Annotated in this window: 101 protein-coding genes, 1 tRNA gene and 2 pseudogenes (1 of these 104 cut by a window edge); 26 read left to right on the forward strand and 78 right to left on the reverse strand. The window is 72.8% G+C overall.

Translation table 11 applies throughout. The features are described from left to right. The 4 genes and pseudogenes from ABZ354_RS00005 to ABZ354_RS00020 all read left to right on the forward strand — a co-directional run. Window positions 1-189: pseudogene (locus ABZ354_RS00005) on the forward strand (6-phosphogluconate dehydrogenase); the annotation flags it as partial. Window positions 190-195: 6 nt separating this feature from the next. Beyond that, window positions 196-828: a histidine phosphatase family protein gene (locus tag ABZ354_RS00010; RefSeq protein ID WP_358651212.1), complete on the forward strand. Its 633-nt coding sequence runs from the start codon at window positions 196-198 to the stop codon at window positions 826-828. 51 nt (window positions 829-879) lie between these two features. Continuing rightward, entirely contained in the window at window positions 880-2343 is a 1464-nt protein-coding gene (locus tag ABZ354_RS00015; RefSeq protein ID WP_358651214.1) for a membrane-associated oxidoreductase, read from the forward strand. A gap of 348 nt (window positions 2344-2691) precedes the next feature. After that, entirely contained in the window at window positions 2692-3921 is a 1230-nt protein-coding gene (locus ABZ354_RS00020) for a serine hydrolase domain-containing protein (protein WP_358651216.1), read from the forward strand. Window positions 3922-4070: 149 nt separating this feature from the next. Here the strand turns inward: ABZ354_RS00020 and ribA are convergent, their stop codons facing one another. After that, window positions 4071-4871: a GTP cyclohydrolase II gene (ribA, locus tag ABZ354_RS00025; protein ID WP_358651218.1), complete on the reverse strand. Its 801-nt coding sequence runs from the start codon at window positions 4869-4871 to the stop codon at window positions 4071-4073. A 39-nt stretch (window positions 4872-4910) separates the two neighbouring features. Here ribA and ABZ354_RS00030 point away from each other — a divergent pair, with 39 nt between their 5' ends. Beyond that, entirely contained in the window at window positions 4911-5714 is an 804-nt protein-coding gene (locus tag ABZ354_RS00030) for a creatininase family protein (RefSeq protein WP_358651220.1), read from the forward strand. 116 nt (window positions 5715-5830) lie between these two features. Here the strand turns inward: ABZ354_RS00030 and ABZ354_RS00035 are convergent. From ABZ354_RS00035 to ABZ354_RS00055, 5 genes and pseudogenes are all read right to left on the reverse strand, one after another. Then, window positions 5831-6787, reverse strand: a pseudogene (locus tag ABZ354_RS00035) (lysylphosphatidylglycerol synthase transmembrane domain-containing protein); the annotation flags it as partial. Next, window positions 6757-7830, reverse strand: coding sequence for an SAM-dependent methyltransferase (locus ABZ354_RS00040; protein WP_358651222.1), 1074 nt, complete (start codon window positions 7828-7830; stop codon window positions 6757-6759). The pseudogene ABZ354_RS00035 and the gene ABZ354_RS00040, both read right to left, overlap by 31 nt. Window positions 7831-8084: 254 nt before the next feature. Beyond that, on the reverse strand, window positions 8085-9296 hold the full coding sequence (locus ABZ354_RS00045; RefSeq protein WP_358652181.1) for a glycosyltransferase family 4 protein: 1212 nt from the start codon (window positions 9294-9296) through the stop codon (window positions 8085-8087). A 422-nt stretch (window positions 9297-9718) separates the two neighbouring features. Then, entirely contained in the window at window positions 9719-10117 is a 399-nt protein-coding gene (locus ABZ354_RS00050) for a 6-carboxytetrahydropterin synthase (protein WP_358651223.1), read from the reverse strand. 122 nt (window positions 10118-10239) lie between these two features. Next, on the reverse strand, window positions 10240-11214 hold the full coding sequence (locus ABZ354_RS00055) for a zinc-binding alcohol dehydrogenase (protein WP_358652183.1): 975 nt from the start codon (window positions 11212-11214) through the stop codon (window positions 10240-10242). A gap of 92 nt (window positions 11215-11306) precedes the next feature. On the opposite strand from ABZ354_RS00055, the gene ABZ354_RS00060 reads away from it, so the two are divergent. After that, entirely contained in the window at window positions 11307-12095 is a 789-nt protein-coding gene (locus tag ABZ354_RS00060) for a CDP-alcohol phosphatidyltransferase family protein (RefSeq protein WP_358651225.1), read from the forward strand. A 162-nt stretch (window positions 12096-12257) separates the two neighbouring features. Here ABZ354_RS00060 and ABZ354_RS00065 read toward each other — a convergent pair whose 3' ends face one another. Together ABZ354_RS00065 and ABZ354_RS00070 are read right to left on the reverse strand one after the other, a co-directional pair. Further along, the gene (locus tag ABZ354_RS00065; RefSeq protein ID WP_358651227.1) at window positions 12258-14183 is read right to left on the reverse strand and encodes a DUF262 domain-containing protein; all 1926 of its coding nucleotides are present in this window, start codon (window positions 14181-14183) and stop codon (window positions 12258-12260) included. Between the two features lie 90 nt (window positions 14184-14273). Further along, a complete protein-coding gene (locus ABZ354_RS00070) occupies window positions 14274-14714 on the reverse strand; it encodes a hypothetical protein (RefSeq protein WP_358651229.1) in 441 nt (146 codons plus the stop codon). A gap of 179 nt (window positions 14715-14893) precedes the next feature. Here ABZ354_RS00070 and ABZ354_RS00075 point away from each other — a divergent pair, with 179 nt between their 5' ends. Further along, complete coding sequence (locus ABZ354_RS00075) at window positions 14894-15430, forward strand: YcxB family protein (protein ID WP_358651231.1); 537 nt, start codon at window positions 14894-14896, stop codon at window positions 15428-15430. 169 nt (window positions 15431-15599) lie between these two features. On the opposite strand, the gene ABZ354_RS00080 is transcribed toward ABZ354_RS00075, so the two are convergent. The 5 genes from ABZ354_RS00080 to ABZ354_RS00100 form a co-directional block, all read right to left on the reverse strand. Further along, entirely contained in the window at window positions 15600-15998 is a 399-nt protein-coding gene (locus ABZ354_RS00080) for a hypothetical protein (RefSeq protein ID WP_358651233.1), read from the reverse strand. A gap of 210 nt (window positions 15999-16208) precedes the next feature. After that, the gene (locus tag ABZ354_RS00085; protein ID WP_358652185.1) at window positions 16209-17567 is read right to left on the reverse strand and encodes a GH1 family beta-glucosidase; all 1359 of its coding nucleotides are present in this window, start codon (window positions 17565-17567) and stop codon (window positions 16209-16211) included. 41 nt (window positions 17568-17608) lie between these two features. Next, window positions 17609-18487, reverse strand: coding sequence for a carbohydrate ABC transporter permease (locus ABZ354_RS00090; RefSeq protein WP_358652187.1), 879 nt, complete (start codon window positions 18485-18487; stop codon window positions 17609-17611). 28 nt (window positions 18488-18515) lie between these two features. Beyond that, on the reverse strand, window positions 18516-19505 hold the full coding sequence (locus ABZ354_RS00095; RefSeq protein WP_358651235.1) for a sugar ABC transporter permease: 990 nt from the start codon (window positions 19503-19505) through the stop codon (window positions 18516-18518). A gap of 14 nt (window positions 19506-19519) precedes the next feature. Further along, the gene (locus ABZ354_RS00100) at window positions 19520-20836 is read right to left on the reverse strand and encodes a sugar ABC transporter substrate-binding protein (RefSeq protein WP_358651237.1); all 1317 of its coding nucleotides are present in this window, start codon (window positions 20834-20836) and stop codon (window positions 19520-19522) included. Between the two features lie 361 nt (window positions 20837-21197). Here ABZ354_RS00100 and ABZ354_RS00105 point away from each other — a divergent pair, with 361 nt between their 5' ends. Next, the gene (locus ABZ354_RS00105) at window positions 21198-23000 is read left to right on the forward strand and encodes a coagulation factor 5/8 type domain-containing protein (RefSeq protein WP_358651239.1); all 1803 of its coding nucleotides are present in this window, start codon (window positions 21198-21200) and stop codon (window positions 22998-23000) included. 91 nt (window positions 23001-23091) lie between these two features. Here ABZ354_RS00105 and fusA read toward each other — a convergent pair whose 3' ends face one another. Continuing rightward, on the reverse strand, window positions 23092-25185 hold the full coding sequence (gene fusA / locus ABZ354_RS00110; RefSeq protein ID WP_358651241.1) for an elongation factor G: 2094 nt from the start codon (window positions 25183-25185) through the stop codon (window positions 23092-23094). 766 nt (window positions 25186-25951) lie between these two features. Here fusA and ABZ354_RS00115 point away from each other — a divergent pair. Then, on the forward strand, window positions 25952-27250 hold the full coding sequence (locus ABZ354_RS00115; protein WP_358651243.1) for an NAD(P)-binding domain-containing protein: 1299 nt from the start codon (window positions 25952-25954) through the stop codon (window positions 27248-27250). A gap of 119 nt (window positions 27251-27369) precedes the next feature. Here the strand turns inward: ABZ354_RS00115 and ABZ354_RS00120 are convergent, their stop codons facing one another. The 26 genes from ABZ354_RS00120 to ABZ354_RS00245 form a co-directional block, all read right to left on the reverse strand. Then, the gene (locus ABZ354_RS00120; protein ID WP_358651245.1) at window positions 27370-28545 is read right to left on the reverse strand and encodes a tryptophan dimethylallyltransferase family protein; all 1176 of its coding nucleotides are present in this window, start codon (window positions 28543-28545) and stop codon (window positions 27370-27372) included. A gap of 130 nt (window positions 28546-28675) precedes the next feature. After that, a complete protein-coding gene (locus tag ABZ354_RS00125) occupies window positions 28676-30025 on the reverse strand; it encodes a cytochrome P450 (protein WP_358651247.1) in 1350 nt (449 codons plus the stop codon). A gap of 16 nt (window positions 30026-30041) precedes the next feature. Further along, window positions 30042-30635, reverse strand: a complete 594-nt coding sequence (locus tag ABZ354_RS00130) for an ATP/GTP-binding protein (RefSeq protein ID WP_358651249.1) — start codon at window positions 30633-30635, stop codon at window positions 30042-30044. Further along, window positions 30610-30987 carry a DUF742 domain-containing protein gene (locus ABZ354_RS00135; RefSeq protein ID WP_358651251.1) on the reverse strand — a complete coding sequence of 126 codons (378 nt, stop codon included), beginning with the start codon at window positions 30985-30987 and terminating at the stop codon, window positions 30610-30612. The genes ABZ354_RS00130 and ABZ354_RS00135 overlap by 26 nt, the downstream gene beginning before the upstream one ends. Continuing rightward, window positions 30984-31385, reverse strand: coding sequence for a roadblock/LC7 domain-containing protein (locus tag ABZ354_RS00140; protein WP_358651253.1), 402 nt, complete (start codon window positions 31383-31385; stop codon window positions 30984-30986). The genes ABZ354_RS00135 and ABZ354_RS00140 overlap by 4 nt, the downstream gene beginning before the upstream one ends. Continuing rightward, a complete protein-coding gene (locus ABZ354_RS00145) occupies window positions 31382-32554 on the reverse strand; it encodes an ATP-binding protein (RefSeq protein ID WP_358651255.1) in 1173 nt (390 codons plus the stop codon). Before ABZ354_RS00145 ends, ABZ354_RS00140 begins: the two co-directional genes overlap by 4 nt. Window positions 32555-33214: 660 nt before the next feature. Continuing rightward, window positions 33215-33299 (reverse strand) — tRNA-Leu (locus ABZ354_RS00150). Window positions 33300-33559: 260 nt separating this feature from the next. Next, entirely contained in the window at window positions 33560-34609 is a 1050-nt protein-coding gene (locus ABZ354_RS00155; RefSeq protein ID WP_358651257.1) for a sugar phosphate isomerase/epimerase, read from the reverse strand. 31 nt (window positions 34610-34640) lie between these two features. After that, window positions 34641-36077, reverse strand: coding sequence for a nucleotide pyrophosphatase/phosphodiesterase family protein (locus ABZ354_RS00160; RefSeq protein WP_358651259.1), 1437 nt, complete (start codon window positions 36075-36077; stop codon window positions 34641-34643). After that, a complete protein-coding gene (eboE, locus tag ABZ354_RS00165; RefSeq protein ID WP_358651261.1) occupies window positions 36074-37243 on the reverse strand; it encodes a metabolite traffic protein EboE in 1170 nt (389 codons plus the stop codon). The genes ABZ354_RS00160 and eboE overlap by 4 nt, the downstream gene beginning before the upstream one ends. Window positions 37244-37246: 3 nt before the next feature. Continuing rightward, a complete protein-coding gene (locus ABZ354_RS00170; protein ID WP_358651263.1) occupies window positions 37247-38095 on the reverse strand; it encodes a TatD family hydrolase in 849 nt (282 codons plus the stop codon). After that, entirely contained in the window at window positions 38095-38817 is a 723-nt protein-coding gene (locus tag ABZ354_RS00175; RefSeq protein WP_358651265.1) for an EboA domain-containing protein, read from the reverse strand. The genes ABZ354_RS00170 and ABZ354_RS00175 overlap by 1 nt, the downstream gene beginning before the upstream one ends. Continuing rightward, the gene (locus tag ABZ354_RS00180; RefSeq protein ID WP_358652189.1) at window positions 38814-39863 is read right to left on the reverse strand and encodes a sugar phosphate isomerase/epimerase family protein; all 1050 of its coding nucleotides are present in this window, start codon (window positions 39861-39863) and stop codon (window positions 38814-38816) included. The genes ABZ354_RS00175 and ABZ354_RS00180 overlap by 4 nt, the downstream gene beginning before the upstream one ends. Window positions 39864-39979: 116 nt before the next feature. Then, complete coding sequence (locus ABZ354_RS00185; RefSeq protein WP_358651267.1) at window positions 39980-41110, reverse strand: SCO3242 family prenyltransferase; 1131 nt, start codon at window positions 41108-41110, stop codon at window positions 39980-39982. Then, window positions 41107-42525 (reverse strand): inositol-3-phosphate synthase, encoded by a 1419-nt coding sequence (locus ABZ354_RS00190; protein ID WP_358651269.1) that lies wholly within the window; start codon window positions 42523-42525, stop codon window positions 41107-41109. The genes ABZ354_RS00185 and ABZ354_RS00190 overlap by 4 nt, the downstream gene beginning before the upstream one ends. Before the next feature lie 120 nt (window positions 42526-42645). After that, window positions 42646-44118: a ThuA domain-containing protein gene (locus ABZ354_RS00195; protein WP_358651271.1), complete on the reverse strand. Its 1473-nt coding sequence runs from the start codon at window positions 44116-44118 to the stop codon at window positions 42646-42648. 12 nt (window positions 44119-44130) lie between these two features. After that, window positions 44131-46698, reverse strand: coding sequence for a PQQ-dependent sugar dehydrogenase (locus tag ABZ354_RS00200; protein WP_358651273.1), 2568 nt, complete (start codon window positions 46696-46698; stop codon window positions 44131-44133). Window positions 46699-46761: 63 nt separating this feature from the next. Further along, window positions 46762-47760 (reverse strand): sugar phosphate isomerase/epimerase family protein, encoded by a 999-nt coding sequence (locus tag ABZ354_RS00205; protein WP_358651275.1) that lies wholly within the window; start codon window positions 47758-47760, stop codon window positions 46762-46764. Window positions 47761-47771: 11 nt separating this feature from the next. Beyond that, window positions 47772-48980 (reverse strand): Gfo/Idh/MocA family oxidoreductase, encoded by a 1209-nt coding sequence (locus ABZ354_RS00210; RefSeq protein WP_358651277.1) that lies wholly within the window; start codon window positions 48978-48980, stop codon window positions 47772-47774. A 311-nt stretch (window positions 48981-49291) separates the two neighbouring features. Beyond that, window positions 49292-50332, reverse strand: a complete 1041-nt coding sequence (locus tag ABZ354_RS00215) for a substrate-binding domain-containing protein (RefSeq protein ID WP_358651279.1) — start codon at window positions 50330-50332, stop codon at window positions 49292-49294. Between the two features lie 17 nt (window positions 50333-50349). Then, window positions 50350-51369: an ABC transporter permease gene (locus tag ABZ354_RS00220; protein WP_358651281.1), complete on the reverse strand. Its 1020-nt coding sequence runs from the start codon at window positions 51367-51369 to the stop codon at window positions 50350-50352. Then, on the reverse strand, window positions 51366-52886 hold the full coding sequence (locus ABZ354_RS00225) for a sugar ABC transporter ATP-binding protein (protein ID WP_358651283.1): 1521 nt from the start codon (window positions 52884-52886) through the stop codon (window positions 51366-51368). Before ABZ354_RS00225 ends, ABZ354_RS00220 begins: the two co-directional genes overlap by 4 nt. A 184-nt stretch (window positions 52887-53070) precedes the next feature. Further along, on the reverse strand, window positions 53071-54252 hold the full coding sequence (locus ABZ354_RS00230) for an ROK family transcriptional regulator (protein WP_358651285.1): 1182 nt from the start codon (window positions 54250-54252) through the stop codon (window positions 53071-53073). Window positions 54253-54630: 378 nt separating this feature from the next. Beyond that, window positions 54631-55569, reverse strand: coding sequence for a beta-ketoacyl-ACP synthase III (locus ABZ354_RS00235; protein WP_358651287.1), 939 nt, complete (start codon window positions 55567-55569; stop codon window positions 54631-54633). Window positions 55570-55804: 235 nt separating this feature from the next. Then, the gene (locus ABZ354_RS00240) at window positions 55805-55939 is read right to left on the reverse strand and encodes a hypothetical protein (protein ID WP_358651289.1); all 135 of its coding nucleotides are present in this window, start codon (window positions 55937-55939) and stop codon (window positions 55805-55807) included. After that, entirely contained in the window at window positions 55908-57239 is a 1332-nt protein-coding gene (locus ABZ354_RS00245) for an OFA family MFS transporter (RefSeq protein ID WP_358651291.1), read from the reverse strand. The genes ABZ354_RS00240 and ABZ354_RS00245 overlap by 32 nt, the downstream gene beginning before the upstream one ends. A gap of 293 nt (window positions 57240-57532) precedes the next feature. Between ABZ354_RS00245 and fdhD the strand changes: the two genes are divergently transcribed. After that, window positions 57533-58381 (forward strand): formate dehydrogenase accessory sulfurtransferase FdhD, encoded by an 849-nt coding sequence (fdhD, locus tag ABZ354_RS00250; protein WP_358651293.1) that lies wholly within the window; start codon window positions 57533-57535, stop codon window positions 58379-58381. 54 nt (window positions 58382-58435) lie between these two features. On the opposite strand, the gene ABZ354_RS00255 is transcribed toward fdhD, so the two are convergent. Further along, entirely contained in the window at window positions 58436-59470 is a 1035-nt protein-coding gene (locus ABZ354_RS00255; RefSeq protein ID WP_358651295.1) for a bile acid:sodium symporter family protein, read from the reverse strand. 170 nt (window positions 59471-59640) lie between these two features. Between ABZ354_RS00255 and ABZ354_RS00260 the strand changes: the two genes are divergently transcribed. The 3 genes from ABZ354_RS00260 (at window position 59641) to ABZ354_RS00270 (ending at window position 63884) form a co-directional block, all read left to right on the forward strand. Next, a complete protein-coding gene (locus ABZ354_RS00260; RefSeq protein WP_358651297.1) occupies window positions 59641-60522 on the forward strand; it encodes a LysR substrate-binding domain-containing protein in 882 nt (293 codons plus the stop codon). Between the two features lie 556 nt (window positions 60523-61078). Next, window positions 61079-62905 (forward strand): long-chain fatty acid--CoA ligase, encoded by a 1827-nt coding sequence (locus ABZ354_RS00265; RefSeq protein ID WP_358651299.1) that lies wholly within the window; start codon window positions 61079-61081, stop codon window positions 62903-62905. Window positions 62906-63047: 142 nt separating this feature from the next. After that, a complete protein-coding gene (locus tag ABZ354_RS00270) occupies window positions 63048-63884 on the forward strand; it encodes an aldo/keto reductase (RefSeq protein ID WP_358651301.1) in 837 nt (278 codons plus the stop codon). A gap of 73 nt (window positions 63885-63957) precedes the next feature. On the opposite strand, the gene ABZ354_RS00275 is transcribed toward ABZ354_RS00270, so the two are convergent. From ABZ354_RS00275 to ABZ354_RS00285, 3 genes are all read right to left on the reverse strand, one after another. Beyond that, on the reverse strand, window positions 63958-64875 hold the full coding sequence (locus ABZ354_RS00275; RefSeq protein ID WP_358651303.1) for a class I SAM-dependent methyltransferase: 918 nt from the start codon (window positions 64873-64875) through the stop codon (window positions 63958-63960). A 222-nt stretch (window positions 64876-65097) separates the two neighbouring features. Then, window positions 65098-65847: a class I SAM-dependent methyltransferase gene (locus ABZ354_RS00280; RefSeq protein ID WP_358651305.1), complete on the reverse strand. Its 750-nt coding sequence runs from the start codon at window positions 65845-65847 to the stop codon at window positions 65098-65100. Between the two features lie 5 nt (window positions 65848-65852). Further along, entirely contained in the window at window positions 65853-66161 is a 309-nt protein-coding gene (locus tag ABZ354_RS00285) for a 4a-hydroxytetrahydrobiopterin dehydratase (RefSeq protein WP_358651307.1), read from the reverse strand. A gap of 187 nt (window positions 66162-66348) precedes the next feature. Between ABZ354_RS00285 and ABZ354_RS00290 the strand changes: the two genes are divergently transcribed. Then, a complete protein-coding gene (locus ABZ354_RS00290; RefSeq protein ID WP_358651309.1) occupies window positions 66349-67218 on the forward strand; it encodes a helix-turn-helix transcriptional regulator in 870 nt (289 codons plus the stop codon). Between the two features lie 132 nt (window positions 67219-67350). Here ABZ354_RS00290 and ABZ354_RS00295 read toward each other — a convergent pair whose 3' ends face one another. The 3 genes from ABZ354_RS00295 to ABZ354_RS00305 all read right to left on the reverse strand — a co-directional run bounded on the left by ABZ354_RS00295 (window position 67351) and on the right by ABZ354_RS00305 (window position 70644). Beyond that, a complete protein-coding gene (locus tag ABZ354_RS00295) occupies window positions 67351-67779 on the reverse strand; it encodes an OsmC family protein (protein ID WP_358651311.1) in 429 nt (142 codons plus the stop codon). 197 nt (window positions 67780-67976) lie between these two features. Then, window positions 67977-70082, reverse strand: a complete 2106-nt coding sequence (locus ABZ354_RS00300) for a phage holin family protein (RefSeq protein ID WP_358651313.1) — start codon at window positions 70080-70082, stop codon at window positions 67977-67979. A 124-nt stretch (window positions 70083-70206) separates the two neighbouring features. Next, window positions 70207-70644: a hypothetical protein gene (locus ABZ354_RS00305; RefSeq protein WP_358651315.1), complete on the reverse strand. Its 438-nt coding sequence runs from the start codon at window positions 70642-70644 to the stop codon at window positions 70207-70209. A gap of 83 nt (window positions 70645-70727) precedes the next feature. Between ABZ354_RS00305 and ABZ354_RS00310 the strand changes: the two genes are divergently transcribed. Then, a complete protein-coding gene (locus tag ABZ354_RS00310) occupies window positions 70728-71501 on the forward strand; it encodes an MBL fold metallo-hydrolase (RefSeq protein WP_358651317.1) in 774 nt (257 codons plus the stop codon). Next, the gene (locus tag ABZ354_RS00315; protein ID WP_358651319.1) at window positions 71498-72145 is read left to right on the forward strand and encodes a VTT domain-containing protein; all 648 of its coding nucleotides are present in this window, start codon (window positions 71498-71500) and stop codon (window positions 72143-72145) included. The genes ABZ354_RS00310 and ABZ354_RS00315 overlap by 4 nt, the downstream gene beginning before the upstream one ends. A 357-nt stretch (window positions 72146-72502) precedes the next feature. Here the strand turns inward: ABZ354_RS00315 and ABZ354_RS00320 are convergent, their stop codons facing one another. From ABZ354_RS00320 to ABZ354_RS00335, 4 genes are all read right to left on the reverse strand, one after another. Next, window positions 72503-73681, reverse strand: coding sequence for an MBL fold metallo-hydrolase (locus ABZ354_RS00320; protein ID WP_358651321.1), 1179 nt, complete (start codon window positions 73679-73681; stop codon window positions 72503-72505). Next, window positions 73678-74925 carry an aminotransferase class I/II-fold pyridoxal phosphate-dependent enzyme gene (locus ABZ354_RS00325; protein ID WP_358651323.1) on the reverse strand — a complete coding sequence of 416 codons (1248 nt, stop codon included), beginning with the start codon at window positions 74923-74925 and terminating at the stop codon, window positions 73678-73680. The genes ABZ354_RS00320 and ABZ354_RS00325 overlap by 4 nt, the downstream gene beginning before the upstream one ends. Before the next feature lie 653 nt (window positions 74926-75578). After that, window positions 75579-76511 carry a hypothetical protein gene (locus ABZ354_RS00330; RefSeq protein ID WP_358651325.1) on the reverse strand — a complete coding sequence of 311 codons (933 nt, stop codon included), beginning with the start codon at window positions 76509-76511 and terminating at the stop codon, window positions 75579-75581. Between the two features lie 275 nt (window positions 76512-76786). Further along, window positions 76787-77581 (reverse strand): RNA polymerase sigma factor SigF, encoded by a 795-nt coding sequence (locus ABZ354_RS00335; RefSeq protein ID WP_358651327.1) that lies wholly within the window; start codon window positions 77579-77581, stop codon window positions 76787-76789. A gap of 420 nt (window positions 77582-78001) precedes the next feature. On the opposite strand from ABZ354_RS00335, the gene ABZ354_RS00340 reads away from it, so the two are divergent. From ABZ354_RS00340 to ABZ354_RS00355, 4 genes are all read left to right on the forward strand, one after another. Then, the gene (locus ABZ354_RS00340) at window positions 78002-79795 is read left to right on the forward strand and encodes a thiamine pyrophosphate-requiring protein (protein WP_358651329.1); all 1794 of its coding nucleotides are present in this window, start codon (window positions 78002-78004) and stop codon (window positions 79793-79795) included. Between the two features lie 464 nt (window positions 79796-80259). Continuing rightward, window positions 80260-80652, forward strand: coding sequence for a DUF2795 domain-containing protein (locus tag ABZ354_RS00345; RefSeq protein ID WP_358651331.1), 393 nt, complete (start codon window positions 80260-80262; stop codon window positions 80650-80652). Between the two features lie 147 nt (window positions 80653-80799). Continuing rightward, entirely contained in the window at window positions 80800-81267 is a 468-nt protein-coding gene (locus ABZ354_RS00350; protein ID WP_358651333.1) for a CBS domain-containing protein, read from the forward strand. Between the two features lie 286 nt (window positions 81268-81553). After that, the gene (locus ABZ354_RS00355) at window positions 81554-82096 is read left to right on the forward strand and encodes a type 1 glutamine amidotransferase domain-containing protein (RefSeq protein WP_358651335.1); all 543 of its coding nucleotides are present in this window, start codon (window positions 81554-81556) and stop codon (window positions 82094-82096) included. A 217-nt stretch (window positions 82097-82313) separates the two neighbouring features. Here the strand turns inward: ABZ354_RS00355 and ABZ354_RS00360 are convergent, their stop codons facing one another. Continuing rightward, a complete protein-coding gene (locus tag ABZ354_RS00360) occupies window positions 82314-82598 on the reverse strand; it encodes a DUF6158 family protein (RefSeq protein ID WP_358651337.1) in 285 nt (94 codons plus the stop codon). Window positions 82599-82683: 85 nt separating this feature from the next. On the opposite strand from ABZ354_RS00360, the gene ABZ354_RS00365 reads away from it, so the two are divergent. After that, window positions 82684-83796 carry a Vms1/Ankzf1 family peptidyl-tRNA hydrolase gene (locus ABZ354_RS00365; RefSeq protein WP_358651339.1) on the forward strand — a complete coding sequence of 371 codons (1113 nt, stop codon included), beginning with the start codon at window positions 82684-82686 and terminating at the stop codon, window positions 83794-83796. Window positions 83797-83868: 72 nt separating this feature from the next. Here the strand turns inward: ABZ354_RS00365 and ABZ354_RS00370 are convergent, their stop codons facing one another. Continuing rightward, complete coding sequence (locus ABZ354_RS00370) at window positions 83869-85488, reverse strand: ATP-binding cassette domain-containing protein (protein WP_358651341.1); 1620 nt, start codon at window positions 85486-85488, stop codon at window positions 83869-83871. A 263-nt stretch (window positions 85489-85751) separates the two neighbouring features. Between ABZ354_RS00370 and ABZ354_RS00375 the strand changes: the two genes are divergently transcribed. The 3 genes from ABZ354_RS00375 to ABZ354_RS00385 all read left to right on the forward strand — a co-directional run bounded on the left by ABZ354_RS00375 (window position 85752) and on the right by ABZ354_RS00385 (window position 88440). Continuing rightward, window positions 85752-87254: a phosphatase PAP2 family protein gene (locus tag ABZ354_RS00375; RefSeq protein WP_358652191.1), complete on the forward strand. Its 1503-nt coding sequence runs from the start codon at window positions 85752-85754 to the stop codon at window positions 87252-87254. A 141-nt stretch (window positions 87255-87395) separates the two neighbouring features. Then, window positions 87396-88226, forward strand: coding sequence for a class I SAM-dependent methyltransferase (locus ABZ354_RS00380; protein ID WP_358651343.1), 831 nt, complete (start codon window positions 87396-87398; stop codon window positions 88224-88226). A 43-nt stretch (window positions 88227-88269) separates the two neighbouring features. After that, a complete protein-coding gene (locus ABZ354_RS00385; RefSeq protein ID WP_358651345.1) occupies window positions 88270-88440 on the forward strand; it encodes a hydrophobic protein in 171 nt (56 codons plus the stop codon). A gap of 98 nt (window positions 88441-88538) precedes the next feature. On the opposite strand, the gene ABZ354_RS00390 is transcribed toward ABZ354_RS00385, so the two are convergent. From ABZ354_RS00390 to ABZ354_RS00435, 10 genes are all read right to left on the reverse strand, one after another. Beyond that, window positions 88539-89441 (reverse strand): fumarylacetoacetate (FAA) hydrolase, encoded by a 903-nt coding sequence (locus ABZ354_RS00390; protein ID WP_358651347.1) that lies wholly within the window; start codon window positions 89439-89441, stop codon window positions 88539-88541. A 75-nt stretch (window positions 89442-89516) separates the two neighbouring features. Next, window positions 89517-90809 (reverse strand): pyridoxal phosphate-dependent aminotransferase, encoded by a 1293-nt coding sequence (locus ABZ354_RS00395; protein ID WP_358651349.1) that lies wholly within the window; start codon window positions 90807-90809, stop codon window positions 89517-89519. Between the two features lie 39 nt (window positions 90810-90848). Further along, complete coding sequence (locus tag ABZ354_RS00400; RefSeq protein WP_358651351.1) at window positions 90849-92561, reverse strand: AMP-binding protein; 1713 nt, start codon at window positions 92559-92561, stop codon at window positions 90849-90851. Beyond that, window positions 92558-93676: a Glu/Leu/Phe/Val dehydrogenase dimerization domain-containing protein gene (locus ABZ354_RS00405; protein ID WP_358651353.1), complete on the reverse strand. Its 1119-nt coding sequence runs from the start codon at window positions 93674-93676 to the stop codon at window positions 92558-92560. Before ABZ354_RS00405 ends, ABZ354_RS00400 begins: the two co-directional genes overlap by 4 nt. Before the next feature lie 66 nt (window positions 93677-93742). Further along, entirely contained in the window at window positions 93743-94306 is a 564-nt protein-coding gene (locus ABZ354_RS00410) for a gamma-glutamyl-gamma-aminobutyrate hydrolase family protein (RefSeq protein ID WP_358651355.1), read from the reverse strand. A gap of 11 nt (window positions 94307-94317) precedes the next feature. After that, window positions 94318-95121, reverse strand: coding sequence for an acetylglutamate kinase (locus ABZ354_RS00415; RefSeq protein ID WP_358651357.1), 804 nt, complete (start codon window positions 95119-95121; stop codon window positions 94318-94320). Beyond that, complete coding sequence (argC, locus tag ABZ354_RS00420; protein ID WP_358651359.1) at window positions 95118-96173, reverse strand: N-acetyl-gamma-glutamyl-phosphate reductase; 1056 nt, start codon at window positions 96171-96173, stop codon at window positions 95118-95120. The genes ABZ354_RS00415 and argC overlap by 4 nt, the downstream gene beginning before the upstream one ends. Continuing rightward, window positions 96170-97021: a RimK family alpha-L-glutamate ligase gene (locus ABZ354_RS00425; RefSeq protein WP_358651361.1), complete on the reverse strand. Its 852-nt coding sequence runs from the start codon at window positions 97019-97021 to the stop codon at window positions 96170-96172. The genes argC and ABZ354_RS00425 overlap by 4 nt, the downstream gene beginning before the upstream one ends. A gap of 1 nt (window position 97022) precedes the next feature. Next, window positions 97023-97208, reverse strand: coding sequence for a lysine biosynthesis protein LysW (locus tag ABZ354_RS00430; protein WP_358651363.1), 186 nt, complete (start codon window positions 97206-97208; stop codon window positions 97023-97025). Between the two features lie 54 nt (window positions 97209-97262). Further along, window positions 97263-98414 carry an isopropylmalate synthase gene (locus ABZ354_RS00435; RefSeq protein ID WP_358651365.1) on the reverse strand — a complete coding sequence of 384 codons (1152 nt, stop codon included), beginning with the start codon at window positions 98412-98414 and terminating at the stop codon, window positions 97263-97265. Between the two features lie 236 nt (window positions 98415-98650). Between ABZ354_RS00435 and ABZ354_RS00440 the strand changes: the two genes are divergently transcribed. Continuing rightward, the gene (locus ABZ354_RS00440; protein ID WP_358651367.1) at window positions 98651-99403 is read left to right on the forward strand and encodes an arylmalonate decarboxylase; all 753 of its coding nucleotides are present in this window, start codon (window positions 98651-98653) and stop codon (window positions 99401-99403) included. Window positions 99404-99528: 125 nt separating this feature from the next. On the opposite strand, the gene ABZ354_RS00445 is transcribed toward ABZ354_RS00440, so the two are convergent. From ABZ354_RS00445 to ABZ354_RS00460, 4 genes are all read right to left on the reverse strand, one after another. Next, window positions 99529-100194: a response regulator transcription factor gene (locus ABZ354_RS00445; protein WP_358651369.1), complete on the reverse strand. Its 666-nt coding sequence runs from the start codon at window positions 100192-100194 to the stop codon at window positions 99529-99531. Window positions 100195-100229: 35 nt separating this feature from the next. After that, window positions 100230-101417, reverse strand: coding sequence for a transposase (locus ABZ354_RS00450; RefSeq protein WP_358651371.1), 1188 nt, complete (start codon window positions 101415-101417; stop codon window positions 100230-100232). Between the two features lie 550 nt (window positions 101418-101967). Then, on the reverse strand, window positions 101968-103212 hold the full coding sequence (locus ABZ354_RS00455) for an MFS transporter (RefSeq protein WP_358651373.1): 1245 nt from the start codon (window positions 103210-103212) through the stop codon (window positions 101968-101970). Between the two features lie 116 nt (window positions 103213-103328). Beyond that, window positions 103329-103880, reverse strand: a complete 552-nt coding sequence (locus ABZ354_RS00460) for an SDR family oxidoreductase (RefSeq protein ID WP_358651375.1) — start codon at window positions 103878-103880, stop codon at window positions 103329-103331. Window positions 103881-104074: 194 nt separating this feature from the next. On the opposite strand from ABZ354_RS00460, the gene ABZ354_RS00465 reads away from it, so the two are divergent. Further along, the gene (locus tag ABZ354_RS00465; RefSeq protein ID WP_358651377.1) at window positions 104075-107359 is read left to right on the forward strand and encodes a BTAD domain-containing putative transcriptional regulator; all 3285 of its coding nucleotides are present in this window, start codon (window positions 104075-104077) and stop codon (window positions 107357-107359) included. Between the two features lie 39 nt (window positions 107360-107398). On the opposite strand, the gene ABZ354_RS00470 is transcribed toward ABZ354_RS00465, so the two are convergent. The 11 genes from ABZ354_RS00470 to ABZ354_RS00520 all read right to left on the reverse strand — a co-directional run. Further along, entirely contained in the window at window positions 107399-108064 is a 666-nt protein-coding gene (locus tag ABZ354_RS00470) for a ScbR family autoregulator-binding transcription factor (RefSeq protein WP_358651379.1), read from the reverse strand. A 439-nt stretch (window positions 108065-108503) separates the two neighbouring features. Beyond that, on the reverse strand, window positions 108504-109082 hold the full coding sequence (locus ABZ354_RS00475) for a TetR/AcrR family transcriptional regulator (RefSeq protein ID WP_358651381.1): 579 nt from the start codon (window positions 109080-109082) through the stop codon (window positions 108504-108506). 88 nt (window positions 109083-109170) lie between these two features. Then, the gene (locus ABZ354_RS00480) at window positions 109171-109455 is read right to left on the reverse strand and encodes a gas vesicle protein K (protein ID WP_358651383.1); all 285 of its coding nucleotides are present in this window, start codon (window positions 109453-109455) and stop codon (window positions 109171-109173) included. Continuing rightward, the gene (locus ABZ354_RS00485) at window positions 109452-109640 is read right to left on the reverse strand and encodes a gas vesicle protein (protein ID WP_358651385.1); all 189 of its coding nucleotides are present in this window, start codon (window positions 109638-109640) and stop codon (window positions 109452-109454) included. The genes ABZ354_RS00480 and ABZ354_RS00485 overlap by 4 nt, the downstream gene beginning before the upstream one ends. Continuing rightward, window positions 109637-110434 (reverse strand): GvpL/GvpF family gas vesicle protein, encoded by a 798-nt coding sequence (locus tag ABZ354_RS00490; protein ID WP_358651386.1) that lies wholly within the window; start codon window positions 110432-110434, stop codon window positions 109637-109639. The genes ABZ354_RS00485 and ABZ354_RS00490 overlap by 4 nt, the downstream gene beginning before the upstream one ends. Next, the gene (locus ABZ354_RS00495; protein WP_358651388.1) at window positions 110431-110781 is read right to left on the reverse strand and encodes a gas vesicle protein; all 351 of its coding nucleotides are present in this window, start codon (window positions 110779-110781) and stop codon (window positions 110431-110433) included. Before ABZ354_RS00495 ends, ABZ354_RS00490 begins: the two co-directional genes overlap by 4 nt. Then, complete coding sequence (locus ABZ354_RS00500; protein ID WP_358651390.1) at window positions 110778-111224, reverse strand: DNA primase; 447 nt, start codon at window positions 111222-111224, stop codon at window positions 110778-110780. Before ABZ354_RS00500 ends, ABZ354_RS00495 begins: the two co-directional genes overlap by 4 nt. Continuing rightward, on the reverse strand, window positions 111221-111481 hold the full coding sequence (locus ABZ354_RS00505; protein ID WP_358651392.1) for a gas vesicle protein GvpG: 261 nt from the start codon (window positions 111479-111481) through the stop codon (window positions 111221-111223). Before ABZ354_RS00505 ends, ABZ354_RS00500 begins: the two co-directional genes overlap by 4 nt. Before the next feature lie 4 nt (window positions 111482-111485). Beyond that, complete coding sequence (locus ABZ354_RS00510; protein WP_358651395.1) at window positions 111486-112262, reverse strand: GvpL/GvpF family gas vesicle protein; 777 nt, start codon at window positions 112260-112262, stop codon at window positions 111486-111488. Then, the gene (locus tag ABZ354_RS00515; protein ID WP_358651397.1) at window positions 112259-112687 is read right to left on the reverse strand and encodes a gas vesicle structural protein GvpA; all 429 of its coding nucleotides are present in this window, start codon (window positions 112685-112687) and stop codon (window positions 112259-112261) included. The genes ABZ354_RS00510 and ABZ354_RS00515 overlap by 4 nt, the downstream gene beginning before the upstream one ends. 203 nt (window positions 112688-112890) lie before the next feature. Then, window positions 112891-113029, reverse strand: partial view of a gas vesicle protein gene (locus tag ABZ354_RS00520; protein ID WP_358651399.1) — the 3' portion only. It continues 215 nt past the right edge of the window; 139 of the gene's 354 nt are visible here — the last part of the coding sequence; its start codon lies off the right edge, out of view; its stop codon occupies window positions 112891-112893.

Genomic DNA, 113029 nt, shown 5'->3' on the forward strand with positions numbered 1-113029 from the left:
CAGGACTCCGGCGAGGGCCGCTGGACGGTGGAGGCCGCGATCGACAACGCGGTGCCGCTGCCCGCGATCACCGCGTCGCTGTTCGCGCGGTTCGCATCCCGTCAGGACGACTCGCCGCAGATGAAGATGATCGCGGCGCTGCGCAACCAGTTCGGCGGCCACGCCGTCGAGTCGGCGACGGGGAAGTAGGGCGCCGTGGGGGACGTCCGAGGAGGGGCGGGGGATCGTTCGGAGGCGCGGACCGGTGACCTTCTGCTGGTCCGGCACGGTGAGACGGCGTGGAGCAGGTCGGGCCGGCACACCGGCTGGACCGACCTGCCCCTCACCCCGGGCGGCGAGGCCCAGGCCCGGTCCCTCGCCCCCCTCCTGGCCGGGCGGCGCTTCTCCCTCGTCCTCAGCAGTCCGCTCGCCCGCGCCCGGCGCACCGCCGACCTCGCGGGTGTCACGGGGGCCGTGCTCGACCGGGACCTGCACGAGTGGGACTACGGCGCCTACGAGGGCGTCACCACCGCCGACATCCGCCGCGACCGGCCCGGCTGGGACCTGTGGACCGACGGCGTGCCGCCCGGACCCGTGGACCGGCCGGGCGAGTCGCCCGAGCAGGTCGGCGCCCGCGCGGACCGTGCCCTGGCCCGGGCGGTGCCCGCGCTCGCCGGCGGCGACGTCCTCCTCGTGGCCCACTCGCACTTCCTGCGCGTGCTCACCGCCCGGCGGCTCGGCCTGCGGCCCGCGGAGGGGCGGCTGTTCCGCATCGAGACGGGCACACTGAACCGGCTGTCGACGGAACACGGCAGGCCCGTCGTCGCGGAATGGAACGTCAGGCCGTAGGTCCACAGGCTCGGTTGACACCTCGGCGCGGCCGGGTCAGAGTCGCCGCTGATGGAGATCGACGATCTGACCCCGGCCGAGGCACAGGTGTGGCGGGCCGTCCCCCGCGGCGAGGCCGTGGACTTCCGTACCCCCGGGCGCGAGGACCCTGCCGACGGCGCGTCCTGGGGGCCGGAACGGACCGTACGCGCCTCGGTGCTGAGGTATCTGCTCGTCAACTGCCCACGGGAGGACGGGGAGATACCCTCGCTCAGCCTGGCCGGGGCTCGCGTCACCGGCCTGCTCGACCTGCAGTACGCCACCGTCGACCAGCCGGTGCGCCTCAGCCACTGTCACTTCGACGAGGCGCCCCGCTGCTACGGAGCCCGGCTGCGCGAGCTCAACCTGAGCGAGTCCGTCCTGCCCGGGCTCGTCTCGCACGCCGTGACGGTGGACGGCGTGCTGCGTCTGACCCGCTGCCGCTTCCTCGGCCGGGTGCGCCTCGGCGGGGCGCAGATCTCCGGCAGCCTGTACATGGAGAGCGCCGCCTTCGCCGACCCGGATCTCACCCAGCCCGTGCTCCAGCTCAACCAGGCCGTCGTCGGCGCCGACCTGTGGGCGCCGGGGCTGCGCGCCGAGGGACCGGTCCGGCTCAACGGCGCCAAGATCACCGGCTCGGTGAACCTCACCGAGGCGCGGCTGCACAACCCCGGGCAGTGCGCCGTCGACGCGGAGACCCTCACCGTCGAGGGCGACGTGCTGATCAGGCAGGCGGACGTGGACGGCTGGATCGGCCTGCGCGGCGCCCGCGTCACCGGCCGCCTCGACCTGTCGTACACCCGGCTGTCCAACCCGGGCGGAACGGCGCTGCGGGCGAGCAGCGCCGCCCTCGGCGAACTGTGGCTGCGCCGGGGTCCCGCCGTCGAGGGCACCCTCAACCTGCGGCGCGCACAGCTCGAAGTCCTCTTCCTCGACCCCGGCACGGCACCCGGCCAGGTACTGCTCAACGGCCTCGTCTACACGACGCTCACACCGCACGAACCGGCCGCACACCGCCTGCCCATGCTGGAACGCGACCGGGAGGGCTACGTCCCGCACGCCTACGAGCAACTGGCCGAGGCCTACCGCCGCATCGGCGACGACGACGCGGCCCGCCTGGTGCAGCTCGCCAAGCAGCGCCGGCACCGGCGCACCCTGCCGTGGTACGGCCGGATGTGGGGAGTCGTGCAGGACGCCACCGTCGGCTACGGCTTCCGGCCGCTGCGCGCCGCGGGCTGGCTGCTGTCCCTGCTGACCGTGGGCTCCGTCGCCTACGCCCTCCACCACCCGCGCGCCCTGAAGGCGTCCGAGGCACCCCACTTCCACCCGGTGTTCTACACCCTGGACCTGCTGCTCCCGGTGATCTCCTTCGGCCAGGAGGCCGCGTTCGCCCCCGACGGCTGGTACCAGATCCTCTCGTACGTCCTCGTCATCACGGGCTGGATCCTCGCGAGCGCGGTCCTGGCGGGCGTGACGCGCACGGTCAGCCGTTCCTGAGCCCCCACGGTGGACGCGGGGCAGCCGGCCTGGCGTGTGCCGTTCCCGCCGCCGCGCGCCGTGGGAGGGTGCCGGGCCGTCCGTACGAGTGAGGGGAATCGGCTCGCACACGTCGCCGCGTGGCGCATGTGCCGCGGCGGTCGGAGCGCCATGGTGTTCCCCCGGGCGCCCGCCCGCCCGGTTTGTCCGAGGGCTCCGGCCCTTCCCCGCGCCTCGCCGCCCCGGAGTCCGGGCCGTCCGCGGGTTCCTCCTGCCGCTTCTCGTGATCTTCGCGCGGCGGCAGAGGTCTGAGAGGGTCCGTGTGCGGGTATGCCGGACCGCACCTCGAGAAGGTGACGGAGGAGAACGATGGCACAGCTGCGACAAGAGGTGGACCCGGGCGAGGTGGGTCTCGACGCCGGGGCGCTGGAACGCCTCGACCGGCATTTCGCCCGCGCGGTGGACGAGGGCAGCCTGCCCGGCTTCCTGGTGGCCGTGGCCCGCGGCGGGCGCGTCGCCCACCTGACGACGCACGGCAGCCGCGACATCTCGGCCGGGCTGCCCGTCGAGGCGGACACGCTGTGGCGGATCTACTCCATGACCAAGCCGGTCACCGCGGTCGCCGCGCTGCTGCTGATGGAGGAGGGCCGGCTGTCGCTCGACGACCCGCTCGACCGCCACCTGCCGGTCTTCGCCGACGCCCGGGTGTATGAGGGCGGATCCGGTGCGGAGGTCCGGACCCGCCCCGCCGCCGGACCGGTCCTCCTGCGCCACCTCATGACCCACACCGCCGGCCTGACCTTCGGCTTCTACCACACCCACCCCGTCGACGCGCTCTACCGCAAGGCGGGCCTGGAGTCGTCGGTGCCGCCGGGCAAGGACCTCGCGCAGTCGATGGAGGTGTACGCGAGCCTGCCTCTGCAGTTCGACCCGGGCACCCAGTGGAACTACTCGGTGGCCAGCAACATCCTCGGCCGGGTGATCGAGGTGGTCTCCGGGCAGCCCCTCGACGTGTTCCTGGCGGAGCGCGTCTTCGGGCCGCTGGGCATGCCGGACGCCGGGTTCTGCGTCACCGACGAGCAGGCCGAGCGGCTGTCGGAGCTGTACGGGGACGCCGACGGCGGTGGCATCAAGCCGATCCCGGGGCTGCCGCTGCACGGCAGGCCGCGGTTCCTGTCCGGCAGCGGCGGCCTGGTGGCCTCCGCGTACGACATCCACCGCTTCATGGAGGTGCTGCGCCGTCGCGGCGAACTCGACGGCGTGCGCCTGCTCTCCCCCGAGACGGTCGGCCTGATGACGTCCAACCACCTGCCCGGCGGCGCCGACCTGCGCACGGTCGGCAGCCGTCCCGCGCACGACGAGCCCGGCAACGAGGGCGTCGGCTTCGGGCTCGGCGTCTCGGTGGTGATCGACCCGTCGCGCACCCAGGTACCGTCCGGGCTCGGCACATACGGCTGGAGCGGCGTCGCGACGACGACGTTCTGGGTCGACCCGGGCCGCGACCTGACGGTGCAGTTCATGACCCAGGTCCGCCCGAAGTCCTCGCACACGGTGTTCCCGGACCTGAAGCGCCTGGTGCACGAGGCGGTCACGGACTGACCCGGGGGCGGTGCGTACGCGGACGCATGCCATGCCCTGCCCCGCCGCCCGCCGCCCGCCGCCCGTCGTGCGGCACGTCGGGGCACGGGCCGGCGTCCGCGCCCCGCGCACCAGGGTCCCGCCGCGGCCCGGCGGGACCCTTCTCGCGCTCACGGCCAGTGGGCCGCCACCGCGTCCAGGTGGGGCAGGTGGTGGTCGAGGCGTTCCCGCTTGGTGCGCAGGTAGGTGATGTTGTTCTCGCACGGCTCGATCAGCAGCGGCACCTGCTCGGCGACGTGGATGCCGTGGCTCAGCAGCGCCTCGCGTTTGCGCGGGTTGTTGGACATCAGACGGACGGAGGTCACGCCCAGGTCGTCGAGGATGCGGGCGGCGACGCCGTAGTCGCGGGCGTCCACCGGCAGGCCGAGGGCGAGGTTCGCCTCCACCGTGTCCAGGCCCTCCGCCTGCAGCGCCATCGCGCGCAGCTTTGCCAGCAGGCCGATGCCGCGGCCCTCGTGCCCTCTCAGGTAGACGACGACGCCACTGCCCTCGGCGGCGACGGCACGCAGCGCCGAAGCGAGCTGGTCGCCGCACTCGCAGTGCCGCGAGCCGAACGCGTCACCCGTCAGGCACTCCGAATGCAGCCGGGTCAGGACGTCACCGCCCGTGCCGACGTCGCCGTGCACCAGCGCGACCTGCTCGTCACCGCTGTCGTGGTCGAGGTAACCGACCGCACGGAAATGCCCGTACAGCGTGGGCAACGAAACATGCACGACGCGTTCCACGCCCGAGCGCTGCGCCGGCTTCTCACCGGTATTCGCCTCGCAGTTGTTCCTTTGACCGTCCTTCTCCTGACCGTTCTTCTTCTGACCGTTCTTCTCCTGACCGTCGCTCCTCCGACCGCTGTTCCTTTGACCGTTGTTCCTTTGACCGTTGTTCCTCTTGCCGATGACGCCGAGGTTTTCTGTCATGATCCGGGTTCCTCAACAGTGACGAAAGGCCGTGAAGAGATGAGTGATTCGGGAACGCGCACGGCGGCGTACGGTGCGGTGCCGGTGGACACCACCGAGGACGTACGGGCGCGGGGCGCGGGCGTCCGCACACAGGTCGCGGTCCTGCCGGTCGGGAGCTTCGAGCAGCACGGCCCGTACCTGCCGCTGGCGACGGACACGCTCGTCGCCTGCGCGATAGCGGGGGAGGTCGCCGCCGCGTACCCGGTGCATCTCCTTCCCCCGGTGACGGTCTCCTGCTCGCACGAACACGCGGCCTGGCCGGGGACGGTCAGCATCTCCTCGGTGACCCTTCACGCGGTGATACGGGACATGGGGGGCTCGCTGCGCCGGTCCGGCGTCGACGTGCTGGTGCTGGTCAACGGGCACGGCGGGAACTACGTACTGGGCAACCTCGTTCAGGAATCCGGCGCACGCGGCGAGCGGATGGCGCTGTTCCCGGCCGCGGAGGACTGGGAGGCGGCGCGGCAGCGGGCCGGGGTGGCCACGTCACTGCTCACCGACATGCACGCGGGGGAAATCGAGACCTCCATCCTTCTGCACACCCATCCGGAATACGTCCGACCCGGTTACGAGACCTCCGATTTCATCGCCGACGACCGGCGCCATCTGCTCACTCTCGGTATGTCCGGCTATACGGATTCGGGGGTCATAGGCCGCCCTTCACTGGGCTCCGCGGAAAAGGGGAAGGACATCCTGGCGAGCCTCGCGGATTCCTTCGGCGCGTATTTCTCCCTGCTGACGTCCGAAAGCGCCGCGGAGTCCACCGGCTTCGGCGGCGACCCGGCTCCGGCCGGCCCCTGACGGTCGGCTCGGCGCAGGCTCCCGTACCAACGGGCGGCGAGCACGAGCAGGCCGGGCAGGGCCGCCGCGAAGCTCAGCACCCCGTACACGACGGCGACCGTGAGGCCACTGCCCGCGCCGAGCCCGGCCGCGCCGAACGCCCACGCGGTGACGCCCTCCCGGGGCCCCCAGCCGCCGACGTTCAGCGGCAGCCCCATCGCCAGCAGCGCCAGCACGGCGAGCGGCAGCAGCACGGCGACGGGCGCGGCGGACCCGGCGGCGCGGGCCGCGACCACGAACGTCGCCAGGTGCCCGGCCAGGACGACGACGGACGACACGACGACGCCCGGCCAGTTGCGGCGCGACAGCAGGGCGTCATGGGCTTCCCCGAGCGCGGTGTGCGCGGTACTGGGGGCACGGCTGCGGCGGGCGGCCGGCGGCCGGTTCATACGGACGGCCAGGACGACGGCGAGCGCGCCCAGCGCCCCGAGCGCCACGAGCGGGGCGGCGCGCCGGGCGACGGCCGACACAGGCGAGGGCACGCTCAGCAGCACCGCGGCACCGACGACGCCCAGCGCGAGCTGTCCGGCGGCGCGTTCGAGGACGACGGCGCGCACGCCACGGCCCAGGTCACCGGCGCTGCGACCGTGCCGTACGGCCCGGTGGACGTCGCCGAGGACGCCGCCGGGCAGGGCGGCGTTCAGGAAGAGGGAACGGTAGTAGTCGGCGACGGCCGGGCCGAGCGGCAGCCGGATGCGCAGGCCGCGCGCCACAAGAACCCACCGCCAGGCGCTGCACACCGTGGTGACGGCCCCGATCCCGACCGCCACGAGCAGGGTCGGCCCGTCGATCCGCCGCAGGCCGTCCAGGAACACGCCGGTCCCCAGCCGCTGGAGCAGTACGCCGAGGATCACGACACCCACGAGGGTGCCGAGGTGGGTGCGAAGGGAGGCGGGAAGCACGGTGCGCGGGAGGATGCGGACCGAGGTGCGGACGGACCTCGGGCGGGGGCCCGGGACCCGCACCGGCGGAGCCGCCTGCCCCGGATGCCGCTCTCGGCCGGTCACGGCGCTCCGCCCGTCGGTCGCCGGCACAGGGCCAGCAGGTCGGTGTGGTGGAGGACGACGTTCAGCTTCCCCGCGTCGCAGGCGGCGAGCCGGCGCTCGAGGTAGGAGTCGGCGGGGCCGCGGAGGCCGGGGCGCTGTTCGACGGCGGCGGCGACCCAGCCGCGCAGCCAATGCCCCGTCAGGGCCCGCTCGTCGCGGCCGAGACGCCACGGGCTCGGCCGCAGCCGCACCGTGGCGCCGTGCGCGGTGAACGCGTCGCTCGCCGCCGCGACCGCGTCGGGCCCGAGCAGGCCCGAGCGCCGCTGGTGGGCGTTGAACGCCTCCGTGAGCTCCGCGTCCAGCGGATCGGACGGGGTCAGTTCGACCCGTCCGGCGACGGACAGTGTAAGCAGCGCCGGGCATCCCGCCCCCGCGCAGGCCGCGGCCAGAACGCCGATCTCCGCGGCACTGAGCACGTCGAGCAGCGCGGACGCCGTCACGAGGGAGGCGCCGGCCAGGGCGTCGGCGGTGAGGTGGGCGATCTCACCGCGGCGGGTCTCCACGGTGACGTGGCCGCCGTCGGCGGCGGCGCGCGGCGAGGCGGCAGCGGCGATGTGCAGGAGGCGGGGGTCGCGGTCGTGCAGGACCCAGTGCTGGGGGCCGCCCAGCCGGGGTGCGAGCCAACGGCCCATGGAGCCGGTGCCGCAGCCGAGGTCGTGAACCACCAGACCGCCGCGTCGCCGACCGGGCGGCCCGGACCGGTCGGACCGGTCGGACCGGTCGAAGGAATCGAAGGGGTCGGAGGAGTCGGAGGAGTCGGAAGGGTCGGAAGGGTCGGAGGGGTCGGAGGGGTCGGAAGAGGCCGAGAGTTCGGTCGAGCCGGACGGGGCGGAAGAACCGGACGGGGCGGAAGAACCGGACGGGGCGGTAGAGCTGGACGGGGCGGATGGATCGGGCTGGTCGGCGAGCCAGGTCCGCAGCGGGTCGAGCAGTTCCCGCGACCGGGCCGCCGCGTCCGGCGCCTCCCTCAGGTCCAGCCACTCGGGCGCGTAGGAGGGCGACTCGCCGGGACCCTCCTCCCGCAGCCGCACGGCGGGCGGCTCATCGGGGCACTCACTGGGTCGCTCCCCCGTGCACTCACCGGGAGGCTCCCCCGGGCGCCCACCGGGCAGGCCGGCGGCCCGGATGACGGCCTTGGCGACGGCCCGGGTGACGGGCCCGGCGCCGGGGACGACGGCGGTGGGTCCGCGACCGACGTCAAGGTCCGCGCTACCCGTCTGCAGGGGCCCCTGCCGTGCCGGACTCCGGTCGCCGGCGCTGTCCCGTCGCGCGGGCACCGCCTTCGTCATGCGGCCCTCCCGGGTTCGTACGAGAGCCGGCGCAGCACTCCGGCCAGGCTCTGGGACGTCGTGGCCCAGCCCCGCAGGGCGGCGCGCCTGCCCCGGGCGGCGGCCCTGAGCCGGCGCCGTACGTCCGCCTCCCCGAACCAGCCGCGCAGCCCGGCGGCGAGGGCGGCGGGAGCGGCCGGGTCCTGCGACGGGACCAGGATGCCGGGCACCGCGCCGCCGGGCGCGCGGCCGAGCGCCTCGGGCAGCCCGCCGACGTCGGTGGCCAGTACGGGGATGCCGCGGGCGAGTGCCTCGGTGACCGCCATGCCGTATGTCTCGGCATACGAGGCGAGGACCATGAGGTCGGCGGCGGCGTAGCTCGCGCCCAGGGCGGCACCGGTGCGGGGCCCGGTCAGTTCGAACCGGCCGGTGAGGCCGTGCCGTTCGAGGAGGGTGCGCAGGTGGGCGACGTACCCGGGATCCTGGCCGAGCCCGCCGACGCAGGCGCATGTCCACGGCAGGTCGGCCACCGCGGCCAGTGCCTCGACCAGCCGGTGCTGGCCCTTGCGTGGCGTTACCGCGGCCACGCACAGCAGCCGGGAGACTCCGTCGGTGCCGGGCGCGAGGGGCCCGATGTCGGCGCCGGGCGCGGCGACGTGGACGCCGCCGGGGTCGAGTCCGTGGTGGGCGACGAGGCGGCGCGCAGCCCAGTGGCTGGTGGCGACGACAGCGGGCACGGCTCGCAGTACGGCGCGTTCCTTGGCGTCGAGTGCGGCGGCGACGGCCGGGAGGAGCCCGGTCTCGTCGGCGAGCGGAAGATGCACGAGCACCGCGATGCGCAGCCGCTGCGTCTCGGGGACGACGATCTCCGGGACGCCGCAGGCCACGAGGCCGTCGAGCAGGACGACGCTGCCGTCCGGCAACTCCCGGAGCAGACGGGCGAGTTCGGTACGGGCTGCCGGTCCGGGGCGGGGCCAGTCGCCCGGTGCGGTGTGCGGCCGGGCCCGCCAGCCGAAGCCGGGCAGGTCCAGGCAGACGCGCCGGTCGTAGGCGTTGCCGCCGCTGGGCGCGGCCGGGTCGTCGACGCCGCCCGGCAATACGAAGTGGACGGTGCACAGGGGCATGGGGATGATCCGGCCGTTCCCCGGTCCGACGTACCGCGCGGATGCGGGAGCGGGGGCAGGAGCGGAGGCGGCCGGCGCGGGAGCCGAGGCGGCCGGCGCGGGAATGGGAGCGGACGGGGGCGCGGGCGTGGCCGGGGACGCGGGAGCGGAGGCGGACGGGGGCGCGGGAGCGGAGGCGGCCAGGGGCGCGGGAGCGGAGGCGGCCAGGGGCGCGGGAGTGGCCGGAGGCGCGGGAGCGGCGGCGGGCAGGGCCGGGGGCGCTGCCGCGCGGGCGGAAGCGGCTGCGCGGGCCGGCCGGTCCCGGTCGATGGGCACATCGACGGTCGCACCGGCGGTCACGTCGGCGGCCAAGTCAGCGGTCGCACCGGCAGCGATGTCGACGGCCACGCCGGCGGTCACGTCGGCGGCCGAGTCAGCGGTCGCGTCGTAGGGCACGCCGGCAGCGATGTCGTCGGGCACGCCGGCGGTCACGCCGGCGGTCACGCCGGCGGTCAGGTCGGCGGTCACGCCGGCGGTCAGGTCGGCGGTCACAGGGCGCGCTCGTAGCTCGCCCAGGCGACGTGCGACTCGTGCAGGGTGACGGTGAGCCCGGCGAGGCCCGCGGCGCCCTCGCCGAGGGCGCCCCGGTGGATGCGGGCGGCGAGCCGGTCGGCGATCACCTTCGCCAGGTACTCGGTGGAGGTGTTGACGCCGGCGAAGCCGGGCTCCTCGTCGAGGTTGCGGTAGTTCAGCTCGCCGACGACGGCGCCGAGTTCCCGGGTGGCGAGGCCGATGTCGACGACGATGTTGTCCTCGTCCAGTTGCTCGCGCCGGAAGGTGGCGTCCACGAGGAAGGTGGCCCCGTGCAGCCGCTGCGCGGGCCCGAAGACCTCGCCGTGAAAACTGTGGGCGATCATGAGGTGATCGCGGACCGTGATGCTGAACAACGGACGACCCTCCAGGTGCGGCGCGCCGGTCCCCGCTGATCACCGCGGGGGATGCCGAGTAGTACGGCTGACTGCCTTCCCCTGTTCAGACCCCGGTACGTCCCTCTGCCCGCCCGGACTCCTCAAACGGGGTAGCGGACCCGGTGGCACAGCGCGGGCAACTCCCCGGAGGCGAGCCGGGGAAGCACCTCGGGCAGCTCGTCGAACGCCGACTCTCCCGTCACCAGCGCGTCGAGGGCGGGATCGGCGAGCAGGTCGAGGGCGAGGGCGAGCCGCTCCCCGTAACCGCGATGCGCACGGGCCGGGGAGACGGTGCCGACCTGGCTGCTGCGGATGACGAGTCGCCGGGAGTGGAAGGCCTCGCCGAGCGGCAGGGCCACCGCTCGGTCGCCGTACCAGCTGAGCTCGAGGACCGTGCCCTCGGGCCGCAGCAGTTCGAGTGCGCGGGCCAGGCCCTGCTCGGTGGCGCTGGCGTGCACGACGAGATCGCAGTCACCGAGGGCGTCCCCGGGAGCGGCGAAGCCGACACGGAGGGCGGCGGCCACGGCGGCGCGGCCGGGATCGGCGTCGACCACCTGCACGCGTACGCCGGGGAACCGGGCGAGCAGTGCGGCGACCGAGCAGCCGACCATGCCGCCGCCGACGACGGCGATCCGGTCGCCGACCAGCGGCGCGGCGTCCCACAGGGCGTTGACGGCGGTCTCCACGGTCCCGGCGAGCACGGCACGCGCGGCGGGCACGGAGTCCGGCACGGGAGTGACGGCGGTGACCGGGACGACGTACCGCGTCTGGTGCGGATACAGGCAGAACACGGTACGGCCCACCAGTTCGGCCGGCCCGCGCTCCACCTCCCCGACACTGAGGTAGCCGTACTTCACGGGCCCGGGGAAGTCGCCCTCCTGGAAGGGCGCCCGCATGACCTCGTGCTGGCTCTCCGGAACGCCGCCGCGGAAGACGAGGGTCTCGGTCCCACGGCTCACGCCGGAGTACAGAGAACGCACGAGCACCTGGTCGGCGGCGGGCTCCGGAAGGTCGACGTCCCGGATGACGCCTCGGCCGGGCGAGTCGAGCCAGAAGGCGCGTGCGGTGCGGCTCATGGCGCTCATGGAGTCCTTCCTGAACGATCGGGGAGCTGCTCACGTACCGGGAGTGAGCGATCGACTCTGTCACACGGCCGGAGGAATGTTCGGTGGCCCTGAACAACACGCATGACGCGAGGCTCGTCCAGCAGGAGACGGCGCTGGGCGCGGGCGCACAGATCCTGCTGCTGGGCCTGCTCGGCGCGGCGGCCGGAATGGGCCCGGCGGGCTGGCTGACCGGACTGACGTTCGCGTTCGCCACCCGTTCGGTGCTGTCGCGAGCCCTGCGCCGCTCCCCTCTGACCTCCCTCGGCCTCGCCAACCGGGTCACCCTGGGCCGGGCGACGCTGGTCGGCGGTGTGGCGGCCCTGGTCGCGGACTCCTTCCGGGACTCGCCTCCGGTGACCCTGCTGGTCGGCCTGACGGCGGTGGCGCTCCTCCTGGACGGCGTCGACGGCAGGGTCGCCCGCCGCACGAACACGGCGACCTCCCTGGGTGCCCGCTTCGACATGGAGGTCGACGCGTTCCTGATCCTGGTGCTGAGCGTGTACGTGTCGACTCAACTGGGCCCGTGGGTCCTGCTGATCGGCGCCATGCGCTACGCGTTCGTGGCGGCGGCCCGGGTCTGGCCGTGGCTGACGGCTCCGCTGCCCGCGAGCACGGCACGGAAGACGGTGGCGGCCTCCCAGGGGGTGCTGCTGCTGGTGGCAGCGGCACGGGTGCTGCCGCACACGGTCAACGGCACCGTGGTGGGCGTGGCACTGGTGCTGCTGGTGTGGTCGTTCGGGCGGGATGTGCTGTGGCTGTGGCGGACGGCGCGGACCGTGCGCACACCGAACGCCACCGCCTGCGCGTGCCCCGCTCCCTCTCCGCAACGGCCCGCAGCCGGTCGGAACTGAGCGGAAAAACACATTCTTGTACGCGGCCCCGCGTCTGACGCGGCATACGCGAGTCACTTCCCCGTCACCGCCGCAGCGACTCGATGACACGGGGGGAACGGGAGCTCCCGCGCGGCCGGAACACCCGACAGGTCGCCCGGACCGCCACGATCGCGCGGTGGGCTACCGGATGCTCTGCAACAGCTTCCCCGTGGCCGTGACGGTCCAGAACGACCATCCGTTCCGGTTCGGATTCACGTGCGGGTTGAGTGCTTGCACCAGTGCGACTGCCGCGCCGCTGGGACTGTCGTACGCGCCGCGGCCCGGGCCGGAGGGGATCGTCACGGTGCGGGACGAGGGGTCGTAGTAGGCGTCGGCGCGCCGGCCTTCGTAGACCGCGTGGATCTCGACGCCGTGCTCCGTGCGGAGTTCCCGCACTTCCGCTCCGACGAGCGTGGGCGCCGCCGGGTCCTCCACGATCAGCTCCTCGTCGGCGGCCGGCTCGTCGGTCTCCCGGTGTGCGGCCTGCTCGGCGTAGGCGGGAAGCCCCAGCAGTTCGTTGAGGACGTTGGCCAGCCGGCGCCTGCGGGCGGCCAGGAAGTCGGGGAACCGGTCCATGGACCGCAGCTCCGGGTCGTCGGGGATCCACTGTTCGGACAGACGCTCCGGCGCGATCTCCGTCATGTACTCGGCGGGGAGCCTGGAGGAGATCATCTTGTTGGTCTGGCCGGTGATGAAGGCCAGGTTGGCGAGGCTGTTCCACTCCTCCTTCGCGTACGCCGCCTGGACCCGGGCGCGTGGGAAGACGTGATGGAACTCGATCTTCGCGCTGCTGTTCATCGGCTGGTCGCTGATGGCGATGTTGGTCGCCCAGTCCCGGGCCGTGCCGCGCAACGCGGCGATGTAGAGCAGTTTGAAGAAGGGGTGCGTGGAGTACTTCTGCTCCAGGTCCCTCGGGTGAAGGGCGCTGTCCAGGGACCGTGTGCCGGAAGCCCTGCGGATGAGTTGCGCGAACAGGTCCTCTCCGCCGCGGGACTTGATGAGCCTCGCCTCCGCGTCGAGCTTGCCCTCCACCTGCAGCGAGTAGTGACTGAACGCCATCGCCGTGTACACCCAGCGGCGCAGCAGCTGGGCCTCCCCCGGACGCAGTTTGCCGTCCCGGTGGTACAGGAGCAGGGCAGGCACGATCGTCACGTTCGGCGAGGACAGAATCTCCGACCGGGGGATCGAGCACTCGCCCTTCAGGAAGTCGATGGCGAAGCGCAGAGCCCTCTCCGTGGCCTGCCAGGCCTCCTTCAGCGCGGCCTCGTCCACATCCGCCCCGATGAGCTTGATGTGGTGGGCGCCGGTTCCCGCGAGGAGACTCATGAGGCGCAGGACGGCCTCCCTGTTCAGGGCGAAGTTGCTGTCCTGCAGCTCGCGGTGGAAGGCGTCCATGGTGTCCAGGCCCTCGGACCAGCGGGCCGCGATGGCGCTGTACACGAGGTCGCCCTTGGATAGACGCCGGCCGCCCTTGTTCAGGCGGGCGAAGAGTTCGGCGACTTCTTCGTAGTCGTCGGACTCGTAGGTGATGACGGCGATCTCCTGGCGGCGGATGTCATGCACCTTCTGCAGGCGCTGCATCCATAAACCGAAGTCCGGGTCGGAGTACTCCACTCCCGCGGCCTTCAGGACCTCGTGATACTGCACGTTCTCCTGCAGCAGCGTGGACACGTGGAACAGCATCGGGTCCTTGCTCTGCACCGCGCTGGGGTTGACGAACTCCTCGGTACGCACGTCGAAGCGCAGATCGATGAGCCGCCCGTCGGCCTTCGTCTCCGGCCGGTACACCCAGGCGAGGGAGGTCAACCGCTGCTGGCCGTCCAGCAGATAGAGAGGCTGGTTCACCGACTTGTCGACCTGGACGACGGCTGCCGTTTTGAAGGGGACGGTGAGGCTGGTCTTCCACAGCAGCAGCGCGCCGACCGGGTAACCCCGGTAGAGGGAATCGAAGAGATCACGTACGTCGGGCCTCATCCAGACGAAGTCGCGCTGAATGGACGGAATGACGACCCTGCCGTTCAGCAGGTCCTCCACCTGAGAAATGATCTTTTCGTTCGCCAGCCCCATGCCGCCCCCAGCTCCTGTGTGATCCGCCTCAGCCACGATATCCGCGTCCGGGCGCCTCGTGCCGCGAGCGGTCGCCCCACCGCTCGCGGCTCAGCCGTACGGAAACCCCTCCGCCCCCACCTTCACGGCCCCCGTTGCCCGCAGGGAAACGCAGCTCACCGTCCCCGACTCCGCGACCAGCACCGAGGGCACGTGCTCCTCGTAGAAGCGGAGGTGTCCGATCGGGCCCACGGTCGTGGTGCGGGGGCCGAGCCACTGGAGGATCGCGCGCAGGTCGGTGAAGCTGTCCGGGTGTATCTCCTGACGAACCGTCAGGGCATAGCCGCGGTCGGACGGCCGCAGCTCGGCCAGCTGCAGACCTCCGACGCGCCGGGCCGGACCCCGCTCGCCCCACAGGGGGTACTCGTACACGTAGGTCCCGTCCTGCTCGCCGTCCTCGTGCCCCAGGTGCCAGCGGAGGAGGGCGACTTCCCGCGGCGGGAGGGTGTCCGGCAGGTCGAGTGCGAGCTGGAGTTCGAAGACGTCGGCCATGGCCGCAAGACTAAGGCCGACCGCCGCCCGGTCGAGGGAGCCTCCGGAGATCAGGGCAGACATGCTCGCCTGCCGCAGCAGGCTCACCCAGGGACACGAGGTGGGGTGCCGGACCTCGGACGGCCCACGTTCCCGGCCAGGTACTGGCGGGCCGGCGCGGGCCTGTAGGCTCCGCGCCCGTGGACGGCATACGGCAGACAACCATCACCTTCAGCGGCATCCTGACGCGGGAGGAGTTCGACGAGGCCTTCGCGGCAACCGGATGGCTCCGGCACCTGCGGTGGCTCATTGTCGTGGCTGCGGCCGTGACGGCGGCGCTGAGCCTGAAGCCCTCCGCCCACGGCGACCCGATCAACGCGGGTCTGCTGACGCTCGCCCTTGTCTACGGTGCGCTCGGTCTTTTCCTGCCTCCGATGCTGGCCGGCCGTATGTTCCGTGCCGACCAGGCCACCGGGGAGAAGCAGGCCGTCATCGACGACGCCGGCTGCGTCGTCTCCCGCGGATCCGAGGTACTCATGCGGGTGCCGTGGCGCACCATGTACCGCTACTACGAGACGGAGCGGGTCTACGTGGTGACCGGCCGCCTCGGGTGGAAGGTCGGCTTGCTGATCGTGCCCAAGCGGCTACTCACCAGGACCAGTGAGACCGAACTGGTGGGCATTCTGCTGGAGGCCGCGGTCCGCCGCTCCAAGAGCCAGCGGGCACCCGGCCGTTAGTCGCTCCTCGACGTGATCGGCTGCCTCCCCCGGGGCCGCCTGGACGGCGGCCGGGGCGTGTCACGCGTCTTGGAGACCCGTCAGGGACGCGAAGATCACGCACCGGGAGCGGGATCGCGCACCCGGAGCGGCGACGCGACGGTGAGACGGGCCGACGGGTCGCCGGTGCTCAGAGCCCCGCCCGCTCCACCAGCACCCGCAGTTCCTCCGGTTTCACCTTCCGCACCGACCGCATCTGCCCGGCGCCCAGTTCCTCGCGGCTCACCGGGTCACGGGACAGGGCCTTCGTCGCCTCCGGCAGAAGGGTCGCGGCCACGAGGTAGGTGACGTCCGGGTCGTCGGGTTCCTCCCACGGCTCCTGGTCCACCTCGGCGACGGCGGCGACCGCCGGGTGCGGGTGGGTGAAGAGGAACCAGAGGCGGTCCCCGGGGTTCATGCGGTTGCGGCGGCCGAGCCAGAGTTCCAGTTCGGGTTCCTCCTCCGCCAGACGGCGGATCGTCTCCCTGTCGGCCGGTTCCCCCTCCAGAGTGTCTCTGCGCTGGTCGAGGACGTAGATCCAGTCCGCCACGGCTTCCCCCTCGGTCAGGACACTCGGCCCACGGCAACGCACACCGCAGCGCTTCATGGTGCCAGGTTCCCGGCGCGCGTGCGTACGTATTTTCGAGCCAGGAAAGGCCGGACGCCACTGGCCGTTCGGGCCCGCGGGTCTGCGGGCCGCCGCCCGTCTCGGCAGGCGGCGGCCCGCACGGTTCCCGCGGGGGGCAGGGAGGTCCCGGGCTCAGGCCGCCTCACGCGCCCGGGCCCGGTGCGCGCGGACGATGTCCGCGTACCGGTGGCCCGTGCCCTTGATCGTGCGGGTCTGGGTCCGGTAGTCGACGTGCACCAGGCCGAACCGCTTGTCGTAGCCGTACGCCCACTCGAAGTTGTCCAGCAGCGACCAGGCGAAGTAGCCGCCCAGCGGAGCTCCCTTGCGGGCTGCCGAGGCGCACGCCGCGAGGTGCCGGACCAGGTAGTCCTGGCGCTCGGGGTCGTCGACCGTGCCGTCGGGGCGGACGGCGTCGGGGAAGGCCGAGCCGTTCTCCGTGACGTACAGCTTGCGGGCGCCGTACTCGCCGGTGAGGCGCAGCAGCAGCGTCTCGATGCCGCTCGCGTCGATCTCCCAGTCCATGCCGGTGCGCGGGACGCCCTCGCGCCGGACCATGCGGACGTGGGGCGCCGGGCCCGTGGGGTCGTCGGCGACGGTCTGCGGGAAGTAGTAGTTCAGGCCCAGCCAGTCCAGGGGCGCGGCGATGGTCTCCAGGTCGCCGGGACGCTCGGGGAGTTCGACGCCGTAGTGCTCGCGCATGTCGGCCGGGAAGCCGCGGCCGTGCACCGGGTCGAGCCACCAGCGGTTGGTGTGGCCGTCCATGCGTACGGCAGCCGCCCGGTCCTCGGGGCTGTCGCTCGCGGCGATGACGGTGGAGAGGTTGTTGACGATGCCGACCTGGGCCTCCGGGGCCGCCGCGCGGATCGCCCGCGCGGCGAGGCCGTGCGCGAGGAGCAGGTGGTACGAGGCGCGGACGGCGGCCGTGAGGTCGGTCCAGCCGGGGGCCATCGTGCCTTCCAGGTGACCGATCCACGCCGAGCACAGCGGCTCGTTGAGGGTGGCCCAGTGGCCGACGCGGTCCCCGAGGCGTTCGGCGACGACGGAGGCGTACGCGGCGAAGTGCTCGGCCGTCTCGCGCTCGGGCCAGCCGCCGCGGTCCTGGAGAGCCTGCGGCAGGTCCCAGTGGTAGAGGGTGACGGACGGGGTGATGCCCGCCTCCAGCAGCCCGTCGACCAGCTCGTCGTAGAAGTCGAGGCCCTTGGCGTTGACCGGGCCGCCGCCGCCCGGGACGACGCGCGGCCAGGCGACCGACAGGCGGTAGGCGTTGGTGCCCAGCTCGCGCATCAGCTCGATGTCCTCGCGCCAGCGGTGGTAGTGGTCGCAGGCCACGTCGCCGTTGTCGTCGCCGTCGATCTTCCCCGGGGTGTGGGAGAAGGTGTCCCAGATCGACGGGCCACGGCCGTCCTCCGCCACGGCGCCCTCGATCTGGTAGGCCGAGGTGGCCGTGCCCCACAGAAAGTCGTGCGGGAGTGCGGCGAAGTCGATGGTCACGGAATTCCCTTCGTCGGGCAGGTGGGTCGGCGATTGGGTGGTCACTTGACGGCTCCGGCCGTCAGCCCGGCGACGAGGTAGCGCTGGAGCAGCAGGAAGCCCGCGACCACGGGGACGCTCACCACGAGGGAGGCGGCCATGATCTGGTTCCAGTACACGTCGTTGAGCGTGGAATAGCCCTGGAGTCCGACGGCGAGGGTGCGCGTGGTGTCGTTGGTCATCACCGACGCGAACAGCACTTCGCCCCAGGCGGTCATGAAGGCGTACACGGACACCGCGACGATGCCCGGGATCGCGGCCGGCACGACGACGCGGAACAGCGCGCCGAGCGGTCCGCAGCCGTCCACCATCGCGGCCTCGTCCAGGTCCCGCGGCACCGAGTCGAAGTACCCGATCAGCATCCAGATCGAGAACGGCAGCGAGAAGGTGAGGTACGTCAGGATCAGGCCGGCGCGGGAGCCGAACAGGGCGAGGCCCGTGGCGTTGCCGATGTTGACGTAGATGAGGAACAGCGGGAGGAGGAAGAGGATGCCCGGGAACATCTGCGTCGACAGGACGGTCACGGTGAACACGCGCTTGCCGCGGAAGGTGTAGCGGCTGACCGCGTACGCCGAGAAGACGGCGATCACCACCGAGCAGACCGTCGCCGCGCCCGCCACGATCAGCGAGTTCATGAAGTACGTGGCGAGCGGCACCGTCGACCAGATGTCGATGTAGGGCCGGACGGTGAGGCTGCTCGGCAGCCAGCGGAACGTGCCGGTGACGTCCGCGAGCGGCTTCAGGGAGCTGGAGATCATCACGTACACCGGCACCAGGACGAAGCCGGTGAGCAGGGTCAGGAAGATCCGCCGGGACCACAGGAACGAGCGGGGCGGGGCCGTCGGGGACACGGACGGCGCGGTACGGGACGTCGGCGGCACGGCGCCGTCCGGGGGTGACACGGTCCGGCTAGACATGGCCGGCCTTCCTTCCGCGCGAGGTGAGGAAGAGGTACACACCGGTCACGACCAGCAGGAACAGGAGCAGCAGGACGGACATCGCGGCGCCCGCGCCGAAGTTCCAGTTCGTGAAGGACGCCTGGTAGATGTGCACCGAGATGAGGTCGGCGGCCGGCGGCGCGGTCTTGCCGAACAGCACGTACGGGGTGTTGAAGTCGTTGAACGTCCACAGGAACAGCACCAGGACCAGTACCTGGTTGACCGGGCGCAGCGACGGCAGGGTGATGCGGCGGATCTGCTGCCACAGTCCGGCGCCGTCGAGCGCGGCGGCCTCGTACAGCTCCCGGGGGATGTTCTGCAGGCCGGCCATCACGATGAGGAAGGCGAACGGCCAGCCCTTCCACACCGACACGATCAGCAGGGCGTAGAAGCTGTTGTCGCCGATCAGCCAGAAGGACGGCTCGTCGGTGAGGCCGAGCTGGTCGTGCAGGACGTGGTTCACCAGGCCGTTGTCGTGCTGGAACATGAACACCCAGGTGATGACGGCCGCGTAGACCGGCAGGGCGTACGGCACCAGGAACAGGGCGCGCAGCAGGCCGCGGCCGCGGAAGGTGTCCTGCATATAGATCGCGGCGGCCGTGCCGATCAGCCAGCACAGGCCGACCGACAGGAGAGTGAAGCCGATCGTGACGAAGAAGGACTTCAGGAGGGCCTCGCCGGCCGGGGCGTCGAAGTCGACGGACAGCTCGTAGTTGTCCAGGCCGGACCAGGGCGCGGTGCTCCAGTCGCGGAGGGTGAACTGGGTGAGCTCCTTGAAGCTCATCACGATGCCCATGGCCATCGGCACCAGGTGGACCAGCAGTTCGAGGAGCAGGGCGGGCAGGAGGAGCAGGTAGGGCAGGGAGACGCGGCGGGTCCGCCCGGGACGGCGGCGGGGACCGCGCGCCGTCCCGGGGGAGCTCTTGCGCACCGCCCGCTCCGTGGCGACTGGGGTCGTCATGGCGGTGTCGGTGCTCACTTCTTCGGCATCTGCTGCTGGGCCTTCTCGAGCTTCGCCTTCACCGACGCGGTGGTCACCGTGCGGCCGGCGGCGGCGTCGGCGAACAGCTCCTTGACGGCGGTGCCGACGGCCGTCTCGAACTGGGACTCGTCGGCGACCTGTGGCAGGGCGACGGCGCTGGTGGCGAGGGTCTCCTTGAGCACGGCGGTGTCCGGGGCGTTGAAGGACGGGTCGGACTGGGCGTTCTTGACCGGCGGGACGGTGCTGTACGCGGTGTTGAGGATCTTCTGCTCCGCGTCGCTGGTCATGAACTTCACGAACTGGGTGGCGCCGCCGAGGTTGTCGGTGTTCTTGAAGACGGCCATGTTGATGCCGGCGACCATGGAGTTGACGTGGGTGCCGGTGCCGGGGGTGCCGGACTGCACGGGGACCGGGGCGATGCCGTAGTCGTCCGCGCTCATGCCCTGCGACGTGAGGTTGGCGGACGCGGACTGCCACAGCAGCATCGCGGTCTTGCCCTTGGCGAAGTCGCTCACGGACTGGTTCTGCGCGTACTCGGCGTTGCCCGGCGCGATGACCTTGTCCTTGGCCATCAGGTCGACGTACTGCTTGACGGCCTTGACGACGCCGTCGTCGGTGAAGTCGGCCGTGCCGTCGGCGGTGAAGAAGTCGGCGCCGTGCTGCTTGGCGAAGACGAAGGCGTGGTGGATGTTCTCCGAGGGGTTGGAGCCCTCCATGCCCAGGCCCCACTTGCCGTCCTTGGACACCTTCTTGCCGGCCGCGACCAGCTCGTCCCAGGTGGCCGGCGGCTTGGTGATGCCGGCGTCGGCGAGCATCGACTTGTTGTAGTAGAGCGCGTACGCCATCGAGTACAGCGGCACCGCCGCCGGGTCCTTGCCCGGGGCGCCGGTGGAGCCGAGCGCGGAGTCGACGAAGCGGTCCTTGCCGCCGATCTTGCCGAAGTTCTTCGCGTCCCAGGGCAGCAGGGCGCCGGTGGACTGCAGCGAGGCGCTCCAGGTGTTGCCGATGTTGAGGACGTCGGGGCCCTGGCCGGAGGTGGTGGCGGTGAGGATCCGGTTCAGCAGGTCGGACCAGGGCACGACTTCCAGCTTGACCTTGATGCCGGTCTGCTTCTCGAACTTGTCGAGCTCGGGGCGGAGGACCTTCTTGTCGACCTCGATGCTGGCGCCCTGATTGGAGGCCCAGTACGTGAGTTCCTTCGGCGAGTCCTCTGATCCGCCGCCGGTCGGCGAACCGCCGCCGCAGGCCGAGGCGGCGAGGGCGAGAGACAGGGTGACGGCGCCTGTGGCCGCGGCTCGGATACTGCGCATGGCTCCGGTGTCCCTTTCCGGGAGGGCGTGGCACGGGGCTGCGGGTGGACACCGCGAACGATGATGTGCTCGTTCGAGTCCCGAAGTCCTCATGGCTTAATTTAGGACGTGAGTTAATCTCCGTCGGCGCCGTCCGTCAAGAGTTCCGGCACGGATCGGTCCAGGCTTTCCGGAGGACACCCGCGCGCGGGCCGGCGCGCGCGCCGGCCGCGGCCCGAAGTGGCGCCCGTCGGCCGCCCGCGGCACACGAGAATCGGTCGCACCTCTTGACTCATGCTTCCGCCAGATGAAGCATGCACGCCGAGAGAGCGCTCCCAAACCCCCCACCACGTTCACTTCCTGAACCAGGAGAGCCGCCAACATGCCCGCTTCCTCCCCGTCTTCCCGGCTGCCCTCGATCGGCCGCCGGACCGTCCTGGGCGCCGCAGCCGCGACCGCTCCCGCCGTGCTCGGCCTGGCCGGCTCCGCCTCGGCCGCCCCCACCGCCCCCACGGCCCGGCAGAAGAAGCCGCGCAAGCTCCGGGCCGGCGGCGACCTCGGCCCGAACGTCATCGTGTTCGACCCGTCGACGCCCGGCATCCAGACCAAGCTCGACGAGATCTTCAAGCAGCAGGAGACGGCGCAGTTCGGTCAGGGCCGCTACGCGCTGCTGTTCAAGCCGGGCACGTACAACGGCCTCAACGCCCAGCTCGGCTTCTACACCTCGATCATGGGCCTCGGCCTGTCCCCCGACGACACCACCATCAACGGGGACGTGACGGTCGACGCCGGCTGGTTCCAGGGCAACGCCACGCAGAACTTCTGGCGTTCGGCGGAGAACCTCGCGCTCGTGCCCGTCAACGGCACCAACCGGTGGGCGGTCGCGCAGGCGGCCCCGTTCCGCCGCATGCACGTGCGCGGCGGGCTCAACCTGGCCCCCGACGGCTACGGCTGGGCGAGCGGCGGCTACATCGCGGACAGCCGGATCGACGGTCAGGTCGGCCCGTACTCGCAGCAGCAGTGGTACACCCGGGACAGCACGGTCGGCGGCTGGACCAACGCCGTGTGGAACATGGTGTTCTCCGGCGTCGAGGGCGCTCCCGCGACAGGCTTCCCCAACCCGCCGTACACCACCCTCGACACCACGCCCGTCTCCCGCGAGAAGCCGTTCCTGTACCTCGACGGCGCGGACTACAAGGTCTTCCTGCCGGAGAAGCGGACCAACGCCCGCGGCGTGACCTGGGGCAGCGGCACCCCGCGCGGCACCTCCGTCCCGCTCACCCAGTTCTACGTCGCCAGGCCCGGCGACAGCGCCGACACCCTGAACCAGGCGCTCGGCCAGGGACTCCACCTGCTGCTGACCCCGGGCATCTACCACGTCGACAAGCCCCTCCAGGTCGACAGGGCCAACACCGTGGTGCTCGGCCTGGGATACGCGACGATCGTCCCGGACAACGGGGCCACCGCCCTGAAGGTCGCCGACGTCGACGGCGTCCGGCTCGCCGGGTTCCTCATCGACGCCGGCACCGTCAACTCCGCGACCCTGCTGGAGGTCGGACCCGAGGGCGCGTCAGCGGACCACTCCGCGAACCCGACCACCGTCCAGGACGTGTTCGTCCGTGTCGGCGGCGCGGGCGCGGGCAAGGCCACCACCTGCATCGTCGTCAACAGCCGTAACACGATCATCGACCACACCTGGATCTGGCGCGCCGACCACGGCGAGGGCGTCGGCTGGGACGTCAACCGCTGCGACTACGGCCTCGTCGTCAACGGCGCCGACGTCCTCGCGACCGGCCTGTTCGTCGAACACTTCAACAAGTACGACGTGCAGTGGTTCGGCGAGCGCGGCCGCACGATCTTCTTCCAGAACGAGAAGGCGTACGACGCCCCCGACCAGGCGGCCATCCAGAACGGCTCCACCAAGGGTTACGCCGCCTACCGCGTCGGCGACGGCGTGACCACGCACGAGGCCTGGGGCATGGGCAGTTACTGCTACTACAACGTCAACCCGGGCATCGTGCAGCACCACGGCTTCGCCGCCCCGAACACGCCCGGTGTGCGCTTCCACGGCCTGAGCGTCGTCTCGCTCAGCGGCAACGGGCAGTACGAGTGCGTCATCAACGACACGGGGTCGCCGACGTCGGGCACGAACACGGTGCCGTCGACGGTGGTCTCCTACCCGTGACCTCCACGGGCTGACGACCGGCACGCGCCGGGGGCGAACGGCCGGCGCCATGAGGTGACCGGCCGTCGCCGTGTCGGAACGGCCGGCGCCGTCACGTCAGGGACGGCGACGGCCGCTCACGCCAACCGGCCGTCGCCACCCGGGCGGTGGCGGCCGGTGCCGGGGCGTAGCCGGTGGGCCGGGCCGTGAACGTGCCACGGCCCTGCGTACGGCTGCGCAACCGGGTGGCGTAGCCGAAGAGTTCGGCCAGCGGGACGGTCGCCGTGACCACCGCCGAGCCCGCCCGGGTGGCGGAGCCCGTCACCCGGCCGCGGCGTGCCGCGAGGTCGCCGAGCACGGCGCCGACCGCGTCCTCGGGCACGGTCACCGTGACCTCGGCGACCGGTTCCAGCAGCACCATGGCGCAGGCCCGCAGGGCGTCCCGGAGCCCGAGGCGGCCCGCCGTGCGGAACGCCGTGTCCGACGAGTCCTTCACGTGGGTCGACCCGTCGGTGAGCGTCACGCGCAGCCCGGTCACCGGGTGAGCGCCGAGCGGCCCCTCGGCGAGGGCGTCACGGCAGCCCGCCTCGACGGCCCGGGCGTACTCCTGCGGCACCCGGCCGCCGACGACCGTCGAACGGAACGCGAAGCCGTCGGTCCCGAGTTCGTACGACAGCGGCTCGACGTCCAGGACGACGTGCGCGAACTGGCCCGCCCCGCCGTCCTGTTTGACGTGCCGGAACACCACACCCGACACCCCGCGGCCGACCGTCTCGCGGTGCGCGACTCGCGGTCTGCCGACGCTGGTGTCGATGCCGTGCTCGCGCCGGACGCGCTCCACCGCGACCTCCAGGTGCAGTTCGCCCATGCCCGACAGCACTGTCTGCCCGGTCTCCGCGTCGGTCCGCACGCCCAGCGAGGGATCTTCCTCGACGAGCCGCGCGAGCGCGCCGGCCAGCCGGCCGGTGTCGGCGGACCTGCGGGCCTCGACGGCCACCGAGACGACCGGTTCGGCGCTGCCGGGCGGTTCGAGGACGAGCGGCGCCTGCCGCGCGCACAGGGTGCTCCCGGCCCGGGCGGACTTCAGTCCGACGACGGCCACGATGTCCCCGGCCACCGCCTGTTCCAGCGGCGCGTGCCGGTCGGCCGTGACGCGCAGGACGCGGCCGACCCGCTCGGTGCGGCCCGCGGTCGCGTCCCACACGGTGTCCCCCTTTCCCATGGTTCCCGAGTAGATCCGTACGAAGGTCAGCCGGCCCGTCGGGGTGGCGCTCACCTTGAAGGCCAGCGCGGCGAGCGGTTCTCCGGGGTCGGCCGCCCGGCTGTGCTCGGCGCCGTCCCGCGTGCCCCGTACGGGCGGCACGTCGAGCGGCGAGGGCAGGTAGTCCACGACGGCGTCGAGCAGCGGCTCGATGCCGCGGTTGCGGTAGGCGGAGCCGCACAGCACCACGACGCCCTCGCCGCTGCGGGTCAGGTCGCGCAGTGCCGCGGTGAGGGTGTCCGCGCGGAGCGTCTCCCGGTCGCAGAACTCCTCCAGCGCGGCCGGGTGACGCTCCGCCACCGCCTCTTCCAGCATGCGGCGCCGCCGATCCGCCTCCGCCCGCAGCCCGTCCGGCACCGGCCCTTCCTCGGCCAGGTCCCCGGTCCAGGTCAGCGCCCGCATCCGTACGAGGTCGACGACGCCGGTGAAGGCGTCCTCCGCGCCGATCGGCAGGTGCACGACCAGCGGCGCCGGGTGCAGGCGCTCCCGGACGGACGCCACGGCCGCGTCGAGGTCGGCCCCGGCCCGGTCGAGCTTGTTGACGAACGCGATGCGGGGTACGCCGTGCCGGTCGGCCTGGCGCCACACGGACTCGCTCTGCGGCTCGACCCCGGCGACCGCGTCGAACACGGCGACCGCCCCGTCGAGGACGCGCAGGGAGCGCTCCACCTCGTCGGCGAAGTCGACGTGGCCGGGTGTGTCGATGAGGTTGATGCGGTGTCCGTGCCAGGCGCAGCTCACGGCCGCGGCGAAGATGGTGATGCCGCGGTCGCGTTCCTGCGGGTCGAAGTCGGTGACGGTGGTGCCGTCGTGGACCTCGCCGCGTTTGTGCGTGGTGCCTGTCGCGTACAGGATGCGTTCGGTGACGGTGGTCTTGCCGGCGTCGACGTGGGCGAGGATGCCGAGGTTGCGGACGACGGCGAGCGGGTTGCGGTGGATGCGCACGACCCTGGGCCTTTCGAGGGGTTCCTGGAGGGGGCGGCGCGATGTGCCGTGAGTACGCGTACCCGACGCAGCTGGGCGGGCACGCACACCTGGACGGCGTGGCGTGGGCGGACGCGTCGCCCGGCGAGACCCCGGACGTGACCGTCGGACATGGCCGTCGGGCGTGGTCGTGGGGCGGGTTCGTCAGGCGGGGGTCACGGCCTCCGGTGCCGGGCGCGCAGCGGGCACCGGGCGGCCGGAGACACCAGGATCACCTCGTACCGGGAGCGGGGAGCGGCGCCTGCGGTGCGGTCACGCACGGCTCTGCTCCCCTCGTCCAGGACACTCGGTACGACGACGCGCCACCGGTCGGGCCGGGCGGCGCGCGTTCTGTGCCGTGAGTGTAGGTGGGCCCGGCGCGGGGACGCACAGGGTTTTCCGCGCCTTGCGCGCCCCCTTGCCGGCCCGGGTGGCGGCCGGGTCGGTTCAGGAGCCGGCCCCGTCGTCCGGTCCGCGGGCGGTGGGCGGGAGGGCGTCGCCGGCGACGAGCGCGGCGGGGGCGGTGCGGCGCGTGGCGCGAGTGGATCAGCGGCCTCGCGGGCGAGCAGTGGTGGAGGCCGTCCCGTGACTCACCGGCATGTCCCGCGCGGGAAGAGGCGCCCATCCCCATATGGGACCGTGTGAGAACCGACACTTCGCCGCAACTGCCTGTACTGGTGTGAGGCGCGAAACGGGTGGGCAGTGAATGCACGTTCGAGAGGGTGGTGTCGGGCTAGTGGGAGTACCTGTGCGCGTGTGCGTGATCGGTGCAGGCCTGTCGGGACTGGCGGCGGCGCACGCGCTCAACGCCAGGGGAATCGACTTCGTCTGTCTGGAGAAGGCCCCGGACGTGGGCGGCATCTGGCGCCAGCCGGGAGCCGGTGAACGTGGACCGGCCTACCTCGCGCTGCATCTCAACAGCGCCAAGCAACTCACGGGTTACGCGGATTTCCCGATGCCGTCCGAACTGCCGCTGTATCCCAGTCACCGCGATGTCGCCGCGTACCTGCGGGCCTTCGCCGAGTGGGCCGGTCTGCTGTCCCGAGTCGAGTTGCGCACCGAGGTGCAGTCGGTGCGCGAGGCGGCCGACGGGACATGGACGGTGATCAGCCGGGACGCGCTGGGCTCGGTGTCGGCGCGGCGCTTCGACCGGGTGATCGTCGCCTCCGGGCACAACACCGAGCCGTCGATGCCGTACCCCCTGCCGCCGGGTGCCGACACGTTCAGGGGACCGATCCTCCACTCGATGGACTTCCGCACCGGCGAGTCCTTCGCGGGCAGGCGCGTGGTCGTCGTGGGTCTCGGGGCGTCCGCCGTCGACATCGCCGCGGACGTCTCCCGGCACGCGGCCCGCACCCTGCTCTCCGTCCGCCGCGGGCTGCACGTCATACCGAAGCAGCTCTACGGCATATCGGTCGACCTGATAGCGGAGGCGCCCTGGTTCACGTCCATGTCGTTCACCGAGCAACGGCAGTTCGTGGAGCAGGCACTGCAGGTGGCACGGGGCAGACTGTCCGACTACGGGCTGCCCGAGCCCGACCATCCGATCTTCTCCTCGGCCGTGACCATCTCGGACGAGATCCTCAGCCTCATCCGGCACGGCGCGGTGATTCCGAAGCCCGCCATCGGCTCCTTCGAGGGCAACCACGTGGTGTTCGCCGACGGGACGTGGGAGGAGGCCGACGCGATCGTCTACTGCACCGGCTACCGGATGGCGTTCCCGTTCCTGCCGCCGGACTGCCCGGTCGGCCCGCGGGGGACGGTCGGGCTGTACCGGCGCATCGTGGCCCCGGACCGCCCCGGCCTGTACTTCGTCGGGCTGATCCGGCCCGTGGGTTCGATCACGCGGCTCGTCGAGGCGCAGGCGCAGTGGGTGGCGAGGCTCGTCGACGGCGAGATCCCGCTGCCTCCCCCGGACGGCATGCGCGCGGAGATCGACGCGTACCTGACGGGTGTCGAGCAGCGCTACGGCCGCACCGAGGGAGCCTCGATCCAGGTGGACGTCGGCACGTATCTGAGGGATCTCAGGGAGTTGCAGAACGCGTAGACGCGCGGGAACCGGACCGGGCTTGCACGGTCGTGGCGGGCTGGCCCGGTTCCACCGGCCGCGCGAAGCGCCCTGAGCACTCGTTCAAGGGGATGCGCTCGCCGGCCGATCCGGTGGTCTCAGTGCACGGCCTCGGGCTGCTGGGCCCGGAGGTTGGGCGGCCTGACCCGGTAGGCCTCGGCGGAGACGTAGACGGTCACACGCGGACGCCTGCCCTGCTGGTGGGCGAGGGAGATGTACGCGACGAGCCCGACGCCGTCCGTGAGCGGCCGCCCGGTGACCGCCGGGACGGCCCGGACCAGCGGGCGGGGGTCCATGCCGTGGCGTTCCAGCACGGTGACCGCCCGTTCCAGGGCCTCCCCGTCGTGCCGGGCGTGGTCGCGGACCGGGACGTAGAGGGTGAAGCCGCTCGGCAGTCCGCTCGCCGTCTCGGTGAAGGCGTGGCAGGACTGGAAGGGCCGCCGCAGGAGGGCCTCGTCACCCTCCGCACCGTCGCCCCGCGAACCGGTGACGGTGCGGAAGAAGTCGCGGAATCCGGCGTGCCCGGCGTCGTCGGCCGTACGGGACAGCGCGGCGGCGTCGGTTGCGGACACGTCCTGGTGGGCGAGGTAGACCTTCACCCGGGGCTCGTCCCAGTCGCCGAGGTCGAGCGCGAAGAACAGGAAGCCGTCGGACGGGGGCAGCGCGTCGAACGCGTGCCGGTGACCGAGCCGGCGCAGCGCCTCCCGTACGGTCTCAGCGGAACGTTTCGCTCCCCTGGCTCCCGGATTGAGGTAAACCTTCACCTTTGGCACACCACCGGGCCGCAGCTCCAGCGCGCACCACAGCGCGAGCGGGCCTTGCGGGTCGGGCGGCAGGAACAGGTCCGCGAGTTCGTCGAGCCGGCCGGTGGAGAAGTTCCAGCGCCGGGCCAGGTCCCGTACGACGTTCAGGCCGGCGCGGCCGCTGCGGGCCAGGCTGCCCGCGCCGCAGCCCGGGTCCAGCAGGACCCGCAGCACGGGTGCCTCGCCCGGCGTGAAGGACAGCGAGTACTCCACCGGCGAGTGGTCGTCGGACAGGAAGGTGGGGGTGGCGGGCGGCAGGTCGAGGGGCCGCGCGGCCGCATGGCCCAAGGCCTCGACCACCGCCTCGACGTAGCCGCGCGTGTCCACCGGGTCCAGGCCGGCGGCGGCGCACAGCCGGCTCAGCTGGCCCACCGCGAGGCCGCCGAGCGTGCCGTGGCACGCCACCTGGGGGGCAAGGAGATACCCGCCCGCCGAGGCGGATATCCGGTCCCATTCGAATGGTTCGTGCATGAAATCGGCGTCAGTGGATATGTGGTCCACGACACCTCCTTAGCCTCGTCAGCATCACTCGTAACGCGTTGCTCACTACCCGTGAGGCAAATTCTTCATGCTCCGGTGTGGAGTGAGGCGTGTCGTGAGATCACTTCGTGAGCCAGTTGAGGAACTGGCTCCAGCGACCGCCGCGTTCGCTCCTGCGCTCCTCCGCGCCACGGCCGGAGGACGCCGCCGTCTCCGGCCTCACCCCGGGTACGGACCGCGGGGCGGGCTGCACCGGGGTGAAACGGGTGGGCAGCGCGGCGAGGCCACGGTTGAACGGGCCGGGACGCCAGCTCAGACTGTCCTCGGGCACGGCGAGCTCCACGTCGGGCAGCCGGGTCAGCAGGTTCTCCAGGGCCGTCACCGTGATCTGCCGCGCGGGCTCCTTCGACGGGCAGGCGTGCGGACCCGCGCTCCACGCCAGGTGGGCGCGGTTGCTGCCCGCCTGCCGGGCCGCCGACAGCGCCGGACCGGTGTTGGCCGCGGCGAAGCTGACGAGCACCAGGTCGCCCGAGCGCAGCTGCTGCCCCGCGAACTCCATGTCCATCGCCGGGTAGTGCGGCGCGAGGTTCGCGATCGGCGGGTTCTCCCACAGCGTGTCGTCGACGGCCTCGTCGATCAGCCCGCCCTTGTACGCGTACGCGTCATGGGTGAGGAGTCGGTGCAGAGCGTTGCCGATGAGGTTGCGCAGCGGCTCGGTGCCGGCGGCGAGCAGCAGCGCGAGCTGGTGCACCATCTCGTCGTCGGACAACCGCGCCTGGTGCTGCATCAGCCAGGACGTGACGTCGTCGCCGGGACGGTCCCGCTTGAGCGCGACGAGCTCGCCGACGGCCTCGAACAGCACCTCGGCCGACTTCTCCGCGTTGACGCCGTCGAACATGCCGGAGACGCCGAACAGCACCCGGTCGCCGATGCCGGCGGGGCAGCCGAACAGCTCGTTGAACACGAACAGCGGCAACTGCTTGGCGTAGTCGCCGAGCAGGTCGGCCGAGCCGCGCCCGGAGAACTGCGCCATCAGGTAGTCGGAGACCTGCTCGGTGCTGCGGCTCAGGCGGCGTGTGTCGACGCGGGCCATGCTGTCGGTGACGGCCTGCCGCAGCCGCAGGTGCTCGGCGCCGTCGGAGAACATGCAGTTCTTGCGGTACGCCAGCAGGGGTACGACGGGGCTGTCCGGGGCGACCTCGCCCTCGTTGAAGGCCCGCCAGCGGCGCGAGTCCTTGCGGAACAAACCGGAGTCCTGCAGGAGTTGCAGGGCCGCCGTGTAGTCGGTGACGAGGGTGGCCTCCACCCCCGGGGCGAGCTCCACGGGCGCCGCGGGACCGTACTGCCGCAGGTAGGCGTAGTACGCCTGGGGGTCGGCCGCGAAGTCCGGTCCGTGCAGCGGCACGCGGGCGCCGGAGCCGTGGGCCGGGCACCCGGGGGGAGGAACCGGGGCGGTGTCGTGAGCGTCCATGTCTGCTCTCAGCTTCCTATTGGGCACGGTCCAGCAAGTAGCGGACAAGAGTGGTCAGCGCGGCGGCCGACGACTTCTCGTCGCGGGCGTCGCAGGTGACGACGGGGGTGTCGTCGAGCAGGTCCAGTGCCTCGCGCAGCGCCCGCGCGTCACGCGGCGGCGACCCGTCGAAGTGGTTGACGGCGATGGCGTAGTCGAGTCCGTAGTGCTCGATGAGGTCGATGACGGGGAAGGAGTCCGCCAGTCGCTCGGGGTCGACCAGCACCAGGGCGCCGAGCGCGCCGCGCGCCATGTCCTCCCACACCTGGACGAAGCGCTGCTGGCCCGGCGTTCCGAACAGGTACAGCACCACACGGTCGCTGATGGTGAGCCGGCCGAAGTCCATGGCGACCGTGGTGGTGGTCTTGCCGTTGACGCCCTTGAGGTCGTCGACGGTCTCGGCCGCCCGGGTCATGGTTTCCTCGGTGGTCAGCGGCTCGATCTCGGAGATCGCCCCGATGAACGTCGTCTTGCCGACCGCGAAGTGCCCGACCACGAGGATCTTCACGGCGGTCTGCGACGCCCCGTCGCGGACGTAGTCCTGCTCATCCAAACTTGGCGCGGAGACCATGCAGCACCTCTTCCAGGATCTGCTTGTCGGCGACTGCGGCGCGCTGCACCGGCGGACGGGTGACGACGAACCCGCCCTCGATGAGCGAGGCGAGGAGGATCCTCACCACCCCCAGGGGCAGCCTGGTGTGCCCGGCGATCTCGGCGACCGAGAGGTACCCGGCGGAGCAGATGTCCAGCAGGCTCTGCTCCTCCGGGGACAGCCGAGTGGGCCGGCGCGCGTGCTCGGGGGCGGCGGTGACGAGGGTGATCAGCGAGAGCTGCTGCTCGTCGGGCAGACCACGGCCCTTGGTGATGACGTACGGCCGTACGAGCTCCGGCGCCTCCGGCTCCCAGCCGTCGAGGCCGGTCATGAGCGGGCGCCGAGGTTCTCGCGCGGCGGCGTCGTCAGCTCTTTGCCGAGCTGGGCGACGAGCTGCTGCATGCGGAAGGTGATGTCCGCCATGTCGACGTCCGGCGTGGCGGAGACACCGAGGTAGGCGCCCTCACCGGCGGAGATCAGGAAGACCCAGCCGCCGTCGAACTCGACCAGCGTCTGCCGCCACTGCTGGGTGGCGTCCTCGCAGAAGAAGCCGAGGGACCGGCTGAGGGACTGGACCCCGCTCATGGCGGCGGCGACACGGTCGGCGTCGTCCTTGCCGATGTCCCGGGTTCTTGCCATCAGCAGACCGTCGGCGGATATGAGGACCGCGTGCAGTGCCCCGGGAATCTCCAGGGCGCTGTCGAGCATCCAGGACAGATCGTGCGTCACGAGACCTCATCACCTTCGCTGCTTGCACCACGGGTTCTGCCCTCTTCGTCCGCGGAGTCGGGCTGCGCGACGCGGCCGGACTGCGTGCCGCGCTGGAAGGCGCCCATGATCGCTGCCTTCTCCGCGCCGGAGCGGGCCGGTGCGCCGGTGGCCGGGGCGCTGCCCGGCACGATGGCCATCGGCCGCTTGCGGCGCCGCTTGGGCAGGCCGTCGACGGTCGAGGACCCGACCACCGAGGGCTCGGGACCGGCGGCCGGGCCGACGCCGGCGGTCGCGGGCACGACCGGGGCGGGGGCCTTCCTCTCCGGCATGGCGGTGAGCAGATCGTGCGGGATCAGCAGCACCGCGCGCACTCCGCCGTAGGGCGAGCCGGAGTCCACGGACACCTCGAAGCCGAAGCGTTCGCAGAGCACGCCGATGACGGCGAAGCCGAACTGCGGCGGGTTCCCGAGCCCGGCCACGCCGGTCGCGATCTCGCTGGAGAGCAGTTTCCCGGCGCGGGCGCGTTCCTCGTCGCTCATGCCGACACCGGCGTCGTCCACGACGATGCAGATGCCCTTGGGCACGGTACGGATGTTGATCTCGACGACGGTGTCCGGGCTGGAGTAGCTGGTGGCGTTGTCGAGGAGCTCGGCGAGGGCCAGCGCGAGCGGTTCGACGGCGCGGCTGGTGATGCCGAAGTCGACCTGGGAGAGAATGTCCACCCGGCGGTAGTGCCGGATCCGGCCCTGCGCGCTGCGCACCACGTCGTACACGGAGGCCACGTCGCGCTGCCGGCCGAGCCAGCCGTCGCACAGAACGGCGATGGACTGGGCACGCCGGCCGAACTGTGAGTTGGTGTGGTCGATTTCGAGCAGGTCCTGCAGCATGGTGGAGTCACCGTACTTGGACTGCAGCCGGGAAACGACCAGTTGCTGTTCGGCTGCAAGTCCCTGCAATGTCCGCATCGCGGACTTCAGCACGGTTTTCGTGCCTTCCTCGGCTTCCTCCTGAGCTGCCCGGACGGACTGCGCATAGTTGTTCTCGAGTTCGGCGTTGTGGGACGCGAGCGCCGCAATCTCCTGTCGCAATGCACGCGCCGCCCTGCGCTGCCGGACGATGAGGGCGACAGCGGCAACGAGCACGACGAGAAGAGCCCAGAGCACCGGGTTCTGCATGTATTCCGTCATAAGACTCTCTTCAGGCGACCGACGGTCGGCTTGCTGAATTCCCGTCACTGCGGATGGGCCGGCGTACCGCCTCTGTCCGGGTGATCCTCCGGACGTCCCTGAAGGTCGGAGGTGTCGTACACCTGTCCGCCTGCTCCGCAAATCGCGGTGATCGTATCACCGGACTATCCATTGAACACACGTCAGGAAAACTGCGCAGACGATCCCTTGGGGGATAACCGGGACGCCCCGGGACGCGCTGTTCTTCCCTGCATCTGCAAGGGAAAACCGCCGCGCACCGGCGCACACCGCCACCCCCTCCGTCGCGCACGGGTTTCCGTCGGCAATGTGCGTTGCTTCACCGAGAAACCAGGTGCGGCCGGGGCGACAGAAAAGACGGTCGAAAGTGATCCAGGCCACCCTGTGGGGAATCCCCGATTCCGTCCCTGTGGGGACTTCGTTGGCGGGGCCACGTTTTGCAATGATGCGTTGCTCGCCGCCATGGGGAGGGCGGCCTTGAGGAGGCTTCGAGAACGTCTCCACGTCGCGCCGAGCGCGCCACCCCGGGCGGCGGCGGTCCCCGGGCCGTGACAGCCCCCGGGCGGCGGCGGACCGCGATCGGCGCCGGACGCACGCGAAAGGTCCCGACCTCACGGTCGGGACCTTGTATGTCACTGAGAGTGTCCGAGGGGGGACTTGAACCCCCACGCCCGATAAAGGGCACTAGCACCTCAAGCTAGCGCGTCTGCCATTCCGCCACCCGGACGAGGTGTTTGCCGCCCGGCGGAGTCTTCTCCGCGCGGCGACGAGGACAACAATACCAAGCTTTCGCAGTGCCCTTCACCTGCGTTTCCGTCCACTGGGGCGCCTTCCCTGGGCACCTTCCCGGACCGGTTTACCGTACGCCGTCGATCCATCGCTGTCCGTAGGTGAACCGGTGGTGGGAGCGCTACGAGGAGGCCCTCCCCGGGGTGCGGGAAGGGCCTCCTCGATTGCTCCTCGATGCGCGGCGGAGTGTGCCGGGTGTCAGCAGTTCTCGCGCAGGGAGTGCAGGTGCTCGCTGGAGCGGCGGGCGAAGGTGAGGGACTCGGCCGGGTTGTCGTGTTCGGCCTGCCAGTGGTGTGCGAGGCGCTCGCCCCGCAGCCGGTTCACGCCGGAGAGGAACCCGCGGTAGTCGATGTCGCCGTCCCCCACGTCCGTCATGCGGTAGCCGGACGGGTCCGACGGGTCTCGCTCGCCGTCCTTGACGTGGAACAGCGGGTAGCGGTGCGGCTGCTCGAGGACGTAGTCGATCGGCTCGAACGGCGCGGCCGTGCCGTCGGGCCGCCTGGAGAAGCGGAACTGGCCGACGTAGGCCCAGTAGATGTCCATCTCCAGGTGGACGAGATCGGGGTCGGTCTCCGCGAGCAGGACGTCGTACAGCCGCACCGTGGGGTCGTCGGTGGCGAAGGAGAACTCCTCGGAGTGGTTGTGCTGGTAGAACTTCATGCCGCGTGCCTTCGCCGCCGCGCCATAGGTGTTGAAGTCCTCGGCGGCCCGCTTCCAGGCGTCCACGGTCGAGCCGTAGCGGAACGGTCCGGAGGCGGTGCCGATGTGCTGGAGGCCGAGGGCCTCGGCGTCGTCGAGGACCTGGGTGAGGTTCTGCGCGAAGGTGTACGCGTTCGGGTCGTTGTCGGCGTAGTAGCCGACGTGGCTGCCGATGGGGTGCAGGCCGTGGTCCTTCGCCAGGCGCTTGAGCTGCGCCAGGGTGATGGGACCGGCCGAGCCCTGGGTGTAGCCGGCGAACTCGACCTCGTCGTAGCCGTACTTGGCGAGTTCGGCGAAGACGGGGGCGAAGCCCAGCGTGGAGACCTTGTCGCGCAGGCTGTAGAGCTGGATGCCGAGCCGTCCGGGCGGCAGGACGGGACGGCCGCGGCCCGCGGCCGACGCGGCGGCGGTGTTCGGGGCGGCGGTGGCGGGGGACGCGGCGCCGAGCAGGGCCGCGGCGGTGGCGCCCGCCGCTACGCCGAGCATGCCTCGTCGGCTGAGGCGGTGGGTGAGTTCGGGGTCGGGAACGTTGTGCGACGAGCGGCTCATGCCTGGGACTCCTCGAAGTCGATGGGCGTTGTCAGTGGTGCGTGCTTCCCTTGTGATGAGTGACGGACAGGTCGGTCGCCGGCCCGTCGGCGAGACCGGCGAGGTGGAGCAGCAGTGATTTCACGTCGGTGGCCGCGACACGGTCGCCGACGGCGCGGGGGGTGGAGCAGATGAGGAGCGGACCGTCGTCGTCGCTCTGTGGAAGGCGGCCGTGGCTGCCGCGAATGGGTGAGGGGTCCAGAGGCACGACCGCCATGCGGTAGCGCATGCCGAGCTTCTTGCGGAGCAGAGCGGTGCCCGCCTTGACCTTCACATAGGGGTCGAGCGGGTCCATGAACAGCTCGACCGGGTCGTAGCCGGGCTTCCGGTGGATCTCCACGAGCTGCGCGAAGTCGGGCGCGCGTGCGTCGTCCAGCCAGTAGTAGTACGTGAACCAGGCGTCCGGTTCCGCGACGGCGACCAGTTCGCCGGAGCGCGGATGGTCGAGGTGGTGGGCCTTCTTGCCCTCGTCGTCCAGCAGTTGCCCGATGCCGGGCAGGCCTTCGAGGGCGGCGCGGGTGGCCTCCAGGTCCTCGGGGCGGCGGACGTAGACGTGGGCGATCTGGTGGTCGGCGACGGCGAAGGCACGGGACGCCATCGGGTCCAGGTACTCCATGCCGTCCTGGGTGTGCACCTCCAGGAGTCCGGCGCGGCGCAGGGCGCGGTTGATGTCGACCGGGCGGCTGACGGGGGTGATGCCGTACTCGGACAGGGCGACGACGGTACGGCCCTCGGCCCGGGCGTCGTCCAGGAGCGGGGCGAGGGCCGCGTCGAGGTCTTCGGCCGCCTGCCGGGAGCGCGGGTCGTCGGGGCCGAAGCGCTGCAGGTCGTAGTCGAGGTGGGGGAGGTAGCAGAGCGTCAGGTCGGGTTGGCGGGTGCTCATGATGTGACGGGTGGCGTCGATGATCCACCGGCTGGAGACGAGGTCGGCGCCGGGGCCCCAGAAGTGGAACAGGGGGAAGGTGCCGAGCTTCGCGGTGAGTTCGTCGTGCAGGGCCGGGGGGCGGGTGTAGCAGTCGGGTTCCTTGCGGCCGTCGGCGTAGTAGACGGGGCGGGGGGTGACCGTGATGTCGGTGTCGGCGCCCATGGCGTACCACCAGCAGATGTTGGCGACGGTGTAGCCGGGGTGGGCGCGGCGGGCGGCGTCCCAGAGTTTGTCGCCGGCGACGAGGCCGTTGTGCTGACGCCACAGCAGGACGTCGCCGAGTTCGCGGAAGTACCAGCCGTTGCCGACGATGCCGTGCTCGGCGGGGTGGGCCCCGGTGAGGAAGGTGGACTGGGCGGCGCAGGTCACGGCGGGCAGGACGGTGCCGAGCGGGGCGCGGGAGCCGGACTGGCCGAGCCGCTTGAGGTGGGGCATGTGGTCGAGGAGGCGGGGGGTGAGACCGACCACGTCGAGGACGAGGAGCGGGGTGGGGCGGGTGCTCATGGCAGTTCCTTCAGGCCGAGGTCGGTCAGCAGGTCGCGGGCCAGGGTGAGTTCGGCGGCGATGCCGTCGGCGAGCTGGGCTCGGCCACGGGGCCGCAGCTCGGGCGGGAGGGCCTGCCAGGTGTAGGTCTCGACCTCGAGGTGGCGGGTGAGCGGGTGCGGGCCGCCGACCAGCCGGGTCAGCGCCGCTTTCAGTACGGGAAGGGTGGAGGTGAGGGGCGTGGCGGGGGGCGCGTGCAGGGGGACGTGGAAGTGGGCGCGCCAGGGCGCGGTGTCGGGCAGGGCCCGGCCGGTGAGTGCCTCGGGAAGGTCGTCGGTGCCCCGGAGGCCGTCGACCGTGGTGACGCGGGTCTGGTGCAGGAAGCGGGGTTCGGCGAAGGCGGCGAGCGCTTCGCGGACTTCGGGCCGGCCGGGCCGTTCGGCGTGCAGGGCGGCGGACAGCTGGGACTTGACGACGGTGACGTGGGCGTCGGTGAGCGCGTCGACTGCGGTGTGCGGGTCTTCGAAGGAGGTGGCGAGGTGGCAGGTGTCGACGCAGATGCCGATGCGGTCGTGGCCGATCGCTGCAAGGGGGGCGATGGCGTCGCCGGTGGTCTCGACGACGCAGCCCGGCTCGGGTTCCAGGGCGACGCGGATGGACCGGCCGGTGAGTTCGTGGAGGACGTCGAGACGTTGGGCGAGGATGCGCAGCGCGGCAAGGGCGGTCTCGGTGCGGTCGTCGCCGGCCGCGGTGCGCCAGGCCAGTGGCAGTGTGGAGATGCTGCCCTCGGTGACGTCGTCGGGGAGCAGCCCGGCGAGGACTCTGGCGAGGGCGGTGGTGTGCTCGAGGCGTTCCGGGTCGGCCCAGTCGGGCCTGTACACGCGGTACTTGACCTCGTCGGCGCCGAACCCCTCGTAGGGGAAGCCGTTGAGGGTGACGACTTCCAGACCGCGCCGGTCGAGTTCGCAGCGCAGGCCTCGCAGCGCGGACGGGTCGGAGACGAGGGTGTGTGCGGCGTCGCGGGCGAGCCACAGCCCGATGCCGAGGCGGTCGCGACCGAGGCGGCGGCGGACGGGTTCGCAGTGGTCGCGGAGCTGGGCGAGGACACCGTCGAGGGTTTCGGCGGGGTGCACGTTGGTGCAGTAGGCGAGGTGGACGGTGGAGCCGTCGGGGTGGCGGAACCGCACGGCTCACTCCCCGCCGCGCAGGATGGAGTTGCCCTCGTGGGTGGCGTCGGCCGGGGCCACGTCGAGGTTCAGGCGCCCGCTGAGGCCGTAGAAGGCGACGGGGTTGCGCCACAGCACCCGGTCGACGTCGTCCTCGGTGAAGCCCTCGGCGAGCATCAGGTCGCCGACCTTGCGGGTCTTGAGGGGATCGCTCCTGCCCCAGTCGGCGGCGGAGTTCACCAGGACCTTGTCCAGGCCGTGGCCGCGCAGGATCGCCACCATGCGAGCCTCGTCCATCTTGGTGTCCGGGTAGACGGAGAAGCCCAGCCAGGCGCCGCTGTCCTTGGCCTCCTTGACGGTGGTCTCGTTGAGGTGGTCGACCAGGACGCGGTCCGTGGCGAGCGCCGACTCGCGCACCACGTCGAGGGTGCGGCGCAGCCCGGCGAGCTTGTCGCGGTGCGGGGTGTGCACGAGCGCGGGCAGGTCGTGGTCGGCGGCGAGCTCGAGCTGCGTGGCCAGCGCGGTGTCCTCGGCGGGCGTCATCGAGTCGTAGCCGATCTCGCCGACGGCCACCACGCCGTCCTTGACGAGATACCGGGGCAGTTCGTCCAGGACGGGCCGGCAGCGCGGGTCGTTCGCTTCCTTCGGGTTGAGGGCGATCGTGCAGTGGTGGGCGATGCCGTACTGGGCGGCGCGGAAGGGCTCCCAGCCGAGGAGGGAGTCGAAGTAGTCGCGGAAGGAGTCGGGCGAGGTGCGGGGCTGGCCGAGCCAGAAGGACGGTTCCACCACGGCACGGACGCCCGCGGCGTACATGGCCTCGTAGTCGTCGGTGGTGCGGGACGTCATGTGGATGTGGGGGTCGAAGATGCGCATCAGGACTCCTTGCCGTGGGGGTCGTCCGCGCGGTGCGGCGGCGGGGCCGCGGACCCGGTGAGGGCCAGGACGCGGTACAGATCGTCGGGGACGGTGCGGTCGGCGGCCTCGCGTTCGGCGGCGTAGTCGCCGAGCATCCGGGCGAGTTCGGCGTCCTGGTGTGCGCGGCGCGGCAGGTCCGCGACGACGGCCACGGGCACCCCGGTGAACAGGCACTTCAGTACGGCGTGCCGCCACTGGTGGGCGTCGAGGTGCCGGGCGGCGTACGGGCCGACGGCGGCGGCGAGGAGCCGGGTGTCGTTCGTACGCAGCGCGTCCTCGACCAGCGGCAGCGCGTCGGGACCGGGCACGAGGTGGGGCAGGGCGTGCAGCACGGCGCGGCGTTCGTCGGCGGTGCCCTGCGCGTACACCCGGCTCAGTGCCTCCAGGCCGGCGCGGGCCGCGACGAGGATGAGGACGCGTGCGGCGTCGGCGTGGGCGGGGCCGCAGCGCCGGCCGGCCTCGGCGAGGCGGAGTTCCCACACCGAGATCGGCCCGTGGATGCCGGGGTGCGTGGCGGCCTCGTGGAGGGCCTGGCCGAGCCAGGCGCGGCCGGGCGCGGCGAGGTGCGCGACGACGAAGCGGTGCAGTTCGGCGACGGGGGCGCACAGGGCGGGTGGAGTTCGCTCCGCGTCTGACGCCGGGGTGCCCGTCGCGGCGGGTGGGGTGTGGGGACGGGTCATGGGGTGCCGCTCCCTTCGGGGGTGGCGGAACGGTCGCGGGCAGGTGGGACGGAGGCGGTGTGGGCAGTCGGGGCGGCGGAGGCCGCGGTGGGGGCGCCGGAAGTCGGGGCGGCGGAGGCCGCGGCGGGACCACCGGAAGTCGGGGCGGCGGAGGCCGCGGCGGGACCACCGGAAGTCGGGGCGGCGGAGGCCGCGGTGGGGGCGCCGGGAGGGGCATTCCCGGGTGGGGTGGTGGCTGCGTGGTGTGCGGCGCCGCGGAGGAAGGGGAGGGAGCGGGCGGCGTGGTGCGGGCCGGCGTGGGAGTGCCGCGGGAGTTCGACGACGGTGAGGCCCTGGTAGCCGGCGGCGGTGAGGGCGGCGAGCACGGGTGGGAAGTCGATCTCGCCGTCCCCGAACGGGAGATGGTCGTGGACACCGCGGCGCATGTCCTCGATCTGTACGTGCCGCAGCCAGGGCGCGGCGGCGCGGACGCAGTCGGCGGGAGGAAGGGGTTCGAGGCACTGGCAGTGGCCGATGTCCAGCGTGAGGCCGAGGTGGGCGGGGTCGCCGAGGGCGCGGCGCAGGCGGTGGAAGTCGGCGAGGGTGGCGAGGAGGTGACCGGGTTCCGGTTCGAGGGCGAGCGGGACGCCGGCGGTTTCGGCGGCGTCCAGCACGGGGGTGAGGGTGTCCGCGAGGCGTCCCCACGCGGTGTCCTCGTCGGTGCCGTCGGGCAGGGTGCCGCTGAAGCAGTGCACGGCGTGGGCGCCGAGGTCGGCGGCGACCCGTACGGCACGGATCAGCAGGTCGACGCGGCGGGCCCGGTCGCCGGGGTCGGGGTCCAGCAGGGACGGGCCGTGCTTGCGGCGCGGGTCCAGCACATAGCGGGCGCCCGTCTCCACGGTGACGCCGAGACCGAGTTCGTCCAGCCGGTGGGCGACCCGGCGGGTGCGGGCGCCGAGGTCGGGGGCCAGCGGATCGAGGTGCATGTGGTCGAGGGTCAGACCGACGCCGTCGTACCCGAGGTCGGCGAGGAGGGAGAGGGCGTCGTCGAGCCGGAGGTCGGCCAGGCCGTTGGTGCCGTAGCCGAAGCGGAGGGAGGCGGGTGCGGGGGCGGTTGACGTGGAGGTCGGCGTGGGGGCCGCGGCGGGGGCCGGGAGGTGCGGGGGCCGGTGGGACTGGGGGCTCATGTGACGCTCACCTTCCTCGCGAACCTCCGTCCGGCCGGGGCCAGCGCCGCGACCAGCAGGGCGACGGCGCCCGCGCGGGAGCGGGCGGCGAGTGCGGCCTGGAGGGGGATCGTGGCGCGGATGCCGGCTCCGACGGCGCGCTGGGTGAGAGGGGGTGAGGGGTTGAGGGCGGCGTGGACGTAGGGGCGCGCGGCGGTGAGGGCGTAGGCGGCGCCGAGCGCGGTGGTGAGCGCGGCGCCCTGTGTGGTGGCGGGGCGGGGGACGGCAGGGCCGAAGCGCCCTCCCGGCCCGCTGCCCGGCCCTCCGGTCGGTCCTCTGCCGTTGCCGGTTCGGGGACCCGGCAGGCCGGGGGCGGCTGCTGCCCGTCGGCCTGCCGGGGGCTCAGGGGTGCGGCGGGTCACCAGGTGGGCCAGGAGGCCGGTGGTGGCGAGGGCCGCGAGGGGTGGCAGGGGTGAACCGTCGCGGGTCTCCTGGCGGGAGACCGCCGTGACCGCGAGGGTGTGCGAGCCCAGCAGGGCGGCGGAGGGCAGTGCCGCGCGAGTGTGGCCGGTGGTGGCGGCAGCGCCGAGGAGCAGGTCGAGGCCACGGGCCGCCGCCATGGCGAGGGGCCCGGCCGGGGTGTGCTTCAGGGCGAGGTCGTACGACCAGACGGTGGCCGCGAGGGGCGCGGCGACCGCGAGGGCGGGGCGGCCCGCGCGTGCGGCCAGGGCCAGCCCGGCGCCGGTGAGGGCGCAGGCCGCGGCGAGGGCTGCGGCCGGACGGACCCGTCCGGAGGGCAGCGGACGGTGCGGGCGTTCGGCGGCGTCCTCGGCGCGGTCGGCCCAGTCGTTGAGCGCCATGCCGGCCTCGTACAGGCAGAGGGAGGAACCGATGGCCAGCAGCAGTCCCGGGCCGGGTCGCGCACCTGCCGCAGCCGCACCGGCGAGGGCGTCCCCGGGGACGGTGAACAGGGCGGGGAGGCGGAGGAGTTCGGCCCAGGCACGTCGGTGCTCGGCGGCTGTGGGCGGGGTGCGGGCGGTGCAGGGGGCAGTGGTGGCAGGGGGGTTGGTGGCGGCAGGGGGGTTGGTGGCGGCGGGGCTCCACGCCGTCCCAGGTCCGTGCTGACCCGCTCCCCCGTCCCCGCTCATCGGTCCTCCCCGCCGGCGCCGCGCACGCGACCTGCGCCGCCGGTGCCGCCCGGGCCGCCTGCACGGCTCGCGCCGCCCCCGCCTCCGGGGCCGGCCGGGCCTCCCACCCGGCCCGCACCGTCCGTCTCGCCGGGGACGCCCCCGGCGCCCGGGCCACCGGTGTCGCCCGCGGCGCCGGCGTCGCCCACGCCGTCCGTGCCGCCCACGGCGGCCGCGTCGCGCACGCGACCCGTGTCGCCCGTGCCCTCCGCCGCAGCGGGGCGAGGGGTCTCCTCCGGTCCCCGCAACCGCTCTGCCAGACCCGCCAGCGCCGCGTACTGCTCCGACAGGCCGGCCGGGGACGTGCCCACCGGGTCCTTGAAGTAGAAGCCGAGCTCGCCGACGGGGCCGGAGAGGCCGGCCTCGTGGGCGCGGGCGAGGAGGCGGGCGAGGTCGAGGACGAGAGGGGCGGCCAGGGCGGAGTCACAACCCTGCCAGATGGTCTGGAGGATCATGCGCGCGCCGAGGAAACCGTCGAAGGCGATGTGGTCCCAGGCGGTCTTCCAGTCGCCGAGGGCGGGCACGTCGTCGATGTGCACCTCGCCCTCGGGGGTGGTGCCGAGGGTGTCGGCGAGGACGCGTTCCTTGCCGGCGTTCTTCGCCGCGGCGGCTGCCGGGTCGGCGAGGGCCGCGCCGTCTCCGCCGCCGAGCAGGTTCGTCCCTGACCAGGCGCGGACGGCGAGGGCCCGCTGGGTGAACATCGGCCCGAGCACCGCGCGCAGCAGCGTCTGCCCGGTCTTGCCGTCACGGCCCGCGTACGGCAGCCCGGACGACCGGGCGGCCTCGGCCAGTGCCGGGTGGTGCAGGCCCGTGGAGGGGGTGAAGTTGACGTAGGGGCAGCCGGCGCGCAGGGCGGCGGCCGCGTAGAGGGAGCTGGCGGGGAGCGCGGAGCCGGTGGGGGCGGGTTCGGTCGAGGCGACGTTCACGACGACCGCGCGGGTGAGGCGGTTGCGTCGTACGAAGTCCTGGAGGTCCGCGGCGAAGGCGGAGATCAGCGTGTCGGTGTCGCGGTTGTCGCCGGGCAGGGGGCCGCCGGGGCGGATCTCGCCGTCGGCGGCGGTCAGCTCGGACCGTACGGCCGCGGGCAGGCCGGGCGGGAGTACGCCTCCGGCGGCGAGGGCCTCGGCGCGTTTGGGCAGGGGGCAGTCGACGGTGTCGTGGCCGCCGAAGACGAGGGACGACAGGGCGGGCAGGCCGCTGTCGGCGAACACGGGTGTCTCGGTGACCATCCCGGTCGGCGGGTGCAGTCCTGCGGTGAGTGCGGCGCAGCCCGCCACGACGGTCGTGGCGACGGAACCGCGGGCCCCGATCAGCCAGACGCCGACACGGGACACGGAAGGGGATTCGGAACGGAATGCGGAACGGGACGCGGACATGGGCAGCCTCCTTGTCGTACGCGAGCCCTGCGGGACACCCGGGGTGCGCGAGGACGTGCGCACCCCGGGCACGTGGTGGAGACGGCGGGCGGGGGTACGGCGTCCCCCGCCCGCCGCCGCTCAATCGCCCGCGGCGGGTGCCCGCGCGGGCACCTCGGCGGGCGTTCCGGCAGGCATCCGTGCCGGCGCCGCCTCGGCGGGGGCCTGCGCGGACCCCGCCTCGCCGGCCACCGGCTCGTGCCCCCCGGCAGCCGGCCGCGCGGGCAGTTCCCTGATCCGGATGTCCCGGAAGGACACCTGGTCGTCGGCTCCGTGGTTCTGGATGCCGAGATGGCCGTCGGTCAGGGAGCGGGCCGGGTCGGTGTTGGTGTAGTCGTTGATCTTCACGCCGTTGAGCCAGACGCGGAGGCGCTCGCCCTCCACGCGGATCTCGTACGTGTTCCACTCCCCCGGCGGGTTCAGCGCGCGGTCGCGCTTCTTCAGGTCGGCGGACCGGAAACCGTAGACGGACCCGGTGGTCTTCTCGGGCACGTCGGTGGCGTCGATCTGGATCTCGTACCCGTGGTCGACGGCCGACCACGGGTCGTCGGAGGGCGGGAAGCCCACGAAGACACCGGAGTTGTCGTCGCCGGCCATCTTCCAGTCGAGCTTCAGGGAGTACGCCCCGAAGCTCCGGCCTGCGTACCAGAGCATGCCCATGCCGCCGGCGGTGGTGAGGGTGCCGTCGTCGGCCAGGGCGAAGGAGCCGGGGCCGGCCTGCTGCCAGTCCGCGAGAGAGGCGGGGGTGCCGTCGAAGAGCGGGCGGTAGCCGGTCTCCGGGCGGCAGTCGGCCTGCGCGTCGCCGATGGCGTACCGGATGCCGCCCAGCAAGTGCTGCCGGAAGTCCGGTGCGGCGTAGGACTCCTTGGTGTGGCCCCCGCCGGTGTAGAAGGCGCGGCCGCCGCGGTACTCCTGGCACCAGGCGATGGGGTGGTCGCCGTTCATGGTGCCGCCGGTGTACGAGGACTCGTCGAGCGAGGCCAGGACGTGGGCGCGTTCGCGCGGGTTGGAGCGGTAGTTGTACCACTCGTCGGTGCGGTTCCAGGTCTTGGCCAGCCCGGACGTCGCCGGGTGGGCGTGGTCCTCGACGCGCACGGTGGCGGGCTGGATCGCCGGGTGGGACTGGAAGTAGGCGCCGGCGAGGCCGCCGTAGAACTCCCAGTCGTACTCGGTGTCGGCGGCGGCGTGGACGCCGACGTAGCCGCCGCCCTTGCGTATGTAGCCCTCGAAGGCGGTCTGCTGGGCGGCGTCGAGGACGTCGCCCGTGGTGGACAGGAAGACGACGGCGTCGTAGTGGCGCAGGTTGTCCGCCGTGAAGGCGGCGGCGTCCTCGGTCGCGTCGACCGTGAAGCCGCCCGTCTCGCCGAGTCGTTTCACCGCGGCGACGCCCTCGGGGATGGAGTCGTGGCGGAAGCCGGCGGTCTTGGAGAAGACCAGGACCCGCTTGCCGGCCCTGCCGGTCCTGTCGGGCTGGGCGGCCGTGGGGCCCGCGACGCAGCCCAGGAGCAGGGCGGCGCCCAGGACGGCGGTGGTGGTGCGTACGCGTGTGCGCATGGGGTCCTCCTCTCAGCCGGTGGTGAAGGTGAAGTCGTCGAGGTCGTACAGGGCTCCGGTGCCGCTGCCCCGGAAGACCAGGTAGAGGCTGGTGGTGCCGCGCGGGGCCCTCGTGAGGTCGGCGTCGACGTCCTGGAAGGTCTCCCAGCCTCCGGTCGGGGGCACGGTCGCGGTGCCGAGCAGGGTGCCGGTGGCGGAGCTGGCACGGACCTCGAGGGTGCCGCCGCTGCCGCCGGACGAGACGCGGGCGGTGATCTTCGTGGCGTCGCTCAGGACGTACGGCGTGAAGGAGATCCAGTCGCCGTCGTGGATGTCGCCGACGGTCTTGCCGCCGTGCGCGCCGTCCTTGCCGATGACGGAGATGCCGGAGGCGTCGTCGTGGTGCTCGGCCTGCCGGTGCCTGGGCTGGGTGACGTTCTGGTCGTGGGTGGTCAGCGGGGCCTGGCCGCCGCCCCCGCCGTCGGTGTACTCGGCGTCGAAGACCCCGAAGATGTTGGCGTCGTCGTCATGGCCGCCGTCGGCACTGGTCTGGATGGTGCCCGAGCAGCCGTTGGCCGAGGTCAGCGGGTGGCCGTGGGTGTCGTGGCCGAGGACGAAGCTGACCTTGACCTTGGCGCAGTCGACGGCCGTACCGTCCTCGGGGTCGGTGACCTCGACCTTGAACGGCACCGCGTCGCCGAAGCTGAACAGCTGCCCGTCGGCGGGGAGTTTCAGCGTCACCGAGGGCGCGGTGTTGCCGACGACGACCCGCACGCTCGCGCTTCCGGTGCGCCCGGTGGCGTCCTTGACGGTGAGCGTCGCGGTGTAGGTGCCGTTCTTCTTGTACTTGTGCGTGGGGCTGGCCGCGGTGGAGGTGGAGCCGTCGCCGAAGTCCCAGCTGTGGGTGAGGGCGTCGCCGTCCTGGTCGCTGCTGCCCGCGGAGGAGAACCGCACTTTCATCGGGCTCTGCCCGGAGGTGCGGTCGGCGGCGGCCTGGGCGACGGGCGAGTGGCCGTCGGTGGCGTTCTCGATGCGGTACAGCGCCGAGTGCTCGTCGCCGCCGAACCAGGCGGTGCCGTAGTCGAGGACGTACAGCGCGCCGTCCGGGCCGAAGGCCATGTCCATGATCTGCGTGCCGGTCCAGGGCACGTCGTCGACCGACTGGACGGTGCCGTCGGCGTCGCTGGTGATCCGCTTGATCCAGCGGCGGCCGAACTCCCCGGCGAAGAAGTCGCCGTCGTAGGCCTCGGGGAACTTCACGGGCGAGTCGAGGTCCGCGTCGTAGTGGTAGACCGGGCCGCCCATCGGGGACTCCGAGCCGTCGCCGAACTCCGGCACCGAGGGGCCGTCGTACGGAATCCAGGCGGCCTGCGCGGGCGGCAAATCGGTCAGGCCGGTGTTGTTCGGCGAGGTGTTCTTCGGCGCGGCGCAGTCGAAGGACTCCCCGGAGGTGCCGGTGGCGAAGTCGTAGTCGCGGTAGGCATCGTTGTCACCCGTGCAGTACGGCCACCCGAAGTTGCCCGGACCGGTGACGCGGGCGAACTCGACCTGGCCGGCCGGGCCGCGTGCCGGGTCTGCGGCACCCGCGTCCGGGCCGTAGTCGCCGACGTACAGGGTCCCGGTCTTCTTGTCGACGCTGAACCGGAAGGGGTTGCGGAAGCCCATCGCGTAGATCTCGGGCCGGGTCTTGTCGGTGCCGGGCTCGAAGAGGTTGCCGTCGGGGATCGTGTACGAGCCGTCGGCGTTGACCTTGATCCGCAGGATCTTGCCGCGCAGGTCGTTGGTGTTGCCCGAGGAGCGCTGGGCGTCGAAGGCCGGGTTGCGGTCCGCCCGCTCGTCGATCGGGGTGAAGCCGTCCGACTGGAAGGGGTTGGAGTCGTCGCCCGTCGACAGGTACAGGTTGCCCGCCGCGTCGAAGTCGATGTCGCCGCCGACGTGGCAGCAGATGCCGCGTGAGGTCTGCACGTCGAGGATCTTCTTCTCGCTGGCCTTGTCCAGGGTGCCGTCGGTGTTCAGCACGAACCGGGAGAGCCGGTTGACGCCGTCGAACGGCGCGAAGTCGGCCGCGGTGCCGGTCTCGGGGGCGTCGCCCGCCGGGGTGTTCAGCGGGGGTGCGTAGTAGAGGTAGATGAAACGGTTCTCCAGGAAGGCCGGGTCGACGCCGACGCCCTGCAGGCCCTCCTCGTCGTGGGTGTACACGTCGAGCTTCCCGGAGACCTCGGTGTTGCCCGCCGCGTCGGTGATGCGCAGTACGCCGTCGCGGGAGGTGTGCAGGACGGAGCGGTCCGGGAGGACGGCCAGCGACATCGGCTCGCCGACCTCCGGCGCGCCCTTGGCGAGGGTGACCTGCTGGAAGTCCTCGGCGGCGGCCCGCACCCCGGCCGGGCCGGTGTCGTCCGCGTCGGCCGGGAGTGCGGTCAGGGTGAGGGAGGCCCCCGCGAGCAGGGCGCCGCTGAGCAGCGCCACCGCCCTGCGGACCTGCGGGTGTCGTCCATGGGTGCTGCTTCTGGCGGTGGGGGGGACGGGCTGGTTGCCGTGCACGAATGCCTCCAGAAAAGGCGGGTTGTACGGGCGGTGCGGTACGCCGGGATGCGCCGTCATCCCGGAGCCGAGCGGGTGGAGCGAACGGGGTCCAGCAGTGGGGGGTCGGGGGGAAGCGGTGGGTCAGTTGCCGAAGGCCGCGTCGAACGAGGCCGTCGGCGGTTCGAAGTCGTAGGCCTTGAGGTGGGTGAGGGCCTCGGGGGCGCCCTGGAGGCGGTCCATGCCCGCGTCCTCCCACTCGACGGAGACGGGGCCCCGGTAGCCGATGGAGCGCAGCATCCGGAAGACGTCCTCCCAGGGCACGTCGCCGTGCCCCGCGGACACGAAGTCCCAGCCGCGGCGCGGGTCGCCCCACGGCAGGTGGGAGCCGAGCCGGCCGTTGCGGCCGTCGAGGCGTTTGCGGGCCTCCTTGCAGTCGACGTGGTAGATGCGGTCGCGGAAGTCCCAGAGGAAACCGACCGGGTCGAGGTCCTGCCACACGAAGTGGGAGGGGTCGAAGTTGAGGCCGAAGGCCGGCCGGTGGCCGACCGCCTCCAGGGTGCGTACGGTCGTCCAGTAGTCGTAGGCGATCTCGCTGGGGTGGACCTCGTGCGCGAACCGCACGCCCTCCGCGTCGAAGACGTCCAGGATCGGGTTCCAGCGCTCGGCGAAGTCCTCGTAGCCGCGGTCGATCATCGACTCGGGCGCGGGCGGGAACATGGCGACCAGGTGCCAGATGGCGGAACCGGTGAAGCCGATGACGGTGTCGACGCCGAGGCGGGCCGCGGCGCGCGCGGTGTCCTTGATCTCGGCGGCGGCCCGCTGCCGTACGCCTTCGGCGTCGCCGTCGCCCCAGATGCGGGCGGGCAGGATCGCCCGGTGGCGTTCGTCGATGATGGCGTCGCAGACGGCCTGGCCTACGAGGTGGTTGGAGATCGCCCAGCACTTCAGTCCGTACGTGTCGAGCAGGGCCTTACGGGAATCGACGTAGCCGGGGTCGGCGAGGGCCTTGTCGACCTCGAAGTGGTCTCCCCAGCAGGCGAGTTCGAGTCCGTCGTAGCCGAAGTCGCGGGCCAGGCGGCAGACCTCCTCCAGGGGCAGGTCCGCCCACTGACCGGTGAACAGGGTGAAGTCGCGCGGCATCCTGGGCCTCCTCAGACCGCGATGGGCGTGTAGACGGCGTCGTTCCCGGCGCTCTCCTCGACGGCGGCCAGCACGCGCTGCACCTGCAGGCCGTCGGCGAAGGAGGGCCGCGGGACGCCGCCGTCGGCGACGGCGTGCACCAGGTCGCGGGCCTGGTGGACGAAGGTGTGCTCGTAGCCGAGGCCGTGGCCGGGCGGCCACCAGGCCGCCAGGTAGGGGTGATCGGCCTCGGTGACGAGGATGCGCCGGAAACCGGCGTGCGTGCCGGGCTCGCGGGCGTCGTGGTACGACAGCTCGTTCAGGCGCTCCAGGTCGAAGGCGAGCGAGCCGTCCGAGCCGTTGAGTTCGATGCGCAGGGCGTTCTTGCGGCCGGTGGCGTAGCGGGTGGCCTCGAAGGAGGCGAGGGCGCCCGAGGGGAAGCGGCCGGTGAACAGGGCGGCGTCGTCGACGGTGACCTGCCCGGTGCCGTCGGCCGATTCGGCGGTCAGGCCCTGCGGGGACCCGCCGGGCAGCGGACGGCGTCGTACGAACGTCTCGGTGAGGGCGGAGACACCGGCGAGCCGCTCGCCCGCCAGGTGCTGTGCGAGGTCCACGATGTGCGCGCCGAGGTCGCCGAGCGCCCCGGAGCCCGCCTGGTCCCTGCGCAGCCGCCAGGTCAGCGGGAACTCCGGGTCGACCAGCCAGTCCTGCAGGTAGGCGACCCGTACGTGACGCAGCGCGCCCAGCCTGCCCTCGGCGATCATCTCGCGGGCCAGGGCCAGGGCGGGCACCCGGCGGTAGTTGAAGCCGACCATGGCGACCTGTCCGCGCCGCGCGGCCTCCTCGGCGGCCCGGGCCATGGCCGCCGCCTCCTCGACGGTGTTGGCGAGGGGCTTCTCGCACAGGACGTGCTTCCCGGCGGCGAGCGCGGCCAGCGCGATCTCGGCGTGGCTGTCGCCGGGGGTGCAGATGTCGACGAGGTCGACGTCGTCCCGTTCGATCAGAGCACGCCAGTCGGTCTCGGTCGCCGCCCAGCCGTGCCGGTCGGCCGCCGCGCGTACGGCGGTGGCGTCCCGGCCGCAGATCGCGGCGAGCACCGGGGTGCGCGGCAGGTCGAAGACGCGGCCCGCGGTGCGCCAGCCCTGGGAGTGGGCGGCGCCCATGAAGGCGTAGCCGACCATGCCGACCCTGAGTGGCGGCTTGCCGTTCTCCGCTCCTTCGTGCTGCTGCGACTGTCCCATGCGGAAGGTCCTCCTCGTCGTCACGGCGCGGTGGGGGGTGGAACCGGCTCTCCCGGCGCGGGCCGGGGCCCGTGGCCGGGGAGCTCCCGGCCGGCTCCCGGACCGGGGGCCTGCCGGGTCCGGGGGCCTGCCGGGTCCGGGGGCCTGCCGGGTCCGGGGGCCTGCCGGGTCCGGGGGCCTGGCGGCCCTTGCCGGCGGGGCCGGGCCACGGCCCGCCGGGAGCCGCCCGGCGGTACCCGTGGGCCTCGCCCGTGCCCGCGGCCCTCGTGGGCGGCGGGCACGGGCGGGCCTGGCCCGGCGTGCGGGCGCCTCTACTTGAAGCCGGTGGACATGTACCGGTCGACGTTCGTCTTGTCGACGACGGCCGAGTAGAGGGTGAGCGACGCCGGGATCTCGAACTCGGCGAGGCCTCCCACACCCTTGCCCTGGCCGAGGGCCCGCGCCAGGTCGATGGCGGACGCGGCCATGGTCGGCGGGTACAGCACGGTCGCCTTGAGGACGCCGTCGTCCTGCTTGATGGCCTGGAACGCGGAGAGCGCGCCGGCGCCGCCGACCATCAGGAAGTCGTCGCGGCCCGCCTGCTCGATGGCGCGCAGGGCGCCCACGCCCTGGTCGTCGTCGTGGTTCCACAGCGCGTCGAACTTCGGCTGCGCCTGGAGCAGCTGGGCCATCTTGGCCTGCCCGGACTCGACGGTGAAGGCGGCCGCCTGGCGGGCCACCTTCTTGATGTTGGGGTAGTTCTTCAGGGCGTCGTCGAAGCCCTGGGAGCGCTGCTTGGTCAGCTCCAGGTTGTCGAGGCCGGCGAGCTCGATGACGCGGGCGTTCGGCTTGCCCTTGAGCTTTTCGCCGATGTAGTGACCGGCGTTGAGGCCCATGCCGTAGTTGTCGCCGCCTATCCAGCAGCGGTAGGCCTGCGGGGAGTTGAAGACCCGGTCGAGGTTGACGACGGGTATGCCCGCGCGCATCGCCTTCAGCCCGACCCGGGTGAGGGCCTTGCCGTCGGCGGGCAGCACCACCAGGACGTCGACCTTCTTGTTGATGAGGGTCTCGATCTGGCCGATCTGCTGCGCGGTGTCGTTGGAGCCCTCGGTGATCTCCAGCATGACGTCCTCGTACCGCTCGGCGCGGCTCTTGGCGTTCTCGTTGATCGCGTTGAGCCAGCCGTGGTCGGCCTGCGGGCCGGCGAAGCCGATGGTGACGTGCTTGCCGGGCTTGTCGGCGACGGACTGCGGGTCCGCGGCCTTGTCGTCCTTGTCCGACGACTCGTTGCGGGTGCACCCGGTGAGGAGGGCACCGGCCGACACGGCGGCCGTGCCGAAGAGAAGTCCTCTGCGGCTGGTGAAGTGAGACATGACGGTGAACCCTTTCCTCAGGTCGTGCTCGCGGTACGGCGCTGGACCAGCACGGCGGCGACGATGATCGCGCCCTTGGCGATCTCCTGGACGTCGCTCTGCAGGTTGTTCAGGGCGAAGATGTTGGTGATCGTGGTGAAGATCAGGACGCCGAGCACGGAGCCGGTGATGGTGCCGCGCCCGCCGCTGAGCAGGGTGCCGCCGATGATCGCGGCGGCGATGGCGTCGAGTTCGTAGAGGTTGCCGTTGGTGTTCTGGCCGGAGCCGGACAGGACGATCAGCAGGAAGGCGGCGATGCCGCAGCACAGCCCGGACAGCAGGTAGAGGTACAGGCGCTGGCGGCGTACGTCGATGCCGGCGAGCCGGGCCGCCTCGCTGTTGCCGCCGACGGCCACGGTGCGGCGGCCGAAGGTGGTGCGGTTGAGCACCAGCCAGCCGATGACCGTCACGACCGCGAACACCAGCACGAGCGGCGGGATGCCGAGCACGTACGCGTCGCGCTCGCCGAGGTCCAGCACGCCTTCGACGCTCACGACCTGGGTCCTGCCATCGGTGATCTGCAGGGCGAGACCGCGGGCCGAGGCGAGCATGGCGAGCGTGGCGATGAACGGCACCATCGCCCCGTAGGCGACGAGCACGCCGTTGACGAGTCCGCAGCCCACGCCGACCACGACCGCGGTGAACAGGATGCCCGCGAATCCGTACTCCTGGGTGGCGACGGTCGTCGCCCACACGGAGGCCAGGGCGACGATCGCGCCGACGGACAGATCGATGCCGCCGGAGATGATCACGAAGGTCATGCCGACGGTGACGACACCGATCACGGAGGCCTGCGTGAGGACGAGTTGCAGGTTGCGGGTGTCGAGGAACTCGTCGGGTTTGGTGATGCCGCCGATGATCACCAGCACGGCGAGCACGCCGAGCAGGGACAGGGTGCGGACGTCGACGCGGGCGAACACGCCGCGCCAGGCGCTCGGCCCGCCCACCGGGTCCGTCTTGCCGATGCCGCCCCGGGGCGGGGACACGTGCTGCGTCATGACGCCGGACTTCCTTCCATGACGAGGTCGAGGACGCGGTGTTCGTCGAGTTCGCGGGCCGGCGCCGTGTGGACGACGCTGCCCTCGCGCAGCACCAGGACGCGGTCGGCGAGGCCGAGCACCTCGGGCACTTCGCTGGAGACCAGCAGGACGGCGAGCCCTTCGTCCGCCAGGCGCCGGATGACCGCGTACAGCTCGGCGCGGGCACCGACGTCGACGCCCCTGGTCGGCTCGTCCAGCAGCAGGACGCGGCAGCCGCGCAGCAGCCAGCGGGCGAGGACGGCCTTTTGCTGGTTGCCGCCGGACAGGGTGCGCACCGGCACGGACGGGTTGTCGGGCCGCAGCGACAGTTCGCGGGTGGCGGTGCGGGCGGCGGCCAGTTCGGCGCGCCGGTCGATCCAGCCGCCGCGGGAGAAGCGCGACAGGGAGGACACCGACACGTTGCGGGTGACGGACTCCAGCATGAGCAGGGCCTGCGCCTTGCGTTCCTCGGGTGCGAGGCCGAGTCCGGCACGGACCGCGGCGCGGACGCTGCCCGGTTTGAGCGGACGTCCGTCGACGACGACCCGGCCGGCCGTCGGCTTCCGCGCCCCGTACACGGTCTCCAGGATCTCGGAGCGTCCGGAGCCGACGAGACCGGCGAGGCCGACGATCTCCCCGGCGTGCACGGTCAGGTCCAGCGGCGCGAACTCGCCCTCCCGCGCCAGCCCCCGCACCTCGAGGACCGGCTTGCCTGCGGACGCCCCGGGGCCGGGCCGCTCGGGGAAGACGTACTCCACGTTCCGACCCGTCATCAGCGCGACCACCTCCCGGGTCGGCGTCGACTCGGCGGGCAGCCCGACGGCGACGGCCCGTCCGTCCTTCAGGACGGTGACACGGTCGCCGATGCGCCGGATCTCCTCCAGGCGGTGGGAGATGTAGACGACGGCGACGCCGTCGGCCGTGAGGTCGCCGACGATGCGGAAGAGGTTGTCGACCTCGTCGGGGTCCAGGGCGGCGGAGGGCTCGTCCATGACGATGAGCCGTACGTCGTGGGACAGGGCCCGTGCCATGGACACGATCTGCTGCTGCGCCGCCGACAGGTCACCGACCAGCCGCCCGGGAGCGATCTCCGGGTGCCCGAGCCGCCGCAGCAGCGCGGCCGTCGAGGCTCGGGCGGCCTTGCCGCGTACGACGAATCCGGCGGTGGTGGGTTCGTGGCCGAGGTGGACGTTCTCGGCGACCGAGAGGTGCTCCACCAGGTCGAGTTCCTGGTAGATGGTGGCGATGCCGAGGCGCATGGCGGCGATGGGCGAGCGGAGGGTGACCTGCTCGCCGCGCCACCGGATGGTGCCGGTGTCGGGCTGGTGGGCGCCGGCCAGCACCTTGATGAGGGTGGACTTCCCGGCGCCGTTCTGGCCGAGCAGGCAGTGCACCTCGCCGGGCTGGACGTCCAGGTCGACACCGTCGAGGGCCCGGACTCCCGGGAAGGACTTGGTGATGCCGCTCATGCTGAGCAGCGGTGGTTGTGGTGCCATGCGGGTTCCCCTCGGCGGGCGGGCCGTTCGGGCCTGCGGGGGCAGGCCGGTTCCGGGCAGGGCAGGGCAGAGCAAGGGGGTGGTGCGGAGCGGTTCGGGTGGTGCGCGCGGACGGTGCCAGGAGCCCTACGGGTGGTGCGGGGGCCGTACTTGACGGGGCGGGATGCTGCCGGTGCGTGGGGGGTTACGCGGGTGAGAAAAGGTGGTCGCTGATGAGACGGGCCGCGCCGGTGACTCCGGCGGCGGGGCCCAGCTCGCCGAGGACGATGGGCAGGTTGCCGGTCGCCAGGGGCAGCGACTGGCGGTAGACCTGGGTGCGGATCGCGGCGAGCAGGGTGTGGCCGAGGCCGGTCACCCCGCCGCCGATCACCACGAGGCCGGGGTTGAAGAAGCTGACCAGGCCGGCGATGACCTGGCCGGTGCGGTTGCCGCCCTCGCGGATCAGGTCGAGGGAGGTGGCGTCACCGGCGGCGGCGGCCGCGGCGACGTCGATCGCGCTCAGGGTGCCGCCCTCGGTGAGCCGGCCGGCGAGTTCCGCCGACAGGCCCTGCTGGGCGGCCTCGGTGGCGTCCCGGGCGAGGGCCGCACCGCTGAAGTGGGCCTCCAGACAACCCCGGTTGCCGCAGGCACAGGGGCGGCCGTCGGGCACCGCCTGGATGTGCCCGATGTCTCCGGCGCTGCCCGTCGTCCCGCGGTATACCTCGCCGCCGACGACGATGCCGCAGCCGATGCCGGTGCCGATCTTGACGCAGAGGAAGTCGGCGACGCTACGGGCGACGCCCGCGTGCTGCTCCCCCATCGCCATCAGGTTCACGTCGTTGTCGACCATGACCGGACAGCCGAGTTCCTGGCTGAGCGCCTCCCGCACGGGGAAGCCGTCCCAGCCGGGCATGATCGGCGGCGCGACCGGCACGCCCTCGGGGAAGCGGACCGGGCCGGGGACGCCGATGCCGGCGCCGTCGAACCCCTCCGCGAGCCCGGAGGCCCGCAACTTCGCGGCCATGGCGAGGACCTGCTCGAAGACCGCGACGGGTCCCTCGCGCACGTCCATCGGCTGGTTGATGTGCCCGAGGACTTCCAGTTCCGCGTTGGTGACGGCGACGTCGACCGAGGTCGCGCCGATGTCGACACCGAGGAACCGCAGTCCGGGCGCGAGGCGGATGTTGTGCGAGCGGCGCCCGCCGCGGGAGGCGGCGAGTCCGTCGGCCACGACCAGGCCCGTCTCCAGCAGCCGGTCGACCTCCACGGCCAGCTTGGACCGGGACAGGTCGACCTGGTCACCCAGCTGGGCCCGGGAGTTGGGGCCGCCGTCGCGCAACAGCTTGAGCAGTCGGGCCTGATGGGCGTTCGCGGGTCGTGCCGTCATGCGTCTCACTAGCCCCTCCCGCCTCAATAGGCCCGTGCGCGCCGGTTTCCGGCCACACCATCGGCTCGCTTCGTAGGGGAAAGTAGCAGCGGCTGCCGGGACTGGGAAGAAGTCGCGCAGGAATTACCGCCGACTTTTTCCACTCGCAGGACAAAGGCCCGTGCCGTCGAAGCGGCGTCCCCCTCCGGCCCCAGGGGTTCACGCCCGGTCGCGGGCGAGGTACGGGCGACGGGTGCGCCCGGTGTGGTCCCGCACGAGCCGTTCGGCTTCCCGCCCGTCGCGGCCTCGGCGCGGTCGAACCCGTGCGCCGGCCGCCGGACCGGCCGGCCTACGGCGTACGAAAGGGCGGCGTGGGCTGCCTCTGCCCGCCCGCGCCGGTCACGGGCAGCGGACGACCTGCCCCGCGTAGGAGAGGTTGCCGCCGAAGCCGAACAGCAGGACCGGGTCGCCGGTGCTGATCGCGCCCTGCTCGACCAGCTTGGAGAAGGCGAGCGGGATGCTCGCGGCCGAGGTGTTGCCGGACTCGGTGACGTCGCGGGCGACGACGGCGTTCACGGCACCGATCTTCTCGGCGAGGGGTTCGATGATGCGCAGGTTGGCCTGGTGCGTGACGACCGCGGCGAGGTCGGCCGGGGTGAGGCCCGCCCGCTCGCACGCGGCGCGGGCGACGGGCGGCAGTTGGGTGGTCGCCCAGCGGTAGACGCTCTGGCCCTCCTGGGCGAAGCGCGGCGGGGTGCCCTCGATGCGCACCGCCCGCCCCATCCCGGGCACCGAACCCCACAGCACGGGTCCGATGCCGGTCTCCTCGCAGGCCTCCACGACCGCGGCGCCCGCGCCGTCGCCGACGAGTACGCAGGTGGAGCGGTCGGTCCAGTCGGCGACGTCGGACATCTTGTCGGCACCGACGACCAGCGCCTTCCTCGCGCCGCCTGCCCGTACGGCGTGGTCGGCGGTGGCCAGGGCGTGGGTGAACCCGGCGCACACGACGTTGATGTCCATCGCGGCGGGCGACGGCATGCCGAGGCGGGCGGCGACGCGGGCGGCCATGTTCGGGGAGCGGTCGATGGCGGTCGACGTGGCGACCAGGACCAGGTCGATGTCGTCGGGCAGCAGACCGGCCGACGCGAGTGCCTTGGCGGCGGCGTGGGCGGCGAGCTCGTCGACGGGTTCGTCGGGACCGGCGATGTGGCGGGTACGGATGCCCACCCGGCTCGTGATCCACTCGTCATTGGTGTCCACCATGGCCGCCAGGTCCTGGTTCGTCAGGATGCGGGCGGGCTGGTAGTGGCCGACGGCGACGATCCGCGAGCCGTTCATGGCGTCCCCCTTGGTGCGTGTGTAGCGGGATTCACCAGTCTGATCAGTGACTCGTGGGTAGCGCGGCAGGTGAAGCGACAGGAAAGCGGAGCGCGCCTTGTCGGCTTCTGTCAGACCCTCGGGCGCCCGGGCGTCCCCGAGGGCAACCTCGGGGACGCCGAGCTCTCGTGTCGAACGGCCGTTCATCGCGGCCGTTCGACACGGCCCTTCGTCCGGTGAACGGCCGGGGGCTCGTTCATCCGGTGAACAGTTGCGTGGCCTTGCGGACGAGTTCGTACACGCCGTAGGCGAGCGGGGCGCCCACCCACAGCCAGGCGAAGGCGATCAGGCCGCGCCGGCTAGGCGGACTCTGGCTGCTGACGCCGGTCATCGGCGGCCTCCCGGGGTGTGGGGACGTGGTGGCGGGGGTGGACGGGCCGGACGAGTTCGTTGGCGGCGAATCCGACGACGAGCAGCCCGATCATGATGAGGAACGACAGTCCGTACAGGGCCGGGCCGTGCCGCCCCGCCTCCTCCTGCCGGTCGGCGATCCAGTTGACGATCAGCGGCCCGAGGACGCCGGCCGTGGACCACGCGGTGAGCAGCCGGCCGTGGATGGCGCCGACCTGGTAGGTGCCGAAGAGGTCCTTCAGATAGGCGGGGATCGTCGCGAAGCCGCCGCCGTAGAAGGAGAGGATGACGAGCGCGCCCAGCACGAACAGCGGCTTGGACGCGTCGCCGAACAGGGCGATCAGCGCGTACGTCAGGGCGCCCACGCCGAGGTAGAGGCGGTAGATGTTCTTGCGTCCGACACGGTCGGAGGCCGACGACCAGCCGATGCGGCCGGCCATGTTGGCCGCGGACAGCAGCGCGACGAAGCCGGCCGCCGCGGTCGCGGAGACCGGCGCCGAGGTGTCCGCGAAGAAGTCGGTGATCATCGGGGCGGCCTTCTCCAGGATGCCGATGCCGGCGGTGACGTTCGTGCAGAGCACGATCCACAGGAACCAGAACTGCGGGGTGCGTACCGCGACTCGGGCGGAGACCTGCGGACCGTCGAGCACGCCCGGCCCGGTGCCGACGGGCCGTTCCCCGCGCGGCACCCGCACGAGCAGCACGCCCAGCGCCATGAAGACCGCGTATGTCAGCCCGTGCACGAGGAACGCGAGGGCGATGCCGGAGCTGTCGGCGCCGAACGACTCCAGCATCTGCGCCGACCAGGGCGAGGCGATGAGCGCGCCGCCGCCGAAGCCCATGATGGCGATGCCGGTGGCCATGCCGGGCCGGTCGGGGAACCACTTGATCAGGGTGGAGACGGGCGAGATGTAGCCGATGCCGAGGCCGATCCCGCCGATGAAGCCGTAGCCGAGGACGATCAGCCAGTACTGCTCGGTGGCCGCGCCGAGCGCGGAGAGCAGGAAACCGGAGGAGAAGCAGAGCAGGGCGACGGTCATCGCCCAGCGCGGCCCGTTGCGTTCGACGAGCGTGCCGCCGAACGCGGCGGACAGGCCGAGCATGACGATGCCGAGCTGGAAGGGCAGCGCGCTCTGGGTGCCGCTGAGGCCGAGCGCGGATTCGAGGGGCGGTTTGAACACGCTCCAGGCGTAGGCCTGTCCGATGGAGAGGTGGACGGAGAGGGCAGCCGGGGGGACGAGCCAGCGGCTCCAGCCGGGGGGTGCGACAGGGGGGCTCATGAGTCCTCAACCGTAGGGAGCGGGGGACCGCTTGAGAAGACGGTTGAGCGCACAACCACAGGTGCCGGCGGGCCGGCGCGGGCCTCGCCGCCGTACCGTCCCGACGCCGGGCCGGGACGGCCGACGCGACGGCGGGGCGATTCGCGCCGCGGCCGGGACGGCACGTTGACGCCGTGCAGGACAATGAGACCGTGAAGGTCACCTCACCGCACGGCCACGCGGTGACCCGCGGCAACCCCTCAGCACGTGCCGTTTCGACCACCAGCGCATACAGAACCGGGGCTGATCACGACATGGGACGTGTCACGGAACGACGCAAGGTGCTCCGCATCCGGGACGGTGCCGTCTCCTCCCGTCCGGACACCCTGGTGGCCGAGGAGCCGCTGGAGATCCGGCTGAACGGCAGACCGCTCGCCATCACCATGCGCACACCGGGCGACGACTTCGCGCTGGCCGCCGGTTTCCTCGTCAGCGAGGGCGTCCTGGCCGCCGCGTCCGACCTGCGGAACATCGTCTACTGCGCGGGCGCGACCGTCGACGGCTCGAACACGTACAACGTGGTGGACGTGACGACGGACCCGGGCGTGGTGATCCCCGACATCACCCTCGAGCGCAACGTGTACACGACCTCGTCCTGCGGCCTGTGCGGCAAGGCGAGCCTGGACGCGGTCCGTACGACGGCACGGTGGCCCGTCGCCGACACCCCCCTGGTCCGTGTGACGCCCGCGCTGCTGGCGAGCCTCCCCGACCGGCTGCGGGCGGCCCAGCGGGTCTTCGACCGCACCGGGGGCCTGCACGCGGCGGCACTGTTCTCCGAGGACGGCGACCTGCTGGACGTACGGGAGGACGTGGGCCGGCACAACGCGGTCGACAAGCTGGTGGGCCGCGCCCTGCAGCACGGTGAGCTGCCGCTGTCCCGCGCGATCCTGCTGGTGTCGGGCCGGGCGTCGTTCGAGCTGGCGCAGAAGGCCGTCATGGCGGCGATTCCCGTACTGGCGGCGGTGTCCGCGCCGTCGTCCCTCGCGGTGGACCTGGCCGCCGAGACGGGCCTCACCCTGGTGGGCTTCCTGCGGGGCAGTTCCATGAACGTGTACGCGGGTGAGGACCGGGTCTCCCTCGGGGCCGCGTCCGGCCGGGACTGAGGCCCGCCCGGTCACCCGGCTGCCCGAGCGCCGCCGCGGGCTCGGCGGGGCGGCTCAGCCGGGACGTGCGGCGGCCCCGGTTCCCGGCGCCGCCGCTCCCGCCGGCGCGCTGCCGGCCTCGTCGGGGTCGCGGGAGCGGCGCTTGGCGATCACGGCGCACACCATCAGCTGCATCTGGTGGAACAGCAGCAGCGGCAGCACGGCCAGCGAGGCGTGGGCGCCGAACAGGACGCTCGCCATGGGCAGACCGGAGGCGAGGGACTTCTTGGAGCCGGCGAACTGGATGGCGATGCGGTCGGCCCGCCCGAAGCCGAGCGCCCGGGCCCCGTACCAGGTCAGGGCCAGCATCACGGCGAGCAGCACGGCCTCCACCGCGAGCAGTCCGGCCAGCCGGGCGGGGCTCACCGTGTGCCAGACGCCCCGCACCATGCCGGCGCTGAACGCGGTGTAGACGACGAGGAGGATCGAGCCGCGGTCGACGATCCCGAGGACCGTGCGGTGCCGGGCGACGAACGCGCCGATCCAGCGGCGCAGGAGTTGCCCGGCGAGGAACGGCACGAGCAGTTGCAGCACGATCTTCGCCACCGAGTGGGCGGAGAAGCCGGCGCCGTCGCCGCCGAGCAGGACGGTGGCGAGCAGCGGGGTGAGGACGATGCCGGCGAGGGAGGAGAAGGAGCCCGCGCAGATCGCGGCGGGCACGTTGCCGCGCGCGATCGAGGTGAAGGCGATGGACGACTGGATGGTCGACGGCACCAGGGTGAGGAACAGCAGGCCCTGGTGCAGGGGGTCGCTCAGGAGCACCGGGACGAGCCCGCGGGTGGCGAGTCCGAGCAGCGGGAACACCACGAACGTGCAGATCAGGACGGTGCCGTGGAGCCGCCAGTGCCGCAGGCCGTCGAGGGCTTCGCGGGTGGACAGGCGGGCGCCGTAGAGGAAGAAGAGGAACCCGATCGCGGCGGTGGAGGCCCCGGTGACGACGTCGGCCGATGTCCCGCGGGCCGGGAGCAGCGCCGCGAGACCCACCGTCCCGAGGAGCAGCAGGATGTAGGGGTCGACCGGGATCCGGGGTGGCCGGCGCAGACGTTTCACGGTGCTCCACTGGCTCGGTGAGGTGCTCGGGGCGGGGGGCGGGGTCTCTTCTCCGGAGCGGCAACTCCCCCGGGGTTCTCTCATCGTGCTGCCTTCCCCGGCGATCGGGAATCCCGTACACCGCACTCACTGTCATCGCGTGGCGTGATGGGCACGGTACCGTGGCCGGTGTGTACGACCCCTCCCAGCTACGGACCTTCCTGGCGGTGGCGCAGACGCTGAGCTTCACGCGGGCCGCGCGGCGGCTGGGGCTGCGTCAGTCGACGGTGAGCCAGCACGTGCGGCGGCTGGAGGACGCCACCGGCCGGCAGTTGTTCACCCGGGACACGCATTCGGTGGAGCTGACCGAGGACGGCGAGGCCATGCTGGGCTTCGCGCGCCGGATTCTGGCGGTGCACGAGCAGGCGGCGGCGTTCTTCACGGGCACCCGGCTGCGCGGGCGGCTGCGGTTCGGGGCGTCGGAGGACTTCGTGCTGACCCGGCTGCCGGAGATCCTGGAGGGTTTCCGGCACGAGCATCCCGAGGTCGACCTGGAGCTGACGGTGGAGCTGTCCGGCGCGCTGCACGAGCGGCTGGCGGCCGGGGATCTGGACCTCGTCCTGGCCAAGCGACGGCCGCAGGACCTGCGGGGCGAGACCGTCTGGCAGGACCGGCTGGTGTGGATCGGAGCGGAGCGGTTCCGGCTGGATCCGGAGCGGCCGGTGCCGCTGATCCTGTATCCGCCGCCCGGCATCACCCGGGCGCTTGCCCTGGATGCGCTGCGGCGGCAGGGGCGCGAGTGGCGGATCGCGTGTACGAGCGGCAGCCTCAACGGCCTGGTCGCGGCGGCGCGGGCCGGGCTCGGGGTGATGGCGCACTCGCGGGGTCTGATCCCGCCGGGTCTGGTGCGGATGCCGGACCGGTCGGGACTGCCGGAGCTGGGGCCGGTGGACTTCGTGCTGGTGCACGGGCGGCGCCGCACCACGGCACAGGACGCGGCGGACGCGCTGGCGGCGATGATCCTCGCGGGCGGCGACCGCCTGCAACAGCGCCGCCGCGAGAGCGCCCCCTGACACCGGCCGGACCGGAACGGGAGGCGGCCGGCGGGGCCGGCGACGGGGACCCGCGGCGCACGGCACCGGACGGCGCGACGGGTCCGGCGCGGCGGCCCGCGCGCCCGAGCCGACGGCCCGCCCGGCACCCGGTGTGACGCATTCGGCGACGCCGGCGCTGACCCGAAGGGAGGGACGGCCCCCGGCAGGACGGCCGCTGTCCGTGAAGGGCCCGTGACCGGGCGGCAAAGCCGCTGGTGGGGGGGCCCGAGTGCGGGCTGCGCGCGGGACCGGAGGCCGACGGCCGGATCGTACAGATTCGGTGGAGATTACGGCACCGAAACTTACTCAACCGTCAGGAAAGTGTCCGACCCTTCCCCATGTGAGCGCATTTTCCCTCACTGACCAGGGCAGACGAGGGGGTCCACGAGTGCCGGGGCCCCTCCCGGCCGCTCGGTGCGTGGGGTAGCTTTCACCGCGCTGTGCGGGAAGTCACCGTCCCGGCGCCCCGGGGTCACCGGCAGGCGCGACACACCGTGTCACAGCCATTCCGAGGGCCGGGAAGCGGGGAGCGGGTTTGCGCGAGTTCACCAACCCTCCGTTGGCGTTGGCACCGCCCGTGGGCGGTCTGGCCGACACGGTCTTCGAGCACGCCCAGACGGACCCGGTGCGCGTCGCGCTGGGCCGCAAGGACGACGCGGGCCACTGGCGGGACGTGACGTCCGCCGAGTTCCGCGACGAGGTCATGGCCATCGCCAAGGGCCTGCTGGTGCGCGGTATCCGGTTCGGGGACCGCGTCGCGATCATGTCCCGTACGCGCTACGAGTGGACGCTGTTCGACTTCGCGCTGTGGACGATCGGCGCGCAGGTGGTGCCGGTGTATCCGACGTCCTCGGCGGAGCAGTGCTTCTGGATGCTGTACGACGCCGAGTGCACCGCTGCGATCGTGGAGCACGAGGACCACGCGATGACGATCGCCACGGTCATCGACCGGCTGCCCCGGCTGCGCCAGCTGTGGCAGCTGGACTCGGGCGCGGAGCAGGAGCTGTACACCGCGGGCGCGCACCTCGACGACGAGGTGGTGCACCGCCACCGGCAGGCGGTCACTCCCGACTCCATCGCGACGATCATCTACACCTCGGGCACCACGGGCCGCCCCAAGGGCTGCGTGATCTCGCACGGCAACTTCATGTACGAGGCCGACACCATGGTCGAGCGCTGGGAGCCGGTGTTCCACTCCAAGCGCGGCGACGAGGCGGCGACACTCCTGTTCCTGCCGCTCGCGCACGTCTTCGGGCGGATGGTGGAGGTCGCGGCGATCCGCGGCCGGGTGAAGTTCGGGCACCAGCCGCAGCTGCACGCGGCGGCGCTGCTGACGGACCTGCAGGCGTTCCGGCCGACGTTCATCCTGGCGGTGCCGTACATCTTCGAAAAGGTGTTCAACTCCGCGCGCCGCAAGGCGGAGAAGGAGGGCCGGTCGGGGCCGTTCGAGAAGGCCGTCGATGTCGCGGTGCGGTACGCGGACGCCGTGGAGTCGAAGGCGTGGGGCATCGGTCCCGGCCCGTCGGCGGGCCTGCGCATGCAGCACCAGCTGTTCGACAAGCTGGTGTACGCCAAGGTGCGGGCGGCGATGGGCGGCCGGATCCGGCACGCGATGTCGGGCGGCTCGGGCATGGACCGGCGGCTCGGGCTGTTCTTCGCCGGCGCGGGCGTGCACATCTACGAGGGCTACGGCCTGACGGAGTCGACGGCGGCGGCGACCGCGAACCCACCCGGACGCACCCGGTTCGGCACGGTCGGGCAGCCCATTCCGGGCGTCACCGTGCACATCGCGGACGACAACGAGGTCTTTCTGCAAGGCCCCAACGTCTTCCAGGGCTACCTCAACAACCCCAAGGCCACCGACCAGACGCTGTACGAGGGCTGGCTGGCCACCGGCGACCTGGGTGCCCTGGACGAGGACGGCTACCTGACGATCACCGGCCGCAAGAAGGAGATCCTGGTGACCTCCGGCGGCAAGAGCGTCTCGCCGGGGGTGCTGGAGGAGCGGGTGCGGGACCATCCGCTGGTCAACCAGTGCATCGTCGTCGGCAACGACCGCCCGTACATCGCGGCGCTCGTCACGCTCGACACCGAGGCCGTCGAGCACTGGCTGACGATGCGCGGCAAGCCGCAGCTCCCGCCCGCCGAGCTGGTGCGCGACCCCGACCTGGAGACGGAGGTGCGGCGCGCGGTGGTGGCCGCGAACACGCTGGTCTCGCAGACCGAGTCGATCCGGACGTTCCGCATCCTGGCGCAGCCGTTCACCGAGGAGCACGGGCTGCTGACGCCGTCTCTGAAGCTGAAGCGGAAGGCGATAGAGAACGCCTACGCCGGAGAGGTCGACGCGCTGTACCGGGCGTGAGCCCGACGGCCGGACCGTGCCCCGGCCGGGGCGGCGACCGAGCGGGGGCGGCGACCGGAATGGAGCGGTCAGGAATGCGGCACGGGCCGTGATCGTTGACGATGGCAGCACCATCTGACCGCAACCGAAGGATCAAGAGCTCGTGAGCAGCAAGGTCCCCCCGATCACCCTGAACAACGGCGTCGAGATGCCCCAGCTGGGCTACGGCGTGTGGCAGGTGCCGGAAGACGAGGCCGAGACGGCCGTCGCGGCGGCACTGGAGGCCGGGTACCGCAGCATCGACACAGCCGCGATCTACGGCAACGAGGAGGGCACCGGCAGGGCCGTCGCGGCCTCCGGCATCGCCCGCGAGGAGCTCTTCGTCACCACCAAGCTCTGGAACAGCGACCAGGGGTACGACGCGACACTGCGCGCCTTCGACACGTCCCTGGACAAGCTCGGCCTGGACTACCTGGACCTGTACCTCATCCACTGGCCACTGCCGTCCCGGGACCGGTACGTGGACACGTACAAGGCGTTCGAGAAGCTGCACGCCGACGGCCGGATCCGGGCGATCGGCGTGTCCAACTTCCTGCCGGAGCACCTGGATCGGCTGATCGGCGAGACGTCGGTGGTGCCGGCGGTGAACCAGATCGAGCTGCACCCGCACCTGCAGCAGCGCGCGAGCCGTGAGTACCACGCGCGGCAGGGCATCGCCACGGAGGCCTGGTCGCCGCTCGGTCAGGGCAAGGGCCTGCTGGAGGTCCCGGCGGTCGTCGCCATCGCGCAGAAGCACCACCGCACCCCGGCCCAGGTCGTCCTGCGCTGGCACCTTCAGCTCGGCAACGTCGTGATCCCGAAGTCGGTGACGCCGTCCCGCATCCGGGAGAACATCGCGGTGTTCGACTTCAGCCTGGACGACGAGGACCTCGCGGCCATCAGCGCGCTGAACGAGGACCGGCGGCTGGGCCCGGACCCGGCCGAGTTCGACATGGGCTGAGCCCCCTCGGCACGTGGCGCGCGTGGCCCCGGACCTGTCGTGGTCCGGGGCCGCCCGTGCGTTGCGGGGCCCGTCACACCGGCCGTACCCCCGTGTGGACCGTGTGGGCGGCCAGCAGGAAGACGTCGCGCCGGTGGTGGACGCTCGCCGGGTCGTCGGGGTCGAGGAGGCGGTCCAGGGTGGCGCGGTCGGCCTCGTCGAGTCCGTCGCCGAAGACGTCGCGCGTGCGGGTGAGCGTGGCGGCGACGTAGGCGCGGGCGCGGTCCGGGAGCGGGGCGGGAAGGTCCAGGAGGAAGCTGCGCGTGCGGGTGTGCTTCAGGCCGGCCGCGGTGAGCAGCGCCGGCCAGTCCTCGGTCTCGGCGACCGAGCCGGGCAGTCCGGCCCGCATGCCGGTGAACCGCTCCTCCTCCAGCACGTCGATGCGTGCCTGGAGTCCCGGGCGGCCGAGGCCGATGTCGCGCGGGAGGTAGCGCGGTGGCAGGCCGCCCTCCAGGACGGCGAGGGTGCCGCCGGGTGCGAGATGCCGGGTGAACGCGGTGAGCGCGGCGCGCTGGTCGCCGAGGTGGTGGATGCTGCGGCTCGCCCACAGCAGGTCGGCCGGATAGTCCAGTTCCGCGAGGACACCGGGCAGTTCGCCGTGCAGGGTGCCGAAGCGGTCGGCGCTGCCCTCGCGGGCGGCGCGCGCCCCGGCCCGCTCCAGGAGGGGTTCGCAGCCGTCGACGGCGACGACCCGGGCGGCGGGGAACGTCTCCGCGAACAGGCAGGCCAGTACGCCGGGGCCGCTGCCGGCGTCGACGATCAGGCCCGGTTCGGTCACCTCCTTTCCCAGCCAGGCGAGGGCCTTCTCGTACAGCGGCGTGAACAGTTCCGCCTGGGACTCCAGCAGCGGGGCCATGTCGGCCCAGTCGATGTCGGCGTGCGCGTGGTGGTCCGCGCCGTGGGCGTGACGGCCGTGCCGGTCGCTGTGCCCGTCGTGGTGGTCGTGCGCCATGGGGTCAGCCTCTCCTTCGGGTCTCGCCAGCGTGCGCCGACGCACCGCGGAAAGGCCACCGCTGTTGCCGCCACGGCAAAAAGGGGCCGCGTATGTGCGGTTTCCGGAAGGGGCCGGTGCGGCGGGTCCGCGCAGACCGGGCACCGGCGGGTCGCGGGGTCAGGACAGCGGCGGGTACGCGTTCTGCGCCCCACCCGTGCTCTTCCCGCGTCCCCGCGCCGCTCATCCCCCGGGGTTCCTGGTGAACGCGCGGAGCGTGAAGACGGGGTCCCGGCGGGGGCGGTCCGGATCGGGGAGGGCTGCCAGACGGGCGGCGTAGTCGTCGGCGCGCGGGTGGCCCGGGGGCAGCTTGACGAACCAGCCGCGCCGCAGGTCGGACATGGTGCGGCGCGGGTTGCGGCCCTGCCCGTGCCCCGGGAAACGGGCCCGCCCGGCGGGAGCGAGGCCGCACTCGGCGGCGTACGCCTCGACGTCCGCGGCGGCGTCGCGTGCCTGGCGGGGCGGGCGTGAGGACAGGACGGCGTCGATGTCGCTGCCGACGTCGTGGGCGGCGGCCTTGTCGACGGTGGTGACGTACACGCCGCCGGGCCGCAGCACGCGGGCGCATTCGTGGACGATGCACCGCACGTCGTCGGCGTGGTCGGCGAGATGCAGCAGCCATACGGTGCTGACGGCGTCGAATCGGCCGTCGGCGAAGGGCAGTCGGCGGCTGTCGGCGAGGACGACCGCGCCCGGCAGGCGGCCTGCGGCGCGGCGGGCCATCTCGGGGGTGAGGTCCGCGCCGGTCACACGCAGCGCGGGCCGCAGGGCCGCGATCCGGCGGGTCACGATGCCCGTGCCGCAGGCCACGTCGAGGAGGCGTCGGGCGCCCTGCGGCACGAGACCGAGGACGGCTTCGGCCGCCGCGGCGGCCCGGGGCTCCCCGCCGCGCGAGGCGTCGTAGCCCTCGGCTTCCCTCTCGTAGTCGAGCACGCGCCTCAGTGTGCCCCGTGGCCCGGGGCGAGGTCCTCCACCCTGCGGGCGAGTTCGACGTCCTTCTCGGTGACGGCGCCGCCCGCGCTGTGGGTGTGCACGGCGAGCGACACCGTGTTGTAGCCGAGGGTGAGGTCGGAGTGGTGGTCGAGCTCGTCCTGCACCTGCGCGATGTGAACGACCATGGCCGTCGCCGCGAAGTGCGTGCCGAGCCGGTAGGTGCGGCTGAGGCGGCCGTCGCCCTGGAGCGTCCAGCCCGGCAGCTCGCCGAGGCACTCCTCGATCTGCTCCTGCGACAGCGGTACGACGGACATGGCCGCGCTCCTTCCGTGGTGCGGGGATCTGGCCTCAGCCTGCCACACACCAGGGGGAGGAACCCTGGTGTACGGGGCCGGGTGCGGGGCGGGTCGGGGCGCCCGGTTCGAGACCCCCTCTGGGACGGGCGGGCGGGCCGTGTCACACTGCACGCGTATTTTTTCGGCGCGTAGGGGAGGCGTGGCGGTGAGTGAGCGGCGGCCCGCGCCCACCGTGGGCCAGGTGGTGCTCGGCAAGCGTCTGCAGGAACTGCGGGAGGCGGCCGGGCTCAGGCGCGAGGAGGCGGCCCGCGTCCTGCGGGTGACGGCCGCGACCGTGCGGCGGATGGAGACGGCCGAGGTCACGCTGAAGATCCCGTACGTGCAGGTGCTGCTGACGACGTACGGCGTGTCCGACGAAGAGGTCGCGGCGTTCGTCGCGCTGGCCGAGGAGGCGAACCGGCCGGGCTGGTGGCAGCGCTACCACGACGTGCTGCCGGACTGGTTCAGCCTGTACGTCAGCCTGGAGGGTGCCGCGCGGGTCATCCGCGGGTACGAACCGCACTTCGTGCCGGGGCTGTTGCAGACCGAGGCGTACGCGCGTGCCGTCCTGGAGGACGGCACGATCGGTCAGGGTCCGTCCGGTCCGGACCTGATCGACCGGCATGTGGCTCTGCGCATGGAGCGGCAGCGGCTGCTGCGGCGGCCGGATCCGCCGCACCTGTGGGTGGTCATGGACGAGACGGTGCTCAGACGCCCGGTGGGCGAGGACGGCTCGGTCATGCGGGAACAGGTGGACCGGCTGCTGGAGTTCGTCGAGGAGGACCGGGTGACGCTGCAGGTGGCCGAGTTCGCGAGCGGCCCTCATCCGGGGACGTACGCGCCGTTCACGCTGTTCCGGTTCGGGGAGCCGGAGCTGCCCGACATGGTCGTCTCGGAGTACCTGACCGGCGCGCTGTACCTGGACACCCGTGCGGAGGTGTCCGTGCACCTCGAAGTCCTGGATCACATGTCGACGCGCGCCGCGTCCAGGCAGGGCACCGCGGATGTCCTGCGGAAGTACCGCGAGATCTACTGAGCGGCGGCTCTCCCCACGCACCCCCGGGGTGCTGGAACACCGCGTCTGCTTCGTCTTCCCCACGGCCACGGCGACGCGACGGCGCGCGGCCCGCCGGGTGGACGGGCCGCGCGCCGCGGTGCGTGCGCCGGGTCAGGCGAGCTTGGCCGTCAGGGTGATCGGGACGGCCTTCAGGGCCTGGCTGACCGGGCAGTTGACCTTGGCCTGCTCGGCCGCGGCGAGGAACGCCTCCTCGTCCAGGCCCGGCACGGTGCCCTCCACGGTGAGGTGGATGCCCGTGATGCCCTCGCCCGGCTGGAAGGTGACGTCCGCCGAGGCGACGAGCTTGGTGACCGGGGTGCCGGCCTGGGCGAGAGCGTGCGAGAACGCCATCGAGAAGCAGCTGGAGTGTGCGGCGGCGATGAGCTCCTCCGGGCTGGTCCTCCCGTTCGGTTCCTCGCTGCGGGAGGCCCACGTCACCGGCTGCGCGTCGATGGCGCCGGAGGAGTCGAAGGTGACGACGCCGTTGCCCTCGAGCAGGCTGCCTTCCCAGACGGTGTGTGCGGAGCGCGTGGTGGCCACGATTAGTCCTTTCGCGTGTGAGCCCGTTTCCGGGTTCGTGATCCCCCATCCGATCACACTCGGGCGGGACGCACCTGGAAGACCGGTGCACGCGAGTGAAGCGCGAGCGGACTCCCGGCGCGACCGTCCGGCGTGACCCGGTACGGCCGCCGCACACGGCCCGGTGCGCGACTTCCGCACTGCTCGGTACGACGGTCTCACGCCGCGTTCTCCTCGCGTGCTCCCGGCAGTTGCGCCGCGTGGTCGCGGGCTTCGCGCAGCCAGCGGCGCAGGATGCGGTGCACCTGCTCGGCGCCCGTCGGGCCGCTCGCACGGTGCACGCCGTCCTCGCCGGCGGCGACCGGCGGGGACAGTGCGAGCGGCGACAACAGGAACGCCTTCTGCTGGGCACCTCCGAGGCCGCCGTGCGAGCCGATCTGCTCCTCGAACGCGAGGACTTCCCCGTCGGCCGGGTCGTGGAAGGAGTTGACCATGATGTCGGCGGTGTGCGGGAAGGTGTGCGTGCGCCGCACGGCGGCAGCGGCGCCGGGCCCGAAGCCGGCCAGCGGGCCTGACGCGTCGTCGAGTTCGGCCACCGGGACCTCCGCGCCGGACGCGCCGAGCACCACCCCGCCGTACCGTTCGCTGCGCACCAGCAGGAAGCCGATGCCGGGATGGTTGGCGAGCGTGGTGAGCAGCGCCGGGTGACGGGCCTCGATCTCCTCCTTGGTCATGCGGTGCGGCACGTCGGGGAAGGAGATCAGGCCGAGGTTGCCCGAGGCCAGCACGATCGGCTCGGAACGGCGCGACGGACGGTACTGCTCGCCGGCCTCCTCCACCGGGATGCGCAGCGCGGCGCGCACCGCCGCGCGGGCCTCCGCGCCACTGCGGGTGCGGCGCGCGTGGCGCGGCACGGGCAGCCCGCAGCCCGCCCTGACCAGGTCGCCCAGCGTGAGGCCGTAGCGGGCGCGGAACGTCTCTCCGGGGCTCTGTCCGTGGTCGGACAGCACGACGACGCGGTACGGGCGCGGCGCGTGCTCGGCGACCTTCTCGATCAGCGCCAGGGAACGGTCGAGGCGGCCGAGGACCTTCTCCGCGTCCCGGCTCATCGGCCCGGAGTGGTGCGCGACCTCGTCGTACGCCACGAGGTCGGCGTAGACGGCGGTGCGGCCGGCGAGCATGTCGCCCATCACCGCGGCGACCACGACGTCCCGTTCGACGACGGTCGCGAAGGCCCGGACGAAGGGGTAGAGGCCGCCGCGCGAGACGCGGGGGCGCTGTTTGCGGAGGCGGGCGCGGGTGGACTGGCCGATTTCCCGGCCGACCTCGGAGACGAACGACAGGGCGGTGCGGACGGCGTTGGCCGGGTCGGAGAAGTACGCGAAATAGCCCGCCCGGGACCGGGTCTGTCTGCGGCGCCGGGTCGCGATGGACAGCACGAGGGCCTGTTCGTCCGCGCCGCCGCCGAACAGGTTGCCGCGGCTGGCGCCGTCACCGGTGAGCAGGCCCGGGTGGCCCGCGTACCCGACGGCGCGGCGCTGGAGTTCGGCGGCACTGGTCGGCCGGTTGCAGACCATCACCTCGCGGGTGTCCTTCTCGTACCAGCGGAAGGCGGGAACGTCGTGGTTGCTGCCGTGCAGGATGCCGAGCTGGCTGGCGCCGGTCTGGCTGGACCAGTCGGTGCGCCAGGGGGTGAGCCGGTGGCTGGGGCCGCGGCCGGCGCCACCGTCCAGCCAGCGGGCGACGGTCGGCATCAGGCCCTTGCCGACGGCGTCCAGGAGCACGTCGTGGCCGACGCCGTCGAGTTGCAGGAAGACCGTGCCGTGCCCGGCGGCGCTGGGCGGGGGAGTTCTCCTGCGGCGGCGGTCGGCGAGCCGGTACAGCCGGCGCCGGTAGGCGTCGTCGTCGCGCACGGCGAGGGCACCGCCGGTGGCGGAGGCGACGGCGGACATCACGGCGGCCACGACGACCGCGGTCTCCGGGGCGGCGGCGCCCCGTTCGGCCGGGTTCAGGTCGAGGGCGACCAGCAGCAGGGCGCCGTTGAGGAAGAACACCAGCAGGCCCAGGATCCACGCCGGGACCAGGAGCAGCAGCCGCACCAGCAGCGGCCACACCAGCGCGGACAGCAGACCGAACGCGCCCGCGCCGAGCGCCGCCGTGACGGCGATCGTGGTGGCGCTGTCCCCGTCGGCCGACTGGAGCTGGAAGTCCGGCAGGATTCCCGCCAGTACGAGCATGGTGACCGTGGAGACCGCCCATACCGCGACGCTCCGCCCGATCTGGCTGGCGATCCGCCGCCACCGCCCCTCACGCACGCCACGCACACCTCATGTCCCCGGGCCCGTCCTCGGTGCGGGCCCCCGCCCACACTGTCACAACGCCGGGAAGGGCCGATGCGTCCCCGCGTGCCGCCCGCGAGCGGACGGAATGGAATGGAGCAGCCGGTGGTCAGCGGCCGTCGTAGCCCGCGGTCGGCATGGACAGGCGGCGGTGTACGCGTGCCTTCATCTCCGCGTCGTACGACGGCTCGGCGTGCTCCACGGTCGCCACCCGCACCCCGCGCCGCGCGCACTCGGCGGTGAACTCCTCCACGGAGGCGAGCGCGCTCTCCAGGACGCGGCGGCTGGGCGCGACGAACAGGTCGGCGCCGGGGCGGACGCCGTCCCACAGCGCGCCGTGGTCGGGGCGCAGGCCGCGCACGAGGAGTTCCCGGGTGACGACGTACCCCTGTTCGGCGGCCCAGCGGGCGCACATGGCGTACTGGCTGCGGGAGTCCACCAGGAACGGATCGGCGTCCAGTTCCTCCAGCGGTGTCAGGCTCGCGATCGCCGTCACGCGGACCGGTGCCGTGGCCGATCCGCCGGGGAAGCCCCGCAGTTGTCCCATGGCGTCCCCCTCACCTCCGATTTCGCCGCCGACCCTACTCCTGCCCGTAGGCTTCGGGGGAGGCGCGCGGAGGAGGCAAAGGAGTGCCGGTGGAGATCACCTGGTGGGGTCACGCCACCTGCACGGTCGAGGACTCGGACGTACGCGTCCTCACCGATCCCCTGTTCGCACGCCGGCTCGCTCATCTGCGCCGTCGGCGCGGTGGGCTGCCAGGTGCCGACGCGTGGCACGCGGACGTGGCGCTGGTGTCCCACCTGCACGCCGACCATCTGCACGTGCCCTCGCTCGCGCGGCTCGCGCCGGGCACGCGCCTGCTCGTGCCCCGGGGCGCACCCCGGGCGGTACCGGGGCTGCGCCGGCTCACACACCTGCGAATGACGGAGGTGGCGCCCGGCGATGTGACGCGGGTCGGCGACATCGTCGTACGGGCCGTGCCCGCGCGGCACGACGGGCGGCGGCTGCCGTTCGGGCCGCAGCGCGCCCCCGCGCTCGGGTTCGTCGTCGAGGGCGAGGCCAGGACGTATTTCGCCGGGGACACCGGGCTGTTCGACGCGATGGCGAAGGAAGTCGGGCCGGTCGACGTGGCGCTGCTGCCGGTCGGCGGCTGGGGGCCCTGCCTCGGTGAGGGGCATCTCGACGCGGGGCGGGCGGCGGAGGCGCTGGTCCGGCTGGCGCCGCGCAGCGCGGTGCCGGTGCACTACGGCACGTACTGGCCGATCGGCATGGACGCCGTGCGCCCCCACGAGTTCCACACGCCGGGTCAGGAGTTCGCGCGGCTGGCGGCGCTGCGGGCGCCCGAGGTGGCGGTGCACCGGCTGGAACACGGCGCGAGTGTGCGCCCCGGTGAGGCGCGGTGAGTCTGCCGGGCGCCTCGACGGTCCTGCTGGCGGCTGCCGCCACGCCGGTGCCGCTGGAGTCGACGCAGCGGGCGATCGGCTATCCGTCGTTGTTCCTGCTGGTCCTGATCGGGGCGCTGGTGCCGGTGGTGCCGACGGGCGCGCTGGTGAGTTCGGCGGCCGTGGTCGCCGTGCACCACGGGACGGCGTGGTTCTCGCTGGCGCTGGTGTTCGTGACGGCGTCGCTGGCGGCGTTCCTCGGCGATGTGGCGCTGTACTGGCTGGGGCGGCGCGGGATGGGCTCGAAGAACGGTTCGCGCTGGCTGGAGGCGATCCGGTCGCGGGCGCCCGAGGACCGGCTGGCGCGGGCGCAGGAGAAACTCGCCGGGCACGGGGTGGCGGTGCTGGTGCTGTCCCGGCTGATGCCGGCCGGCCGCATCCCGGTGATGCTGGCCTGCCTGATGGCGCGCTGGCCGCTCAGGCGGTTCGCGCGCGGCAACTTCCCGGCGTGCCTGGCGTGGACCGTGACGTACCAGCTGATCGGGATTCTCGGCGGTTCGCTGTTCCCGGAGCCGTGGGAGGGCGTGGCCGCCGCGGTCGCGCTGACCCTGCTGATCAGCGCGACCCCGGGCGTGTGGCGGCGGATGTCGGCGCGGTCGCGCTGAGGCGGCCGCGAGCGGAGGCGGTGCGGGCCGCCGTCGTGGGCGGGGCGGGGCGGTGCGGGCGGGCCGTCGAGGTCGTGGGCGGGGGCGGTGCGGGCGGGGCGTCCCCGTCGAGGTCGTGGGCGGGGGCGGTGCGGCTGAGGTCGCGGGCGAGAGCGGGGCAGCCGGCACCGTGGGCGAGAGCAATGCGGCCGTGGGCGGGGGCGGGGAGGCCGAGGGGCGGGAGTTGCGGGCTGGGCGCTGGGTGCCGAGGGGCGGGATGGGGGAGCGGGGACGCGTCAGCCGTGGCCGTGGCCGGGGGGCGGAAGTTGCGGGCTGGGCACTGGGCGCCGAGGCGCGGGAAGGGGGAGCGGGGACGCGTCAGCCGTGGCGGGGGCGCTCCGTGCGCCGGGTGTGCTCCAGGACGCGGGACGCGCCCACCGGCAGGTCCCACAGATCCTCTCTGGGCAGGCCCGCCTTCTCCCAGGCGGCACGCACCCGCGTGAGGGGCTCCAGGACCGGCTCGGCGGACAGGACGAACGTCCCCCAGTGCATGGGCGCCATACGGCGTGCGCCGAGGTCCTGGCAGGCCCGGACCGCCTCCTCCGGATCGCAGTGCACGTCGCTGAGCCACCAGCGCGGGTCGTACGCACCGATGGGCAGCAGCGCGAGGTCGATGCCCGGATGGCGCCGGCCGATGCGGGAGAACCAGTGGCCGTACCCGGTGTCCCCGGCGAAGTAGACGCGCTGCCCGTCGGACGCGGTGAGCACCCAGCCGCCCCACAAGGAACGGCAGGTGTCGGTGAGGGTGCGCTTGGACCAGTGGTGGGCGGGGACGAAGTCGAAGCGCACTCCGTCCAGTTCGGCCGCCTCCCACCAGTCCAGCTCGGTGACGCGGGTGAAGCGGCGCCGCTCGAACCAGCGGCCCAGCCCGGCCGGCACGAACACCGGGGTGTCGCGCGGGAGCCGGCGCAGCGTGGGCGCGTCCAGGTGGTCGTAGTGGTTGTGGCTGATGACGACCGCGTCCACGCGCGGCAGGGCGCTCCAGGCGACGCCGACGGGGGTGATGCGGGCCGGCGTGCCGAGGATGCGGCGGGACCAGACCGGGTCGGTGAGGACGGTGAGCCCGCCGACGCGCAGCACCCAGCTGGCGTGCCCCGCCCAGGTCACGGCGACGGTGCGGGCGTCCACGCGGGGCAGCGGGCCCGGTTCGTAGGGCAGGCGCGGGATGTCGGCGAGGCCTGCGCGGCCGGGTCGTACGGCGCCCTCCCGGGCGAAGCGCGCGACCGCTTTCAGGCCGGGCAGCGGCGCGGTGAGCCGGTCGTGGAAGGTACGGGGCCACACGCGCCGCTCCCCCGGCGGCCGGGGCTCGGCGAGCGGCGGGTCCGCGGGCGGGGGGTCCGCGCGCGGGGGTGGGGACGGAGGCGCGACGGGTCCCGGAGCTGTGGTGGACGCCGGGGGCGTGGGGGACGCCGGATGTGGGGTGGACGCCGGTGCCGTCGGCAGGCCGGACCTTCGGGCGCTCGTGCTCGTGGTGGTCGACTCGGACTGCTGCGTCATCGGGGAGACTCCCATCGCTGAGCGTCGGCGCGGAGATCGTCGAAGACCGCCTTCAGACGGATCATCGCGCGTTCCAGGTGCGGCAGTTGGAACGGTTCAGCCGTTCTGAGGCAGTTCTCGAGTTCGGCGTCGGAGCCGCCGAGCAGCGGACCCGTCGACAGGCGCACGCGCAGCGCCCCCAGATCGTCGCCGAAACGGTGCCCGCCGGGCGCGGGCGTGCCGAGCCGCACCGCGAGGAAGTCCTCGAGTTCCTGCGCGTCGCCGACGCCCCGCGCGGACAGCGCGGCGCGCAGGGGGGTCAGGTCGGCGTACACGTGCCGGCCGGCCTGCGGGGGCCTGGCCACGGCGCCCGCGCCTACGACGGTGGCGTGCACGGCGGCGGCCACCCGCGCGTGCAGGCGTACGGCGCCGGCCACCCGCGCGGTGACCGGCCCGGGCTCGCCCAGCGCGTAGACAGCGGCCGCGGCGACCGGGGCGGCGACGCGGGCGCCGAGCGCGGTGAGTACGTCGAGCACACGCGCGTGCAGGCCGTCCCCGCCCTCGCCCGCGGGGAAACGGGCTACCGCGGCCGGCCAGCCCGGCGGCAGCAGCGCGCCCGCCAGGTCGGTGACGACGGTGACCTGCTCGGGCAGCATCTCGGCGGGGCTGAACAGCACGGTGTCGCGCGGCGCGTGCAGGGTGTCGCGCCAGGTCTCGTCGCTGACCAGATGCAGACCCTCGCCGGTGGCCGCCTCCAGCGTCTCGTGCAGCACCTCGGGCGGTGCGACGGTGGCGGTGGGGTCGTCGGCGACGGACAGCACCAGCAGCCGCGGGTCGCCGCCCTCCTCACGCACCCGGCGAACGGTTTCCAGCAGCGCGTACGGGTCGGGGAGGCCGCCGCACTCGGCCGGTGTCGGCACGTGGAAGACGGGCCGCCCCAGCAGCCGCGCGTACGGCGCCCACCACGCGGCGCAGGGGCGCGGCACCAGTACGTCGCCGCCGATGGCGGCGGTCAGGGCGAGCAGCAGGGCGGGCGAGCCGGGGGCTGCGGCCACCTGCCCGGGGTCGGCGGCCAGGCCGCGCCGCGCCCAGTAGCCGCAGGCCGCCTCCCGCAGGGCCGCTCCCCCGCCGGCCGGCTCCGCCTCGGCGCGGTGCGCGGCGGCGGCCAGCACCTCGGCGGCCTCGGGCAGCACCGGCAGCCCGTCGTCGGGCAACGGCGGCCCGAAGCGGACGGGGCCATGGCCTTCGAGGGCCGTCCGCGACATCCGTACCTCCGGGTGGGGGTGTGGGTGGGTGGGAGGCATCCGCGCGGGTGCGGGTGCCATCCGCGCGGGTGCGGTGAGTGGACGGGTGCCGGTGGTGGACGGATGGGTGCGCCGCGGGGCCGGCGCCGACGGGGCGGTGGCGGGGCCGGGTGAGCGGGTCCGAGTTGGGTCCGGCGGGGGGCGTGCTGCGTTCGGCGGGCCGACGGCGGGCCCGTCGGCGGGGCGTAGGGTTCGGTTCGTGCCGGCGGTCGCCGGTCGCCGGTCGTGGTGCGTCGGGGGTCGGGGTCAGGGGTCAGGGGTCGTATCTGCGCAAGCCGGGTACCCACGAGGACCCGGTCCCATGGGCCCGCCCGCGTGATTCCGCCGACGGCGAAGTGACACCGGCCCGAGCGCCTTGGTCGGGAGGCACGCCGGGAGGCGTCGGATACGGAGGCACCGGAGTCTTCGGAGGCATCGGGATCAGGCTCGCCCCACCCCGGCCCGCCGGGCCGCGGGTCACCGGTGCATGAGCCGGTCCTCGACCGCCGACCGCCATACCCCGGCTGCCGATCACCGGTCCTCCAGCGATCACCGGTCCTCCAACTGCCCGCCACCGGTCCTCGGCCCTCAGTCACCAGCCGTCGGCTGTCGGCCGGCCCGGTGCGGCAGCCCCGTCACGCCTCCGTGACCGGCCGCTTGCGCCGCAGTCGGTACGCCGCGCCGCCCAGCGCCGCCGCGAAGCAGACGCCGCCGACGGCCAGGACCGGGACGGAGTCCGTGAAGGTGCCGCCCTGGCCGGCCCGTACGCCACCGGGGATCACGGCGTCGCCGCAGGAGTCCGCACGCTCAGGTGGGCACGGGTGCTGCCCGCCGGGCGGCGCGGTGGGGGTGCCGCCGCCGGGCGTCACGGTGAACGCGGCACTCCATGGCTCGCCCTCGGTCCCTCGGGGTGCCGGACAGGTGCCGTCGACGGTCCACTCGGAGTCCGGGCCGGCCCCGGCGTCCAGGTCGGCGGCCGGCGCGATACGGGCGCTGCCGCGGTAGGCGGGCCCGGCGCCGTGGTCTTCGCCGGGGACGCGGCGCAGTTCGGCGACACCGTCCACGAAGGCGTCGGAGGTCGCTTCGATGGTCTTGGGCGCGGGTTCCTTGACGGGGCCGCAGGAGACGGAGACCGTGACACTGCCGCCCGGGTGGACGGTCGCGGGACTGACCTCCGCGGCCGGGTGCGCGCCCCGGTCCGTGCCCTGATCCGGGGGCGTACTCGCGGCGGGGTCCGCATCCGGGTCCGTGTCCTGATCCCGGGCCGTACTCGCGGCCGGGTCCGTGTCCTGATCCAGACCCGCACTCGCGGCCGGGTCCGCATCCGGGTCCGTACCCCGATCCAGACCCGTACTCGCGGCGAGGTCCGCATCCGGATCCGTACCCCGATCCAGACCCGTACTCGCGGCCCGGTCCGCGTCCGAGTCCGTGTCCGGATGCCGGGCCGTACTCGCGGCGGGGTTCACGCCCGGGTCCGTGTCCGGGTCCGCCCGGACGACCGCGGTGGGGCCGCCGAGGGCGACGCCGGCCAGGACGGCGACGGACAGGGCGCGAGCGGTGCGGCGCATGGGGCGGGCTCCTTCGAGCGACGGCTGCGGGCGGGCGACTGCTGCGGGGCGCGGTGGTCGCGCCTGTCGCTGCCATCACAGCCCGCCGGGCGCGTCGCCGCGCGCCGCCTGACCCATTGGCGGGACGGGCGCACCCGGGCGGGTGACGCCGCGTGCTCAGCGAGGACGTACTCCCGGGAACGCACCCGAACGGGTGACGCGCCGCATGCGCCCGCGGCCCCCGCCGGGAGGCGCCGCAGGGGGCGGCACCGCAGAGGAGGCACCCCGAGCCGCCGCTACTGCCCCGCGTCCCGCAGCACCTGCTCCCGCACCCGTCCGCAGCAGCGGCTGATCAGGCGGGAGACGTGCATCTGCGAGATGCCCAGCTGCTCGGCGATCCGGCTCTGGGTCATGTCGTCGAAGAACCGCATGTAGAGGATGGCCCGCTCGCGTTCCGGCAGGGCGGCCAGGCGCGGCTTGACGGCCTCGCGGTCGACGACGGTGTCCAGTGCCGGATCGGGCGCGCCGAGGGCGTCGCTGAGGCTGTAGCCGTCCTCGCTGCCGGGCAGTTCGGCGTCCAGGGACAGCGCGGTGAAGCTCTCCAGCGCCTCGAGGCCCACCTTGACGTCCTCTTCGCTGAGGTTGGCGTGCTCGGCGATCTCCGCGACGGTGGGGCGGCGCCCGGAGAGGTTCGCGGACAGGTCCTGGAGCGCGAACCTGACGCGGTTGCGCACGTCCTGCACCCGGCGCGGTACGTGCAGGGTCCACATGTGGTCGCGGAAGTGCCGCTTGATCTCACCGGTGATGGTCGGCACCGCGTAGCTCTCGAAGGCGTGGCCGCGGTCGGGGTCGTACCGGTCGACGGCCTTGACCAGGCCGAGGGCGGCGACCTGGCGCAGGTCGTCCATGCTCTCGCCGCGGCTGCGGAAGCGGCCGGCGAGACGTTCGGCCATGGGCAGCCAGGCCTCCACGATGCGGTCCTTGAGGGCGTCGCGCTCGGGTCCGGCGGGGAGCGTGGCGAGCGTGCGGAAGTCGTCGGCGGTGTCGGGGGCGTCGTCGTACGGGTGCCTCGCGCTGGCTCGGGTCGACATGGTGCCTCTCAACTCCCTTGCGGGTGCTATGAGTTGGACGGGCGGTCACCGCGGGAGCCGGGCTCAGCGACGTGCCGGACGGTATGACCGGACGGGCGCGCCGGGGCGGGCGAGAGCCGCTCCCACGGGGCGTGCCTCCTGTCCGAAGCACTGTGACCTTCGCCTGCCCGCGCGCCTTCGGCGCAAACACGGGCGCAGGTTTTCCGGCGGCGCACACGGTCACTCGGTGACGCGTGAAGCCGTAGATCCGTAGTCGTTTTCGTAGATCCGTGACCATCTCCGTAGAGCCGTAGCCGTGGCTCAGAGCCGTGGATTCGTGGAGCCGTGGGTTCGTACAGCCGTGGATTCGTGGAGCCATGGATGCGTGGAGTCACTGCCCGCGTCTCCGACCACGCCCGCGTTCCGTCCGGGAGGATCCCCATGAGCAGCACCAAGGTCTCCGACCATGTCCTGCAGCGCCTGCGCGAGTGGGGGGTGGAGCACGTGTTCGGCTATCCGGGTGACGGCATCAACGGCCTGCTCGCCGCCTGGGGCCGGGCCGACAACCGGCCGCGGTTCGTGCAGTCGCGGCACGAGGAGATGTCCGCGTTCCAGGCGGTCGGGTACGCGAAGTTCAGCGGGCGGCTCGGGGTGTGCGCGGCGACGTCGGGCCCCGGCGCGATCCACCTCCTCAACGGCCTCTACGACGCGAAACTGGACCATGTGCCGGTGCTGGCGATCGTGGGCCAGACGCACCGCTCGGCGATGGGCGGCTCGTACCAGCAGGAGGTGGACCTGCACGCGCTGTACAAGGACGTCGCCTCCGACTTCGTGGAGACGGTCACGGTCCCGGAGCAACTGCCGAACGTTCTGGACAGGGCCATCCGGACGGCGTACGGGCGCCGCTGCCCGACCGCGGTCATCATCCCCGGTGACGTGCAGGAACTGGACTACTCGCCGCCCACGCACGAGTTCAAGATGGTGCCCTCCAGCCTGGACAGCAGCGGCTGGACGTCGGTGCCGTCGGACGAGTCGGTGCGGCGGGCGGCCGAGGTGCTCAACGCCGGGGACAAGGTGGCGATCCTGGTCGGGCAGGGCGCGGCCGGGGCGCGGACCGAGGTGGAGACGCTCGCCGGCCTGCTGGGCGCGGGCGTCGCCAAGGCACTGCTCGGCAAGGACGCGCTGAGCGACGAACTGCCGTACGTGACCGGCTCGATCGGTCTGCTGGGCACGCGTCCGTCCTACGAGCTGATGCGGGACTGCGACACGCTGCTGACGATCGGCTCGTCGTTCCCGTACTCGCAGTTCCTGCCGGAGTTCGGCAAGGCGCGCGGGGTGCAGATCGACATCGACCCGCACATGGTGGGGATGCGCTACCCGTACGAGGTGAATCTGGTCGGCGACGCGAGGGAGACGCTGCAGCGGCTGATCCCGTTGATCGAGTCGGGGCGTGGGCGGGAGTGGTTCGACACGGTGTGCGCGAACGTGACGCGCTGGCGTGACGTCATGGCGCGGCGCGCGGACCTGTCGGCTGACCCGGTGAATCCGGAGTACGTGGCACGTGCCCTGGACCCGCTGCTGCCGTCCGACGCGATCGTCACCTCGGACTCGGGCTCGGTGGCGAACTGGTACGCGCGGCACCTGACCATGCGTGGCCGGATGCGCGGTTCGCTGTCGGGGACGCTCGCGACGATGGGCTGCGGGGTGCCGTACGCCATCGGCGCGAAGTTCGCTCACCCGGACCGGCCGGTGATCGCGCTGGTCGGGGACGGCGCGATGCAGATGAACGGCCTGGCGGAGATGGTCACGGCGGCGAAGTACCGGGACCTGTGGGAGGACCCGAGGCTGGTGGTGGCCGTGTGGAACAACCACGATCTCAACCAGGTCACCTGGGAGATGCGGGCCATGGAGGGCGCCCCGTCCTTCGTGCCGTCGCAGGAGCTGCCCGACGTGCAGTACGCGGCGTTCGCCCGCTCGCTCGGCCTGACGGGCGTACGCGTGGAGAAGCCGGAGGACGTGGAGGCGGGCTGGCGGGCCGGTCTGGAGGCCGACGGTCCCGCCGTGATCGAGTTCCTGACCGACCTGGCCGTGCCGCCCGTCCCGCCGCACGCCACGTGGGAGCAGATGGAGGCGACGGCCGCCTCGATCCTGAAGGGCGACGCGGACCGCGGCGCGATGGTCAGGCAGGGACTCAAGGCGAAGGTGCAGGAGTTCCTGCCGCACCGGGAGAAGTGACGGGCCCCGCGACGCGGGGCGCGGCACGGGGGGAAGCTGTGCGGGGCGCGGCGCGGGAGGCAGCGCGGGGCGCGGAGGACCGCGCGTGGGCAGGTTCGGGCCCGGGCCTGGCGTGGGCGCGGGGCGCGGAGGACCGCGCGTGGGCAGGTTCGGGCCCAGGCCTGGCGTGGGCGTGGGCGTGGGCGTGGGCGTCGGGCAGGAGTAATTCCTCGTACCGGCCGAGTGCCAGGACCACACCGAGCATCAGAAACGGGATCAACACAGCGAGGATCGCCATGGTCCGTCCTTCCCCGAGGGTTCGGGCGCGGGGGGCCTCGGGCGGGTCTCCCGCCCCGAATGCCGCAAACCCCCCGCACCCGTACTGACGTCCGAGTTGCGGCTGTTTCGCTCGGGGGCGGGTCGGGCTGTGTCGGCTCCCCCGGTTCGGGTACGCGGTGCACGCCCCCGAACGTCTGGAGGGAGACATGCAGCGAGGCAGCGACCGGTTGAGCCGCCACCGCGACGACGAGATGAAGCACGAACTGCAGGGTTTGCTGAGGTCCGGGCACCCCACGCGCACCGAGGAGTGGCACGACCCCGAGCCGGCCGCGGAGGACGATCCGGAGGTGACGGCCGGGCCCGTGACCCCGAGCCGCGCGCCGAGCTCCCTGGAGTCGGTCCGGCTGGAGCTGGCCCGGCACCTGAACCGCGGGGCCTTCCCCGCGCACCCGCCCGCGCTGAGCCGCGCCCTGCGCGACGGCCATGCCCAGGACGCGCTGGTCGAGCAGGTGGCACGGTTGCCGCGCACCGAGCGCTACGGCACCGTCCAGCAGCTCGCCGAAGCGCTCACGGGCGGCGGCCGACGGGACCGGCCGTAGGGAACGGACCGGCCCGGGAGGACGGGGGTGCCGCCCCCGTACGACACCCCCGCCCACCGCGCTCAACGGCGCTCGACCGCGACACACGCCTACGCGCACGCGTGAGACACACGCCTACGCGCACGCGAGAAGGGCTTTCGAGAAGTGATGGCTGAGTTCGTGAGGGACGTGATGACGCCGGGCGTGGTCGCCGTCCGCCCGGACGCGTCCGTCGTGGAGGCGGCGCAGCTGATGCGCACGCAGAACATCGGCGACGTGGTGGTGGCCGACGGCCAGGAGGTCGTGGGGATGCTCACCGACCGTGACATCACGGTACGGGCCGTCGCGGCCGGGGCCGACCCGCAGACGGTGAGCGCCCGCGCCGTGTGCACGCCCGATCCGCTGCTCGTCGCGCCGGACGACCCGGTGCCGGCGGCGGTCGCGCTGATGCGGAAGCACGCGGTACGGCGGCTGCCGGTGGTGGAGGACGGGCTGCCCGTCGGCATGGTCAGCCTCGGCGACCTGGCCGAGAGCGAGGACCCCGGTTCGGCACTGGCCGACATCAGCCGGGCCGAGCCGGACGCCGGGGCCACCCCGCACGCCGGGGCCGAGCCCGGCGCACGGGGTGGTCCGTGAGCCGGGGCCGGGCGAGGGAGATCCGTACGGCTGCGAGCGCGCACCCCCGTCACACTGCTCGCCGAGCCGGCATCCGGTGGCACTGCCGTACGGGCGGGGATGCGTCGCCTCGTGCCGCCTCCGGACCGACCGGCGGCGCCGCAAGCCGGCCCGCGCACACACGCACACCCGCACACCCGCACACCCGCACACCCGCACGCCACGAAGGCACACGGCACAGGGCACGTGGCACAGGGCACATGGCACACGCACGAAGGCACACGGCACGAGAGGAAGTTGAACCATCATGCGTATCGCGTTTCTGACCGCACCCGAGGGCGTCGAGCAGGTCGAACTCACCGATCCGTGGCAGGCGGCCGTGGACGCGGGACACAAGCCCGTGCTGGTGTCGACGCAGTCCGGGGAGGTACAGGCGTTCCACCACCTCGACAAGGCGGACACGTTTCCCGTGCACGAGGTCGTCGGCGAGACGTCCGCCGACTCCTACGGCGGGCTGGTCCTGCCGGGCGGCGTCGCCAACCCGGACTTCCTGCGCATGGACGACACGGCCGTGGCGTTCGTGCGGGACTTCTTCGAGCAGGGCCGCCCGGTCGCCGCGATCTGCCACGCGCCGTGGACCCTCGTCGAGGCGGACGTCGTACGCGGCCGGGTGCTGACCTCCTGGCCGAGCCTCCGGACCGACATCCGCAACGCGGGCGGCACCTGGATCGACGAGCAGGTGACGGTGTGCGACCACGGGCCGAACAAACTGGTCACCAGCCGCAAGCCGGACGACCTGAAGGCGTTCTGCGAGACGTACCCGGACGTGTTCGCCGGGGAGGCGGGCTGACCCGCTCCTCCAGCACGCCGGGCGACCGGGGAGACGGGCTGACCCGGTCCTCCGGCACGCCGGCCGCCGGGCGCGCGTTCGGGCGCGCGTTCGGGCGCGCGTTCGGGCGAGGGGCGCGTGCGGGCGAAGGGCGCGTGGGGCCGAGGGGGGCGTGCGGGCGGCGGGCGGGGCTCCGGGGAAACTCGGGTCCCCGCCCGCGTGCGTGAGGCCGCCGGGGTCAGGCGCCGGACGTCCGTTCCCTGGCGCCCTCGCGGGTGCGGCCCGCCGCGACGGGGCGTTCCGGATGGCGGCGCAGGTACTCGCCCTCCAGTCGCGCCATGCGGTCGTTGTGGGCCCGCAGCGCGTCGTTCGAGCCGTACAGCAGCGTGTCGTGGCGCGTGCGGTGAATGGTCTCGAGCTCCTTCATCAGCTGCTGTTCGTCCAGCCGCCCCGGGTCGACTCCGGTCATGGTGCTGCCCCGCTCGTTGTCCGGCTCGTTGTGCCGCTCGTCGTGTTCGTCCATGCGGTCCGGGTACCCGCCGGGGAGCAGTGAGCACCGAGCACCGACGTCCTGAGCACCACCCCCGAGCGGCATCCGGGAGGGAACCATGGATCTCGCGTTTCTGCATCCACTCTACGAACAGCCCGGCCCGTGGGCCTCGGTCTACGTCGACACCTCCCGGCACACGGAGGACACCCCCCACGAGCGGGAACTGACCGCCCGGGCGATGGCCCGGGACCTCTCGGAACAGGGCGCCGACGACGCGACCTGCCGGGCCGTGCAGAGCGCGATCGAGGATCTGCGGCATTCTTCCGAACCGCACGGACGGGCCGTGTTCGCCCGCGCCGGCGAGGTCGTCCTCGATCCGCGGCTGGCCCGCGCCCCGCAGCGCGACTGGGCGAAGTGGGCACCCCTGCCGCGGGTCACACCGCTGCTGGAGCTGGCGGGCGAGGACCCCGTCTGTGTCGTGGCCTACGTCGACCGCAAGGGCGCCGACTTCGAGCTGCGCAGCGCGCTGGGCAGCGAGGGCGCGGGCGGCGTCACCGGGCGGCAGTGGCCCGTGCACCGCACCAGCACCGTGGACTGGTCCGAGCGGCACTTCCAGCTGCGGGTGGAGAACACCTGGGAGCACAATGCCGCCGAGATCGCCGACGCGCTCGCCGTGTGCCAGGAGGAGACCGGCGCCGACCTGCTGATTCTCGTCGGTGACGACCGGGAGCGGCGGTCGGTGCACGAGCGGTTGCCGCAGCGGCTGCACGACCTGGTCGTCGAAGCGCCGCACGGCACCGGCAGCAGGCTGCTCGACGACGACGTCGAGCAGGCCCGCGCGGAGCACGTACGACTGCGCGCCGCCGCCGAAATGGAGCGTTTCCTCGCCTCGCGCACCCCGGACGCCGAGGGGCGTGCCGGGGCGGTGGAGGGCGTGCCGGCGCTGGTCGAGGCGGCCCGTGAGCACCGGATCGACGAGCTGCTCGTGCGGCCCGACGGGCCCGACGCGCACCGTGAGGTGTGGATCGGTGCGGAGCCGGACCAGCTGGCGGTGCGCCGGACCGAGCTGAAGACCCTCGGTGAGCAGCACTCCTGGCCGGCCCGGGCCGACGACGCGCTGATCCGCTCGGCCGTCGCCACGGACGCCGCCGCGCTGTGCGTCACGGCCGCGCCGGCGACGGAGCAGGAGGCGCCGGTGGGCGGCCTGGGGGCGCTGCTGCGCTGGTCCTGACGGCCCCCCGGCGGGCCCGCCCGGCCCGCCAGAAACGCCCAGGTCCCGCGCGACCCGTCGGCCAGGGGGCGGTCAGCGGGCGCGCTCCACGCGGCGTTCGTCCCACACCGGGTCCGGGGTCTCCCGGACCCGGCCGTCGCTGCCGAAGACGAGGTGGCGGTCGAAGGCGCGGGCGAACCAGCGGTCGTGCGTGACCGCGAGGACCGTGCCGTCGAACGCCTCCAGGCCCTCCTGGAGCGCCTCCGCCGATTCCAGGTCGAGGTTGTCCGTCGGCTCGTCCAGCAGCAGGGCCGTCGCGCCCGCCAGCTCCAGCAGCAGGATCTGGAACCGGGCCTGCTGGCCCCCGGACAGCCGTTCGAACGTTTGCTCGGCCTGGCCCGTCAGCTCGTAGCGGCGCAGCCGGGACATGGCGGCGCCCCGGTCCTGGGAGTGCTCGCTCCAGAGGATGTCGAGGAGGGTGCGGCCCCGGAGTTCGGGGTGGGCGTGGGTCTGCGCGAAGTGGCCGGGGACCACGCGCGCGCCGAGCTTCCACCGGCCGGTGTGCGCGACGTCCTCGCCGGCCAGCAGACGCAGGAAGTGCGACTTGCCGGAGCCGTTGGAGCCGAGTACGGCGACGCGTTCGCCGTAGTAGACCTCCAGGTCGAACGGTTTCATCAGGCCGGTGAGCTCCAGGCCCTCGCAGGTGAGGGCGCGTACACCGGTGCGGCCTCCCTTGAGCCGCATCCGGATGTCCTGTTCGCGCGGCGGCTCCGGCGGCGGCCCCACCTCCTCGAACTTGCGCAGGCGGGTCTGCGCCGCCTGGTAGCGCGAGGACATCTCGTGGCTCACGGAGGCGGCCTGACGGAGATTCAGGACGAGCTTCTTCAGCTGGGCGTGCTTCTCGTCCCAGCGGCGGCGCAGTTCCTCGAAGCGGGCGAAGCGTTCGCGGCGGGCGTCGTGGTACGTGGCGAAACCGGCGCCGTGCACCCAGGCGTCGGCACCGGCGGGGCCGGGTTCGAGGGAGACGATGCGCCGGGCGGCGCGGGCGAGGAGTTCCCGGTCGTGGGAGACGAAGAGGACGGTCTTGCGGGTCTCGTGGAGCCGCTCCTCCAGCCAGCGTTTGCCGGGGACGTCGAGGTAGTTGTCCGGCTCGTCGAGGAGGAGCACCTCGTCGGTGCCGCGCAGCAGCGCCTCGAGCACGAGCCGCTTCTGCTCACCGCCGGAGAGCGTGCGGACCTGGCGCCACTGCGCCTTGTCGTACGGGATGCCGAGGGCGGCGGTGGTGCACATGTCCCAGACGGTCTCCGCCTCGTAGCCCTGGGCCTCGGCCCAGTCGGAAAGGGCCTGCGCGTAGCGCATCTGGGCGGCCTCGTCGTCGACGGTCATGATGCCGTGCTCGGCGGCGTCGACGGCGCGGGCCGCCGCACGGATGCGGGGCGGGGCGACGGAGACGAGGAGGTCACGGACGGTGGTCTCGTCCCGTACGGAGCCGACGAACTGCCGCATCACGCCGAGGCCGCCGCTGACGGTGACGGAGCCGCCGTGCGGTTTCAGCTCCCCGGCGAGCAGCCGGAGCAGGGTCGTCTTGCCGGCGCCGTTGGGCCCGACGAGCGCCACGACGGCGCCTTCCCCCACCCGGAAGGACACGTCGCCGAGCAGCGCCCTCCCGTCGGGAAGGAAGTACTCCAGATGCGCGGCTTCGAGATGACCCATGGGCCCGATTCTGTGGGGCACGGGGGCCGGGGGGCAATCCGATTCCCCCGCCCCCGGTGCGGGCAGTCGTGCCGCCGGGCGACGCGGGCCGCCCGGCCGGGCGGTCGGCGAGAGCGGGAGGAGGGGGCGCGGTCGGCGTCCCGTACCCGCCGGGCCGTGTGACCCGCACCGCGATCACCCGGCTCCGGGCAGCGGCGCGGCGCTTCTACCCCCGCCCCGCGGACGCCGCGCAGGAAATCGGTATCGCCGGGTACAAGCTCTCCATGACCCCGGACGTCGACCTCACCGCCCCGAAACCCGGACGCCGCCTCTCCGCCCTGCGGGACAGCGTCCTCGCCCTGGACTGCCGCCTGTTCGAGGTCGCGGCGGCCCTGCACTGGCCCGGCGCCGAGCGGGTGCTCCCCCGGCTGAGCCGCAGCGCCAACCACGGGGTGCTCTGGTTCGCCGTGGCCGGCGCGGTCGCCGCGACGCGCACCCCCCGGGCCCGCCGTGCCGCGGCCCGCGGGCTCGTCTCCCTGGCTCTGGCGTCCCTGACGGTCAACACGCTCGGCAAGCGCACCGTGCGCCGCCCGCGCCCCCTGCTGGACGCGGTCCCGGTGGTCCGGCAGCTGAAGCGGCAGCCGATCACCACGTCGTTCCCGTCGGGTCACGCCGCGTCGGCCGCCGCCTTCGCGACCGGTGTCGCCCTGGAGTCCCCGGCGTGGGGCGCGGCGGTCGGCCCGGTGGCCGCGTCGGTCGCCCTGTCCCGTGTCTACACCGGTGTGCACTTCCCCAGCGACGTCCTCGCCGGTGCCGCCCTCGGCGCGGGTGCCGCGTTCGCCGTACGGGCGCTGGTGCCGACGCGCGCCCAGCTGACCCCGCCGGCCCGCCCCCGCGCCGACGCGCCCGCGCTGCCGGAGGGCGCCGGGCTGGTACTCGTCGCGAACACCGCCGCGGGCAGTGCCGAACGGGTCCGCGCGCTGCGGGACGCCCTGCCGCGCGCCGAGATCGTCGAGTGCGAGGCGGCGGACGTACGGACCGAGCTGGAGAAGGCCGTCACCCGTGCCGTGGTCCTGGGGGTGTGCGGGGGCGACGGCACGGTCAACGCCGCCGCCGGGATCGCCCTGCGGCACGGCGTCCCCCTCGCGGTACTGCCCGGCGGCACCCTCAACCACTTCGCGTACGACCTCGGTGTCGAGGACGCCCGCGACCTGGCCCCCGCGCTGCTGCGCGGTGACGCCGTGCGGGTCGACGTCGCCCGGTTCACGTGCGGCGACAAGCGGGGCGTCTTCGTGAACACGTGCAGCCTGGGCGTCTACCCCGAGCTGGTCCAGGAGCGGGACCGCTGGTCGCGCCGCATCGGCAGCTGGCCCGCCGGCATGCTCGCCGCGTGGCGGGTGCTGCGCGGCGGGCGGCACCCGCTGGAGGTGGAGGTGAAGGGCCGCCACCGGCCGCTGTGGCTGCTGTTCGCCGGGAACGGCACCTATCACCGTATGGGTCTCGCCCCCGGGCGCCGTCTCGACATGGCGGACGGGCAGCTGGACGTGCGGGTGGTGCACGGCGGCAGCAAGCCCGCCGCCCGGCTGCTCGCCGCCGCCCTGGCCGGCCCTCTGACCCGCTCCCCCGCGCACGCCGCCGTGCAGGTGGGCCGGCTGCGCCTGGACGGCCTCGCTCCCGGCACGCTCCTCGCCTACGACGGGGAGGTCACCGAGGTCGAGGGGAGCGTGACGCTGGAGAAACTGCCGGAGGCGCTCGTCGTCTACCGGCCTCTGCACGGTGCCCGATGACACCTCACGGGTCCATGTACTGATACGACCGTCTCATGATGCGGTGCGCGGATCTATCGTGGGGTCACCTCGGCGGGAGGCCGGCCGGGCTGCCGCGCGCCGGCCGCGTCCCGCCGCACGGCTCGCCGAAGGAGCACCGACATGCCGAAGGCACGGGAGACGGCCGTCTACACGCACGGGCACCACGAGTCCGTGCTGCGTTCGCACACCTGGCGCACCGCCGCCAACTCGGCGGCGTATCTGCTCGGTTCGATCCGGCTCCACATGAAGATCCTGGACGTCGGCTGCGGGCCGGGCACGATCACCGCAGATCTGGCGGCGCTGGTCCCGGACGGGCACGTCACCGGCCTCGACCGGGAGCCCGCGGTCCTGGAGCGGGCGCGGGCCACGGCCGCCGGGCGCGGCCTCGGGAACGCCGACTTCGCCGTCGGGGACGTGCACGCGCTGGAGTATCCGGACGACACGTTCTGCGTGGTCCACGCCCACCAGGTGCTCCAGCACGTCGGCGACCCGGTGGCGGCGCTGCGCGAGATGCGGCGGGTGACGAGACCCGGCGGGTACGTCGCGGTGCGGGACGCCGACTACGCGGCGATGACCTGGTATCCGGAGGTTCCCGGGCTGGACGGGTGGCTCGACCTGTACCGCCGGGTCGCGCGCGCCAACGGCGGGGAGCCCGACGCGGGGCGGCGGCTGCGGTCCTGGGCGCTGCGGGCCGGGTTCACCGGCGTCACGGACGTCGTCGCCACCTCCGGCACCTGGACCTTCGCGACGCCCGAGGAGCGCCGGTGGTGGAGCGGCCTGTGGGCCGACCGCACCCTGGCGCCGGCGTACGCGGCGCGGGCGGTCGGGGGCGGGCACGCCGACGAGGACGCGTTGCGGCGCGTCGCGGAATCCTGGCGGGAATGGGGAGCGCGGGAGGACGGGTGGTTCGCCGTTCTGCACGGAGAGATTCTCGGCAGAAAACAGGCCTGACTCCCGGTTTTGGGGACACCCGATGATCAGGAGGTACTAGATCATGATTCCACTTCTTCTCGTGCTGCTTCTGGCAGTGATTCTTTTCAGTGTCGGATTCGCGGTGAAGGTCCTTTGGTGGATCGCGATAGCGGTGCTCGTGCTGTGGCTGCTGGGGTTCCTCATGCGTGGCACCACCGCCTCGGGAGGCAGGGGCCGCTGGTACCGGTGGTGAACCGCCGGCGCCGATGGTGAACGGATGACCGGGGGCCGGCCCTGCAGGGCCGGCCCCCGTCCCCACGGCCGGGCGTGGGCGCGGCGGGACGGTGGGGGTCAGTCGAGCGGCGCGGGGGTGACGTACCGCACCGCGTTGTCGAAGGCCACGCCGTGGCTCTTGACGTCGATGCGGATGCGGTCCCCGTCGGCGATGGAGAACCCCTGGTGGAAGCTGGCCTCGTCAGCACCGAGCAGCACGTAGTTGACCAGGTGGGGCCGGCGTACCGCGGGGAACGAGAACAGGTGCCGCACCATGTCCCGCACCCGGAAGTACAGGGCGTCGCCCCCGCAGTCGAAGTTGCCCTCCCAGGCGGTCGCGCCGTCCCGCTCGATGGTGACGCGGCCGTTCACGGAGGTCGGCGGTTCGCCGAGGAAGAGCCAGGGCGCGACCGCGGTGTCGCACAGCTTGCAGTACGGGTTGTACCCGGGGTCCTTGCGGTGCAGGCCGATGTCGCACAGGTCGTTGCCGAACGTGTAGCCGGCGTAGTGCGGCATTCCCTCGGCGTCATTGACGTAGACGAGGACGACTTCCGGTTCCTCGATGAGGGCGACCGGATCGGCCGGCACGGTCAGGCTTTCGCCGGGCAGCCGGATCCATTCGCCGAACCCCTTGAAGAACCACTTGGGCGGCGTGAATTCCCCCTCGGGCGCGCTCTGACCGCCCCATTTCTTCTTGTGCGTGCCCATGAAACCGCTGAGCAGCGCCTTTCCGGTGGCCGTGGGCAACAGCGGTGGCAGCAACCGCAGTTCGGGGTCGTCGGCGGCGACGGTGAGCGCCGTGGCGTCGTCGGCGAGGGCGGCCTTCAGCGCGGTCGCCGAGCCGTCGGTGTCGATGAACGCCTGCGCGAGCCGGCCGTCGGCCACCGGGTACAGCGTCTGCGGCGCGCCGTGCTCGGGAAGACCGAAACCGACGTGACGGCGCCCCTGGTACAGGGCCTCGAAGAGCAGCGGATCAGACATGCGGGGAAACCTCCGGTACGAGACGGAACGGATCGAGAGGGGGTTCGGTGATCAGGCCGGCGGGACGGATCGTCCTCACGGGGCGGACGGCGGGCGCACCTCGCCGGTGAGGGCGGCCAGGACGTCGGCGATGCGGTCGACGGCCCCCTTGATCCAGGGCAGTCCGAGGGGGTCCGGCGCCGCCAGCGCGGCCCGGCGCTGCTCCTCGGTGTCGCCGTAGAGCCTGCTGGTGGCGGCCCGGATACGCAGGGCGCGGGGCGCTTCGCCGAAAGCGCTCGCGGGGAGGACACCCAGGCCGTGGCGGTCGGTGAGGTGGCGGGCCAGGTCGTCGCCGCCGTGCACGCCGTGGGTGCGGGCCAGGTGGGTGCGCAGGGGTTCGAAGTCGGGGTAGAGGTAACTGGTCGCGCGGACCGGGTGCAGCCGGGCCCCGGCCCTGGTGAAACGGTCGGCGACCGCGCGCACCACCGTCTCGTGCAGCCTCCGGCTCACCGCGACGTGCTCGGTGATCTCCGGCGGCTCGGCGAAGGCGTAGGCGGCGGCTGCCTGCACCGGTGCGGTCGGGCTGGACCAGATCTGGCTCGCGATGGAGACCAGCCGGGTGTGCAGCGCCCGTCCGATGTCGCTGTCCGGGAGCCGGGCCACCCCGGTGCGCCAGCCGCCGAGGGCGAGGTTCTTGGTGAGGCCCGTGGTGACGACGGTGCGCTCCGGGGCGTGCCGGGCCGGGGACTCGGCGGGTGCGGCGGTGTCGTAGACGAGGTCGCAGTAGATCTCGTCGGAGACGATGACCAGGTCGAGGTCCCGGGCCGCCGCCGCCAGCCGGAGCACCGTGGCGCGCGACGCGACGGTGCCGGTGGGATTGTCCGGCACCGTCACCACCACGGCCCGGGGGTTGTGTCCCGCGGCCCGCGCCAGGGTGACCGCCTCGCGCAGCCGCTCCGGGTCCGGCACCCCGCCCTCGCCTGGCAGGGTCGGGACGGTGACGGGGTGCGCCCCGGCCAGCCTCGCCTGGGCCGCGTAGCTCACCCAGCTCGGCACGGGCACGACCACGTCGCCGCCGATGGCCAGCAGCAGGGCGAACAGCAGCGGCTTGCTGCCCGGACCGGCCACGACGAGCCCCGGGTCCACGCCGAGACCGCGCCGTTCCCAGTAGCCGGCGGCGGCCACGCGCAGCGCCTCGCTGCCGGGCACCGGGCCGTACGCGTTGTCGTCCGCCGCGGCGGCGAGCCGCTCCCGCAGCGCGGGGTGCGCGGGCAGGCCGATCTCTCCGCTGGTCATCGACAGGACCTGCTCGCCGGCAAGCCGTCGGCGGGCCATCGCCTCGTCGGCGGCGAGGGTCGCCGACATGGAGACCGGGGCGGGTTCGGGCATGTTCAGGCTCCAAAGGGGTGGGCTGGGGACGGGAGGGGGTCAGCCGGTCGTCTCGGCGTACGTTTGCCGCAGTTGTGCCTTGCGGACCTTGCCGGTGAGGGTCTTGGGCAGGGCGGGCAGCAGTTCCAGGCGGTCCGGCAGGAAGCGGGGGTCCTGACCCGACTCCGTCAGGTGGGTGCGTATCTCTTCGAGCGACGGGGTCGCCCCGGCGCTCGGGACGACCACCGCGCAGATCACGGTCGTACCGCTGTCCGTGGCGGACGGCAGCCCCACGAGGGCGGCCTCGACCGCCTCGGGGTGGCTGCCGATGACGGCCTCCAGTTCCGTCATGGGCGCCACGAGACCGTCGCGGACGATCGCGTCACGGGCCCGGCCGACGATGCGGATGCCGCCGCGGCCGTCGTCCCGCGCCAGGTCCCCCGTGTCGAACCAGCGGTCCTCGGACAGGTCCGCCGCGAAGGCCTCCTCGCGGCGGTGGAAGCCGAGGGCCAGGGACGCGCCCCGCACCTTGAGCCGGCCCACCACGTTGCCCTCGCCGTCGCGGCCCGTCGGGTCGATGCGGGTCTGCATGGCGTCGATGGCCCGCCCGTTGCTGGACGCCGCCCAGTCGTCGGGATCCGCGGGGCGGGTCATCGTGACGGGGCCGTTCTCCGACATGCCCCACAGCGAGTAGGAACGGGCGCCCAGCGCGTCGTGGACCTCGTCCGCGAGCTGCGCGAGGACCGGGGCGGAGCCGATCACCACGTGCCGCAGCGAACCGGTGTCCCGCTTCTCGGCCCGCTGCGAGGCGGCGACGTCGGCGAGCGTGGCGGGCGGCCCGTACAGGAGGTTGGCGGAGTAGCGCTCCACCAGGTCGAGCAGCGCCTCGTTCCTGCGGACGTCCTGGAAGGCCACCGTGCCGCCGAGCATCACGCCCGCGAGGACGCCCTGCGCGAAGCCGGAGTAGTGGATGAGCGGCGTCGACACGGCGGCGACCCAGTCGGAGCCGAGGCCGAACGCGTCCACGTACCCGCGGATCGCCGAGTGGACCGTGTTCGGACTGTGCAGGACGCCCTTGGACTCGCCGGTGGTGCCGGAGGTGAACAGCACCACGAACGGCTCGTCGGCGGTGAGCGCCGTGCCGTCCAGGTCCTGGCCGGCGCCGGGGCGTTCCTCCCGCGCGACGGACACGAAGTGCTCGTGGAAGGAGAGCGCCCCGGTGGGCACCGGCCCGTCGACGACCAGGACGTGCTCCAGGGTGGGGAGCTCGTCCTTGAGTGACGTGACGATGTCCGCCAGCGGGGTGCCGGACCACTCGGGGAGCGTGACGCACACGCGGGCCTCGGTGAGACCCAGGCGGTGGCGCAGCTCGTCCTCCTGGCAGACGGGCGACAGGGGGCAGATGACGGCGCCGACCCGCATGCACGCGAAGATCAGCGGCACCATTTCCCACCGGTTGGGCAGTTGCACGGCGACGAAGTCCCCGTGCCGTACGCCGAGTTCGCGCAGCGCCAGCGCGAACCGGTCGGTCAGCCGGTTCAGTTCCGCGTAGTCGAGCGTGTCGGTGCGCGACTCGGCGACACGGCGTCCGGCGATGGCGAGTTTGCGGGGCCGCTCGCGTGCCTGCCGGTGCAGATCGTCGAGGAACGTCTCGTCGCGCCACCAGCCGCGCCGACGGTACTCGGCGGCACGTTCACCGGGGGGCAGGGCGGCCAGGGCGTCGTGCCCGGGCACGGCCGGCGACGGCGTGCCGTGGGGTTCCGTGGTCGTCATCCGCGCTCCTTGTGCCGGACCGTGAGCAGCTCGGGCAGGGGGTCGCCGGCGCGTGCCGCGGCGATGTCCATGAGGTCGCGGGTGTTGCGGCGCACGCAGTCGGCGACCCAGTCGAAGACCCAGTCCTTGCGGGCGTCCGCGGGCAGCTCGAAGGGGACGACACGGGTGACGGCCAGGGCGGCCGAGCCGGCCCCGCCGATGTTGGCGATGACGCCCGGGACCAGCAGGGACCCGGAGGCGCGGATCTTCTCCCGTGCCTGGGCGGTGGAGGCGATGTTCGCGCCCTCGACCACCAGGGAGGCGCGCAGCCGGTGCGCATTGTCGTCGTTCAGCGCGTGCTTCTGCGCGGCGAGGATCAGCAGGTCGGCGTCGACGTCGAGCCAGGCGTCCGACTCGTCGGAGACGGTGACGCTCTGCGGCAGCCGGGCGCGGTCGATCCGCCCGAACTCGTCGGTGACGGCGACCAGGTCGGCCACCGGGAGGCGGTCGGCGCTGATCGTGCCGTCGATGTCGGCGACGCCGACGATCACATGACCGCGGTCCTCGAGGAACTGCGCGACCGCCCGGCCCACCGCGCCGAAGCCCTGCACGACGACCCGGGCCGGTTCGGTGCGGCCGTTCGCCTCCAGCGCGGTGACCGCCGCGACACCGACGCCGTACCCGGTGCAGTCGATCAGCGGCTCGTAGTACGTGCGCCAGTCGATCGGCATGTCCGGCGCGCCCAGCCGGTAGCGGGGGTCGTAGCCGGCCGTGCCGAAGAAGACGGCGCGGTCGGCGGGGGTGACGCCCATGTCTATGCCGAGGTGGATGCCACCGTGCAGCAGCGGCTTGATCGTGCGGCCGAAGGTGCGGAACGTCTCGTCGCGGTCACCGCCGTCCGCGACGATGCCGCCCTTCGCGCCGCCGATGCGCAGTCCGGCGAGGGTGAACTTCTGCGTCATGTCACGGGCGAGGCCGGTCACCTCCTCCTCGGTGACGGACGGCGTCATCCGCACGCCGCCCATGCCCAGGCCGTCGTACAGGGAGTCGACGACGACCCAGCCCTTGAGGGAGCCGCCGCTGCCGTTCAGATGAACGGTGAGGGCCGGCTTCTGCGAGTTTTCCTGATCAGTCATGCCGTGTCCTTCAGTACGTGAGGTTCAGGGTCGGGTTACAGGGGGCGAAGTGCGGCCCACGGGCCGTCACCGGTAGAGCTGGGCGAAGCCTCGCAGGATCTCCAGGCCGTCGCTGCGGAACTCCAGATGAGCCTGCGCTCCGAGGATCCGGCCGTCGTCGGAGCGCAGGAACTCCACGGGCGCGTGCTCGGAGCGGCCGATGGAGCGGAACCCCGCGGGGGCCTGCTGGAGATACAGGGTGTGGCGGTGGAAGACGGTCACGGTCGGCTTGACGTAGGTGAACAGCGGCTCGTCCTTGTCGACCTGCGCCTCGTGGCCGCCGACCCGTTGCGGACCCTCGGCAAGCCGGCCGCCGGCGGCGACGGCGAGGATCTGCATGCCGCCGCAGATGCCGAAGACGGGGACGTCACTGCCCATCACCAGGTCGACGAGGGGCTTGTAGTAGTCGCGGTCGTACGCCCTGACCTTGGTGCCGCTCAGGACGATCGCCCGGTGGCGGCCGTCGAGCCGGGCGGGTACGGACGCCGCGTCGACCACGTCGGTCTGCGAGCCCAGGTGCTCGAAGCGGCGCCGCAGTTGTTTCAGGGACAGGGTTCCGTTGTTGACGATCAGCACACGGGATTGCGCCACGTGCTCGCTCCTCAGGTCGGGGTGATGACGGTGCCGGTGCGGGCGGCGAGCAGGTCGGTGACGGGCGCGCTGCCGATCACGACGCGCTCCACGCCCCTGTCCAGGGCCTCGCCGGCGGCCCGCAGTTTCTTGCGCATGCCGCCGGTGGCGCCGTTGTCCCGGAAGGAGGCGGCGGCGTCGGCGGAGATCCGGCGGACCGGCTCCCCGTCGATCAGCAGGTGGGCGACGTCGGTGACGAGGACCAGGTCGGCCGCCCCGACGGCGCCGGCGAGGGCGGCTGCGGCCCGGTCGGCGTCGGTGTTGACCTCCTGGCCCGCCGCGTTCCGGGCGAGCGGGGTGATCAGGTAGGCGTGGCCCGGCTGGAGATTCTTCAGCGGGGCGGGATCGACGTGGGTGATGGGGCCGACGAGGTTGTCCAGTTCGACGAGCTTCTTCTCCCGCCACCACCAGCGTTCCGCCTCGCCGGCGCCCACCAGGCCGTCGCTGCCGAGGACGCGTTCCCCGGTGATGCCGCGCTGCCGGAGCCGGTCGAGGACCTCCGTGCCGAGCCGGGCGCTGACGGTCTTGATGTCGGCGATGACCTCCGGGGTGGTCCAGCGGCTCTGGTTGCCGTACCGGTCGCGCAGGATGGCCGCCGGCTCGCCGTAGCGGGGCCTGAGCCGTTTCAGGGGCTTGGACCAGCCGTGCACGAGGACGAGCGGGCTGCTCTGCCCGTGCCGGGCCAGGTCGTCCCACCAGGTGCCGTCGAGGTCGTCGAGGCAGCTGCCGCCCAGTTTCACGACGGTGGGCGTGGACCGCGCTGCCGGGGCGGTCATGCGGGCATCACCGGCTGCATCGTCAGCCCGGTCTCCTCGGGCAGCCCGAACCGCAGGTTGGTGACTTGCAGGGCCTGGCCGGCGGCGCCCTTGACGATGTTGTCGAGGGCGGCGAGGACGACGATCCGGCCGCCTTCGGCGTCGTGCAGGACCGTCACGTCGCAGAAGTTGGAAGCCAGGACGGCCTGCGGATCGGGGACCGGGATCAGCGTCTCAGTGTGCCGCCGCACCCGCACGAAGCGGTGCCCCTTGTAGAAGCGCACATAGGCACGCTGCAGTTCGCGCTGGTCCACCGCGTCGTCGGTGAACACGTAGCTGCTGGTCATCAGCCCGCGGACGTGTGAGACGCCGTACGCGGACATGGTCAGCGAGCCCACCCTGCCGGGTTTGCTCCGGCCGAGGAAGTCACCGACCTCGGCCGCGTGCCGGTGCCCCGTGGGGGAGTACGGGGAGATCGCGCCGCTGCGGAACGGGTGCAGGTCGGCGGTGCGCAGCTGCAGGCCGCCCCCGCTGGAGCCGCTCTTGCCGTCGACCACGACCGTGTGCAGGTTCAGGCCGAGCCCGAGGGTCAGCGGTGCCAGGCCGAGGGTGATGGCGGTGGCGTAGCAGCCGGGCAGGGAGATCAGTGCGGCGTCGGTGAGCTGCTCGCGGATCAGTTCCGGAACGCCGTACACGAAGCGGTCCGCGAGGTCGGGGCGCCGCTCGACCTTGGGGTACCAGCGGTCGTGCAGCTCGGGGGTGCGGATGCGGAAGGCGCCGCTGAGGTCGACGAGGACGGGACCCCGGTCGGCGAGCAGGGCCGCCAGGTCCGCGGAGACGGGTGCGGGGGTGGCCAGGTAGAGGACGTCGACCCGGTCGGCGACGTCCTCGGTGACCGGTTCCACGGTCAGGCCCAGGTCGAGGCGCAGGCCCGGGTGCAGCTCGGCCGGGCGGCGGCCGATGTGGGAGGAGCCGCCCAGGAAGGTCAGCTCCATGTCGGGGTGCTGGGTGATGAGTCTGATGAGTTCGCCGCCGGCTATCCCGGAGGCGCCGACGACTCCTGCGCGGATCATGCGACCAGCTCCCGCACGTACCGGGCGACGGCCGACGCGGCGTCCACGCCGGTGGCCGTGGCGACGCCCCGGAAGCCGGGAGCGTGATTGACCTCGTTGACGACGTAGCCGTCGTCGGTGCGGAACAGGTCCACCCCGTAGATGCCGGGACCGAGTTCGGCGACCACACCGCCGACGATCTTCACCACGTCGGGGTCGTGGGCCGCGGCGCGGCTGGTGTTGCCGAGGGCGGCGTTGTTGCGCCAGTCGGTGCCACCGCTGACGAACTCTGCGGCGCCGACCAGTTCCTCCCCGACGACGAGGCACCGCACGGAGGTGCCGCCGCCGAGGTACGGCTCCACGAGGCAGGCCTGCTCGAAGGCGTGCCCGAGGTCCTCGACGTAGTCGTACACGGACTGGGCGAGGTCGGTGTCGCGCAGCAGGGTGACGCGCTTGCCCATGCCGCCGAAGACGGGCTTGAGCACGAGCGGCATCTCCAGTTCGTCCAGGGCCTTCTCGAAGTCCCGGCGGGACAGGACGAGACGGAAGTCCGGCACGGGGACACCCGCGGTGCGCAGTGCGGTGCGCAGCAGCGCCTTGTTCTCGCACAGGTGGACCGCGCGGGCCGTGTTCAAGGTGAGCACCCCGGCCGTCTCGGCGAGGTTGGCGATCAGTCCGCCGCGGGTGTAGCTGCGGCTGCGCACCAGCACCGCGTCGAAGTCCCGCACGGAGGGGGCGTCGGGGTGGCCCAGGCAGAGGGACTCGTCGTTGACCCAGTCGATCCTCAGGCCGTGGTCCGGTGCGGTCCGGATCAGCTCGCGTTCCTCCCAGCTGATCCGGTCCGCGACGATGGCAACCGACTTGGTCATGTCACTGACCCCAGTCGCGCAGCTGCACTTCGACCATCTGCAGGGTCAACTGGCCTTCGCGCACGTCCTCGACGCGCAGGGTGAGCATGCACTCGGGGCAGGAAAGGGTCTCGCCCTTCACCATCGGCGGCACGGTCAGGTCCGTCTCGCACTCGGGGCAGACGCCGTTGAGAGTGGCTGTGGTCATGGGTAACTCCTGTGTCTGTTCGGAAGTGGGTGTGCGAGAGGCGTACGGCGGGAGTCAGGCGGCCTGGAAGTCGACGGCGGCCTTGCGGATGGCGTCCCGGTCGAGCAGCGCCCTGCTGCCCCGCTCCTGGCGTTCCACGAGCCAGGGAGTGAAGGCGTCGACGTCGACGTCGAGGCCCGAGCCGTCGAGCGCCCACTTCACGAGGGCGGGGGTGAGGCGGGTGCGCACCCGCAGCTCGCGCGCGTTGCCGACCAGTTCGGCGGGCAGCGTCTCGTAGGCCTCGGGGTGGGTGAGCTGGCCGGGCAGTTCGTAGGCGAAGGCGTGCGGGGTGGTCGGGCCCGACTGGAAGGCCTCGCCGAGGCCGGCGCCCTCGAGGGCGACCCGCGACAGTTCGGTGAGGTGGGACAGGTCGAAGCGGGTGTCGCCGTGGATGACGCGCAGGGACGTGAGGAGTTCGGCCAGCGGGGCGTTGCCGCCGCGTTCGCCGATGCCGCCGACGGTGGCCGAGATCCAGCGCGCTCCGGCGCGGACGGCGGCGAGCGAGTTGGCGACGGCCATGCCCAGCATGTTGTGGGAGTGGATCTCGATCTCGGAGCCGTCGATGGCGGTGAGGTCGCCGATCACCTCCTCCATCTGCCACGGCGAGAGATACGCGACGGTCTCGGCGAGCCGGAACCGGTCGGCACCGGCCTCGAACCCGGAGGTGACGTAGGGGACGAGGCGTTCCTTCGGAGTGCGGGCGGCGTCCTCGCCGCTGAAGGTGACGTGGAAGCCGCGCTCCTTGGCCTGCGTGATCGCCGAACGCGCGAGGGTCTGCAGGAGCTTGGGGCTCGGCGTGCCCAGTTTCAGTCTGGCGTGCGCCTCGGAGGTGGGGATGGAGTACATGATGTGCCGCACGCCGAGCCGTTCAGCCTCGTCGAGGGCCTTCGCCACCTGCTGGCGGTCGCGCACCACGACGAGCGTCATGCTGCGTTCGGGGCCGACGGCCTCGTGGGTGGCGAGGACGAGGTCGGCGTCCTTGGAGTCCGGTCCGGAGACCATGCCCACCTCGACCAGTTCGACGCCGGTCTTCACCAGCAGACCGGCGATGACCGCGGCATGCTGGGGGCCGAACTCGACGCCGGCCATGTGCGCGGAATCCCGCAGTGTCGCATCGGATATGCGGGGCGGATTCGGTGTGCCGGGTAAGCCTGCCGTTGCTGCCATGGGCCTTCAGTCCTTCTTTCCGCGGGGAGGTGAAACGGGATTCGAGGGTTCGTCGAGCGATGGCCCTTACATTTCCTCGAGAGCCGGGGATGCGACAGGGGTGCTGGAGTCAGGGCTCCGTCCGGAAGTGTCAAGGAATGTAAGGAGCGACAGGCGGTGCAAAGCCGGTGTCCGTCCGGTGTCATTTCCCGCCGCCGCGTCTGCCGCTCTCCGGCCGAACGCCCTACGGTGCGGCCATGGACCTTTTCTCACAGCCCAGGCTCGGAGTCGTCGTCCCACCGGAGAACCCCACGGCGGAACCGGAGTTCCATCATGTCCTCGGCGCCGGAATGAACGTATACACGGCGCGTTTTCCGCTGACGCCCGGAATGGACCTGCGGAGCATGCTCGAGACGTACAACCGCGTACTTCCCGACACGCTCCGCGCTTTCGGCTCCATGCGCCTGGACGCGGCCGTGGTGGCGTGCAGCGCCTCGCACTACCTGCTGAATCCCGACGGGGACCGCGCGCTGTGCGAGGAGTTGTCGGGTCGCGTCGGCTTCCCCGTGCGGTCCTCGACGCAGGCCATCCTCGACGCGTGCGAGGCGCTCGGCGTGACCCGTCTGACCCTCGTCTCGCCCTACCAGCCGTGGCTCAGCGACACCTCGCGCGCTTTCTGGGAGCAGGCCGGCCTGGCGGTCGACGACGTCGTTCTCGTCCCGGCGGGCCGCGACCGCGACGGCCACGACCACTTCGACCCGTACCGGGTCACCACCCGGACGATCTTCGAGCGAATACGGGACCGCCGCGTCCCGGACGACTCGGCACTGCTGTTCACCGGCACGGGCATGGGCACCCTGGCCGCCCTCACGCGGCTCGCGCGGGAGTGCCCCGGCCGCACACTGCTGTCCTCGAACCTGGCGTCCGCCTGGTGGGCGCGCCGCGCGACGAAGGCCTCCGCGGAGGGCGCCCACGGGCTGCTGCGGGACATGGAGAACCGGGCGGCCTGACACGAAGGGCCTTCGGGCCCCGGGACGCGCACGGCAATCGTGCGTGTCCCGGGGCCCTCCGCGCCTCTTCGCGTCCTTTCGCGCGCTTCACTTTCTCTCTTCGTCGCGTTTCTCGTCGGCGTTACTCAGCTCACATGGCCCATGCGATAGCCGACTCCGCGCACGGTGATGATCCATCCGCCGGAACCGAGTTTCGCCCGCAGGCTGCTCACATGCGTATCGATGGTGCGGCTCGTCTTGGACCAGGTGCTGCCCCACACCTTGGCCATCAGCTCTTGTCGCGTCACCACGGTGTGGGAGTTGGCGGCCAGCGTGTGCAGCAATTCGAATTCCTTCGAGGTGACCTCGATGAGCCGGTCGCGCAGCCGCACCTCCCGGGTACGCGGATCAATATGGAGCGACTGGAGGGAAATGGTGCCCGACGGGGCGGATTTGGGAGCCGCGCGTCGCAGTACCGCCTCGATGCGGGCGCCTATCTCCCGGAATCCCCAGGTTTTCGCGACGCAGTCGTCGGCGCCCGCCTTGAGGGCCAGTACCCGTTCCAGTTCCTCGTCGAGGTGGGTGAAGGCGATCACGGGGATGTCGCTCTGTGCGCGCAGCGACTGACAGACCTCGAGACCGTCGATGTCGGGCAGTTCCAGGCACAGCAGCACCAGGTCGGCGTCCCGGTACATCCGCAGGGTCAGACCCCCGGTGTCGATGCTGCGGGCGGCGTAACCCTGCCGGCGCAGATCGCGCACGATGGATTGGGCGGTGGAGTCGTCCGGTTCCACCACGAGTACGTGTCTCACGCGGCCAGGCCCTTCCTCGTCAGCATCTCGTCCCGTCAGCTCACGGCTTCGAACGGCGGCCGGGTGGGCGCAGCCGTGTGACCGGAGCCGGGGTCGGCCCACAGATACTGGAAGGCGTATGCCGCGGAGGCCATGGTCATGTGGTGGTGCCAGCCGGGGAACGACCGGCCCTCGAAGTCGAGCACTCCGAACCGTTCACGCAGGGCGACGAGGGCCGTCCGGGCGGCGGCCTGCCCGCGCACCAGCGCCATGACCTCCTCCACGCTCCGGTCGATGAGGCTGGTGATCCAGTACCGGGCCGGCCGGTGCCGGTCCGGCGAGGGGCATTTCAGCACGTGGTAGGTGGTGCGGGAGGAGGTGTCGGGCCTGCCGGCGCCGCGCCGCCGCGGCAGCCGGATCGTCCCGGCGTAGGCGTAGACGGGTACGGCCCTGGCGGGTCCGTCCGTCGTCTGGCACGCGATCACTCGGGGCTGCCGGGAGCGCCGGACCTCCATCAGTTCGCCGACGCGGGTCGGTGTCACGGCACGTCCCACCAGCACGGTCTGGGTCGGCGCGACCTCGCACACCGTGTGCAGCCGGTGCCGGGCGAGCCCGCTCAGCACCCCGTTCGCGTCCTGACACCGGGTGAGGTCGAGCACCCAGGGCAGTCCGGGGAGGCGGGGCTGCTCGACGACGGCGGCGGCATGGTCGAGAACGTAGGCGCGCACGGACCGCGCGGTCTCCTCCTCCGGTATGCGCGCCCGGGATCTTCGCCGCCGGTCCTGGGCCCAGCCGTCGTCCAGGACGAGGCTCCAGGCCACGGGGAAACAGCGGGTGTCGGCGGCGAGGAAGAGGCCCACGGCGCGCTGGCCGTTGACGGTGCATCCGGTCGCGGTGTCGATCTGGCGGTGCACGCCCACCGAGTGCTCGCCGCGCTTGGGTATGACGAGTTCGGCGACGGTCCAGGCGTACGGCGTCGTGTTCGCGGCGATCCCGAGGGCGAGCCGGCGGCGGACGGGTTCCCAGGCCCACGGGCTGGCGTTGATGAACTGGTGCAGGCCCTGTGCGGCAGTCGGGGGGAGTGACTCGGTGCGCGCGATCCGTCGCAGCGTCTTCTTCCCGGTGGACCGCAGGAGACCGCGCAGGTACGCCCGCGCCCAACGGCGTTGTTCGGCCCGGTGGAGCGGCGTGAAGATCTCATCGAGGAACGTCTGCAGATACGCCTCGCCGCACTCCGTGGCCATGGGTAACCCGCTTGACGACATGGAAGTCACGCCCTCTCGCAACACATAGCCCGCTCCCCAGAAGGAATGCGGCGCACCGACCATCACATAAAAATACCGTCTCGAAGGAAAATTTCACGGGTGGCGCGTCGACTTCGCCACTTCGCAGACTGACCAGCGCCGACGTTGTCGGACCGGTCGGCTGCATGGCGCGAAAAAAGCAGTAGGCCCGGTACCGGAAGGGAAAGCGGGTGTGGTTGCGGGTGCGGAGGTGCGTGAGACAGGCGGCGCCGACGGGATGGGCGATGCGGGCGGGACCGGCGGTACCTATGGTGCGGGCGGGACCGGCGGTACCAATGGGCGCGGGCGGGACCGGCGGTACCAATGGTGCATACGGGACCGGCGGCTCCGACGCGACCGGCGGGGCGGGAAAGACAAGAGGCCCCGAAGGGCCGGGGTGACGGGTTTCGGTGACCGGTCGTGACGCGGAGGGGGCAACCGCCGGCTCCCGAACGCGCCGTCGCTAGGGGCGTTCGGGAGCAGGTGGTGTCGCCGCGCGCGACGCGCCGCCTCAGGAGACGAGCCGCTTGGCGGGGAAACCGTGGTTGCGGGACACGACGACGACCACGAGCACCGGCAGCAGCAGGAGCAGCATGGTCCAGGGGAACGAGTCGCTGCCGGTCGTGTCGAGCAGGACACCGCCGATGACGCCGGCGGCCGCCATGGCGACGTTCCACAGGGTGACGAGCATCGCCTGGGCCGCATCGGCCGCCGAGTCGCCGCCCGCGTCACCCGCCGCGGTCTGCAGGAGGGTGGGCACGCCGCCCCAGCCCAGGCCCCACAGGAAGGCGGCGATGTACACCAGGGCGGTGTTGTCGGCGAGCACGGCCAGCAGCGCCGCGGCGAGCCCGACCAGCAGGACACTCGCGATGCTGAGGGAGCGCAGGCGGTGGTGGATCTGCGCGCCCACGATCCAGATGCTCAGCAGCGAGGCGACGCCGAACACGAGCAGCAGCAGGTCGGTGCTGTCTCCCATGTCCAGGTCTTCCAGGAACGTCGCGACGTACGCGTACAGGATCGTGTGGGCCAGGACGAAGACGAGGGTGACGAACAGGACCGGGGTCACGCCCGGGACCTTCAGCGCCCGCAGCATCTTCGGCCGCTCGCCGCCCGCCTGCCCCGGGTAGTCCGGCACGGCCACGCCGATCCACGCCAGGAGGATCACCGTGAGCACCGTCATGCTCAGGAACGCCACGCGCCAGCCGACCGTCTCGCCGAGGAAGGTTCCGGCGGGCACACCGAGGGAGAGCGCCACCGGGATACCCGCCATGGCGATGGCGATCGCCTTGCCCTGCAGGTGGACGGGGGCCATGCGACGCGCGTATCCGGCGAGCAGGGCCCAGGCCAGGCCGGCGGCGACACCGGCGACGAACCGCGCCACCATCGTCAGCCCGTAGTGGGAGGACACGGCGGTGACGGTGTTGGCCAGGGCGAAGCCCGCCATGGCGACCAGCAGCAGCCGCTTGCGCCGCCACGCGGCCGTGGCCGCGGTCAGCGGGATCGCGGTCAGGGCGGTGCCCAGGGCGTAGATGGTCACGGTCTGCCCGGTCGCCGACTCGCTCACGTGGAGGTCGTCGCTCATGGCCGGGAGCAGACCCGCGGGGAGGGTCTCGGTGAGGCTGGTGATGAAGACGGCGACGGCGAGGGCCAGCAGGGCGAACAGCGGGAGTTTCTGCTGTTCGCCCGCGTCCTTCGCGGGTGTCGCGTCGCGGGACTCCTCGCCTGGTACGGCCGCGGTATCGGGTGAACTGGTCATGTCATTCGACTCCGGTTTTCCTGGGGGACGGTGCGTTCGGCCGCACCGGGGAGGTGCGGGGGGTCGGTGGGAAGTGGCAGGAGGTACGGGGACTTCGGCGGGGCCGGGCCTGCGGGTCACGGCCGGTCGAGGCCGCCGTCGACCGGGAGGCGGGCGCCCGTCGTGAACGTCGCCTCCGTGGCCAGGAAGAGCGCGGCGCGTGCCACCTCCTCGGCCGAACCCAGACGGCCCAGAGGTGGCAGTGCCGCGGCACCGCCGCTCGGCGCCTCGATGCAGCCGGGGGCCACCGCGTTGACGCGAATGCCGCGGGACGCGAGCTCCGCGGCGAGTGCCCGCAGGGCCGCCGGGGAAGGGACGGCGGAGGTGAGCACGACCGCTCCCCCACTCCTGACGCGGGGCAGCAGCGGGCGCGTGGTGGGCACGGCGTCGGCGAACACGAAGTCGACGCCGTCGGACCCCACGTCGGACTCCATGTCGGGCTCGGCGCCGGTCAGGGTGACGACGCGGGCGGCGGAGCCCAGTTCGGCGCTCGCGTCCGCCCGTTCCTGCGCGGTGCGCACGGCCAGCAGCACCTCCGCGCCGCCCTCCACGAGGCGCTTGGCGATGGCCAGACCGATGCCGGTGGCCTGGCCGACGACCATGGCCTTCATGCCCGCGTACCGGGTCATACCTGACGTCCTCCCGACGGTCCTGCTGCCGGGCATGCCGCGTCACCCGCTGGTTAACACTGTGCGGGCGGGCCCTTCGGAGAGACTTCGGATCGGCTGACGAACCACTGACGCCCGGGGCGCCTGACGATCCGTACGCCGGGGCCCGGGTGCGGGGCGCGGTGCGTGGGGCGCGGACCTGTACGGTTGTTGACATGCGGTTTGGGGTGCTCGGGCCACTCGTGGTGTGGGAGCAGGGGGAGGCGGTCCGAGTCCCCGAGTTCAAGGTCCGGGCACTGCTCGCGGATCTGCTCGCGCACGAGGGGCGTCCCGTCTCCGTGGACCGGCTCGTCCACGATCTGTGGGGCGAGGAGTTGCCCGGAAAACCGGCGGGCGCCCTCCAGGCCAAGGTGTCCCAGCTGCGCAGGGTGCTCGGCCGGGACCGCGTGGTGCGCCAGGCACCGGGTTACCGGCTGCTGCTCGATCCGGCCGTGGACGAGGTGGACGCCGACCGGTTCCGCGCCCTCGTGGCCGAGGCCCGCCCCCTCCCCGACGCGCGGGCACGGGCCGCGCTGCTCACCGAGGCCCTCGATCTGTGGCGCGGCCCCGCCTACGCGGACTTCGCGGACGAGGAATTCGTACGGCCGGCCGTGCAACGCCTGGCGGAGGAGCGGCTCACGGTCGTGGAGGAGCAGATCGGGGCCCGCCTCGAGGCGGGTGACCAGATGCTGCTCGGCGCCGAGTTGACGGACCTCGTGGCGCAGCACCCGCTGCGGGAGCGCCTGCGCGCCCTCCAGATACGGGCGCTCTACCTGGCGGGCCGCCAGAGCGAGGCCCTCGCCTCGTACGAAGACCTGCGGTCCCGCCTTGCCGGGGATCTCGGGGTCGACCCCAGTCCCGCGCTCGCCGCCCTGCACCAGGCGGTGCTCCGCCAGGACCCGAGCCTGATACCCGCTTCCCCGCCACCGGCCCGACCGGCCCCCGAGCCCATCCGCCGCCCGGCCGCGTCCACGGTCCGTCCACCCACCGGGCCCCCGGCGGGGGCCTTCCACCCGAACCTGCCCGTCCCGCTCACCCCCCTCATCGGCCGGGAGGAGACGCTCGCCCGCCTCGCCGGGCTTCTGGGCACGGCCCGCCTGGTGACGCTCACCGGTCCCGGCGGGGTCGGAAAGACCCGCCTCGCCCTGGCGGCGGCCGCCACCCCGGTGGACGAACCCCCCGACGGCGTCTGGCTCGTGGAGTTCGCCGGCGTGCGGGCCGCCGCCTCCTGCGCCGACCTGGCGCAGGTCGTCGCCGCGGCGCTCGGCATCCGCGACGACGCCCCGTCCGCCCTGCCGGGTACCGGCTCGCCGACTGCGGCCGCCTCCCCCGCGCACCGTCTGGCCGCCGCCCTGCGCGACCGCCGCGCCCTCCTCGTACTGGACAACTGCGAGCACGTCATCGAGGCCGCCGCGGAGCTCGCCGAACTGCTCCTGCGCACCGCGCCCGGGCTGCGGGTGCTGGCCACGAGTCAGGAACCCGCGGGGCTGGCGGGCGAGGTCGTCTTCCTGGTGGAGCCCCTCGAGACGGCGGATGCCGTACGGCTGTTCCTGGAGCGTGCCTCCGCCTCCGCACCCGGCTTCGCCTCGGACACGCACCCGCCGGACGCCGCCGTACGGGACGCCGTGGCCGAGATCTGCCGTCGCCTGGACGGCATCCCGCTCGCCCTGGAGCTCGCCGCCACCCGGGTGCGCGCCCTGGGTGTGAAGGAGCTGGCGGCCAGACTGGGAGACCGGTTCCGGGTGCTGACCGCCGGGCAGCGGGGCGCACCGGCCCGGCAGCAGACCCTGCGCGCCATGATCGACTGGAGCTGGGAACTGCTCAGCGCACCCGAACGCATCGTCCTGCGCCGGCTGGCCGCGCACAGTGACGGCTGCGACCTCGCCGCCGCCGAAGCGGTGTGCGCGGGCGACGGCGTGGCCCGGGACGAGGTGCTGGACCTGGTGACGCGGCTCGTCGACCGGTCCCTCGTCGTCGTCGTGAACGGGCCGACGGGTCCCCGCTACCGGCTGCTGGAGTCGGTCGCCGCGTACGCGACGGACCGGCTGCACGAGATGCAGGACCTGACCGCCGTACGCGACCGCCACCTGCGTCACTACCTCGCGCTGGCCGAGCGGGCCGAGGAACGGCTGCGCGGCCCGGACCAGCGTGCCTGGCTCACCCTCCTGGACGCCGAGGCCGGCAACCTGCGCATGGCGCTCGACGAGGCGGTACGCCGTGCCGCCGCCGGCCGGGCCCACGAGGCCGTCCGGCTGGCCGGCGCGCTGTCGTGGTGGTGGCTGCTGCGGGGCCGCCTCAGCGAGGCCCGCCGCAGCCTTTCCGCCGTCGTCGCCGTCACGCCGCCGTCCTGCGGGGCGGGTCCCGAACTCGCCCTTCTGAACGCCGCGTTCGCCTTCCTCACCGGCGACCACGCGGCGGCCGCCGCCCTCGCCGACGCCGACGCCGTGCCCGACGCCGTACGCCGCGCCCGCGCCCTGTGGCTGTGCGCCTACGGCCTGTTCAGCACCGGTGAGGCCGACCGGGCGGAGGAGCTGAACACGCGGGCCCTCGCCCTGTTCGCCACGGCGGGCGAGCAGTGGGGGACCGCCGCGGCGCTCGGCCTGCGCGCGACGCTCGCGCTGGTCCGGGGCGACCTCGACGCGCTCGGCCGGGACGGGCGGCGCAGCGCCGCCCTCTTCGGTGAACTGGGCGACCGCTGGGGTGAACTGCAGACGGTCTCGCCGCTCGCCGCGCTCGCCGAGATCAGGGGTGAGTACGAGGAGGCGGCCCGCCTGCAGCACGAAGGACTGTGCATGGCGCGGGAGCTGGGCCTTCCGGCGGAGGTGGCGGCCCGGCTCTCCGGACTCGGCCGGCTCGCCCTGCTCGCCCACGACTGGGACCGCGGCCGTGACCTGCACGAGCAGGCGCGTCGTATCGCCGCCGAACAGGGCTACAAGTACGGCGAGATCCACGCGGAAATGGGCTTGGCCCTCGGCGCCCGCCGCGCCGGTGACCTGGACGCGGCGGAGGCGCACCTGCTGCGTCTCCGCGACGGCTACGCCGGGATGTCCTCGGAGGCGGGCGACCACTTGCTGCTGGCCGAGCTCGGCTTCATCGCCGAACTCCGCGGCGACCCGGACGCGTCCGCGTGCCATCACCTCGACGGCCTGGCCGTCGCCCGTTCCCTGGGTGAGCCGCGTGCGCTCGCGCTGTCCCTGGAGGGCCTCGCCGGTGCGGCGGCCCTGCGACGGACCGGGAGGGGTGCGGCTCGCGCCGCTCTGCTGCTCGGCGCGGCGGACGCGGCGCGCCGGGGCGTGGGAGCCCCGCTGCCGCCGGCCGAGCGCGGTGACGTCGACCGGATCACCGCGGCGGCCGAAGCGGTACTGGGCGGACCGGCCTTCAAGGAGGAGTTCGAGCGCGGCGCCCGGACAGCGGCGGAGGAAGCGGTCCGGCAGGCGCGCACGGTGCTCGACGGTTCGTAGGGCGGCTTCGGTTCTGCGACGGCGCCCCGCGCTGCTGGTCTAGCCGGCTGAGGCGGACGGGCACAGCCGGATGTCTCTCTCGGCCGAGGGAATGATGGCCCTGATCAGGGCGTTGGTGCGCTCCATCAGGTCGGCCCGGTCACTGAGCACCCAGGAGATGTGCTGCGCGCCGAAAAAGGCGGACACCAGGACGGTGGCGAGCGTCTCGGGCGATCTGATGTCCTGGTGGGCGAGGACGTCACGCCCCTGCGTCAGCCAGGTGGTGATGACCTTGGTGTACGACTCGAAGGGCAGCGGGAGCTGGACGCCGATCACCTGGCGTTCCAGTTGCAGCCGCGCTCCGGCCTGGATCACCGTCTCCTCACGGAACGCGGTCGCCGAGCGCAGCAGGAGTTCGGCGACGGAACACAGCGGCGGCAGCGCCAACTCCTCCACGGCTTGCGCCAGTTGCGTGATCCTGCGGTAGAAGACGTCGGTCACCGCGAGGGCGAGGGCGTCCTTGTTCTCGTAGTGGAAGTAGACGGCGCCCTTGGTCATGCCGGCGCCCTGGGCCACGTCGAGGATCGTCACCGCGGGATAGCCCTTGGCGGCGAACGCCCTGCCGGCCGCGCCGAGTATGCGCTCCCTCGTCTGGACTGCTCGCTCCTGCTTCAACTCCCGGGAACCCGACGACGGGTACGGGGGGCCGAAGACTTCATGGGGCATTCCCATGGTGATCCACTTTCGCGTCTGTGAAGGAGCCTGCTCGAAGGGAGGGCAGCGCCACGAGGAGCGGGGCCCGGAGGCCGGGCCGGCTTCCGGCGGACCGGGGCTGGGCAGCCGGCGCACCGTGCCGCCGCGGCGGAAGCCCTCGCCACGGAGGGCCGCACACATACCGTCACGACGGAATCCTACTGGAGGCTGGCGAAAAGCCGAAGGGTCGGTGCGGGGCGTTTGGTGGCTTTGATGGGCGTGTTTCCGGTACGCGGTTGGCCCTTTGGCTGCCTGAGCTGGATCAATCCGCGAAAAAGGAAGCCCCGTCCGGGGCCTCTGTGGGGCGAGTTCGCGCCACGGGCACCCCTTGCGGCGGGCGTTTCGGTGACGGTACGCGAGATGGCCGTAACCACACGTCAGGATGACGGGCTCTGTACCGGCCGACCGGCCTTCACACCGTGCCGGTCGGCGCGAGGAACTGCCATACCCGGCGGACCTGTTCGGCGGCTTCGCCGGGTCCGTGCGACGGGGCGGTGTGGTAGGTCCCGAAGATCACGGCGATGACGAGCGAGCTGATCCGTTCCGGTTGGTGCTGGCTTTCCAGCTGCCCCTGCTTCTGGGCGTCGCCGACGAGCCGGGTGAGCACGGCCGACAGATCGGTGACGAGCTGCGGCACCTGCCCTCGGGTACAGGCGTCCTCACACGCGAGCCGGAGACCGGCGCGGAACCGCAGATCCGTGTGGATGCGGGACACCAGGCCCACGGTGAGGCGGTGCAGGCTGGTCAGCGGGGGGTCGCCGTCGTCCATCCCCCGCAGCAGTTCGTACCCCACGCCGTCGAACGCGGAGGTGAACACGTCCGCGAGGGCGTCCTTGGACGGGAAGTGGGCGTACAACGCGCCCTTGGTCATGCCGACATGGGCCGCGATGCGCTGGAGATTGGCACCGGCGTAGCCGTGGCGGGAGAACTCGTCGGCCGACGCGTCCAGGAACCGCTCGTGAGTCCTCGCCGCCCTCTCTTGTTTGACCATTGTGCCCCTCCGTCAACAACCGGTCACTCAAGATAACAGTCGTTGAGGAATTTTTTTCTGGGAACGGCCAGGAGGACGCAAAGCCGGACTAGTCCCGGGGCAGCAGCGGACCGAGCGGACCGAGGTCCAGGTTGAGGTCTTCGGGCCGCAGTCCGTAACGGTCCCGCAGTTCCGTCATGCGGTCGTCGAGCAGCATCAGCGTCAGGCCGATCCGCTCCTCCTGCTCCTCGTTCAGGTCGCCCGCGTCGAAACGGCGCAGGGCCTGCTTCTCCATGAGCTGGCGCAGCAGTTCCACCACGGTCAGGACGAGTTTGACCAGGTCCCGCTCGACGGTGTCGGGGTCGAGGTCGAGCCGGTTGCGGCGGGTCGTCATGTCAGCTCCTCCCAGGGCGACGGGACGTTCTCGTTCACGGAGCTGATCAGGGCATTGAGGTCGATGCGGACGAGGTCGACGTCCGCGATGCGCAGCGTGATGTCGCCCGCGATGACGACGCCGCCGGCCAGCAGCCGGTCGAGGAGGTCCACGAGGGCGATCTCACGGCGTTCCACGACGGTCACCCCTCCGCCTCCCCCGGTGCGGACTGCGCGGCCTGCACGAACGAGTAGGCCGCCCAGGGGCCGGTGAGTTCCACGCGCATGCCCGGCACGTCGTCCTTCGCGCTGTCGACCAGTTCCACGAACCCCTCGGACTCGGCGCGCGGCACCAGGTAGGCGGCGTTCAGGACGTTCAGGCCGGGTGCCCCGGAGAGCGCCCCGTTCTGCGGGTCGTGCAGCCGGGACTCCTCCGCGCGGGCGGACAGCGTCCGGTGCAGCCGGCCCGCGAACGATTCGGCCCGCTGCCACATCTCCTCGCTCGCGCGGGCCTGCCGGCGCCGCCGCGCGAGATAGTCGCGGCCGGACGCCGGTCGCCCCGCGGACTCGGGTTCCTCCGTGCGCGCCCCGGGTTCGGGCTCCGGCTCGGCGTACGCCTTCACGCCCCACTCCACCCGGCCGTCGAGCCGCTCCAGCGTGTTCCGGAACGCGTCCCCGCGTTCCTCCAGCATCACGCGTACGCCGCTGTCGTCGCGGAAGACCGTGCCGAGGCGGAGCGGCAGCGGCGTGGTGACGGTGGTGAGCGCGTCGATGACGCCCTGGTGGGCGCGGGCGGTCTCGGTCAGCCAGTCGAGGTCTTCCAGGTGCTGCCGGAGCGGTTCCTCGGCGAAGTCCTGCTCCGGCACCGTGCTGACGACGGCGACCAGGCCGCGGTGCGTCAGCAGCGCCGGGGGCGCCCCGGCGACCCCGGCGAGCTGGGACTGCAGGGCGGCGCCGAAGGGGCGGCAGACGGCGTAGACGTAGCGCAGTCCGGTCGTCACGGGGCCCTCCTTTCCGTCCGGCCGGGCTCCAGGCTCTCCGCCCGGTCGGGCTCCAGGGCTGCGAGGCGCTCACGCAACTCTGCGTTTTCCCGGGCGAGTTCGTCACGCCGGGCGCCCGAGGACAGCGCCGGGTCGGTCTCCCACCAGTCGATGCCCATCTCCTTGGCCTTGTCGACGGACGCCACGATGAGCCGCAGCTTCACCGTCAGCAGTTCGATGTCCAGCAGGTTGATGCGGATGTCGCCCGCGATGACGACGCCCTTGTCGAGCACCCGCTCCAGGATGTCGGCGAGGTTGGCCCCGGAGTCGCGTCCGTAGGGGTCGGGCAGTCGGCCGGCTGTCGTCATCGACGGCTCCCGTCCTCGGCGTACGCGTCGTCGTCCTCGTACGCGCTCTCGTTCTCGTCCTTACCGGTCTCGCAGTCGTCGTCGTACTCGTCGGCGGTGTCAGGGTTCCCGGGGGTGTCGGGGGTGACGCCGGCGAGCCGGTCGCGCATCCGGGCGGTGCGGTCGCGGAGTCCGTTCGCGAGTGAGCCCGGGCGCCGGTCGGACACCACGGCCGAGACCGCCCTGCCGACGCCGCTCAGGTACCCCCGCAACTGGTCCCGGATCTCCTCGAGCCGCGGATTCTGCCTCGGCTGCCCGGCGACCGGGCCGCCGAGGGCCTTCGAGGAGAGGGTCGTCCACCACCCCGCGGCCAGGCCGCCGACGACACGTGCCGTCTTCGCCTTCTTCGTCCGGCCGCGTACGTATCCGGCCCCCGCGGCCAGGCCGAGTGCCAGTCGGTTCATCGTGCCGTCCCGTCTCTTCGCGCACTCATCCGCTCACCGATCTCCATCCGGTCGAGCAGTTCGTCCTCCATCCCGTCGAACTCCTCCTCGGTGATCTCCCCGGCCTCCAGCCGCTCCTCGAGACGGCCCAGTTCGGCCCGTACGGTGGCGGGGTCGTAGTAGATCCGCTCGGCCTCGTTCAGCACCTGCCCGATGGCCCAGGCACTGCCGCGCACGGGGGCGAACGGCAGCAGCAGCACCTCTGTGACCAGTCCCACGGCGTCACCCCGATCCGGTGTCCGCGGCCGCGCCCGCCGCGGCGCCCGCGGGCTCCGCGGGACCCGGCTCGACGAAGCTGTACGGCGGCAGCGGGCCGTTCACCCGCACCTCCAGGTGCGGCAGGGCGGCGCGGACCCGTTCGACGGCGGCCAGGAAGTCCTCGGCCGAGGCCCTGGGCACGAGGAACGACACGTTGGCGAGCCAGCCGGTGGACTCGGGGCCCACGCTGACCGCGTCGGCGGCCGGCTCCAGGGCGCTCCGCAGCGCGGCCGCGTCCTCGGACTCCTTCGCCTTGACGGCCGCCGCCACCGCCTCGCCCAGGCGCAGCTTGTCGTCGTAACTCCCGCCCTCGGATTGCCGGTTGGCTTCCGCGAGGGCACGGATCTGGGCGTTCTCCGCCATCACGTGGTGCAGGACGGCGTCTTCGACGTGGTTGCCCTTGACGTTGTACTCGACGCGGCCGTCCAGCGCCCGCAGGCGTTCCTGGTAGTGCTCGGCGCGTTCGGCGAGCACGGCGGTGACCGCGTCCTCGTCCGGGGCGGCGCTGCCGAACCGCATGGGCAGCACGCAGCCGGCCACGCCCGCCTCGGTCAGCACGTTCTGATGGGCCAGCAGGTCCCTGCGCTTGGGCCGCAGGTCCTCGGGGCCGTCGCTCACCAGGGCCGACAGGTCGCCCTCACTGAGGATCCGCACCGGCCGGGGCGGGTCGCCGACGCCGCCCATCCCCTCGGGAAGCGCGGGGTGCGAGCGCGCCGCGATGCCGTAGACGTACGTGCTCATTCCTGCTCCGCCTTCCTGCTGCGCGAGGACGTGCTCTTGCGGGCACGCCGGGGCTCCTCGCTGCCGCTGTCCTCACGGACCTGCTTGATGGCTCCGGAGATGGTCTCGGCGGCGCCGGACAGGGCGCCCTTGGACTTGCCGCGCGCACCGGACTCGGTGATCTCGCCGACGATGTCGGGCAGTCCGGGGCTCTTGCGGGGGCCGGCCTCCAGATCGAGCCGGTTGCAGGCCTCGGCGAAGCGCAGATACGTGTCCACGCTCGCGACGACGACCCGCACGTCGATCTTCAGGATTTCGATGCCCACCAGGGACACGCGCACGAACGCGTCGATGACGAGCCCCCTGTCGAGAACGAGCTCGAGCACGTCGTAGAGGCCGCTGCTTCCGCCTCCGCCGCCGGTCTGTGTTGCCGGTACCACAGTCATGTCGACCGTTCCTCCCCTTCTGCGTCTGCTGTCTGCTGTCTGTCGGTTGCTGGTGCTTCTGCTTCCTCTGTCGGACGGGTGGGGGTGTCGGGCGGTAGGGGTACGGGCCCCCCGGTCCCCGCCGGGCCTTCCGGCGTTGCGGCGGCCTACTGGCCTGCGCCGGGCATGCCGGTCAGGCCGCTGGCCTGCGCCCGGGCTGCGGGCTACTGGCCCCCGCCGGACCTCCGGGTGTCGGCCCTGCCACGTTCGTAGCGGCGGACGCGCCGGTAGCCGGTGAGCGTGCCCCGTGGATCGAGGTCCACCCGGTAACTCGCCAGCAGGCTCATCGTGTCCGGGACCCGT

This window comes from Streptomyces sp. NPDC005925 (assembly GCF_040638805.1).
Lineage (GTDB): Bacteria > Actinomycetota > Actinomycetes > Streptomycetales > Streptomycetaceae > Streptomyces.

Excerpts from the sequence above, each read along its gene's own strand:
- ABZ354_RS00015 (WP_358651214.1), top strand. The coding sequence starts at position 880 with ATGGAGATCGACGATCTGACCCCGGCCGAGGCACAGGTGTGGCGGGCC.
- ABZ354_RS00020 (WP_358651216.1), top strand. The coding sequence starts at position 2,692 with ATGGCACAGCTGCGACAAGAGGTGGACCCGGGCGAGGTGGGTCTCGAC.
- ribA (WP_358651218.1), bottom strand. The coding sequence starts at position 4,871 with ATGACAGAAAACCTCGGCGTCATCGGCAAGAGGAACAACGGTCAAAGG.
- ABZ354_RS00030 (WP_358651220.1), top strand. The coding sequence starts at position 4,911 with ATGAGTGATTCGGGAACGCGCACGGCGGCGTACGGTGCGGTGCCGGTG.
- ABZ354_RS00055 (WP_358652183.1), bottom strand. The coding sequence starts at position 11,214 with ATGAGCCGCACCGCACGCGCCTTCTGGCTCGACTCGCCCGGCCGAGGC.
- ABZ354_RS00065 (WP_358651227.1), bottom strand. The coding sequence starts at position 14,183 with ATGGGGCTGGCGAACGAAAAGATCATTTCTCAGGTGGAGGACCTGCTG.
- ABZ354_RS00070 (WP_358651229.1), bottom strand. The coding sequence starts at position 14,714 with ATGGCCGACGTCTTCGAACTCCAGCTCGCACTCGACCTGCCGGACACC.
- ABZ354_RS00095 (WP_358651235.1), bottom strand. The coding sequence starts at position 19,505 with ATGACGACCCCAGTCGCCACGGAGCGGGCGGTGCGCAAGAGCTCCCCC.
- ABZ354_RS00100 (WP_358651237.1), bottom strand. The coding sequence starts at position 20,836 with ATGCGCAGTATCCGAGCCGCGGCCACAGGCGCCGTCACCCTGTCTCTC.
- ABZ354_RS00105 (WP_358651239.1), top strand. The coding sequence starts at position 21,198 with ATGCCCGCTTCCTCCCCGTCTTCCCGGCTGCCCTCGATCGGCCGCCGG.
- ABZ354_RS00120 (WP_358651245.1), bottom strand. The coding sequence starts at position 28,545 with ATGCACGAACCATTCGAATGGGACCGGATATCCGCCTCGGCGGGCGGG.
- ABZ354_RS00125 (WP_358651247.1), bottom strand. The coding sequence starts at position 30,025 with ATGGACGCTCACGACACCGCCCCGGTTCCTCCCCCCGGGTGCCCGGCC.
- ABZ354_RS00130 (WP_358651249.1), bottom strand. The coding sequence starts at position 30,635 with ATGGTCTCCGCGCCAAGTTTGGATGAGCAGGACTACGTCCGCGACGGG.
- ABZ354_RS00135 (WP_358651251.1), bottom strand. The coding sequence starts at position 30,987 with ATGACCGGCCTCGACGGCTGGGAGCCGGAGGCGCCGGAGCTCGTACGG.
- ABZ354_RS00145 (WP_358651255.1), bottom strand. The coding sequence starts at position 32,554 with ATGACGGAATACATGCAGAACCCGGTGCTCTGGGCTCTTCTCGTCGTG.
- ABZ354_RS00155 (WP_358651257.1), bottom strand. The coding sequence starts at position 34,609 with ATGAGCCGCTCGTCGCACAACGTTCCCGACCCCGAACTCACCCACCGC.
- ABZ354_RS00160 (WP_358651259.1), bottom strand. The coding sequence starts at position 36,077 with ATGAGCACCCGCCCCACCCCGCTCCTCGTCCTCGACGTGGTCGGTCTC.
- ABZ354_RS00170 (WP_358651263.1), bottom strand. The coding sequence starts at position 38,095 with ATGCGCATCTTCGACCCCCACATCCACATGACGTCCCGCACCACCGAC.
- ABZ354_RS00175 (WP_358651265.1), bottom strand. The coding sequence starts at position 38,817 with ATGACCCGTCCCCACACCCCACCCGCCGCGACGGGCACCCCGGCGTCA.
- ABZ354_RS00185 (WP_358651267.1), bottom strand. The coding sequence starts at position 41,110 with ATGAGCGGGGACGGGGGAGCGGGTCAGCACGGACCTGGGACGGCGTGG.
- ABZ354_RS00190 (WP_358651269.1), bottom strand. The coding sequence starts at position 42,525 with ATGTCCGCGTCCCGTTCCGCATTCCGTTCCGAATCCCCTTCCGTGTCC.
- ABZ354_RS00195 (WP_358651271.1), bottom strand. The coding sequence starts at position 44,118 with ATGCGCACACGCGTACGCACCACCACCGCCGTCCTGGGCGCCGCCCTG.
- ABZ354_RS00200 (WP_358651273.1), bottom strand. The coding sequence starts at position 46,698 with ATGACGGCGCATCCCGGCGTACCGCACCGCCCGTACAACCCGCCTTTT.
- ABZ354_RS00205 (WP_358651275.1), bottom strand. The coding sequence starts at position 47,760 with ATGCCGCGCGACTTCACCCTGTTCACCGGTCAGTGGGCGGACCTGCCC.
- ABZ354_RS00210 (WP_358651277.1), bottom strand. The coding sequence starts at position 48,980 with ATGGGACAGTCGCAGCAGCACGAAGGAGCGGAGAACGGCAAGCCGCCA.
- ABZ354_RS00215 (WP_358651279.1), bottom strand. The coding sequence starts at position 50,332 with ATGTCTCACTTCACCAGCCGCAGAGGACTTCTCTTCGGCACGGCCGCC.
- ABZ354_RS00220 (WP_358651281.1), bottom strand. The coding sequence starts at position 51,369 with ATGACGCAGCACGTGTCCCCGCCCCGGGGCGGCATCGGCAAGACGGAC.
- ABZ354_RS00225 (WP_358651283.1), bottom strand. The coding sequence starts at position 52,886 with ATGGCACCACAACCACCGCTGCTCAGCATGAGCGGCATCACCAAGTCC.
- ABZ354_RS00230 (WP_358651285.1), bottom strand. The coding sequence starts at position 54,252 with ATGACGGCACGACCCGCGAACGCCCATCAGGCCCGACTGCTCAAGCTG.
- ABZ354_RS00235 (WP_358651287.1), bottom strand. The coding sequence starts at position 55,569 with ATGAACGGCTCGCGGATCGTCGCCGTCGGCCACTACCAGCCCGCCCGC.
- ABZ354_RS00240 (WP_358651289.1), bottom strand. The coding sequence starts at position 55,939 with ATGACCGGCGTCAGCAGCCAGAGTCCGCCTAGCCGGCGCGGCCTGATC.
- ABZ354_RS00245 (WP_358651291.1), bottom strand. The coding sequence starts at position 57,239 with ATGAGCCCCCCTGTCGCACCCCCCGGCTGGAGCCGCTGGCTCGTCCCC.
- fdhD (WP_358651293.1), top strand. The coding sequence starts at position 57,533 with ATGGGACGTGTCACGGAACGACGCAAGGTGCTCCGCATCCGGGACGGT.
- ABZ354_RS00275 (WP_358651303.1), bottom strand. The coding sequence starts at position 64,875 with ATGGCGCACGACCACCACGACGGGCACAGCGACCGGCACGGCCGTCAC.
- ABZ354_RS00285 (WP_358651307.1), bottom strand. The coding sequence starts at position 66,161 with ATGTCCGTCGTACCGCTGTCGCAGGAGCAGATCGAGGAGTGCCTCGGC.
- ABZ354_RS00305 (WP_358651315.1), bottom strand. The coding sequence starts at position 70,644 with ATGGGACAACTGCGGGGCTTCCCCGGCGGATCGGCCACGGCACCGGTC.
- ABZ354_RS00320 (WP_358651321.1), bottom strand. The coding sequence starts at position 73,681 with ATGACGCAGCAGTCCGAGTCGACCACCACGAGCACGAGCGCCCGAAGG.
- ABZ354_RS00325 (WP_358651323.1), bottom strand. The coding sequence starts at position 74,925 with ATGTCGCGGACGGCCCTCGAAGGCCATGGCCCCGTCCGCTTCGGGCCG.
- ABZ354_RS00330 (WP_358651325.1), bottom strand. The coding sequence starts at position 76,511 with ATGCGCCGCACCGCTCGCGCCCTGTCCGTCGCCGTCCTGGCCGGCGTC.
- ABZ354_RS00335 (WP_358651327.1), bottom strand. The coding sequence starts at position 77,581 with ATGTCGACCCGAGCCAGCGCGAGGCACCCGTACGACGACGCCCCCGAC.
- ABZ354_RS00340 (WP_358651329.1), top strand. The coding sequence starts at position 78,002 with ATGAGCAGCACCAAGGTCTCCGACCATGTCCTGCAGCGCCTGCGCGAG.
- ABZ354_RS00345 (WP_358651331.1), top strand. The coding sequence starts at position 80,260 with ATGCAGCGAGGCAGCGACCGGTTGAGCCGCCACCGCGACGACGAGATG.
- ABZ354_RS00350 (WP_358651333.1), top strand. The coding sequence starts at position 80,800 with ATGGCTGAGTTCGTGAGGGACGTGATGACGCCGGGCGTGGTCGCCGTC.
- ABZ354_RS00355 (WP_358651335.1), top strand. The coding sequence starts at position 81,554 with ATGCGTATCGCGTTTCTGACCGCACCCGAGGGCGTCGAGCAGGTCGAA.
- ABZ354_RS00360 (WP_358651337.1), bottom strand. The coding sequence starts at position 82,598 with ATGGACGAACACGACGAGCGGCACAACGAGCCGGACAACGAGCGGGGC.
- ABZ354_RS00365 (WP_358651339.1), top strand. The coding sequence starts at position 82,684 with ATGGATCTCGCGTTTCTGCATCCACTCTACGAACAGCCCGGCCCGTGG.
- ABZ354_RS00370 (WP_358651341.1), bottom strand. The coding sequence starts at position 85,488 with ATGGGTCATCTCGAAGCCGCGCATCTGGAGTACTTCCTTCCCGACGGG.
- ABZ354_RS00375 (WP_358652191.1), top strand. The coding sequence starts at position 85,752 with ATGACCCCGGACGTCGACCTCACCGCCCCGAAACCCGGACGCCGCCTC.
- ABZ354_RS00380 (WP_358651343.1), top strand. The coding sequence starts at position 87,396 with ATGCCGAAGGCACGGGAGACGGCCGTCTACACGCACGGGCACCACGAG.
- ABZ354_RS00385 (WP_358651345.1), top strand. The coding sequence starts at position 88,270 with ATGATTCCACTTCTTCTCGTGCTGCTTCTGGCAGTGATTCTTTTCAGT.
- ABZ354_RS00390 (WP_358651347.1), bottom strand. The coding sequence starts at position 89,441 with ATGTCTGATCCGCTGCTCTTCGAGGCCCTGTACCAGGGGCGCCGTCAC.
- ABZ354_RS00395 (WP_358651349.1), bottom strand. The coding sequence starts at position 90,809 with ATGCCCGAACCCGCCCCGGTCTCCATGTCGGCGACCCTCGCCGCCGAC.
- ABZ354_RS00400 (WP_358651351.1), bottom strand. The coding sequence starts at position 92,561 with ATGACGACCACGGAACCCCACGGCACGCCGTCGCCGGCCGTGCCCGGG.
- ABZ354_RS00405 (WP_358651353.1), bottom strand. The coding sequence starts at position 93,676 with ATGACTGATCAGGAAAACTCGCAGAAGCCGGCCCTCACCGTTCATCTG.
- ABZ354_RS00415 (WP_358651357.1), bottom strand. The coding sequence starts at position 95,121 with ATGACCGCCCCGGCAGCGCGGTCCACGCCCACCGTCGTGAAACTGGGC.
- argC (WP_358651359.1), bottom strand. The coding sequence starts at position 96,173 with ATGATCCGCGCAGGAGTCGTCGGCGCCTCCGGGATAGCCGGCGGCGAA.
- ABZ354_RS00425 (WP_358651361.1), bottom strand. The coding sequence starts at position 97,021 with ATGACCAAGTCGGTTGCCATCGTCGCGGACCGGATCAGCTGGGAGGAA.
- ABZ354_RS00430 (WP_358651363.1), bottom strand. The coding sequence starts at position 97,208 with ATGACCACAGCCACTCTCAACGGCGTCTGCCCCGAGTGCGAGACGGAC.
- ABZ354_RS00435 (WP_358651365.1), bottom strand. The coding sequence starts at position 98,414 with ATGGCAGCAACGGCAGGCTTACCCGGCACACCGAATCCGCCCCGCATA.
- ABZ354_RS00440 (WP_358651367.1), top strand. The coding sequence starts at position 98,651 with ATGGACCTTTTCTCACAGCCCAGGCTCGGAGTCGTCGTCCCACCGGAG.
- ABZ354_RS00450 (WP_358651371.1), bottom strand. The coding sequence starts at position 101,417 with ATGGCCACGGAGTGCGGCGAGGCGTATCTGCAGACGTTCCTCGATGAG.
- ABZ354_RS00455 (WP_358651373.1), bottom strand. The coding sequence starts at position 103,212 with ATGACCAGTTCACCCGATACCGCGGCCGTACCAGGCGAGGAGTCCCGC.
- ABZ354_RS00460 (WP_358651375.1), bottom strand. The coding sequence starts at position 103,880 with ATGACCCGGTACGCGGGCATGAAGGCCATGGTCGTCGGCCAGGCCACC.
- ABZ354_RS00465 (WP_358651377.1), top strand. The coding sequence starts at position 104,075 with ATGCGGTTTGGGGTGCTCGGGCCACTCGTGGTGTGGGAGCAGGGGGAG.
- ABZ354_RS00470 (WP_358651379.1), bottom strand. The coding sequence starts at position 108,064 with ATGCCCCATGAAGTCTTCGGCCCCCCGTACCCGTCGTCGGGTTCCCGG.
- ABZ354_RS00475 (WP_358651381.1), bottom strand. The coding sequence starts at position 109,082 with ATGGTCAAACAAGAGAGGGCGGCGAGGACTCACGAGCGGTTCCTGGAC.
- ABZ354_RS00480 (WP_358651383.1), bottom strand. The coding sequence starts at position 109,455 with ATGACGACCCGCCGCAACCGGCTCGACCTCGACCCCGACACCGTCGAG.
- ABZ354_RS00495 (WP_358651388.1), bottom strand. The coding sequence starts at position 110,781 with ATGACGACAGCCGGCCGACTGCCCGACCCCTACGGACGCGACTCCGGG.
- ABZ354_RS00500 (WP_358651390.1), bottom strand. The coding sequence starts at position 111,224 with ATGAACCGACTGGCACTCGGCCTGGCCGCGGGGGCCGGATACGTACGC.
- ABZ354_RS00510 (WP_358651395.1), bottom strand. The coding sequence starts at position 112,262 with ATGAGCACGTACGTCTACGGCATCGCGGCGCGCTCGCACCCCGCGCTT.
- ABZ354_RS00515 (WP_358651397.1), bottom strand. The coding sequence starts at position 112,687 with ATGACTGTGGTACCGGCAACACAGACCGGCGGCGGAGGCGGAAGCAGC.